Origin of the sequence: Pantoea trifolii (assembly GCF_024506435.1) — a bacterium.
Lineage (GTDB): Bacteria > Pseudomonadota > Gammaproteobacteria > Enterobacterales > Enterobacteriaceae > Pantoea > Pantoea trifolii.
Genome location: NZ_JANIET010000001.1, coordinates 1,779,207 through 1,893,217 on the forward strand (window position 1 = coordinate 1,779,207; position 114,011 = coordinate 1,893,217).

Annotated in this window: 111 protein-coding genes, 3 tRNA genes, 1 other RNA gene and 1 other annotated feature (2 of these 116 cut by a window edge); of the genes, 69 read left to right on the forward strand and 46 right to left on the reverse strand. The window is 54.5% G+C overall.

Going from position 1 to position 114,011, the window contains the following annotated elements; genetic code table 11:
* The 14 genes from otsA to cheZ form a co-directional block, all read left to right on the forward strand.
* A protein-coding gene (gene otsA, locus NQH49_RS08270) for an alpha,alpha-trehalose-phosphate synthase (protein ID WP_008102848.1) crosses the window boundary here: on the forward strand, window positions 1-112 show its final stretch. 1,328 nt of this gene lie to the left of the window's left edge; 112 of the gene's 1,440 nt are visible here — the last part of the coding sequence; its start codon lies off the left edge, out of view; it ends in the stop codon at window positions 110-112.
* Between the two features lie 1,069 nt (window positions 113-1,181).
* Window positions 1,182-1,532, forward strand: a complete 351-nt coding sequence (gene flhD, locus NQH49_RS08275; RefSeq protein WP_256696286.1) for a flagellar transcriptional regulator FlhD — start codon at window positions 1,182-1,184, stop codon at window positions 1,530-1,532.
* Window positions 1,532-2,110 (forward strand): flagellar transcriptional regulator FlhC, encoded by a 579-nt coding sequence (flhC, locus tag NQH49_RS08280; RefSeq protein ID WP_008102852.1) that lies wholly within the window; start codon window positions 1,532-1,534, stop codon window positions 2,108-2,110. Before flhD ends, flhC begins: the two co-directional genes overlap by 1 nt.
* A 132-nt stretch (window positions 2,111-2,242) precedes the next feature.
* A complete protein-coding gene (gene motA / locus NQH49_RS08285; RefSeq protein WP_007891047.1) occupies window positions 2,243-3,130 on the forward strand; it encodes a flagellar motor stator protein MotA in 888 nt (295 codons plus the stop codon).
* The gene (gene motB, locus NQH49_RS08290) at window positions 3,127-4,158 is read left to right on the forward strand and encodes a flagellar motor protein MotB (RefSeq protein ID WP_256696287.1); all 1,032 of its coding nucleotides are present in this window, start codon (window positions 3,127-3,129) and stop codon (window positions 4,156-4,158) included. Before motA ends, motB begins: the two co-directional genes overlap by 4 nt.
* Window positions 4,159-4,168: 10 nt before the next feature.
* Window positions 4,169-6,139 carry a chemotaxis protein CheA gene (cheA, locus tag NQH49_RS08295; RefSeq protein ID WP_256698398.1) on the forward strand — a complete coding sequence of 657 codons (1,971 nt, stop codon included), beginning with the start codon at window positions 4,169-4,171 and terminating at the stop codon, window positions 6,137-6,139.
* Window positions 6,140-6,161: 22 nt separating this feature from the next.
* A complete protein-coding gene (gene cheW, locus NQH49_RS08300; protein ID WP_008102858.1) occupies window positions 6,162-6,659 on the forward strand; it encodes a chemotaxis protein CheW in 498 nt (165 codons plus the stop codon).
* Window positions 6,660-6,828: 169 nt separating this feature from the next.
* Window positions 6,829-8,508, forward strand: coding sequence for a methyl-accepting chemotaxis protein (locus tag NQH49_RS08305; protein WP_256696288.1), 1,680 nt, complete (start codon window positions 6,829-6,831; stop codon window positions 8,506-8,508).
* Between the two features lie 320 nt (window positions 8,509-8,828).
* Entirely contained in the window at window positions 8,829-10,487 is a 1,659-nt protein-coding gene (locus NQH49_RS08310) for a methyl-accepting chemotaxis protein (RefSeq protein WP_256696289.1), read from the forward strand.
* A gap of 220 nt (window positions 10,488-10,707) precedes the next feature.
* Window positions 10,708-12,384 (forward strand): methyl-accepting chemotaxis protein, encoded by a 1,677-nt coding sequence (locus NQH49_RS08315; RefSeq protein WP_256696290.1) that lies wholly within the window; start codon window positions 10,708-10,710, stop codon window positions 12,382-12,384.
* A 103-nt stretch (window positions 12,385-12,487) separates the two neighbouring features.
* Window positions 12,488-13,363, forward strand: a complete 876-nt coding sequence (cheR, locus tag NQH49_RS08320; RefSeq protein WP_101764604.1) for a protein-glutamate O-methyltransferase CheR — start codon at window positions 12,488-12,490, stop codon at window positions 13,361-13,363.
* Entirely contained in the window at window positions 13,360-14,409 is a 1,050-nt protein-coding gene (locus NQH49_RS08325; protein WP_008102868.1) for a protein-glutamate methylesterase/protein-glutamine glutaminase, read from the forward strand. Before cheR ends, NQH49_RS08325 begins: the two co-directional genes overlap by 4 nt.
* Window positions 14,410-14,448: 39 nt before the next feature.
* On the forward strand, window positions 14,449-14,838 hold the full coding sequence (gene cheY, locus NQH49_RS08330; protein WP_008102871.1) for a chemotaxis response regulator CheY: 390 nt from the start codon (window positions 14,449-14,451) through the stop codon (window positions 14,836-14,838).
* A 9-nt stretch (window positions 14,839-14,847) separates the two neighbouring features.
* A complete protein-coding gene (gene cheZ, locus NQH49_RS08335; protein ID WP_008102872.1) occupies window positions 14,848-15,489 on the forward strand; it encodes a protein phosphatase CheZ in 642 nt (213 codons plus the stop codon).
* A 127-nt stretch (window positions 15,490-15,616) separates the two neighbouring features.
* Here cheZ and NQH49_RS08340 read toward each other — a convergent pair whose 3' ends face one another.
* Window positions 15,617-16,435, reverse strand: coding sequence for a DeoR/GlpR family DNA-binding transcription regulator (locus NQH49_RS08340; protein ID WP_256696291.1), 819 nt, complete (start codon window positions 16,433-16,435; stop codon window positions 15,617-15,619).
* 376 nt (window positions 16,436-16,811) lie between these two features.
* On the opposite strand from NQH49_RS08340, the gene NQH49_RS08345 reads away from it, so the two are divergent.
* The 7 genes from NQH49_RS08345 to NQH49_RS08375 all read left to right on the forward strand — a co-directional run bounded on the left by NQH49_RS08345 (window position 16,812) and on the right by NQH49_RS08375 (window position 24,403).
* Window positions 16,812-17,609 carry a GolD/DthD family dehydrogenase gene (locus NQH49_RS08345; RefSeq protein ID WP_256696292.1) on the forward strand — a complete coding sequence of 266 codons (798 nt, stop codon included), beginning with the start codon at window positions 16,812-16,814 and terminating at the stop codon, window positions 17,607-17,609.
* Between the two features lie 63 nt (window positions 17,610-17,672).
* Window positions 17,673-18,608, forward strand: a complete 936-nt coding sequence (locus tag NQH49_RS08350; protein WP_256696293.1) for a D-ribose ABC transporter substrate-binding protein — start codon at window positions 17,673-17,675, stop codon at window positions 18,606-18,608.
* Window positions 18,609-18,650: 42 nt separating this feature from the next.
* A complete protein-coding gene (locus NQH49_RS08355; RefSeq protein WP_256696294.1) occupies window positions 18,651-19,262 on the forward strand; it encodes a DUF2291 family protein in 612 nt (203 codons plus the stop codon).
* 9 nt (window positions 19,263-19,271) lie between these two features.
* On the forward strand, window positions 19,272-20,792 hold the full coding sequence (locus NQH49_RS08360; RefSeq protein ID WP_256696295.1) for a sugar ABC transporter ATP-binding protein: 1,521 nt from the start codon (window positions 19,272-19,274) through the stop codon (window positions 20,790-20,792).
* A 20-nt stretch (window positions 20,793-20,812) separates the two neighbouring features.
* Window positions 20,813-21,880, forward strand: coding sequence for an ABC transporter permease (locus tag NQH49_RS08365; protein ID WP_154194790.1), 1,068 nt, complete (start codon window positions 20,813-20,815; stop codon window positions 21,878-21,880).
* Window positions 21,881-21,891: 11 nt separating this feature from the next.
* Window positions 21,892-22,689, forward strand: a complete 798-nt coding sequence (locus tag NQH49_RS08370; protein WP_256696296.1) for a glucose 1-dehydrogenase — start codon at window positions 21,892-21,894, stop codon at window positions 22,687-22,689.
* Window positions 22,690-22,966: 277 nt separating this feature from the next.
* Window positions 22,967-24,403, forward strand: coding sequence for a YchO/YchP family invasin (locus NQH49_RS08375; RefSeq protein WP_256696297.1), 1,437 nt, complete (start codon window positions 22,967-22,969; stop codon window positions 24,401-24,403).
* Between the two features lie 91 nt (window positions 24,404-24,494).
* Here the strand turns inward: NQH49_RS08375 and NQH49_RS08380 are convergent, their stop codons facing one another.
* Entirely contained in the window at window positions 24,495-25,568 is a 1,074-nt protein-coding gene (locus NQH49_RS08380) for a porin (RefSeq protein WP_305961177.1), read from the reverse strand.
* An 876-nt stretch (window positions 25,569-26,444) separates the two neighbouring features.
* Here NQH49_RS08380 and NQH49_RS08385 point away from each other — a divergent pair.
* The 6 genes from NQH49_RS08385 to spy all read left to right on the forward strand — a co-directional run bounded on the left by NQH49_RS08385 (window position 26,445) and on the right by spy (window position 33,408).
* The gene (locus tag NQH49_RS08385; protein WP_154183270.1) at window positions 26,445-27,665 is read left to right on the forward strand and encodes an aspartate aminotransferase family protein; all 1,221 of its coding nucleotides are present in this window, start codon (window positions 26,445-26,447) and stop codon (window positions 27,663-27,665) included.
* Complete coding sequence (astA, locus tag NQH49_RS08390; protein WP_256696298.1) at window positions 27,662-28,693, forward strand: arginine N-succinyltransferase; 1,032 nt, start codon at window positions 27,662-27,664, stop codon at window positions 28,691-28,693. The genes NQH49_RS08385 and astA overlap by 4 nt, the downstream gene beginning before the upstream one ends.
* Complete coding sequence (gene astD / locus NQH49_RS08395) at window positions 28,690-30,156, forward strand: succinylglutamate-semialdehyde dehydrogenase (protein ID WP_256696299.1); 1,467 nt, start codon at window positions 28,690-28,692, stop codon at window positions 30,154-30,156. The genes astA and astD overlap by 4 nt, the downstream gene beginning before the upstream one ends.
* Window positions 30,156-31,484 (forward strand): N-succinylarginine dihydrolase, encoded by a 1,329-nt coding sequence (gene astB, locus NQH49_RS08400; protein ID WP_256696300.1) that lies wholly within the window; start codon window positions 30,156-30,158, stop codon window positions 31,482-31,484. Before astD ends, astB begins: the two co-directional genes overlap by 1 nt.
* A 45-nt stretch (window positions 31,485-31,529) precedes the next feature.
* A complete protein-coding gene (gene astE, locus NQH49_RS08405) occupies window positions 31,530-32,525 on the forward strand; it encodes a succinylglutamate desuccinylase (protein WP_154152517.1) in 996 nt (331 codons plus the stop codon).
* 385 nt (window positions 32,526-32,910) lie between these two features.
* The gene (spy, locus tag NQH49_RS08410; protein WP_256696301.1) at window positions 32,911-33,408 is read left to right on the forward strand and encodes an ATP-independent periplasmic protein-refolding chaperone Spy; all 498 of its coding nucleotides are present in this window, start codon (window positions 32,911-32,913) and stop codon (window positions 33,406-33,408) included.
* A gap of 78 nt (window positions 33,409-33,486) precedes the next feature.
* Here spy and cho read toward each other — a convergent pair whose 3' ends face one another.
* The 3 genes from cho to NQH49_RS08425 all read right to left on the reverse strand — a co-directional run bounded on the left by cho (window position 33,487) and on the right by NQH49_RS08425 (window position 36,593).
* Window positions 33,487-34,347 carry an excinuclease Cho gene (gene cho / locus NQH49_RS08415; protein ID WP_256696302.1) on the reverse strand — a complete coding sequence of 287 codons (861 nt, stop codon included), beginning with the start codon at window positions 34,345-34,347 and terminating at the stop codon, window positions 33,487-33,489.
* A gap of 110 nt (window positions 34,348-34,457) precedes the next feature.
* Window positions 34,458-35,285 (reverse strand): NAD(+) synthase, encoded by an 828-nt coding sequence (gene nadE, locus NQH49_RS08420; protein WP_256696303.1) that lies wholly within the window; start codon window positions 35,283-35,285, stop codon window positions 34,458-34,460.
* Between the two features lie 117 nt (window positions 35,286-35,402).
* On the reverse strand, window positions 35,403-36,593 hold the full coding sequence (locus tag NQH49_RS08425) for a multidrug effflux MFS transporter (RefSeq protein WP_256696304.1): 1,191 nt from the start codon (window positions 36,591-36,593) through the stop codon (window positions 35,403-35,405).
* Between the two features lie 192 nt (window positions 36,594-36,785).
* Between NQH49_RS08425 and osmE the strand changes: the two genes are divergently transcribed.
* The gene (gene osmE, locus NQH49_RS08430; protein ID WP_007892614.1) at window positions 36,786-37,121 is read left to right on the forward strand and encodes an osmotically-inducible lipoprotein OsmE; all 336 of its coding nucleotides are present in this window, start codon (window positions 36,786-36,788) and stop codon (window positions 37,119-37,121) included.
* Between the two features lie 55 nt (window positions 37,122-37,176).
* Here osmE and NQH49_RS08435 read toward each other — a convergent pair whose 3' ends face one another.
* The 6 genes from NQH49_RS08435 to hxpB form a co-directional block, all read right to left on the reverse strand.
* On the reverse strand, window positions 37,177-37,560 hold the full coding sequence (locus tag NQH49_RS08435) for a DUF6515 family protein (RefSeq protein WP_101764583.1): 384 nt from the start codon (window positions 37,558-37,560) through the stop codon (window positions 37,177-37,179).
* A 198-nt stretch (window positions 37,561-37,758) separates the two neighbouring features.
* Window positions 37,759-39,150 carry an L-cystine transporter gene (locus NQH49_RS08440; protein WP_256696305.1) on the reverse strand — a complete coding sequence of 464 codons (1,392 nt, stop codon included), beginning with the start codon at window positions 39,148-39,150 and terminating at the stop codon, window positions 37,759-37,761.
* A gap of 153 nt (window positions 39,151-39,303) precedes the next feature.
* Complete coding sequence (locus NQH49_RS08445) at window positions 39,304-39,894, reverse strand: metal-dependent hydrolase (protein ID WP_256696306.1); 591 nt, start codon at window positions 39,892-39,894, stop codon at window positions 39,304-39,306.
* Between the two features lie 140 nt (window positions 39,895-40,034).
* Window positions 40,035-40,796 carry a 2-dehydro-3-deoxy-D-gluconate 5-dehydrogenase KduD gene (gene kduD / locus NQH49_RS08450; RefSeq protein ID WP_256696307.1) on the reverse strand — a complete coding sequence of 254 codons (762 nt, stop codon included), beginning with the start codon at window positions 40,794-40,796 and terminating at the stop codon, window positions 40,035-40,037.
* 13 nt (window positions 40,797-40,809) lie between these two features.
* The gene (gene kduI, locus NQH49_RS08455; RefSeq protein WP_256696308.1) at window positions 40,810-41,646 is read right to left on the reverse strand and encodes a 5-dehydro-4-deoxy-D-glucuronate isomerase; all 837 of its coding nucleotides are present in this window, start codon (window positions 41,644-41,646) and stop codon (window positions 40,810-40,812) included.
* 157 nt (window positions 41,647-41,803) lie between these two features.
* Window positions 41,804-42,472, reverse strand: a complete 669-nt coding sequence (gene hxpB, locus NQH49_RS08460) for a hexitol phosphatase HxpB (protein WP_256696309.1) — start codon at window positions 42,470-42,472, stop codon at window positions 41,804-41,806.
* A gap of 142 nt (window positions 42,473-42,614) precedes the next feature.
* Between hxpB and NQH49_RS08465 the strand changes: the two genes are divergently transcribed.
* A complete protein-coding gene (locus NQH49_RS08465; protein ID WP_256696310.1) occupies window positions 42,615-43,151 on the forward strand; it encodes a YniB family protein in 537 nt (178 codons plus the stop codon).
* Window positions 43,152-43,155: 4 nt separating this feature from the next.
* Here the strand turns inward: NQH49_RS08465 and NQH49_RS08470 are convergent, their stop codons facing one another.
* Both NQH49_RS08470 and ghoS read right to left on the reverse strand, forming a co-directional pair.
* A complete protein-coding gene (locus tag NQH49_RS08470; protein WP_256696311.1) occupies window positions 43,156-44,049 on the reverse strand; it encodes a fructosamine kinase family protein in 894 nt (297 codons plus the stop codon).
* 89 nt (window positions 44,050-44,138) lie between these two features.
* The gene (gene ghoS, locus NQH49_RS08475; RefSeq protein ID WP_256696312.1) at window positions 44,139-44,429 is read right to left on the reverse strand and encodes a type V toxin-antitoxin system endoribonuclease antitoxin GhoS; all 291 of its coding nucleotides are present in this window, start codon (window positions 44,427-44,429) and stop codon (window positions 44,139-44,141) included.
* A 331-nt stretch (window positions 44,430-44,760) separates the two neighbouring features.
* On the opposite strand from ghoS, the gene NQH49_RS08480 reads away from it, so the two are divergent.
* The 16 genes from NQH49_RS08480 to NQH49_RS08555 all read left to right on the forward strand — a co-directional run bounded on the left by NQH49_RS08480 (window position 44,761) and on the right by NQH49_RS08555 (window position 59,090).
* The gene (locus NQH49_RS08480; protein ID WP_256696313.1) at window positions 44,761-45,522 is read left to right on the forward strand and encodes a DUF481 domain-containing protein; all 762 of its coding nucleotides are present in this window, start codon (window positions 44,761-44,763) and stop codon (window positions 45,520-45,522) included.
* Window positions 45,523-45,767: 245 nt separating this feature from the next.
* Window positions 45,768-47,705, forward strand: a complete 1,938-nt coding sequence (thrS, locus tag NQH49_RS08485) for a threonine--tRNA ligase (protein WP_007892653.1) — start codon at window positions 45,768-45,770, stop codon at window positions 47,703-47,705.
* Complete coding sequence (gene infC, locus NQH49_RS08490) at window positions 47,701-48,252, forward strand: translation initiation factor IF-3 (protein ID WP_036647992.1); 552 nt, start codon at window positions 47,701-47,703, stop codon at window positions 48,250-48,252. Before thrS ends, infC begins: the two co-directional genes overlap by 5 nt.
* Before the next feature lie 99 nt (window positions 48,253-48,351).
* Window positions 48,352-48,549 carry a 50S ribosomal protein L35 gene (gene rpmI, locus NQH49_RS08495; protein ID WP_004157374.1) on the forward strand — a complete coding sequence of 66 codons (198 nt, stop codon included), beginning with the start codon at window positions 48,352-48,354 and terminating at the stop codon, window positions 48,547-48,549.
* Window positions 48,550-48,643: 94 nt separating this feature from the next.
* Window positions 48,644-49,000, forward strand: coding sequence for a 50S ribosomal protein L20 (gene rplT / locus NQH49_RS08500; RefSeq protein ID WP_007892678.1), 357 nt, complete (start codon window positions 48,644-48,646; stop codon window positions 48,998-49,000).
* 116 nt (window positions 49,001-49,116) lie between these two features.
* Window positions 49,117-49,242 (forward strand) — a sequence feature (Phe leader region).
* Window positions 49,122-49,166 carry a pheST operon leader peptide PheM gene (gene pheM / locus NQH49_RS08505; RefSeq protein ID WP_106120997.1) on the forward strand — a complete coding sequence of 15 codons (45 nt, stop codon included), beginning with the start codon at window positions 49,122-49,124 and terminating at the stop codon, window positions 49,164-49,166. (Overlaps the previous feature by 45 nt.)
* A 71-nt stretch (window positions 49,243-49,313) precedes the next feature.
* Window positions 49,314-50,297: a phenylalanine--tRNA ligase subunit alpha gene (gene pheS, locus NQH49_RS08510; RefSeq protein WP_256696314.1), complete on the forward strand. Its 984-nt coding sequence runs from the start codon at window positions 49,314-49,316 to the stop codon at window positions 50,295-50,297.
* 14 nt (window positions 50,298-50,311) lie between these two features.
* Window positions 50,312-52,699, forward strand: a complete 2,388-nt coding sequence (gene pheT / locus NQH49_RS08515; RefSeq protein ID WP_256696315.1) for a phenylalanine--tRNA ligase subunit beta — start codon at window positions 50,312-50,314, stop codon at window positions 52,697-52,699.
* Between the two features lie 4 nt (window positions 52,700-52,703).
* Entirely contained in the window at window positions 52,704-53,006 is a 303-nt protein-coding gene (gene ihfA, locus NQH49_RS08520; RefSeq protein WP_007892687.1) for an integration host factor subunit alpha, read from the forward strand.
* Between the two features lie 179 nt (window positions 53,007-53,185).
* Window positions 53,186-53,560, forward strand: coding sequence for a DUF2502 domain-containing protein (locus NQH49_RS08525; RefSeq protein WP_256696316.1), 375 nt, complete (start codon window positions 53,186-53,188; stop codon window positions 53,558-53,560).
* Window positions 53,561-53,650: 90 nt separating this feature from the next.
* On the forward strand, window positions 53,651-54,634 hold the full coding sequence (btuC, locus tag NQH49_RS08530; RefSeq protein ID WP_256696317.1) for a vitamin B12 ABC transporter permease BtuC: 984 nt from the start codon (window positions 53,651-53,653) through the stop codon (window positions 54,632-54,634).
* 39 nt (window positions 54,635-54,673) lie between these two features.
* Window positions 54,674-55,219: a glutathione peroxidase gene (locus tag NQH49_RS08535; protein ID WP_256696318.1), complete on the forward strand. Its 546-nt coding sequence runs from the start codon at window positions 54,674-54,676 to the stop codon at window positions 55,217-55,219.
* A 6-nt stretch (window positions 55,220-55,225) separates the two neighbouring features.
* Entirely contained in the window at window positions 55,226-55,966 is a 741-nt protein-coding gene (btuD, locus tag NQH49_RS08540) for a vitamin B12 ABC transporter ATP-binding protein BtuD (protein ID WP_407947108.1), read from the forward strand.
* Between the two features lie 69 nt (window positions 55,967-56,035).
* Entirely contained in the window at window positions 56,036-56,494 is a 459-nt protein-coding gene (locus NQH49_RS08545) for an NlpC/P60 family protein (RefSeq protein ID WP_008102952.1), read from the forward strand.
* 314 nt (window positions 56,495-56,808) lie between these two features.
* Window positions 56,809-57,552, forward strand: a complete 744-nt coding sequence (locus NQH49_RS08550; RefSeq protein WP_256696320.1) for an EAL domain-containing protein — start codon at window positions 56,809-56,811, stop codon at window positions 57,550-57,552.
* Window positions 57,553-57,650: 98 nt separating this feature from the next.
* Entirely contained in the window at window positions 57,651-59,090 is a 1,440-nt protein-coding gene (locus tag NQH49_RS08555) for a protein adenylyltransferase SelO (RefSeq protein ID WP_256696321.1), read from the forward strand.
* A gap of 7 nt (window positions 59,091-59,097) precedes the next feature.
* Here the strand turns inward: NQH49_RS08555 and NQH49_RS08560 are convergent, their stop codons facing one another.
* On the reverse strand, window positions 59,098-60,144 hold the full coding sequence (locus tag NQH49_RS08560; RefSeq protein ID WP_256696322.1) for a 3-deoxy-7-phosphoheptulonate synthase: 1,047 nt from the start codon (window positions 60,142-60,144) through the stop codon (window positions 59,098-59,100).
* Window positions 60,145-60,388: 244 nt separating this feature from the next.
* Window positions 60,389-61,216, reverse strand: a complete 828-nt coding sequence (gene ppsR, locus NQH49_RS08565; RefSeq protein ID WP_008102960.1) for a posphoenolpyruvate synthetase regulatory kinase/phosphorylase PpsR — start codon at window positions 61,214-61,216, stop codon at window positions 60,389-60,391.
* 449 nt (window positions 61,217-61,665) lie between these two features.
* Between ppsR and ppsA the strand changes: the two genes are divergently transcribed.
* The gene (ppsA, locus tag NQH49_RS08570) at window positions 61,666-64,053 is read left to right on the forward strand and encodes a phosphoenolpyruvate synthase (RefSeq protein ID WP_256696323.1); all 2,388 of its coding nucleotides are present in this window, start codon (window positions 61,666-61,668) and stop codon (window positions 64,051-64,053) included.
* A 99-nt stretch (window positions 64,054-64,152) separates the two neighbouring features.
* On the opposite strand, the gene rprA is transcribed toward ppsA, so the two are convergent.
* Together rprA and ydiK are read right to left on the reverse strand one after the other, a co-directional pair.
* An RNA gene (rprA, locus tag NQH49_RS08575) (antisense sRNA RprA) lies at window positions 64,153-64,260 on the reverse strand.
* 341 nt (window positions 64,261-64,601) lie between these two features.
* Window positions 64,602-65,711 carry an AI-2E family transporter YdiK gene (ydiK, locus tag NQH49_RS08580; RefSeq protein ID WP_256696324.1) on the reverse strand — a complete coding sequence of 370 codons (1,110 nt, stop codon included), beginning with the start codon at window positions 65,709-65,711 and terminating at the stop codon, window positions 64,602-64,604.
* Window positions 65,712-65,916: 205 nt separating this feature from the next.
* Here ydiK and ydiJ point away from each other — a divergent pair, with 205 nt between their 5' ends.
* Complete coding sequence (gene ydiJ, locus NQH49_RS08585) at window positions 65,917-68,970, forward strand: D-2-hydroxyglutarate dehydrogenase YdiJ (protein ID WP_256696325.1); 3,054 nt, start codon at window positions 65,917-65,919, stop codon at window positions 68,968-68,970.
* 30 nt (window positions 68,971-69,000) lie between these two features.
* On the opposite strand, the gene NQH49_RS08590 is transcribed toward ydiJ, so the two are convergent.
* Window positions 69,001-69,405 (reverse strand): hypothetical protein, encoded by a 405-nt coding sequence (locus NQH49_RS08590; protein ID WP_008102969.1) that lies wholly within the window; start codon window positions 69,403-69,405, stop codon window positions 69,001-69,003.
* Between the two features lie 389 nt (window positions 69,406-69,794).
* Between NQH49_RS08590 and sufA the strand changes: the two genes are divergently transcribed.
* From sufA to NQH49_RS08625, 7 genes are all read left to right on the forward strand, one after another.
* Window positions 69,795-70,169: a Fe-S cluster assembly scaffold SufA gene (gene sufA / locus NQH49_RS08595; protein ID WP_007892717.1), complete on the forward strand. Its 375-nt coding sequence runs from the start codon at window positions 69,795-69,797 to the stop codon at window positions 70,167-70,169.
* Window positions 70,170-70,176: 7 nt separating this feature from the next.
* Entirely contained in the window at window positions 70,177-71,670 is a 1,494-nt protein-coding gene (sufB, locus tag NQH49_RS08600) for a Fe-S cluster assembly protein SufB (RefSeq protein WP_008102971.1), read from the forward strand.
* Window positions 71,671-71,704: 34 nt separating this feature from the next.
* Window positions 71,705-72,451, forward strand: coding sequence for a Fe-S cluster assembly ATPase SufC (gene sufC / locus NQH49_RS08605; protein WP_008102973.1), 747 nt, complete (start codon window positions 71,705-71,707; stop codon window positions 72,449-72,451).
* Window positions 72,426-73,703, forward strand: a complete 1,278-nt coding sequence (gene sufD / locus NQH49_RS08610; protein ID WP_256696326.1) for a Fe-S cluster assembly protein SufD — start codon at window positions 72,426-72,428, stop codon at window positions 73,701-73,703. The genes sufC and sufD overlap by 26 nt, the downstream gene beginning before the upstream one ends.
* Complete coding sequence (gene sufS, locus NQH49_RS08615; RefSeq protein WP_091003179.1) at window positions 73,700-74,923, forward strand: cysteine desulfurase SufS; 1,224 nt, start codon at window positions 73,700-73,702, stop codon at window positions 74,921-74,923. Before sufD ends, sufS begins: the two co-directional genes overlap by 4 nt.
* A 20-nt stretch (window positions 74,924-74,943) precedes the next feature.
* Window positions 74,944-75,360, forward strand: a complete 417-nt coding sequence (gene sufE, locus NQH49_RS08620; RefSeq protein WP_008102979.1) for a cysteine desulfuration protein SufE — start codon at window positions 74,944-74,946, stop codon at window positions 75,358-75,360.
* A 61-nt stretch (window positions 75,361-75,421) separates the two neighbouring features.
* A complete protein-coding gene (locus NQH49_RS08625) occupies window positions 75,422-76,411 on the forward strand; it encodes a L,D-transpeptidase family protein (RefSeq protein WP_256696327.1) in 990 nt (329 codons plus the stop codon).
* Between the two features lie 74 nt (window positions 76,412-76,485).
* Here the strand turns inward: NQH49_RS08625 and NQH49_RS08630 are convergent, their stop codons facing one another.
* The 6 genes from NQH49_RS08630 to NQH49_RS08655 all read right to left on the reverse strand — a co-directional run bounded on the left by NQH49_RS08630 (window position 76,486) and on the right by NQH49_RS08655 (window position 80,542).
* Complete coding sequence (locus tag NQH49_RS08630; RefSeq protein WP_007892735.1) at window positions 76,486-76,722, reverse strand: major outer membrane lipoprotein; 237 nt, start codon at window positions 76,720-76,722, stop codon at window positions 76,486-76,488.
* 304 nt (window positions 76,723-77,026) lie between these two features.
* Entirely contained in the window at window positions 77,027-78,439 is a 1,413-nt protein-coding gene (gene pykF / locus NQH49_RS08635; protein WP_256696328.1) for a pyruvate kinase PykF, read from the reverse strand.
* A gap of 342 nt (window positions 78,440-78,781) precedes the next feature.
* Window positions 78,782-78,858: transfer RNA gene (locus NQH49_RS08640), tRNA-Val, on the reverse strand.
* Between the two features lie 19 nt (window positions 78,859-78,877).
* Window positions 78,878-78,954, reverse strand: a tRNA-Val gene (locus NQH49_RS08645).
* Window positions 78,955-78,957: 3 nt separating this feature from the next.
* Window positions 78,958-79,034: transfer RNA gene (locus tag NQH49_RS08650), tRNA-Val, on the reverse strand.
* A 134-nt stretch (window positions 79,035-79,168) separates the two neighbouring features.
* Window positions 79,169-80,542: an MATE family efflux transporter gene (locus tag NQH49_RS08655; RefSeq protein WP_256696329.1), complete on the reverse strand. Its 1,374-nt coding sequence runs from the start codon at window positions 80,540-80,542 to the stop codon at window positions 79,169-79,171.
* Window positions 80,543-80,740: 198 nt separating this feature from the next.
* Here NQH49_RS08655 and NQH49_RS08660 point away from each other — a divergent pair, with 198 nt between their 5' ends.
* Window positions 80,741-81,385 carry a riboflavin synthase subunit alpha gene (locus tag NQH49_RS08660; RefSeq protein WP_256698400.1) on the forward strand — a complete coding sequence of 215 codons (645 nt, stop codon included), beginning with the start codon at window positions 80,741-80,743 and terminating at the stop codon, window positions 81,383-81,385.
* 49 nt (window positions 81,386-81,434) lie between these two features.
* Here the strand turns inward: NQH49_RS08660 and cfa are convergent, their stop codons facing one another.
* Together cfa and punC are read right to left on the reverse strand one after the other, a co-directional pair.
* Complete coding sequence (gene cfa / locus NQH49_RS08665) at window positions 81,435-82,583, reverse strand: cyclopropane fatty acyl phospholipid synthase (protein WP_008110314.1); 1,149 nt, start codon at window positions 82,581-82,583, stop codon at window positions 81,435-81,437.
* A 311-nt stretch (window positions 82,584-82,894) separates the two neighbouring features.
* Window positions 82,895-84,097 (reverse strand): purine nucleoside transporter PunC, encoded by a 1,203-nt coding sequence (punC, locus tag NQH49_RS08670; RefSeq protein WP_256696330.1) that lies wholly within the window; start codon window positions 84,095-84,097, stop codon window positions 82,895-82,897.
* A gap of 110 nt (window positions 84,098-84,207) precedes the next feature.
* Between punC and punR the strand changes: the two genes are divergently transcribed.
* Window positions 84,208-85,119: a DNA-binding transcriptional activator PunR gene (punR, locus tag NQH49_RS08675; RefSeq protein WP_256696331.1), complete on the forward strand. Its 912-nt coding sequence runs from the start codon at window positions 84,208-84,210 to the stop codon at window positions 85,117-85,119.
* Here punR and purR read toward each other — a convergent pair.
* Complete coding sequence (gene purR, locus NQH49_RS08680) at window positions 85,116-86,141, reverse strand: HTH-type transcriptional repressor PurR (RefSeq protein WP_256696332.1); 1,026 nt, start codon at window positions 86,139-86,141, stop codon at window positions 85,116-85,118. The two genes, punR and purR, sit on opposite strands and share 4 nt — an antisense overlap.
* A 274-nt stretch (window positions 86,142-86,415) precedes the next feature.
* On the opposite strand from purR, the gene cydH reads away from it, so the two are divergent.
* Complete coding sequence (cydH, locus tag NQH49_RS08685; protein WP_007892756.1) at window positions 86,416-86,505, forward strand: cytochrome bd-I oxidase subunit CydH; 90 nt, start codon at window positions 86,416-86,418, stop codon at window positions 86,503-86,505.
* A gap of 56 nt (window positions 86,506-86,561) precedes the next feature.
* On the opposite strand, the gene NQH49_RS08690 is transcribed toward cydH, so the two are convergent.
* On the reverse strand, window positions 86,562-87,353 hold the full coding sequence (locus NQH49_RS08690) for a C40 family peptidase (RefSeq protein WP_256696333.1): 792 nt from the start codon (window positions 87,351-87,353) through the stop codon (window positions 86,562-86,564).
* A gap of 364 nt (window positions 87,354-87,717) precedes the next feature.
* Between NQH49_RS08690 and NQH49_RS08695 the strand changes: the two genes are divergently transcribed.
* On the forward strand, window positions 87,718-88,053 hold the full coding sequence (locus NQH49_RS08695) for a Grx4 family monothiol glutaredoxin (protein WP_175501675.1): 336 nt from the start codon (window positions 87,718-87,720) through the stop codon (window positions 88,051-88,053).
* A gap of 35 nt (window positions 88,054-88,088) precedes the next feature.
* Here NQH49_RS08695 and rnt read toward each other — a convergent pair whose 3' ends face one another.
* The 5 genes from rnt to eptA form a co-directional block, all read right to left on the reverse strand.
* Entirely contained in the window at window positions 88,089-88,757 is a 669-nt protein-coding gene (gene rnt, locus NQH49_RS08700) for a ribonuclease T (protein WP_101764547.1), read from the reverse strand.
* 107 nt (window positions 88,758-88,864) lie between these two features.
* Complete coding sequence (gloA, locus tag NQH49_RS08705; protein WP_007892766.1) at window positions 88,865-89,272, reverse strand: lactoylglutathione lyase; 408 nt, start codon at window positions 89,270-89,272, stop codon at window positions 88,865-88,867.
* A gap of 101 nt (window positions 89,273-89,373) precedes the next feature.
* Window positions 89,374-90,471 (reverse strand): alkene reductase, encoded by a 1,098-nt coding sequence (nemA, locus tag NQH49_RS08710; protein WP_256696334.1) that lies wholly within the window; start codon window positions 90,469-90,471, stop codon window positions 89,374-89,376.
* Between the two features lie 52 nt (window positions 90,472-90,523).
* Window positions 90,524-91,120 carry a TetR/AcrR family transcriptional regulator gene (locus NQH49_RS08715; RefSeq protein WP_256696335.1) on the reverse strand — a complete coding sequence of 199 codons (597 nt, stop codon included), beginning with the start codon at window positions 91,118-91,120 and terminating at the stop codon, window positions 90,524-90,526.
* 39 nt (window positions 91,121-91,159) lie between these two features.
* Entirely contained in the window at window positions 91,160-92,797 is a 1,638-nt protein-coding gene (gene eptA / locus NQH49_RS08720) for a phosphoethanolamine transferase EptA (protein ID WP_256696336.1), read from the reverse strand.
* Window positions 92,798-93,025: 228 nt separating this feature from the next.
* On the opposite strand from eptA, the gene NQH49_RS08725 reads away from it, so the two are divergent.
* The 4 genes from NQH49_RS08725 (at window position 93,026) to NQH49_RS08740 (ending at window position 95,430) form a co-directional block, all read left to right on the forward strand.
* Window positions 93,026-93,265, forward strand: coding sequence for a DUF1289 domain-containing protein (locus NQH49_RS08725; RefSeq protein ID WP_256696337.1), 240 nt, complete (start codon window positions 93,026-93,028; stop codon window positions 93,263-93,265).
* A 71-nt stretch (window positions 93,266-93,336) separates the two neighbouring features.
* On the forward strand, window positions 93,337-94,233 hold the full coding sequence (locus NQH49_RS08730) for an aldo/keto reductase (RefSeq protein ID WP_008110294.1): 897 nt from the start codon (window positions 93,337-93,339) through the stop codon (window positions 94,231-94,233).
* Between the two features lie 80 nt (window positions 94,234-94,313).
* On the forward strand, window positions 94,314-94,832 hold the full coding sequence (sodC, locus tag NQH49_RS08735) for a superoxide dismutase [Cu-Zn] SodC (RefSeq protein ID WP_256696338.1): 519 nt from the start codon (window positions 94,314-94,316) through the stop codon (window positions 94,830-94,832).
* Between the two features lie 130 nt (window positions 94,833-94,962).
* Complete coding sequence (locus NQH49_RS08740) at window positions 94,963-95,430, forward strand: hypothetical protein (protein ID WP_256696339.1); 468 nt, start codon at window positions 94,963-94,965, stop codon at window positions 95,428-95,430.
* Here NQH49_RS08740 and NQH49_RS08745 read toward each other — a convergent pair whose 3' ends face one another.
* Genes NQH49_RS08745 through NQH49_RS08755 form a run of 3 tightly spaced genes read right to left on the reverse strand, consistent with a single transcriptional unit; the run spans window position 95,431 to window position 98,539 of the window.
* A complete protein-coding gene (locus NQH49_RS08745) occupies window positions 95,431-97,431 on the reverse strand; it encodes an FUSC family protein (RefSeq protein WP_256696340.1) in 2,001 nt (666 codons plus the stop codon).
* 7 nt (window positions 97,432-97,438) lie between these two features.
* On the reverse strand, window positions 97,439-98,296 hold the full coding sequence (locus NQH49_RS08750) for an efflux RND transporter periplasmic adaptor subunit (RefSeq protein WP_256696341.1): 858 nt from the start codon (window positions 98,294-98,296) through the stop codon (window positions 97,439-97,441).
* A gap of 6 nt (window positions 98,297-98,302) precedes the next feature.
* Complete coding sequence (locus tag NQH49_RS08755; protein ID WP_256696342.1) at window positions 98,303-98,539, reverse strand: DUF1656 domain-containing protein; 237 nt, start codon at window positions 98,537-98,539, stop codon at window positions 98,303-98,305.
* A gap of 151 nt (window positions 98,540-98,690) precedes the next feature.
* Here NQH49_RS08755 and slyA point away from each other — a divergent pair, with 151 nt between their 5' ends.
* Window positions 98,691-99,128 (forward strand): transcriptional regulator SlyA, encoded by a 438-nt coding sequence (gene slyA / locus NQH49_RS08760; protein ID WP_007892783.1) that lies wholly within the window; start codon window positions 98,691-98,693, stop codon window positions 99,126-99,128.
* A gap of 40 nt (window positions 99,129-99,168) precedes the next feature.
* On the opposite strand, the gene slyB is transcribed toward slyA, so the two are convergent.
* Window positions 99,169-99,636, reverse strand: a complete 468-nt coding sequence (slyB, locus tag NQH49_RS08765) for an outer membrane lipoprotein SlyB (RefSeq protein ID WP_008110282.1) — start codon at window positions 99,634-99,636, stop codon at window positions 99,169-99,171.
* 275 nt (window positions 99,637-99,911) lie between these two features.
* Here slyB and anmK point away from each other — a divergent pair, with 275 nt between their 5' ends.
* From anmK to pdxY, 5 genes are all read left to right on the forward strand, one after another.
* Entirely contained in the window at window positions 99,912-101,033 is a 1,122-nt protein-coding gene (anmK, locus tag NQH49_RS08770; RefSeq protein WP_256696343.1) for an anhydro-N-acetylmuramic acid kinase, read from the forward strand.
* Window positions 101,034-101,042: 9 nt separating this feature from the next.
* Window positions 101,043-101,372: an MliC family protein gene (locus tag NQH49_RS08775; protein WP_256696344.1), complete on the forward strand. Its 330-nt coding sequence runs from the start codon at window positions 101,043-101,045 to the stop codon at window positions 101,370-101,372.
* Between the two features lie 22 nt (window positions 101,373-101,394).
* Window positions 101,395-102,051 (forward strand): pyridoxamine 5'-phosphate oxidase, encoded by a 657-nt coding sequence (gene pdxH, locus NQH49_RS08780; RefSeq protein ID WP_176971533.1) that lies wholly within the window; start codon window positions 101,395-101,397, stop codon window positions 102,049-102,051.
* Between the two features lie 139 nt (window positions 102,052-102,190).
* Window positions 102,191-103,465: a tyrosine--tRNA ligase gene (gene tyrS, locus NQH49_RS08785; RefSeq protein ID WP_154194163.1), complete on the forward strand. Its 1,275-nt coding sequence runs from the start codon at window positions 102,191-102,193 to the stop codon at window positions 103,463-103,465.
* A 56-nt stretch (window positions 103,466-103,521) separates the two neighbouring features.
* A complete protein-coding gene (pdxY, locus tag NQH49_RS08790; protein WP_256696345.1) occupies window positions 103,522-104,382 on the forward strand; it encodes a pyridoxal kinase PdxY in 861 nt (286 codons plus the stop codon).
* Between the two features lie 71 nt (window positions 104,383-104,453).
* On the opposite strand, the gene gstA is transcribed toward pdxY, so the two are convergent.
* From gstA to dtpA, 3 genes are all read right to left on the reverse strand, one after another.
* Window positions 104,454-105,059 carry a glutathione transferase GstA gene (gstA, locus tag NQH49_RS08795; protein WP_256698401.1) on the reverse strand — a complete coding sequence of 202 codons (606 nt, stop codon included), beginning with the start codon at window positions 105,057-105,059 and terminating at the stop codon, window positions 104,454-104,456.
* Between the two features lie 99 nt (window positions 105,060-105,158).
* A complete protein-coding gene (locus NQH49_RS08800) occupies window positions 105,159-106,040 on the reverse strand; it encodes a LysR family transcriptional regulator (RefSeq protein ID WP_256696346.1) in 882 nt (293 codons plus the stop codon).
* 136 nt (window positions 106,041-106,176) lie between these two features.
* Window positions 106,177-107,682, reverse strand: coding sequence for a dipeptide/tripeptide permease DtpA (gene dtpA, locus NQH49_RS08805; protein ID WP_256696347.1), 1,506 nt, complete (start codon window positions 107,680-107,682; stop codon window positions 106,177-106,179).
* Window positions 107,683-108,334: 652 nt separating this feature from the next.
* On the opposite strand from dtpA, the gene NQH49_RS08810 reads away from it, so the two are divergent.
* Window positions 108,335-109,024, forward strand: coding sequence for a CTP synthase C-terminal region-related (seleno)protein (locus NQH49_RS08810; protein ID WP_256696348.1), 690 nt, complete (start codon window positions 108,335-108,337; stop codon window positions 109,022-109,024).
* A gap of 32 nt (window positions 109,025-109,056) precedes the next feature.
* Here the strand turns inward: NQH49_RS08810 and NQH49_RS08815 are convergent, their stop codons facing one another.
* The 6 genes in view from NQH49_RS08815 to rsxC are tightly spaced (at most 10 nt apart) and all read right to left on the reverse strand, a layout consistent with a single transcriptional unit that may run on beyond the window.
* Window positions 109,057-110,001: a zinc-dependent alcohol dehydrogenase family protein gene (locus NQH49_RS08815; RefSeq protein ID WP_372340032.1), complete on the reverse strand. Its 945-nt coding sequence runs from the start codon at window positions 109,999-110,001 to the stop codon at window positions 109,057-109,059.
* A 10-nt stretch (window positions 110,002-110,011) separates the two neighbouring features.
* On the reverse strand, window positions 110,012-110,647 hold the full coding sequence (gene nth / locus NQH49_RS08820; protein ID WP_256696349.1) for an endonuclease III: 636 nt from the start codon (window positions 110,645-110,647) through the stop codon (window positions 110,012-110,014).
* Window positions 110,644-111,345: an electron transport complex subunit E gene (locus tag NQH49_RS08825; RefSeq protein ID WP_008110261.1), complete on the reverse strand. Its 702-nt coding sequence runs from the start codon at window positions 111,343-111,345 to the stop codon at window positions 110,644-110,646. Before NQH49_RS08825 ends, nth begins: the two co-directional genes overlap by 4 nt.
* A complete protein-coding gene (gene rsxG, locus NQH49_RS08830) occupies window positions 111,338-111,973 on the reverse strand; it encodes an electron transport complex subunit RsxG (RefSeq protein WP_008110260.1) in 636 nt (211 codons plus the stop codon). Before rsxG ends, NQH49_RS08825 begins: the two co-directional genes overlap by 8 nt.
* A 2-nt stretch (window positions 111,974-111,975) precedes the next feature.
* Window positions 111,976-113,034: an electron transport complex subunit RsxD gene (rsxD, locus tag NQH49_RS08835; protein WP_256696350.1), complete on the reverse strand. Its 1,059-nt coding sequence runs from the start codon at window positions 113,032-113,034 to the stop codon at window positions 111,976-111,978.
* A protein-coding gene (gene rsxC / locus NQH49_RS08840) for an electron transport complex subunit RsxC (RefSeq protein ID WP_256696351.1) crosses the window boundary here: on the reverse strand, window positions 113,035-114,011 show its 3' end. It continues 1,213 nt past the right edge of the window; 977 of the gene's 2,190 nt are visible here — the last part of the coding sequence; the start codon falls outside the window, past its right edge; the stop codon is at window positions 113,035-113,037.

Genomic DNA, 114,011 nt, shown 5'->3' on the forward strand with positions numbered 1-114,011 from the left:
GGATATTTCGCACTGGCGCGAAAGCTTCCTGAAAGATTTAAATACGTTGCCGGTACGCAGTGACGATCACGGCACGGCAAATAAAGTCGCTACCTTTCCGAAATTAGCGTAACACGCACCCAACAAGTAGGGTCGCCATTAATGGCGACCTTGTTTCCAAGAACTCCCAGCCATCAATGACAACCTCCTCGCCAAAAAACGACCCGCCATTACGCCACCGATCACAACTTCATTTCTGCTTCACTGCACAGCGTTTTCACGCGCCACTCTAACTTCACGAAATCGATTTCATTTCTTTAAGCGCTAATGCGCTGACTCATCAGCAAAAAGCGCACATTTTGGTTAAAAAGAACGCAATCGAAAGGTAAAAAAAGCTTTTTTTCGTCTCAACCCTAAAGATCTCAGGTGGTACGCCGATAGTAAACGCGTAGCAAACCGAAAAAATGCCGATTCATTCATTTCTCTAATGTAACGCTCTGTTACATCCCCTGCCGCACGCTAAACACTCCCTACAATTCATTGACGGTTCCCAGGCGCTCTACGCCCAGTCTTCACGCTTCGCTAGCGTCTCGCTTTACGCCACAGGGGCAATATTCCCTGTAAGTGATTAATTTAGAAGCGAATAGTTTCGCGATAATTCAGAGTATTATGCTGCATATAATTCTTTATATGGCGCGTTATAGCACCCTAATTGCAACGAGGCAGATATCTGATCGCGTTGTAATGACAATCTTCCGCAGAGCCTAAAATCCGCCTTACTTCAGCAAATTATTAAAGAAATAATCAGAAATCGCGCAAAAAAAAGACAACAGAAAAGCGATGCTGAAGGGTTGGCGAAAAAATTTGCCTTAAAAGTGTGACGCAGATCACACTTTATCTAAAATTTCGCGCCACTCACGTTGTATGTCGAAATCAGACGATATAGATTTGCCTTGTTTTCAGATTAGTCTTAAAAAACTGTAAGCAGACGTCACGGAAGATGGTTACTACTCAAGCAAAGAATGGCCTGGAGTTTTGATTACTACTGATCAGTGTCCTGACGGGAAGTGAAACAGTTAGGTACGCGTTGGCTCAAGCCTGATTATTTTTTGCCATCTTTAGATTTACCAACCAGCAGCCCGAACCATAGAACAATTTAATTCTGTGGCCGTATATGTGTCGCGTCTATCAGGATGGAAAAAATGGGTACATCAGAATTACTAAAACATATATATGACATCAATCTGTCATATTTGCTTCTTGCTCAGCGTTTAATTAACCAGGAAAAAGCTTCAGCAATGTTTCGTTTAGGCATCGATGAATCGATGGCTGATACATTGTCGCAATTAACCTTACCTGAGATGGTAAAATTAGCGGAAACCAATCAACTGGTTTGCCAGTTCCGTTTTACCGACCACAACCATATTAATCGTCTGACTCAAGAGTCACGTGTGGATGACTTGCAGCAAATCCACACCGGTATTTTATTATCCAGCCGCCTGCTGCGGAATGCGTCTAAAGATGACGTCTCCGCGAAGAAGAGGGCCGTTTAATGACCGAAAAAAGTATTGTTCAGGAAGCGCGCGATATTCAGCTGGCAATGGAGCTGATTACGTTGGGCGCACGACTGCAAATGCTGGAGAGTGAAACGCAGCTGAGCCGTGGTCGCCTGATTAAACTGTATAAAGAACTGCGTGGTGCTCCACCACCGAAAGGCATGCTGCCATTCTCTACTGATTGGTTCATGACCTGGGAACAAAACATCCACTCCTCTATGTTCTGTAACGCCTGGCAGTTCCTGCTGAAAACCGGGTTGAACAGTGGCGTTGAAGCGGTAATCAAAGCTTATCGCTTGTATCTTGAGCAGTGTCCGCAATCGGACGAGGGCCCGCTGTTGGCGCTAACGCGTGCATGGACCCTGGTGCGATTCGTTGAAAGCGGCATGCTGGAACTGTCTGACTGTAAGTGCTGTGGTGGAAGCTTTATTAACCACGCGCACCAGCCCGTCGGCAGCTTTGTCTGCAGCCTGTGCCAGCCGCCATCACGTGCCGTAAAAAGACGTAAACTTTCTGCAGATTCTGCCGATACCTTTCCACAACTGCTGGATGAACAGGTTAAACGCGCCGTTTAAGTTTGTTCGCATCGTGGAAAACATCCAGCAGCGGTTAATACCGCTGCTTTTTTTTTGCCTGCGATAAACGAATAACACCTGCGGCTCTCTGGCTTAACTTCCATCAACACGTTACGGACGTAAGGATTTTTTGTGCTGATAATTCTGGGTTATATCGTGGTCGTCGGCTCCGTGTTGGGCGGCTACGCGATGGTCGGCGGACATTTAGGCGCGCTCTATCAACCGGCGGAGCTGATCATTATCGGCGGTGCCGGTATTGGTGCTTTTTTAGTCGGCAATAATGGCAAATCGATTAAGAAAACATTAAAAGCGCTGCCATTGTTAATGCGCGGCTCGAAATATAACAAAGCGGTATACATGGATTTAATGGCGCTGCTGTATCGCCTGATGGCGAAATCACGTCAGCAAGGCATGTTGTCATTAGAACGCGACATTGAAGATCCCAGCCAGAGTGAAATTTTCGCTAACTATCCGCGTATTTTGTCCGATAAACAGTTAGTCGATTTTATTACCGATTATTTGCGTTTAATGGTCAGCGGAAATATGAACGCCTTCGAAATCGAAGCGTTGATGGATGAAGAGATCGAGACCTACGAACACGAGTGCGAAGTACCCGCGCAAAGTATATCGGCGGTGGGTGATGGCTTACCGGCTTTCGGTATTGTCGCGGCGGTAATGGGCGTGGTGCACGCACTGGCATCAGCCGACCGTCCGGCGGCCGAACTGGGTGCGTTAGTGGCCCACGCGATGGTCGGTACCTTCCTCGGCATTTTGCTGGCTTACGGCTTTATTTCTCCGCTGGCGTCGGTGCTGCGTCAGAAATGTGCCGAAACCACCAAGATGATGCAGTGCGTGAAGGTGACGTTGCTCTCCAGCCTCAATGGTTACGCGCCGCAAATCGCCGTGGAATTTGGTCGTAAAACGCTCTACTCCGCCGAGCGTCCCTCGTTCTCAGAGTTGGAAGAGCACGTGCGTAACGCCAAGAACCCGGCGAAACAAACTTCGGATGAGAATTCATGAAAGCAGGCAATCGCCCCATTGTGCTGGTTAAAAAGCGCAAACATAAAGGTCACCATGGGAGCCACGGTTCGTGGAAGATTGCCTATGCCGACTTTATGACGGCGATGATGGCGTTCTTTATGGTGATGTGGTTGCTCTCCATCTCCAGCCCCAAAGAGTTGGTCCAGATTGCGGAATACTTTAAAACGCCGTTGAAAGTGGCGTTGACCGGCGGTCAGCGCAGCAGCGACAGCGAAAGTCCGATCCCCGGCGGCGGCGACGATCCGACGCAGCAGAAGGGTGAAGTGAAGAAGATTGTCGATATGGATGCGCAGAAGAAGAAGCTGGAGGAGATCCGCCTGAATCGCCTGCGGGAAAAGCTCGACCAGTTGATTGAAGCCGATCCGCGTCTGAAAGCGCTGCGTCCACACCTGATTATCAACATGGTGGAAGAGGGACTGCGCATTCAGATTATCGATAGCCAGAACCGCCCGATGTTTAAAACCGGCAGCGCGGACGTGGAGCCTTACATGCGCGACATCCTGCGTACTATCGCACCGGTACTGAATGATATCCCGAACAAAATCAGCCTCGCGGGTCACACCGATGATTTCCAGTATGCCAACGGCGACCGTGGCTACAGCAACTGGGAACTGTCGGCGGATCGTGCCAATGCCTCACGGCGCGAGCTGGTGATTGGTGGCCTCGACGGCGCCAAAATGCTGCGTGTGGTCGGTATGGCCGACACCATGAAGCTGAAAAACCGTGGTGCTAATGATGCAGTCAACCGCCGCATTAGCCTGCTGGTGTTGAATCACGACACCGAAGCGGCGATTGAAAAAGAGAATGCCGAGAGCGATGCCGTTCAGGTGAGCGACCCGGCGCAAATTATTCCCGACATTACCGCACCCGCTGTACCGGCTGCGTCGACTGCCCCAACAGGTTCTACTGCGACACCGGCTGCGCCGGTTGCTGCAACGGCCCCTGCGGCAGCGGCGACGCCCGCGGCGAGCGCGGTGACACCAGACCAACCCTCACAGCCGAGGTGATCCCGTGAGCATGGACATCAGCGATTTTTACCAGACGTTTTTCGATGAAGCCGATGAGCTGTTAGCGGATATGGAGCAACACCTGTTGGGACTTGATCCCCAGGAGCCCGATTCCGAGCAGTTGAATGCCATCTTCCGCGCCGCCCACTCCATCAAGGGCGGAGCCGGTACGTTTGGCTTTACGGTTTTACAGGAAACCACCCACATCCTGGAAAACATTCTGGATGGTGCGCGCCGCGGCGAGATGCAGCTCAGCACCGATATCATCAACCTGTTTTTGGAAACCAAAGATATTATGCAAGAACAGCTCGATGCCTATAAAACGGCGCAGGAGCCGAATGCAGAAAGCTTTAAATACATCTGCGAAGCGCTGCGTCAGCTGGCACTGGAAGCGAAAGGCATTGCGCCTGAAGCGCCCAAAGTGGCCGAAGTGGTTGAGATTGCTGCAGCCGTTGCCGCTAGCGGTCTGCGCCTGCAACTGGTTGACCTGAAAGAGAAAGAGCCTGAGCTGATGCTGGAAGAGCTCGGCAATCTCGGCACCGTTAGCAACGTGGTGAAAGGCGCCAATTCGCTGGACGTCACCATTGATGGCGTCGGCAAAGATGACATCGTCGCGGTGCTCTGTTTTGTGCTGGATGAAGCACAGATCCACTTCCCGACAGGCGCAGCGGCCGTTACTGAAGCGCCGGTAGCGGAAGTGGCTGCCGAAGCGGTGCAAACCGCCACCGTGACCGATATTACGCCAGCGGTGAAACGTGAACCTAAGCGTGCCGCCGCACCGGCCAAAGGCAGCGAATCCAGCAGTATCCGCGTGGCCGTGGAGAAAGTGGATCAGCTGATTAACCTGGTTGGCGAGCTGGTGATCACCCAATCGATGCTGGCGCAACGCTCAGGCGCGCTGGATCCGGTGGCGCACGGCGACCTGCTGAACAGTATGGGTCAGCTGGAGCGTAATGCCCGCGACCTGCAGGAATCGGTGATGTCGATTCGTATGATGCCGATGGAGTATGTCTTCAGTCGCTTCCCGCGTCTGGTGCGCGATCTGGCCAGCAAGCTGGGCAAAGAAGTGGAACTGACGCTGCTCGGCAGCTCAACCGAACTGGATAAGAGCCTGATTGAACGCATTATCGATCCGTTAACGCACCTGGTGCGTAACAGCCTCGATCACGGTATCGAAACCCCAGAAAAACGTCTGGCCGCAAATAAAACCGCCGTCGGCAACCTGACGCTCTCTGCGGAACATCAGGGCGGCAACATCTGCATCGAAGTGATCGATGACGGTGCCGGTCTGAACCGCGAACGTATTTTGGCGAAAGCACTGTCATCTGGTCTTCCGGTCAGCGACAGCATGAGTGATGAAGAAGTCGGCATGCTGATCTTCGCGCCGGGCTTCTCCACCGCTGAGCAGGTCACCGACGTGTCGGGCCGTGGCGTGGGCATGGACGTAGTGAAACGTAATATTCAGGAGATGGGCGGTCACGTCGAAATCTCCTCGAAGCAGGGCAAAGGCACCACCATTCGCATCCTGCTGCCGCTGACGCTGGCGATCCTTGACGGCATGTCAGTGCGCGTGGCTAACGAAGTGTTCATTCTGCCGCTCAACGCGGTGATGGAATCGCTACAGCCGACCGCCGAAGAGCTGAAACCGCTGGCCGGTGGCGAGCGCGTGCTGGAAGTGCGTGGCGAATATCTGCCGCTGGTGGAGTTGTGGAATGTGTTTGAGGTGCAGAATGCTAAAACCGACGCCACGCAAGGCATCGTGGTGATTCTGCAAAGCGCAGGCCGTCGCTATGCGCTGCTGGTTGATCAGCTGATTGGTCAGCATCAGGTGGTAGTGAAAAACCTTGAAAGCAACTATCGCAAAGTGCCGGGCATCTCTGCCGCCACCATTTTGGGCGATGGCAGCGTGGCGCTGATTGTGGATGTCTCAGCACTGCAATCGTTGAACCGTGAAAAGCGTGTGGCCGGTGCCGCAGCGTAATAGATAACGAAAGGGTAAAAAAATGACTGACATGGCAACCGTGACCAAAATCGCTGGCGAAACCGTGGGCCAGGAATTCTTAGTTTTCACACTGGGTGACGAAGAGTACGGCATCGACATTCTGAAAGTGCAGGAGATTCGTGGTTACGATCAGGTAACCCGCATCGCAAACACGCCGGAATTCATTAAAGGTGTGACCAACCTGCGCGGCGTGATCGTGCCGATCATCGACCTGCGCGTGAAATTCTCGCAGCCGGATGTGGTGTACAACGAGAACACCGTAGTGATCGTGCTGAATCTTGAGCATCGCGTGGTGGGCATCGTGGTCGATGGTGTTTCTGACGTGCTGTCGCTGACGCAAGAGCAGATTCGCCCTTCACCAGAGTTCGCCGTCACCATGTCTACCGAGTACCTGACCGGTCTGGGTGCGTTGGGTGAACGTATGCTGATTCTGGTCGACATCGAAAAGCTGCTGAGCAGCGAAGAGATGGCGCTGGTGGATAACCTGCGTACCGCATAATCCCCGCAACGGGCCGCGCTGCTGCGGCCCGTTATCATCACGAGCGTGAATTAATTCCTTACAAATCAATAACAAAGCCGCGAAAAACCTCTGCAATATCCCTCAATATTCTCCGCCTTTGGTCGATAACCGATCTGTACCATTTTTTCTTCATTTTCCAGGGCAAACTATGTTTACGAGAATCCGCGTGGTCACCAGCTTATTGCTGGTGTTGTTGGTGTTTGGCTTTTTACAGCTGGCATCCGGCTCACTGTTTTTCAAAGCGTTAAGCGATGACAAAAACAGTTTTAACGTTTCACAACTGGCGAGCAAAAACACTGCCGCCATCAACGATGCCTACATGAGCCTCAATCAGAGCCGTGTGGTGTTAACCCGCATTCAGCTGCGTATCGCAACCAGCAAACTCACCGGCAGCGAAGCGGATATCGCTGGTTTATATGACGACAGCAAAGCCTTCCAGAAAGAGGCCGCCGATAACTATCAGCTATTTAAAGCCACGCCGGACACGCCGGGACAGGATGCCGCGCTGAATAAACGTGTGGATGAAACCTATACCGCCTATGCCAGTGCGCTGGGCCAGTTGCAGGATGCGCTGGTAGCAAAAGATCTCGATCAGGCAGCCAAAGCGCCGGTTGCGCCGAGCCAAAACGCCTTCCTGAAAGAGTATCGCCAGTGGCGTGCCGATCAGGATCGCCTGACCGCTGCGGGCGCCGAAGCGAACAGCTCTGCCTACGATCACATGATTTGGCTGTTAGGCGCGGTGCTGGCGATTGTGGTGGCGGTGATTGTGCTGTGCTGGTTCGGCATGCGCAAAATCCTCATCAAGCCGCTTAATGACAACATTCAGCATATTCAGCACATTGCGCAGGGCGATTTGACGCAGAGCATCGCGGTCGAAGGGCGTAACGAAATGAGCCAGCTGGCGGAAAGCCTGCATGAGATGCAACAGTCGCTGGTGCGCACGGTGAGTGATGTGCGTGACGGTTCGGATGCCATCTTTACCGGGGCGAGCGAAATTTCTGCGGGCAACAACGACCTCTCGGCACGTACCGAAGAGCAGGCGGCTTCACTGGAGCAGACCGCCGCCAGCATGGAACAGCTAACCGCCACCGTGAAGCAGAACGCCGAAAACGCGCGTCAGGCGTCGCAGCTGGCGCTGAGCGCCTCTGAAACCGCGCAGAAGGGCGGCGACGTGGTGCAAAGCGTGGTGCGCACCATGAGCGACATCGCTGGCAGCTCGAAGAAGATCGCCGACATCACCAGTGTGATCGATGGCATCGCTTTCCAGACCAATATCCTGGCGCTCAACGCGGCGGTAGAAGCGGCGCGTGCCGGTGAGCAGGGCCGAGGCTTTGCGGTGGTCGCCGGTGAAGTGCGTAACCTGGCGCAGCGCAGCGCGCAGGCGGCGAAAGAGATCAAAGGGCTGATTGAAGATTCCGTCCAACGTGTGAACAGCGGATCTGAACTGGTTGGCACCGCCGGTGAAACCATGAGTGATATCGTTAATGCGGTGACGCGCGTCACTGACATCATGGGCGAAATTGCCTCGGCGTCGGATGAGCAGAGCCGTGGTATCGATCAAGTTGGTCAGGCGGTAACGGAGATGGATCGCGTGACGCAGCAGAACGCCTCGCTGGTGGAAGAGTCAGCGGCGGCGGCGGCCTCGCTGGAAGAGCAGGCCAGCCGCCTGAGCCAATCAGTGGCGGTATTCCGCGTACCGCGCGCGGCGCAAGCGCAGCAGCAGGCCAGAGCCGGTGTGCGTCATCCACAGATCGCACCACCCACGCTGGGCACACCGCGTAAAGCGGTGACCGCTGCAGCGGGTGACAGCAACTGGGAGACGTTTTAAGTTTCGGAGTGGTCGGTCCCTCACCCTAACCCTCTCCCACACGTGGGAGAGGGAACTGTCCGAGCCAGCATGTGGCAGCGTCTCCCTCTCCCGCCTGCGGGAGAGGGCCGGGGTGAGGGACAACCCGCACAATACCCAATGCGCCCTCATCGCTCACCCGATAAAAGGCGCATTTTTTTTACTGTTAATTTCTTTAGTTATAAAACACTGCAATCCTGCGCAAATGCAGAATTTTAATTCGTAAAGTAGCTTAAGCACCCTGAAATATTCAGATTACCGGTCGATAACTGGGGAAGCTGAAACGCATCCCTGGAGAACCCATGTTAAAACGAATCAATGTTGTGACCAGCCTCATCGCCGTATTGCTGGTGTTTGGCGCTTTACAATTACTGTCGGGTGGCCTGTTCTGGTCTGCCTTACAAAAAGATAAAGAGGCGTTTGCGGTAGCGCAGATCTCTTCCAACAACGTCGGCGCGATGTCCGATGCCTGGATTGAACTGAACCAAACCCGCACGGTGCTCAACCGCGCCATGTTGCGTATGCAGGGCACCATGGCCGCGCAGGCCAATGGCGGCCAACTGGCGGCGTTAATTGCGCAAACGGAAAAGCAGCTCAATGTCGCTGCCGGCCACTATCAACGCTACTACGACTTACCGGCCACGCCGGGCTTGCCGGACGCGCTGCGCGATAAGCTGGAAGCAAACTACGCCGCCTTTAACGACGGTTTGAAAGCGATGCTGGAACGCCTGAAAGCCAACGATCTGCAAGGCATGTTTGCGCAGAACATCGAAGCAAAACAGGTGGCGATGAAAGCCACTTACGAAGAGTGGCGCACTGAGCAAAGCAAATTAGCGGCAGAAGGCGTGGCGCAAAACCAGCGCGCCTTCCAGACCATGATGTGGTTGCTGGCGTCCGTAGCGCTGGTGGTGATTGCGGTGATCGTCGGCTGCTGGTTCGGCCTGCGTAGCGTGCTGATTCAGCCGCTGCATCAGCTGCTGGCGCATATTCGTCATATCGCCGCGGGCGATCTCACGCAACATATCGTGGTGGAAGGGCGCAATGAAATGAGCCAGCTGGCCGGTAGCCTGCACGAGATGCAGCAGTCACTGGTTAGCACCGTGGGCAATGTGCGTGACGGTTCTGATGCGATTTTCACCGGCGCCAGCGAAATCGCCGCCGGGAATAACGATCTTTCGGCGCGTACCGAAGAGCAGGCCGCCTCACTGGAGCAGACTGCGGCCAGCATGGAGCAGCTCACCGCGACGGTGAAACAGAATGCCGAAAATGCGCGTCAGGCATCGCAGCTGGCGCTCAGCGCGTCTGACACCGCACGCAAGGGCGGCGAGGTGGTCGATGGCGTGGTGCGTACCATGCAAGATATCGCCGGCAGTTCGAAGAAGATCGCCGATATTATCAGCGTGATTGATGGCATCGCTTTCCAGACCAACATCCTGGCGCTGAACGCGGCGGTAGAAGCGGCGCGCGCCGGTGAACAGGGTCGTGGTTTTGCTGTGGTAGCCGGTGAAGTGCGTAACCTGGCACAGCGCAGTGCGCAGGCGGCGAAAGAGATCAAAGGCTTGATCGAAGACTCGGTGAACCGCGTCAACAACGGTTCGCAGCTGGTTGGCACTGCCGGAGAGACCATGAATGATATCGTCGGCGCCGTCACGCGCGTCACCGATATTATGGGCGAAATCGCCTCGGCATCGGATGAGCAGAGCCGGGGTATCGATCAGGTAGGACAAGCGGTAACCGAGATGGACCGCGTCACCCAGCAGAATGCCTCGCTGGTGGAAGAGTCCGCCGCCGCTGCTGCGTCACTGGAAGAGCAGGCGAGCCGCCTGAGCCAGGCGGTTTCGGTGTTCCGCATTGCGCGCGCCGCCCAGGCAGTTAAAACAGCGCCTGTCCGACACACCATCAGTACACCGCGTAAAGCGGCTGCCGCGCCGGTGAGTGACGGTAATTGGGAGACGTTTTAAGTTTTGAGTCGTTTGTCCCTCACCCTAACCCTCTCCCACAAGTGGGAGAGGGAACTGTCCGAGCCTGCATATGGCTGCGTCTCCCTCTCCCGCCTGCGGGAGAGGGCCGGGGTGAGGGACAGCTAGCACTAGCCAAGCTGGTCCAACCCCTGCGAACACACATAAAGATCCCTCTTTAAGCGCCGATAACAGAGGCGTTCCGCCAACCAATGAGGTGTTTATGTTTAGTCGTATTCGTGTTGTATCCGGCCTACTGTGCGTGCTGGCGCTGTTTGCCTTACTGCAGCTGTTCTCCGGTGGAGTGTTCTACTCCACGGTCAAAGCCGATAAAGAAAATTTTGCCTATAACCAGCGTCTTAGCACGCTGCAGCGGGCAATGGGCACCTCATGGGTATCGCTGGTTCAGGCGCGTAACACGCTGAACCGTGCGGGGATCCGTTACCTGCTGGACAGTCAGCAGGCTGGCTCAGGCGCAACCGTGAAAGATCTGGTGGCGCTGGCGAGTGAGGAGTTGAAGCACGCTGATGAGGGTTTTGCCGAATTTAACGCCAACCTGTCTGAAAAGGGCAAAAAGGCCGAGAACGTGCTGACGCTACAGGCCAACTACAACGCCTATCGCGGAGCATTGGGTGAGTTGATCGATTTCCTCAGTAGTGGAAATTTCAAAGGATTTGTCGATCAGCCGACGCAGGGATTCCAGGACAAGTTTGCTAAGGATTACAACGAATGGTTGAGCTACAACATTGTGCTCGCCAATCAGGGCATTGCAGCCAATGAGGCGGCGTATACCCAATCCATCATGCTGGTGGTCGGCACGCTGCTGGTGACCTTGCTGGTGATTGCGCTGGTGTGGAGCGGCATGCGTACGGTGCTGATCCGTCCGCTGAAGCAGAGCATCGAGCACATTCGTCACATCGCACGCGGTGATTTGACGCAGCAGGTCGACATCACGGTGCGCAACGAGATGGGCGAGCTGCTCACTTCGGTGCAAGAGATGCAGCAAGAGCTGGCGCGGACGGTGCGTACCGTGCGTGACGGTTCCGATGCCATCTACACCGGTGCCAGCGAAATCGCCATGGGCAACAACGATCTCTCCTCGCGTACCGAGCAGCAAGCGGCTTCGCTGGAAGAGACCGCTGCCAGCATGGAGCAGTTGACCGCCACCGTGAAGCAGAACGCCGAAAACGCCCGTCAGGCGTCGCAGCTGGCGCTCACCGCCTCGGAAACCGCGCAGCAGGGCGGCAAAGTGGTGGATGGCGTGGTCACTACCATGAAAGAGATTACTGGCAGTTCGAAGAAAATCGCTGACATCATCAGCGTGATCGATGGCATCGCCTTCCAGACCAATATCCTCGCACTGAACGCGGCGGTAGAAGCTGCGCGCGCCGGTGAGCAAGGACGTGGATTTGCTGTGGTAGCGGGCGAGGTGCGCAGTCTGGCACAGCGCAGCGCACAAGCGGCGAAAGAGATTAAAGGATTGATCGAAGATTCGGTTAGCCGCGTCAACACCGGTTCTGTGCTGGTGGAGAGCGCCGGGGAAACCATGACCAACATCGTGAATGCGGTTACGCGCGTCACCGACATCATGGGCGAAATCGCCTCGGCGTCGGACGAGCAGAGCCGTGGTATCGATCAGGTCGGTCTGGCGGTGAACGAGATGGATCGCGTGACGCAGCAGAACGCAGCGCTGGTCGAAGAGTCGGCAACTGCGGCAGCGGCGCTGGAAGATCAGGCCAGCAGACTGAAACAGTCGGTTGCGGTGTTCAATATCGGTAAAGAATTTGTCGTTCAGGCCGTTAACGTATCTACAGCGGCAAAAAATTTGCGTTCCGGCACGCCAAAAGCACTGGCACCGGCAGGCGCACGTAGCACTGACGATAACTGGGAAACCTTTTAATCCTTGTGGCCGCCGCAAGGCGGCCCATAAGAATGGCGCGACTGGCAGCACAGTAGCAACCGCAGTATCACAATTTAAACAGTTTGTTGCCGGGTGACCTGAAATGAAGAAATCGACGTTATTGGATCAAAGTGAAGCGACCACGCTGCTCTCGCAAATGGTGCAGCGCTTACCGCTCTCAGATACGCATTTTCGTCGCATTAGCCAGCTGATCTATCAGCGCGCGGGCATTGTGCTGGCCGACCACAAACGCGAGATGGTTTACAACCGTTTAGTGCGTCGTCTGCGCATGCTGAATATTGATGACTTTGGCCGCTATCTGGCGCTGCTGGAGCAGGACCAAAACAGTGCGGAGTGGCAGGCGTTTATTAACGCGCTGACCACCAACCTGACCTCTTTCTTCCGCGAGGCGCATCACTTCCCGATCCTCGCGGATCATGCGCGTAAGCGCACGGGTAATTACAGCGTCTGGAGCACCGCCGCCTCAACCGGCGAAGAGCCGTACTCCATCGCCATGACGCTGGCGGAAACGCTGGGCACCGGTCCGGGTAAATTCCAGGTCCATGCCAGCGATATCGACACGCAAGTATTAGAGAAAGCCGTGGCGGGCGTGTATCGCCAGGAAGAGCTACGCACGCTATCGCAGTCACAGCTGCAGCGCTTTTTCCTGCGCGGCACCGGTCCGCACGAAGGCATGGTGCGCGTGCGTTCCGACCTCGCCAACATGGTGAACTATACGCAACTGAATTTACTGGCACACGACTGGGCGTTGCCGGGTCCGTTCGACGCAATTTTCTGTCGCAACGTGATGATCTATTTCGATAAAGAGACGCAGGAACAGATTCTGCGCCGTTTTGTGCCCCTGCTGAAACCCGGTGGTCTGCTGTTTGCCGGGCATTCCGAGAACTTTAGTCAGATCAGCAAAGAGTTCTGGCTGCGTGGACAGACAGTCTATGGACTGAGCAAGGAAAGACGATGAGCAAAATCACCGTGATGTGCGTGGATGACTCTGCGCTAATGCGACAGTTGATGACCGAGATCATCAACAGCCATCCCGATATGGAGATGGTCGCGAGTGCGCCAGATCCGCTGGTGGCGCGGGATTTAATCAAACAGTACAACCCGCAGGTGTTGACGCTGGATGTCGAGATGCCGCGTATGGATGGCCTCGATTTTCTCGAGAAGCTGATGCGCCTGCGTCCGATGCCGGTGGTGATGGTCTCCTCGCTGACCGGTAAAGGTTCAGAAGTAACGCTGCGCGCGCTCGAGTTGGGTGCGGTGGATTTCGTCACCAAGCCGCAGCTCGGTATTCGCGAAGGCATGCTGGCTTACAGCCAGATGATTGCCGACAAGATCCGCGCCGCCGCGCGCGCCAAGCTGCATGTGCGTGCCTCCACGCCGATGCCGGTGACGCTGAAAGCGGGCCCGCTGCTGAGCAGTGAAAAGCTGATCGCCATCGGCTCTTCCACCGGCGGTACCGAGGCGATTCGCCATGTGCTGCAGCCGCTGCCGGCGACCAGCCCGGCGCTGCTGATTACCCAGCATATGCCGCCTGGCTTTACCCGCTCGTTTGCCGAGCGTCTGAACAAGCTGTGCCAGATCACCGTGAAAGAAGCGGAAGACGGCGAGCGTATTTTGCCGGGCCACGCCTATATTGCGCCGGGCGCCATGCACATGGAGCTGGGACGTAGCGGGGCCAACTATGTGGTGAAACTGAATGACGGTCCGCCAGTGAACCGACACAAGCCATCGGTGGATGTGCTGTTCCGTTCGGTGGCGGTGCACGCAGGACGAAATGCGGTGGGTGTAATTCTGACCGGGATGGGTAACGACGGCGCGGCCGGGATGCTGGAAATGCATCGCGCGGGCGCCTGGACCATCGCGCAGGATGAAGCCAGCTGCGTGGTATTTGGTATGCCGCGCGAAGCGATTGCGATGGGCGGCACCAGTGAAGTGGTCGATTTAGGCCACATCAGTCAGCACATGCTGGCGAAAATTAGCGCCGGACAGGCATTGCGAATTTAACGAGCCCGTCCTGCTGGACGAGACAACACGGGAGTAGATATGGCTGATAAAAATATGCGCTTTTTGGTGGTGGATGACTTCAATACGATGCGTCGTATCGTCCGTAACCTGCTGAAAGAGCTTGGATTCAACAACGTCGAAGAAGCAGAAGACGGCGTCGATGCCCTGACCAAACTGCGTGCCGGTGGCTTTGATTTCGTGGTTTCCGACTGGAACATGCCGAACATGGACGGTCTGGAGCTGCTGCAAACCATTCGTGCTGACGCCACGCTGAACAAACTGCCGGTGCTGATGGTGACCGCGGAAGCGAAGAAAGAGAACATCATCGCGGCCGCGCAGGCGGGCGCCAGCGGCTACGTGGTGAAGCCGTTCACGGCGGCCACGCTGGAAGAGAAGTTAGGCAAAATATTCGAAAAACTGGGTATGTAAGGAGATGTGATGAGCGACCTTCCGAAATCAACCGAAGAAGCCTCGGCACACGACATTATTACCCGCATCGGCTCACTGACGCGCATGTTGCGTGACAGTCTGCGTGAGCTGGGGTTAGACCAGGCGATTGCTGAAGCGGCGGAAGCCATTCCTGACGCGCGCGATCGTCTGGATTATGTTGTGCAAATGACGGCGCAAGCGGCAGAACGTGCGTTGAACTGCGTTGATGCAGCGCAGCCACACCAGGACCAAATGGAAGCCGGCGCCAACCAGCTGAAAGGCCGGTGGGATGCGTGGTTTGAAAATCCGATTGAACTGACTGATGCGCGCGAGTTGGTTTCGGATACGCGCCAGTTCCTGACTGACGTTCCGGGACACACGTCGTACACCAATAAGCAGTTGCTCGAAATCATGATGGCGCAGGATTTCCAGGACCTGACCGGTCAGGTGATCAAGCGCATGATGGATGTGATCCAGGAGATCGAGCGTCAGCTGTTGATGGTGCTGCTGGAAAATATGCCAGAAGCCAACGCCGCGGCGCGTAAAGAGGGCAACAGCCTGCTGAACGGTCCGCAGATCCACGCCAATGCACCCGGCGTGGTGGCGAACCAGGATCAGGTTGATGACCTGCTGGATAGCTTAGGGTTTTAAAGACGTTTGCCCTCACCCTAACCCTCTCCCACACGTGGGAGAGGGAACCGATCGAGCCTGCATATGGCAGCGTCTCTCTCGCCCGCTTGCGTGAGAGGGCCGGGGTGAGGGACAGCGCGTACCGTACCTACACCGCGCGCTTCTGCGCCAACGCCAATTGCGCCACCAACACTTCCACGCCTAACGCCTCAAACGCCGCAACCTGCGCCGGAGAAATGCCGCTGTCGGTAATCAGATAGTGAATATGGCTCCAGTCGCACGGCAGCGCGAACATCGATACCTTATCGATCTTGCTGGAATCCGCCACCACGTACACGGTGTTGGCTGAGTTGATCATCGCCATTTTCACCTTGATATCGGTCTCACTGGGAAAGCTCAAACCCAGACGCGGCGAGATACAGGCCGTGGCAAGAAACAACTTTTCCGCCAGCACGTTTTCGAAAAACGAAGCGGCTTTCTCGCCCGAAGTCGAAAGCGTCGGGAACTTGAACGTCCCGCCGGTCAGCAAAATATTAATGCCCGGCTCGCCGCCCAGCTTCAGCGCGATATTCACCGCCGTGGTAATCACCGATAACCGACGAATATGGCTAATCGCCTCGGCAATCGCCGTGGTGGTGGTACCGGAATCGAAAATCACCGTGTCGCCATTCTCTACATGCTGCGCGGCAAGTCGGCCAATCGCCTGTTTTTCTTCAAGATGCGTCTGACGCTCCAGCAGCATCGCGCCGGTATTCTGCTTGCCGGTCATCAAGGTGGCACCGCCGTGATAACGCTGCACGTGACCCTCTTGCTGCAACATGCGCAGGTCGGTGCGAATAGTGGCTTCGGTCAAGCCGAAGGTGTCGGTCAACGCTTTAACCGTGACGGTGCCGTCTTCGCGGATCATCTCCAGAATCTTCTCACGGCGCTGCTGCATATCAGCCAGCTGCTCAGTTTTGCTTTTCAATCGAAATGCTCCCTCTTTCCAATCACGGTCTGGTTTCGCCAATAAGGAAACCCGAGCTGATTTTACTCTGCGTTTTGGGCATTTGCGAGGCAGCTTCCAGAATCACTGGTTTTCGAATGAAAATCATCATCTGCTATGCGATTGATTTCGCAGAAAGCCACTAGCAGGGCTCTCCATGTCATAAATTTATTCATTTACGCAAAGGTAATAAAATCATGGGGATAATTTTTCTTGCTGCGATTTGTATGAAATTTGATCTCCTCCACAAACCGTTATTAAACGATAGCTTATATTTTTGTTCGAAAATGATATTTACTAAAACGATAACCCGGCCAGCCGTAAGCAGAGCCGCCGTACACCATTATGGAGAGAGACGATGAGTGGGGAATATGACGTTAACCTGCGCTACGGCGTGAACATTGAGCAGGATTTAACCGGCAAAGTGGCGGTAGTCACCGGCGGGCTGGGCGGGATTGCGATGGCCAGTAATGCCATGCTGCTGGAGAAGGGCGCACGGCTGGCGCTGCTCTATCCGCCCTTCGAAAGTGACAAAGTGGCGGGCGTGCAGGATCAATTTGCTGGTGATCGCGTGCTGCTGGTGTGCTGCGACGTGACCGAACCGGCCTCGGTTGAAGCGGCATTTGATCGCGTCGAACAGCATTACGGTCAGATTGATATCCTGGTGAACTGCGCGGGCTACGTGATGTTGCAACCGGTGTTAGAAACCGATTTTACCGAGTGGCAGAAGCAGATCGACGTCAATCTCACCGGTCCTTTCCTCTGCTCGCAGGCGGCCGGTAAACGCATGGTGCGCGCCGGTAACGGCGGCAAAATCATCAACATTGCGTCGCAGGCCGCCTCCATCGCTATCGATAACCACATTGCTTACACCTCCGCCAAAGCCGGTCTGCTCGGCATGACCAAAGTGATGGCCAAAGAGTTCGCTCCCTATCGCATTAACGTCAATACCTTATCGCCCACCGTTGTACTGACGCCGATGGGTGAAAAAGCCTGGCGCGGTGAGAAGGGCGAGCAGATGAAAAAGCTGATCCCGCTGGGACGCTTTGCCTATACCGACGAAATCGCCGCCGCGGTGCTGTTCTTCGCCAGCAACGGCAGCGACATGATCACCGGCGCAGATTTGATGATCGACGGTGGCTTTACCATCTGGTAAGCCGCGCCAACACCAGAACGGCTGACCCTGCGTGACCCACTATAACAATGAGAGAACCTCACCATGAAAAAACGTACCCTGCTGTTAACTGCTATTGCCAGTTGCCTGTTCTCCCAAGCCAGTTTCGCTGCCGATAAAGGCACCATCATGATTCTGGTGAACTCGCTGGATAACCCCTATTACGCCTCCGAAGCCAAAGGTGCCAACCTCAAAGCGCAGGAGCTGGGCTATAAAACCAGCGTGCTGTCGCATGGCGAAGATGTGAAAAAGCAAAGTGAACTGATTGATGCCGCCATCGGCAAAAAGGTGCAGGGCATCGTGCTGGATAACGCCGACTCCACCGCCAGCGTGGCCGCGATTAAAAAAGCCAAAGATGCCGGCATTCCGGTGGTGCTGATCAACCGCGAAATCCCGGTGGATGACGTGGCGCTGGCGCAGATCACCCACAACAACTTCCAGGCCGGCTCCGACGTGGCAAACGTGTTTGTGGAGAAAATGGGGGAAAAGGGCAGCTACGCGGAACTCACCTGTAACCTCGCCGACAACAACTGCGTCACACGCTCCAAATCCTTCCACCAGGTGCTCGATCAATATTCCGACATGAAAAGCGTGGCGCGTCAGGATGCCAAAGGCACGCTGATTGACGGCAAACGTATCATGGACAGCATTCTGCAGGCGCATCCGGATGTGAAAGGCGTGATCTGCGGTAACGGTCCCGTGGCGCTGGGTGCGATTGCAGCTCTGAAAGCGGCAGGCCGTAACGACGTCATCGTGGTCGGCATTGACGGCAGCAATGATGAACGTGACGCGGTGGAAAAAGGGGATCTGAAAGCCACGGTGATGCTGCAGGCGCAAGCCATCGCCGCGCAGGGCGTGACCGATCTCGACAACTTTATTCAGAAAGGCACCAAGCCTGAGAAGCAGCGCGTGATGTTCCGCGGCATTCTCATCACGCCAGACAACGCTAAAGGCGTGCAGGACTTTAACTTCAAGTCGTAATCAATGCGGTGCGCCCGTCTAACGGGCGCCCAGGAGAATGTGATGCACAGACGATTCTGGTTACTGCTTCCTGTCGTGATCCTTAGCGGTTGCCGCATTGTGTCGCAGCAGGAGCTGGCCGACCTGAAAAATCCTCCCAATGCCAAAATGGGCAATATTGCCCAAACGTGGCAACAGAAGCTGGTGCCGCAGATTCAACATGATGCGAAGCCGGTGGCTGAGTTGTTGAATGCGCTGAAGTCCGCCAAAGATTTTGATAGCGCCTGCAAAACCTACGGCTATCGCAGTCAGGAAGAGAACCCGTGTGTCTTCAGTGTCAACGTGAGCGGCGAAGTCACCGCCGTCAACACCACGTCGCGCAATGGCCGGATGACGGTGAAGGATGTGTCCGGTGACAACATCACGGTGCAGGTCGGCCCAATTTTTCCCGGTACGGTGTTACGCGATGCCTACAAAGGTGCCAGCTATCAGGACTTTAACGATCAGGTACTGTTCGGCGATTACAGCCGCGCGATCAATCAGCAGGCGGCGAACATGATGAGTGCTTTCAAGCCCAAAGTGGGTGACAAAGTGCAGCTTGCTGGCGTATTTAGCAGCTTCGATACGCCGGAGCAGGTGCCGAATGTGACACCTGCGGCGATTACACGTCAGTAAGGAGCGGATATGCAACAGCCTCAACATGACGTGATTATTGAAACCCGCAACGTGTCGCGCATCTATCCCGGCGTCACCGCGCTGGATCAGGTCAATTACCGCGTCTATCGCAACAAAGTGAACGTGCTGATTGGCGAAAACGGCGCGGGCAAATCCACCATGATGAAAATGCTGGCTGGCGTGGAGATCCCCTCATCGGGCGAGATTCTGCTGGACGGCGCAGCCGTGTCGCTGAGCTCCACACATCAGGCGGAAAAACTGGGCATCAGCATTATCTTTCAGGAGCTGAACCTGTTTCCCAACATGAACGTGATGGACAACATCTTCATGGCCAATGAGTTTTTCCAGCGCGGTGTGATTAACGAGAAGTACCAATATTCACTGGCCAAAGCGCTGCTGGAACGGCTGGAACTGGATGTCGATCCTTACGCGCCGCTGGCTGAACTGGGTATCGGCCATCAGCAGCTGGTGGAAATCGCCCGCGCGCTGTCAAAGGACACGCGCGTGTTGATCATGGATGAACCGACCAGCGCGCTCAGCCAGTCAGAAGTGAAAGTGCTGTTCAACGTCATCGACCAGCTTAAACGGCGTGGCGTCACCATTATCTATATCTCACATCGACTGGAAGAGCTGATGGAAATTGGCGATCACATCACCATCTTCCGCGACGGACGCTTTATCAGCGAACGCGAAGTCCGCGACGCCTCGATTCCGTGGATCATCGAGCAGATGGTGGGCGACAAGAAGAAACACTTCGATTACCAACCGGCGACGCAGGGCGAAACGGTACTCAGCGTCAACGGGCTGACCGCGCTGCATCAAAACGGCGGCTACAAGCTCAATGATGTCTCTTTCACGCTGCGCAAAGGCGAAGTGATTGGTATCTACGGCCTGCTGGGCGCGGGACGCACCGAGTTGTTCAAGGGGCTGATTGGCATGATGCACTGTCAGTCGGGCAGTGTCAGTCTGAACGGCGAAGCGCTGGAGAAGCGCAGCTTCCAGCAGCGACTGAAAAAAGGTATCGCGCTGGTGCCGGAAGATCGTCAAACCGAAGGCGTGGTGCAGCTGATGTCGATCACCGCCAACATGACGCTCAGCGATCTCAGTCTGCGCGGCTTCCGCCGCTGCTGGCGCATGCTCAATCCGCACAAAGAAAAGCACCGCGTCGATGAAATGATTGGCCATCTCGCCATCAAAGTCAGCGATGCCGAATTGCCGATCACCTCCCTAAGCGGTGGCAATCAGCAAAAAGTGGTGCTGGGCAAAGCTCTGATGACCGGGCCGCAGGTGGTGCTGCTGGATGAGCCGACGCGCGGCATCGATGTGGGCGCCAAAACCGACGTCTATCACCTGATTGGCAACCTGGCGCAGCAGGGATTAGCGGTGATGTTCTCCTCGTCCGAGCTGGATGAAGTGATGGCGCTGGCTGACCGCATTCTGGTGATGGCGGATGGTCGTATTACCGCCGATTTACCGCGCGCGGCGGCCACGCGCGAAGCCCTGATTAGCGCCTCAACGCCGCATGATTGAGCCTGCTGGAGAGTAAAACGATGAATCAAAAATACCTAATCTACATGTACCTGCTTAAGGCGCGCACCTTTATTGCCTTATTAATCGTAGTGAGTTTCTTCAGCTTTATGGTGCCTAACTTCCTGACCACCTCCAACCTGCTGATCATGACGCAGCATGTGGCGATCACCGGCTTGCTGGCGATCGGCATGACGCTGGTGATTTTGACCGGCGGCATCGATCTCTCCGTGGGCGCGGTGGCGGGCATATGCGGCATGGTGGCGGGTGCGCTGCTCACCAACGGCGTTCCGCTGTGGGGCGGTAACGTGCTGTTCTTCAACGTGCCCGAGGTGATTCTGGTGGTGGCGCTGTTCGGCGTGGCGCTGGGATTGATTAATGGAGCGGTGGTCACGCGACTCGGCGTCGCGCCCTTTATCTGTACGCTCGGCATGATGTATGTGGCACGCGGCGCGGCGCTGCTGTTCAACGATGGCAGCACCTACGCCAACCTCGTCGGCACACCAGCGCTCGGCAATACCGGCTTCGCCTTGCTGGGTTCCGGTTCGGTGCTGGGCGTGTATATCCCTATATGGATGATGCTCGGCTTCCTGCTGCTGGGTTTGTATCTGACACGTAAAACGCCGCTCGGTCGATACATCTACGCCACCGGCGGCAACGAATCGGCGGCGCGCCTGGCGGGTGTGCCGATTATCAAAGTCAAAGTGTTTGTCTATGCCTTTTCCGGTTTGTGCGCCGCGCTGGTCGGTTTGATTGTGGCGTCGCAGCTGCAAACCGCGCACCCGATGACCGGCAACATGTTTGAGATGGACGCCATCGGTGCCACGGTGCTGGGTGGCACGGCGCTGGCGGGCGGCCGCGGGCGGGTCTCGGGCTCGATTATCGGTGCCTTTGTCATCGTGTTCCTTGCCGATGGCATGGTGATGATGGGCGTCAGCGATTTCTGGCAGATGGTGATTAAAGGTCTGGTAATTGTTACTGCGGTGGTGATCGACCAGTTCCAGCAAAAATTACAAAGTAAGGTGGTGCTGCTGCGCAGACATGAAAAAAAGCAGCAATCGGCCGCCCTGCCTGAAGCGACACATGGATAACAGGAGGCAATATGACACGCGATTTTAGTGGCAAAACAGTGGTGATTACCGGCGCATGCCGCGGCATTGGCGCGGGCATTGCCGCGCGCTTTGCCGGCGACGGCGCGCGATTGGTGATGGTGTCGAACTCGGAACGGGTTTTCAGCACTGCGCAGGCCATCGAGCAGCAGTTTGGTAGTGAGATTCTGGCGCTGCAGGTTGATGTTACCGATGAAGCTGAGGTACAGCAGCTCTATCAGCAGGCGGCTGAACGCTTTGGCAGCATTGATGTGTCGATTCAAAATGCGGGCGTCATCACCATCGATCGCTTCGACTCGATGCCGAAAAGCGATTTCGATAAGATCCTTGCGGTGAACACCACCGGCGTGTGGTTGTGCTGTCGCGAAGCGGCGAAATATATGGTCAAGCAGGGCAGCGGAAGCCTGATTAACACTTCGTCCGGCCAGGGACGTCAGGGCTTTATTTATACGCCCCACTATGCCGCCAGCAAGATGGGCGTGATCGGGATTACCCAGAGCCTGGCGCTGGAGCTGGCGCCGTGGCATATCACGGTGAATGCCTTCTGTCCTGGCATTATTGAGAGTGAAATGTGGGACTACAACGATCGTGTGTGGGGCGAGATCCTCAGCAGCGATAAAAAGCAGTATGGCAAAGGCGAATTAATGGCGGAGTGGGTAGAAAATATTCCGCTTAAGCGCGCGGGACAGCCGGAAGATGTCGCCGGGTTGGTGGCTTTCCTCGCTTCTGACGATGCACGCTATATCACCGGGCAGACCATCAATGTGGATGGCGGTTTAATCTTCTCCTGATAGCTCTCCGTAGCGGCGCCATTTATGGCGACCTAACTTCCAGGTGCCCATTAATGGGCACCCTACAAAACAATTGCCGCATTCTTAGGGGCGCCATTTATGGCGACCTGGCTTCCGGGTGCCCATGAATGGGCACCCTACAAATCCGAAAGTACGCATCATTGTCTTAATCGAAACCAGACATTTCCGGCACTTGCATCAGAATATGCTAGGGTAGACTTATGCACTTTTGTGAGCCACCTCAAATTCTGAACTGGGTCGAACCCTATTTTTAGCTATGTTATCTACTTTGTTATCACTCAAAAGCGTGCGATATCTCTCTGGTTTTTCATTACTTGCTGCATCCGCGCCTGCGCTGGCGTTGATTTCTGACACTAAACTCGCCGATGCGCCGTTTAGCGATCCCACACGTTTCCAGAAAATGGCCGATCAATTGCCCGCGTTGGGCTATCAGGACGAAACCGAAGCGTTTAACAAAAAGCTGGCGACCATTGCCAAAAGCATTGGCGAAGCCAGCCAGAACAGCACCGACGACAATTCCTTAAGCCAACAGGCCGGTCTGTGGGCCTTTAATCATTTCCGCGATGAAGTGGGAAATCGACTGGTCAATGAAGGTCAATCATTGCTGTCGCCGTATGGCAACGCGCAGATCGACTTTAACGTGGACATCGACGGCAACTTTAACGGCAGCGGTGCTTCGCTGCTGACACCGTGGGCGGATAACTATCGCTACCTGACCTTCAGTCAGGTGGGTTTGCATCAAACCGATGATGGGCTGGTGGGCAATGTGGGTCTTGGTCAGCGCTGGATGGCGGGCAAATGGCAGCTGGGCTATAACGGCTTTGTTGACCGCATGTTCAGCAGCGGCCTACAGCGCGCTTCGCTGGGTACCGAAGCGTGGGGGGATTATCTGCGCTTCTCCGCCAACTACTACACGCCGCTCTCAGGCTGGCAGGATCGCAATCCCTTCCAGCAGCAGCGAATGGCGCGCGGCTACGATTTCACCACCCAGGGCTATTTGCCGCAGTATCGCCAGCTCGGTGCATCGGTGAGCTGGCAGCAATATCTTGGCGATAACGTCGATCTGTTTAGCTCCGGCAATCGCTACCACAATCCGTCGGCATTGACCTTTGGTGTCACTTATACGCCAGTGCCGCTGGTGACCTTATCCGCCAGCCACAAAACCAGCGACAGCGGTGAGAGCCAGGATCAACTCGGCTTGCGTCTCAACTACCGCTTTGGCGTGGCGCTCAGCCAGCAACTGAGTCCGGATAATGTCGCGGCGGCGCACTCGCTGCGCGGCAGTCGTTACGATAACGTGACGCGCAGCTATACGCCGGTGCTGGAATATCGCCAGCGTAAAACGCTGTCGGTATTTCTCGCCACGCCGCCGTGGCAGCTGAATGGCGGAGAAAGTTTGCCGCTGAAATTGCAGATCCGCAGCACCAACCCAATCACTAAAGTGATGTGGCAGGGCGATACGCAGGCGCTAAGCCTGACGCCGGGTGCTAATCCCAACGATCCGCAGGGCTGGAGCGTAATCATGCCCGCGTGGGATAGCTCGCCTGGCGCGCATAACAGTTATCGCTTGTCGGTGGTGTTAGAAGACAGCAAACAGAATCGCGTCACCTCGAATGAGATTGTCCTGCAATTGCAGCCGCCGTTCTCACTGGATCAGGGCGATGATAATCGCTTTGATTTGATGGCGCCGTAATTGCCACTCGCCAATAGAAAAAGGGCAGCTTTCGCTGCCCTTTGCGCATATTCAGCCGACACTAGCCGAATAGCAATGAGGGTAAAGCAACTTAGAACTGGTAAACCAGACCCACAGCGGTGACATCGTCAGTTGGGATGTTCAGCGCATTGTTGTCTTTCAACAGGTTAATTTTGTATTCAGCATACACAGACATGTTTTTGTTGAAGTAGTAAGTCCCGCCAACACCAACGTATTTGAAGATGTCAGCGTCGCCAACGCCTTCAACGTCTTTAGCTTTAGAGGATACATAGCCGATTGAAGGACGCAGACCGTTCAGGAACTGGTACTGTGCAACCGCTTCAAAGTTAACCGCTTTGTTAGCAAAACCACCCGTGATTGGCGTCGCGTTCAGCGTTTCGCCATAGATGGTTGCCAGGTAAATCTGGTTCGCGTCGTATTTCAGACCTGCGGTCCAATGCTGTGCTTTGTCACCGTCACCACGCGCTGCCAGGTTCTGGGTATTGGTACGATCCAGGCTGGCGTAGGCGGCCAGCAGGCTCAGACCGAAATCGAAGTCGTATGAGGTTGACAGCGCATAGCCATCACCATTCGAACGGCGTACCGCAACGCTTGCATCGGTACGATCGTTTTTACCTTCGTACTGAGCGGCGACGTTCCAGCCTTTCACCAGACCGAAGAAATCTTTGTTACGCCAGGTCAGCACGCCACCAGAGCGGCCAGACAGGAACGCATCGGTATAACCGGAATCACCGCCGAAGAATGGCAGCATATCGGTAACGCCCAGCACGTCATAAATCAGGCCGTAGTTACGACCGTAATCGATTGAGCCAAACTGACCAAATTTCAGGCCAGCAAAGCCCAGACGGGTTTTGTTACCGTTGTTGGCATCGCTGCCTTCAGAGTTGGTGAGGCTGTACTGATACTGCCATTGACCATAGCCGGTCAGCTGGTCGTTAATCTTGGTTTCGCCTTTAAAACCCAGACGGCTATAAGACGAGGTGTCGCCATTTGACGCATCGTTATCAGAGAACAGATGCGAGACGTTAATTTTGCCGGTCAGATCCAGTTTGTTGCCATCTTTATTATAGATTTCGGCGGCCTGAGCCGAAGAAAGTCCCAGCAGTAAAGGCATCACTGCTGCCAGTAAGGAGCGCTTCATCATTTAATTTTTACCCTGTGATATTTTTTAATTTTGTACCCTTGTTCGGGGTGAAAAGAAAATGACACAAAAGGTTCAAGATCGACAGTGCAATATATGTAACTAAATATTTCTAGTTAACTTTTTGTGTAATTTTTAATCTTAAATTCCATTATGTGGAATTTTGTATTGGTTAAACTTATCCCTAAAGCAACAAGGGATATGAATGTTTAAATAGTTATCTCAATGATTTTATTCTATAATTTAAAAATTAAAGATGCGTAAATAAAGTAACTAGCTTGTTCGTGAAATAGCACAAGCCTATGCATAATTGTTCAATAGAAAATATCTGAATCCAGCTAATCGTTAGCAGAGTAATTATCTGGTTCATGGCTTTGTGTCTGTTTATTTCTGTTCTGATAATAACCTTGGTCACAAAATGTTATTTAGCTTTCGTTTAATAACGAACTGGCGAAATAATATTCAATTTGACTATGTAAATGTTAAAAACCGATTAATCCACTCCATGCTAAATCTGCACCGCGCTAACACTTTCCTGCACCAATCAGGCACATCTCGCCCCAAAAAAGTGCGTTTATCGCATTAATTTGGCGAAATATTTCCTGCCCGATCACAAAAGCAATATTTCATTTTGCCAATGCATAAATCCGCTAAATAAATTACTGCTATTCAGCCTGCATCAGACTGATATTCACTTTTTATGCAATTAATGTGAATAGTGGTACTGGTTAAGTTATTGATATTTCGTGGTGGCAAGACGTTTATGCATTTTTGCGGCTGGCTGGCACGCTATCTGCAAGATACAGTAGAGCTGCCACTTAACATTTTTAACAATTTCAAAACAAAGGCTTCACCGGGTGTGGAGCAGGAGAAAGGGCTATGTCACAGCAGGTTTCGCGTCAAAATTTCGATCAATGGATGATGCCAGTTTATGCACCCGCGGCTTTTGTACCGGTTCGTGCTGAAGGTTCTACGCTGTGGGATCAGCAAGGCAAAGAGTATATCGACTTCGCCGGTGGCATTGCGGTTAACGCCTTAGGTCATGCGCATCCCGCGTTGCAGCAGGCGCTAACCGAACAGGCGAGCAAACTGTGGCATACCGGTAACGGCTACACCAACGAACCGATCCTGCGTCTCGCCAAACAATTGATTGATGCTACCTTTGCCGACCGCGTGTTCTTCTGTAACTCCGGCGCCGAAGCGAATGAAGCAGCACTGAAGCTGGCGCGTAAAACCGCGCATGACCGTTTTGGTGCTGAGAAAAATGGCATCGTTGCCTTTAATAACGCCTTCCACGGTCGCACGCTGTTTACCGTGACAGCGGGCGGACAACCGGCTTATTCCCGTGATTTTGCGCCGCTGCCGCCAGCGGTTGAGCATGCTAATTTCAACGATTTGGCCTCGGCGGCCGCGCTGATCAATGACCAAACCTGCGCGGTGATCGTCGAGCCGATTCAGGGGGAAGGCGGCGTGCTGCCAGCCGATCCGTCTTTCTTGCGCGGGCTGCGCGAACTCTGCGATAAGCATCATGCGGTGCTGATTTTTGATGAAGTACAGAGCGGCGTGGGGCGTACCGGTTCGCTGTACGCCTATATGCACTACGGCGTGACGCCGGATGTGTTAACCACCGCCAAAGCGCTCGGTGGCGGCTTCCCGATTGGTGCCATGCTGACGCGTGAAGATTTAGCGCAGGTAATGGGCGTCGGCACGCACGGCACCACGTACGGCGGCAACCCGCTGGCGGGCGCCGTCGCGGGCAAAGTGATGGAGTTGATCAACCAGCCAGCCTTTATGGCGGGCGTAACCGAGCGTCATCAATGGTTTGTTACTGCGTTGCAGGAACTTAACCAGCGTCTGCCGGTGTTTAAAGAAGTGCGCGGATTGGGACTGCTGATTGGCGCGGTGCTGAACGACGATTTCGCCGGTAAAGCCAAACAGTTCAACCTCACTGCGGCCGAAGAGGGCGTGATGGTGCTGATTGCCGGTGCCAACGTGGTGCGTTTTGCGCCAGCGCTGAACATCAGCGAGCGTGAAGTAAAAGAAGGCCTGGCGCGCTTCGAACGTGCCTGTGAACGCGTGCTCAAAGGAGCCACATCATGATGGTGATTCGCCCCGTCGAACGTGACGATCTTTCGCAGTTGTTGTCGCTGGCGGGCAAAACCGGGGGCGGCTTAACCTCGCTGCCTGCGGATAGCGATACGCTCAAAGCCCGTATTGAGCGTTCGCTGCTCACCTGGCAAGGTGCGCTGCCGCCTGCCGAACAAGGCTATGTGTTTGTGCTGGCCGACAGCGAAGACAATCGCGCCGTCGGCATTTGCGCCATCGAAGCGGCGGTAGGTTTGCAGGATCCCTGGTACAACTTCCGCGTCGGCACGCAGGTGCACGCCTCGAAAGAGCTGAATGTGTATGCCAGCCTGCCGACGCTGTCGCTGAGCAACGATCACACCGGCAGCAGCGAGCTGTGCACGCTGTTCCTCGATCCCGATTACCGCGATGGCAAAAACGGCCATCTGCTGTCGAAATCGCGTTTTCTGTTTATGGCTAACTTCCGCGACCGCTTTATGAAACACGTGGTGGCGGAGATGCGTGGCGTCAGCGATGAGAATGGCCACTCGCCCTTCTGGGACAGTGTCGGCAGCCGCTTCTTCTCGATGGAGTTCAGCAAAGCCGATTTCCTCAGCGGCACAGGCCAGAAAGCCTTTATCGCCGAGCTGATGCCCAAACATCCGCTCTACATTCATTATCTGTCTGAAGCGGCGCAAAAAGTAATTGGCGAAGTCCATCCGAAAACCGCGCCGGCGCGTGCGGTGCTGGAGGCGGAAGGCTTCCGCTATCTCAACTATGTCGACATCTTCGACGGCGGCCCGACGCTGGAGTGCGAAATCGATCGCATCCGTGCCATTCGCAAGAGTCGCCAGTTAACCGCAGAGAGCGGTGCCGCCGATGAAAGCTGGCCGCTGTGTCTGGTGGCAAACGCCGATTACCAGCATTTCCGCGTGGCGCTGCTGCCGGTGGATATGGCATCCGGCACGGTGAAACTAACTGAAAGCCAGCGCGCGGCGCTGCACTGCAACATTGGCGATCAACTGCGTGTGGTCACGCTGTGTCGCGAGGAGAAAAAAGCATGACGCATTTTATACAAGGTCAATGGGTGACCGGCGGCGCTGATGCCCTGAGCAAACAGAATCCGGTAACCGGCGAAACGCTGTGGCAGGGCAAAGCGGCATCGGCAGCACAAGCGGCTACGGCCTGCGAAGCGGCGCGCGCGGCGTTCCCGCAGTGGGCGAAAAAACCGTTTGCGGAACGTCAGGCGCTGGTGGAAGGTTTTGCCCGTCTGCTCGAAAGCCATAAAACCGCGCTGGCGGAAACCATCGCCCAGGAAACCGGCAAGCCGCGCTGGGAAACGCTGACCGAAGTGCAGGCGATGATCAACAAAATCGTCATTTCGATTAAGGCCTATCACAGCCGCACCGGCGAACAGGCCGACGGCGAGAGCTCGTTGCGCCATCGTCCGCACGGCGTGCTGGCGGTATTTGGTCCCTATAATTTTCCCGGTCATCTGCCGAACGGCCATATCGTGCCGGCTCTGCTGGCGGGGAACTGCGTGGTGTTTAAGCCAAGCGAGCTGACGCCGCTGACGGCAGAAAAAACCGTACAGCTGTGGGAACAAGCCGGTTTACCGGCGGGCGTGATGGCGCTGCTACAGGGCGGGCGTGAAACCGGCCAGGCGCTGGCCAATGCAGCGCAAATTGATGGCCTGCTGTTTACCGGTAGCGCCGCCACCGGCTATCACCTGCATCGTCAGTTCGCCGGGCAGCCAGAAAAAATGCTGGCGCTGGAGATGGGCGGCAACAATGCGCTGATTGTCGAAGATCCCTCTGATCTCGATGGTGCGGTACATATCGCTATTCAGTCGGCCTTTATTACCGCCGGACAGCGCTGCACCTGTGCGCGTCGTCTGCTGGTGAAGCGGGGCGCGGCGGGCGATGCCTTCCTGCAGCGTTTGGTTGAGGTCAGCGCGCGCTTGCAGCCTGGCGCGTGGAATGCCGAGCCGCAGCCGTTTATGGGCAGCGTGATTTCACCCGCCGCCGCCGGACATATTTTTGCCGCCTGGCAGCAGCAGGTGGAAAAGGGCGGAAAAGTGTTGCTCGGCATGCACTGGCCGGATCGCGACAGCGCCATCATCACGCCGGGCATCATTGATGTGACCGAAGTGAAAGAGTTAGCGGATGAAGAGGTGTTTGGTCCGCTGCTGCAGGTGATTCGCTACGACAGCTTCGAGCAGGCAATTGCCATCGCCAATAACACCCGCTACGGCTTGTCATGCGGCCTGATTTCGCCGCAGCGCGCGCAGTTTGATCAGCTGCTGCTGGAGGCGCGCGCCGGGATTGTTAACTGGAACAAACCGCTGACCGGTGCGGCCAGCACCGCACCCTTTGGTGGCATTGGCGCCTCGGGGAATCATCGTGCCAGCGCATGGTACGCCGCTGATTATTGCGCGTGGCCAATGGCGTCGCTGGAGAGCCCAAGCCTGGCGCTGCCGGGCAGCTTATCGCCGGGCCTCGATTTCTCCGCGCAGGGAGCGAAATAATGAAAGCGTTTGAAGCCAACTTTGATGGGCTGGTCGGCCTGACACATCACTACGCGGGATTGTCGTTTGGTAACGAAGCCTCGACGCGCAATCAGCTGCAACCTTCGAACCCGCGTCTGGCGGCGAAACAGGGCTTGCTGAAGATGAAAGCGCTGGCGGATATGGGCTACGTGCAGGGCGTGATCCCGCCGCACGAACGTCCTAATCTGCCGCTGCTGCGCCAACTTGGTTTTAACGGCAGCGATGAGCAAGTGCTGGCGCAGGCGGCGAAGCACGCGCCGCAGCTGCTGTCGGCGGCCAGCTCCGCTTCAGCCATGTGGGTGGCCAATGCCGCCACGGTGTCGCCGTCGGCGGATAGCGCCGATGGACGCGTGCATTTCACCGTCGCCAATCTGAATAACAAATTCCACCGCGCCATTGAGGCGCCGGAAACGGCCGATCTGCTGCGCGCCATTTTCCGTCATCCGCAGCACTTCAGCGTGCACGATGCGCTGCCGCAGGTGGCGCAGTTCGGTGATGAAGGCGCGGCCAATCACAATCGCTTCGGCAGTGATTATGGCGATGCGGGCGTGCAGCTGTTTATTTATGGCCGCGATGGGCAGCAGCAGGGCGCAACACCGGCACGTTATCCGGCGCGCCAAACCCGTGAAGCCAGCGAAGCGGTGGCGCGTTTGCATCAGCTCGATGCGCAGCGCACGCTGTTTGCCCAGCAAAATCCGGCGGTGATCGATCAGGGCGTGTTTCATAACGATGTGATTGCGGTGAGCAATCAGCAGGTGCTGTTCTGCCATCAGGATGCCTTTGTTAATCAACCGCAATTGCTCAACGACCTCGCCGCGCGCGTTAGCGGTTTCCAGCCGATTGAAGTGCCGCGCGATAAAGTGTCGGTGACCGATGCGGTCAATACCTATCTGTTTAACAGCCAGCTATTGCAGCGTGCCGATGGCGGAATGCTGCTGGTGCTGCCCGAAGAGTCGCGCCAGCATGCGGGCGTGTGGCGTTATCTCAGCGAGCTGGTGGAGAGCGGCGGGCCAATTCGTGAACTGAAAGTGTTCGATCTGCGTGAAAGCATGTTTAACGGCGGCGGCCCGGCCTGTTTACGTATGCGCGTAGTGTTAACCGAAACCGAGCGTCAGGCGCTGAATCCGGCGGTGCTGATGAACGATCGTCTGTTCGCCACGCTCAACGATTGGGTGGATCGCCACTACCGCGATCGCCTAACCCAGGCCGATTTAGCCGACCCGCAACTGCTGCGTGAAGGGCGCACCGCGCTGGATGAGCTGACGAAGCTGCTAGACTTAGGCAGTGTCTACGCGTTTCAGCGTTAACGCCGGGGTGAGAGGTTCGCCCCACGTCGTTAAAAAGGAGTGAACATGCAGGATTTTTTACAGCAGACTTTGTCTGGTGAGCCGCCACAGCAAAGAGAGGGCAGCAACGATCATCTGAGTTGGCAATGGCATAACGAGGGACTTCTGTCCCTCACGCCGCACACGCCCACGCAGCAGGCGCTGGTGCTCTCTGCGGGCATTCACGGCAACGAAACCGCGCCGGTGGAGATTCTCAATCTGTTGCTGACGCCATTATTAAAGGGCGAGAAACCGCTGGCGGTGCGTTTGCTGGTGATTTTGGGTAACCCCGCCGCGTTGCGCAGCGGCAAACGCTACCAGCAATACGATATCAACCGCCTGTTTGGTGGCCGCTGGCAGCAGGTGGCCGATGTACCGGAAGCGCAGCGTGTGTTGCAGCTCGAGCAGGAGCTCGAGAGTTTCTGGCGTGCCTGTCTCGATCACGAAGTGCGCTGGCACCTTGATCTGCATACCGCGATTCGCGGCTCGTATCATGCGCGTTTTGGCGTGATGCCGCTGAATCCTAATCCGTGGCCCGAACAGTTTATGCACTGGCTGGCGGCGGCAGAAATGGAGGCGCTGGTGTTCCACCGTTCACCGGGCGGCACCTTCACCCATTACAGCTGTGAGCACCATAATGCGGCGAGCTGCACGCTGGAGCTCGGCAAGGCGTTGCCGTTTGGTGAGAACGATCTGAGTCAGTTTAGCGGCGTGCAGCGGGCGCTGGCGGCGTTGCTGTATGGCGAGACCTTGCCGGAGGTGCGCGAGCAGCCGCGCCATTATCGCGTGGCGCAGCAGCTGACCCGTCACGGTGATAAGTTTGTGTTGCACATGGGGCCAGAGACACTGAACTTCACCGCGTTCCCGCAGGGCACGCTGCTGGCGGAAGAGGGCGATCGGCGCTACTACGTACAGCAGGCGCGCGAATATGTGCTGTTCCCCAATCCGAATGTCGCGCCGGGATTGCGCGCCGGGCTGATGTTGGTGGAGGAGAATGAACAGACGCAGGCGCTGGCGTTGTAATTTTCCCTCACCCTAACCCTCTCCCGCAGGCGGGAGAGGGAATCGATCGAGCTAACATGTTACAGCGTTTCCCTCTCCCTGTGGTAGAGGGCCGGGGTGAGGGCATCAAAGTGCAGAGGCGTTAAAACCGCCGACATTTCCCTTCCTGAAAACCAACAATACCGTTACACTCCTCCTTAATTCCTGCGTTTTTCCCTTGATTGTCATAAACTTTTGCAATTCCTCACGCATTTCTTCTCTTTCTCTCCATGATTGCCTGATCTCTGTCTTTTATGCTTTCAGGGCTTTACTCAGCCTCTGAGTAGTTGACGTTCAGCGTCGTATGCTTGTTTCCGAAGACGCGACACCGGCTGTCGTCATTAAACTGATAAGTAAGGACAATATTATGCGTAAATTAACTTCTGTGTTCCTGGCTACCGCAATGGCTCTTGGTGCTGCAAATATCGTCCATGCAGCGGCAGACAACCTGACTCCGCCGCCAGCAGGCAGCGAAAAACCGATGCACAAGCCGCCGATGCGACATCACGGTATGGAGATGATGTTTAAAGGTCTGAACCTGACCGATGCGCAGAAAGCGCAGATCAAAACTATCCTGCGTGAAGGCCACAAAGAGATGAAGCGCCCGTCGCTGGAAGAGCGTCGTGCTGACCATGCCATCATCGCTTCCGATACCTTTGACCGTGCGAAGGCTGAAGCGCAGGCCGAGAAGATGACCGCGAACGCCAAAGATCGTGCGCTGCAGATGATGGAAACCCAGAACAAGATCTACAACGTGCTGACACCAGAGCAGAAGAAACAGTACAACGCGAACTTTGAGAAGCGCTTAACCGAGAAAGGCCCGCACGATGGCAAAATGACGCCACCGCCGGCTGATGCTGAATAAGTTCTTTCGCTAACTGAATAGAGACCGCCGGGGTTGTCCATCGCATCTGATGCTTTGGGCAACCTCGGCGGTTTTGTTTTACAACTCGATCAGCGGGAACACGCCAGAAAGCAGCGGACGACAGAGGATTTTATAACCGTCATGATCGAAACCGTGCGAGGCGCGCTGCAGCTGGCGTGCTTCGGCTTCATTGTTTACCGATCCCAGCCAGAACCAGTGATCGATCACATGGATTTGGGTGAGGTCTGTGCCCGTTTCCACCATGCCAACCGGGCCTTGCCACGGCCAGCACTGAATGCGCATTTGCTCTAACGCCGCATGCAAGCGCTGCTGATGCTCAGCAACCGATTCGTTACCGCAGCAGGCACCGGCGCAGCGTTTCAGGGCGGAGCGAAAACAGCCGCGTCCCGGGCGCAACGATTCCAGCCCCAGCAATCCGTGACACAAACGCTGCTCATCGGCGATGGCTTTTAGCTTCTCCAGCGCGGCAAAGCGACTGCGAAACAGGCCATAGAGATTGGGCGAGCGCGAGAAGTCGAGATCCTTTGCATATACCACCTGCGGCGCACCGTCACCCAGCTGCAGCGAACAGAGCTGGCGATTCTTACGCAGGCGCTTATTAAATAGCGGCTGTTGCGTTTTGATCATCTGTGCTTCCAGCAGCTGTGCGCCGACGTCGCCAGCCGTGGGAATCCAGGTGACGCGTCGCGCCTGACGCAGCATTTTGGCTTCATCCGGCGTGCGGAAATGCGCCATCACCCGACTGCGCAGGTTGACGCTTTTGCCGATATACAACGGCAGATTTTCGCTTTCACCGTGAAAGGTATAGACGCCCGGCTGGTTGGGTAAACCTTCCAGCCACTGACGTAAATGTTCGGGGTATTGATAGATTGCTGCCGCATCGAAATCGAGGCGGTGGCTGGCTGCACGTCTGACCAAAGCACACTCCAATTACTGGTTGTCTATCCAGTGTATCAAACTGTGCTTTTTATCGCCAGTCAGCGGCGAGGAGAAAATTTCCCGCACGGACGGCGGGAAACTAAACGCGCTTATTTCTTCCAGAAATCGTCGAACACGGTGATCGGCGGACGACGTTTATGCTCGGTTTTCAGATACCAGCCTTCGATGGTTTTCGCAGCAGCGGCATCAATGGTTTTGCCTTCCAGATAAGCATCGATTTGCTGATAAGTGACGCCGAGCGCCACTTCATCCTGCAAGCCGGGACGATCATCTTCCAAATCGGCGGTCGGATGTTTGAGATAGAGGTGCTCCGGGCAGCCCAGCGTTTTCAGCAGCTGTTTGCCCTGGCCTTTGTGCAGACGGAAGATCGGGTTGATGTCGCTGCCGCCGTCACCGTACTTGGTGAAGAAACCGGTGATCGCTTCTGCCGCATGGTCAGTACCGACCACCACGCCTTTGGTCATGCCGGCAATGCTGTACTGCGCTTTCATGCGCTCACGCGCTTTTTCATTGCCGCGCACGAAATCCGACACCGTGATACCTGCGTCTTTCAGCGCACGTTCGCTGGCCAGAATCGCTTCTTTAATGTTCACCACCAGCGTGCGGTCCGGCTGGATAAACGCCAGCGCGTCCTGACAATCCTGCTCATCGGCCTGCACGCCATACGGCAAACGCACGGCGATAAAGGTGTAATCGTTATCGCCGCTCTCTTCACGCAGTTCGCGAATCGCGATTTGCGACAAAATGCCGGTTAGCGTCGAATCCTGGCCGCCGCTGATGCCGAGCACCAGCGTTTTCAAAAAGGGATGGGCTTTCAGGTAAGACTTCAGAAAATCAACGCTGACGCGGATCTCCTGCTGCGGGTCGATAACGGGCTTTACACCAAGGGCTTCAATGATTTCCTGTTGCAGTGACATGAACCTCTCCTCAAGTCAGTAGCCTGACGGCACAATGCGAATCATCTGCTAAAGCTAACGCCTCTCCCCACAAACAACAAGCCGCACGGCTGGTTGTTCAGGTTATTTGCTGGCAAATCAGGCGTTTTTTGCCTTCTGCACCAGCAAATTGAACGACACAATCGCCAGCATAAAGCAGCCAAAGATGGTGCCGGTCATGCTCGCCACCGATGTGCCGCCCAGGCCGGTGATCGGCACGCTGATGGCACCAAAGGTGAACATGCACACGCCAATCACCGCCGAGGCGCTGCCCGCACGCTGGCCCTGGCTCTGCATCGCCAGCGAAGAAGCGGTGGTAGCAATCACGCCGTTACTGGCAATGGTGAAGAACAGTGCGACCAGCAGAATCGGCAGCGCGGCGCCTGTCAGTCCCGCCAGCAGCAAACAGCTCGAGGCGACAAATGCCAGCGTCAGGCCGCCTTTTAACACGCGGTATTCACCCCACAGCGGACAGAGGCGCGCACTGGTTTGTGATGCAATAATCAGGCCGAGACCGTTGGCAGCGAAGCAGAAGCTGAAGGCTTGCGGTGTCAGCCCGTACAGCTGTTGCAGTACAAATGGCGAGGCGCCGATGTAGGCAAACATGCCGGACATCATAAAACCTTGCGTCAGGCAGAAGCCCATAAACTGACGATGCGAGACAACCTGGCCGAGCGCCGCCCAGGTAGAAAAGATCGAGCCCTGACTGCGGCGCTCAGGCGGTAAAGTTTCGTGCAATTTCCAGCGGGCGAGAAAGATCAACACGATGGCGATGCAGCCGAGCACCACGAAAATGCCGCGCCAGTTGAGCACCGTCATCAAGGCTCCGCCCAGCACCGGCGCACCAATTGGCGCTAACCCGTTGACCAGCATCAGCAGGGCAAAGAAACGCGTCAGTTCATGACCGCTGTACATATCACGGGCAATCGCACGCGACAGCACCGCGCCGCCTGCGCCCGCCAATCCTTCAAATAAACGAGCCACTAACAGCGAGTTGATATCTTTTGCCAGCGCACAGCCAATCGAAGCAATAAACAGCAGCACCAGCGATAACAGCAGCGGACGCAGGCGACCAAATTTGTCGCTCATTGGGCCAAACAGCAACTGACCGGCACCCAAACCGAGCAAGCCGGCGGTGAGGCTCAGCTGCGCCGTGGCGGTTTCGGTGTGCAGATCGTGCGCCAGTTCCGGCAGCGCCGGCAGGTAAAGGTCGATACAAAGTGGCCCGAGCGCAGCGAGCAGGCCCAGCGTGATGGCATAAACCAGCCGATGAGAAGGTGCAGGTGTCATTAATCCTCTGTCTTTATTCATTGCTATAGGTATTTTTTCGCGGGTGATTATACGAACCGTAGCGCATCAACACAGCATTTTTACCAAATCCTAACGCTTCGGAATTTAGCTAAATTTATCCCATAAAGTTGATAAATCTGGATTTATGTTCCAGGCTAATTTCACACGGACAAAAAAACGAGGAACAACAACATGAATAAAGTGATGGGATGTATCGCTGCCGCTATGACGCTGGCAGCCCTGTCTGGTTGTACGACTTATGACAAAGCTGAAAGCTACGTAACCAAGCCTGTGGTGAAGGATGTGAAGAAAGGGATGACGCGCGATCAGGTTCGCCAGATTGCCGGTCCAGCTTCTACTGAAATCACCATGGTTCACGCCCGCGGTACTTGCCAGACCTACGTGATTGGCGAGCGCGACGGCAAACCGCAGACCTATTTCGTTAGCTATAACGATACCGGTCGCGTCATGAACTACGGTTTCCAGAGCTGTAAAGACTACGATACCGATCCGCAAGCGGCTCAGTAATCGCAGCAGAATAAGAAACGGCCCGTCATTGACGGGCCGTTTTTCCTTGTGGCGCTTATAAACCGTAAGGACGCGGCACTTCGATATACTCGCCGCCAATCTCGCGCTGGTAGTAATGACCTTCCTGCACGTAATAACGCTTGCCGTTGAAATCCAGCACGCGCATACCGCCGCCCGGCGGGGCTTCAGGCGGCTGCACCACCACATAGGTGTCGCCCTGACGCTGATAGTAGTTACCGTTCAGCATGTAATAGGTCAGACCGCCCAGCAACACGGCGGTTGCTGCTTCGGGTAGGAAACGCAGCGGGCCGGGCCCCCCCCAACGTGGACCTCCACCCCAATGCGGGCCTGGGCCGGGGCCCCAACCGCCGGGATGGGCAAAACTGATGGCTGGTGTTAATAAGGTTAACGCCAGCACCGAGGCGATAACTGTTTTCATCGGTGATTCTCCTGCTGTGATTAACTGCAGAATTGGCCTTCCTGAGCGAAAACTCAAGCGAAAAGCGGCTGATTTTTCCTCTGTTCACCATGCTTAACGTTTTCCTGACGCTAGCGCCATGATTGGGGGGGATTGGGGAGGAAAGAACATAAAAAAACGGCAGACCTTGCGGTCTGCCGTTGTTGGAACGCATCACATTTAGCGGTGTGCCAGTTCGGCGTGCTCGTCGCTCTCCAGCACTTTTTTGTCGGTCAATCCGAGCCAGCGGCTGGTGAGTGAACCGGCGGTCATTGAACCATTGACGTTGAGCGCGGTACGGCCCATATCGATCAGCGGCTCGATGGAGATCAGCAGCGCGACCAACGTCACCGGCAAGCCCATCGCAGGCAGCACAATCAGTGCGGCGAAGGTAGCACCGCCGCCGACGCCGGCCACACCGGCAGAACTCAGCGTTACGATACCTACCAGCGTCGCAATCCACATTGGGTCAAACGGGTTGATACCCACGGTTGGCGCAACCATCACTGCCAGCATGGTCGGATAGAGACCCGCACAACCGTTCTGACCGATGGTGGCACCGAACGACGCCGAGAAGCTGGCGATCGATTCCGGCACGCCAAGGCGACGCGTCTGCGTTTCCACGTTCAGGGGAATACTGGCGGCGCTGGAGCGGCTGGTGAAGGCAAAGGTGATCACCGGCCACACTTTACGGAAGAAGCGCATTGGGTTGATGCCGTTAATCGACAGCAGCAGCGCGTGCACGGCAAACATGATTGCCAGACCGAGATAAGAGGCCACCACGAAGCCACCCAGCTTGATGATGTCCTGCAGGTTGGAACCGGCCACCACTTTGGTCATCAGCGCCAGTACGCCGTACGGCGTCAGCTTCATGATCAAACGCACCAGCTTCATCACCCAGGATTGCAGGGTATCGATCGCCACCAGTACGCGCTCGCCTTTTACCTTGTCATCTTTCAGCAGTTGCAGCGCCGCTACACCGAGGAAGGCGGCGAAAATCACTACGCTGATGATCGAGGTTGGATTGGCGCCAGCCAGATCGGCAAACGGGTTTTTCGGAATGAAGGAGAGCAGCAATTGCGGCGTGCTGAGATCAGCCACTTTGCCTACGTAGTTGCTCTGAATCGCGGTCAGACGCGCGGTTTCCTGCGCACCCTGCACCAAACCTTCAGCGCTCAGGCCAAACAGGCCGGTCACCAGCACACCGACCAGCGCGGAGATGGCGGTGGTAAACAGCAGCACACCAATGGTCAGCACGCTGATTTTACCCAGCGATGAGGCATTGTGCAGACGTGCGACCGCACTCAGGATCGAAGCGAAAACCAGCGGCATCACAATCATCTGCAGCAGTTGCACGTAGCCGTTACCAACGATGTTGAACCAGCCAATCGACGCTTTCACCGTTGGGCTGTTTTCGCCATAGATGGTTTGCAGCGCCAGACCAAATGCCACACCGAGAACCAAACCGGTCAGCACGCGCTTTGACAGGCTCCAGCTTTGGTTGCCAATGCGATTCAGCAGAATCAGCAGCGCGACAAACGCCACGATATTAATAATGAGGGGAAAATCCATGCTCAACTCCAGAGTGTGACGCGCCATCGCCCTGGGATGGCACGTAAAACAGTAAGTCCCCGTTAGGGAATATTTAGAATGTTATCAGTTCAGCGTGAGGCGGGCTTATACCCAAAAAGAATGTTTTATAACTTTATCGCTTGATTTGACTTCTTATTGACCACTTTGGCCACTAACCAACCGACCGACGCCATTTTGTAGCGTATTGAACAATTGTTCCGGCCAGCCGTTGGCACCAAAAGAGGGCATGCCGGGCGGGAACCATAACGCATAACCGACTAGCGCCAGACAAAGTGCGCGCTCCAGCTGGTTCCCTTTCTGGCTATTCAGGATGGGCAAACGGAAGCGCCAGCGGCAAGGCCACAGTAAAGGCACGCCAGCGGGCGTTAGCATATCGGCGACAATATGGCTGAGATAGCCGAGCGTCATACCTTGCAGCACATCGGCGGGCAGAAACCAGTCGGCGGGCACATTGAGCTGAAATAGCCACAAGCCCACCGCTACCGCCAGCAAACTGTGGGTAAAACCGCGATGACCAAAGGCGCGGGCGATGGGATGCGATAGCCACTTTAATCGCTGGCCTAACACGGATTTAGGGTGATCGATATCGGGCAGCAGGCAGGTTAACAGCGCAGCAGGCACTAAATGCCACCAATCGGCGCTGGCCAGGACTGGCGTCAGCTCCGCGCGCTTGGCAAAAATGGCGCTGGCAATGGCAAAAATGATATGGCCTTCGGCCGTCATGATGAAACCTGGCTGCATAAAACTGTCGATGCATCCAGTATAGGGATTTATCCAGTGAATGAGAATGGTGACGCTGTAACGAAGCGTTAATATTTTTCACTTTCCCGCGTCACAATGACGCGGGAAAATAACGGGTTAGCTTAGCGCGCTAACCATCCGCCATCGACGGCCAATGTATAACCTTGCACATAATCGGAGGCGCTAGAGGCGAGGAACACAATCGGGCCCATCATGTCATCCGGGATGCCCCAGCGACCCGATGGAATGCGGCCTAAAATTTCCTCGTTGCGTAACTCATCGCTGCGCAGCTGTTCGGTGTTATTGGTGGCCATGTAGCCTGGTGCAATGGCGTTGACGTTGATGCCGTGCTTGGCCCATTCGTTGGCCATCAGACGGGTTAACCCCATCACCGCGCTTTTTGATGCGGTATAAGAAGGCACGCGAATGCCGCCCTGGAACGACAGCATCGAGGCGATATTGATGATCTTGCCACCGTTGCCTTGCGCGATAAACTGACGCGCGACCTGCTGCGACAGGAAGAACAGGCTTTTGCTGTTGATGTTCATTACATCATCCCAATCCTGTTCACTGAAGTTGAGTGCATCCTCGCGGCGAATGATGCCGGCGTTATTCACCAGAATGTCGATGCGACCGGCCTGCGCCACCGCCTGTTCAACAATGTGCGGCACAACGGACGGTTTGGTCAGATCGGCCTGAATCGACCAAAAACGGCGGCCTAACGCCTCAACTTTGGCCTGCGTGTCATCCGGCCCGGCGCGATTGACACCAATTATGTCACATCCTGCCTGCGCCAGACCCAGCGCCATACCTTGTCCCAAACCGGTATTGCAGCCGGTGACCAGTGCGACTTTGCCTGCAAGATTAAATGCGTTGAGTATCATGATCCGCTCCTTGTTAGCGCAGCGCGCTGATGGCGACGTGGTCCATGTCATCGAATACCTGGTTTTCGCCCACCATGCCCCAGATAAAGGTATAGCGTTGCGTTCCCACGCCCGCGTGAATCGACCAGCTCGGTGAAATTACCGCCTGCTCGTTGTGAACTAAGAGATGACGCGTCTCCTGCGGCTGGCCCATCATGTGGAACAGGGCGCTGTCGTCGGCCATATCGAAGTAGAAGTAGACCTCCATGCGACGCTCATGAGTGTGACACGGCATGGTGTTCCACAGGTTGCCGTCATCAAGGCGGGTTAATCCCATGGTTAACTGGCAGGTTGGCAACACGTCGGGCACGATGAATTTGTTGATAGTGCGGCGATTCGAGGTGGCCGCGTCACCCAGCGTGGCTTTCACTGCCTCGGCGAGGGTGATTTTTTTGTCCGGATGATGAGTGTGTGCCGGCGCGCTGTTGTAGTAAAACTTCGCTGGATGATTGGCATCGCTACTACGGAAAATTACGCTCTGCGCGCCTTGTCCGACATACAACGCTTCCTGATTACCGATTTCCCAGGTTTTGCCATCCACGTCAATGAATCCCGGCCCGCCAATGTTGATTACACCGAGTTCGCGGCGTTCGAGGAAGTAACTGACGCCCAGTTGCTTACCCACTTCATGGCCGATGGTCACGGATTTCTGCACCGGCATTACGCCGCCAATGATGATGCGATCGATATGGCTATATGTGAGGGTGTAATTGTCGGCGTCGAAAATCTTGTCGATCAGAAACTCACGGCGCAGGCCGTCAGTGTCCAGTGTTTTGGCATGTTCGCTATGAATGCTTTGACGAATGTCCATCTCAGGCCTCTTAAGAGTCAAAGGAAGTGGTCCCGATGCGGGTCTTTGGGCATCTTAAGTAGGATGGGAAGTGAATTCAATAAAAATGAAACGATGTTTTATTTATTTGTGTGTGCGATCAAATTGCACAAAAAAGCCCGCGATAAGCGGGCTGCGGTTAACCGTGCAGATGCTCGGGTTTGAGCTGGGTTAAATCATCAATAATCACATTGGCTAACGCCCAACGCGCATCATCACGATGATCGGCCGCTGGCACCACAATCGAGCGCATGCGTGCGGCTTTGGTGGCAATCATGCCGTTGAAGGAATCTTCCAGCGTCACGCAGTTAAGCGGATCGATGCCCAGTTTGGCTGCGGCGTCGAGATAGACCTGCGGGTGCGGTTTGCTGTACGGCAGCGCTTCCGCAGACGCCAGCACATCAAAGTATTTGCGCAGGTCAAACATCTCCAGCACGCGCTCCAGCATATGCAGCGGCGAGGCGGAGGCGAGGCCGATTTTTAAACCTTGCTGCTGGCACAGCTGCAGCGCCTGCTCCACGCCAGGCAGCAGTGGACGCGTCTCTTCCACCAGCGCCAGCGCGCGGGCGATGATGCGTTGGGTCACTTCCTGCTGATCCGGGCCGTTCCACGGCAGCGCTTCAAACCACATGCGCACGGTTTGATCGATGCGCAGACCCAGCGTATCGGGCAATTCGTGACGGCGGGTGATATCAACGCCAAGGCTGGCGAAGATATCCAATTCCGCCTGATCCCACAGCGGTTCTGAGTCGATCAACAATCCGTCCATATCAAAGATGGCGGCCAATACAGGACGACGATATGACATACAACTGCTCCCTTGGAAATTTGGCTTACCTTAGCACGAGTACCGGAGAAAGCCGACTTGCGGCAGGCCACGCATTTTTCAGGAAAAATTGCAGTAGTGCAGGTAGACTTAGGCAAAACTAATATCGGTTCAGGGAGACACCATGACTTACCAACAGGCTGGCCGCATCGCCATCCTTAAGCGAGTGGCTGGCTGGGTGATTTTTATACCAGCATTGTTATCCACCCTTATTTCGCTGCTGGGCTTTATGTTCAAGCACAGTGAAAAGCAGCCAGGCATCGATGCCGTGATGCTCGATTTTGTCCATGTTATGGTCGACATGGTGAAGTTCAATACGCCGTTCCTTGATGTATTTTGGCAGAACTCGCCGGTGCCGGAGTTTAATGGCGGCGCGAATATCGGCTTTTGGCTGATCTACATCCTGATTTTTGTTGGGATTGCGCTGCAGGCTTCGGGTGCACGGATGTGGCGTCAGTCGCGCCATATTAAAGAGGGCATTGAAGATCAGTTGATCATGGAACAGGCTAAAGGCAGTGAAGGGCGTACGCGAGCGCAGCTGGAAGAGAAAATCCATATGCCACGTCACACCATTTTCTTGCAGATTTTTCCGCTCTACATCCTGCCGATCATTATCGCTATCGCTGGCTACTTTGTACTGAAGCTGCTCGGCATGCTGTAACGCGTCAGGCCGGTCTGGCCTGACGTTCTCCCAACACGTCTTCATCTAACAACTGGCCGATGGCGAACTGCGCTTCGCCGGTCCAGTTGCCGCCGAACACATTGGCGCGATTGAGCAGGTAATAGAGCTGATAAACCGGCTGACGCTGCGAAAATCCGTCTTCCAGTGGCCAAACCGCGTGATAGCCATCATAAATCTGGCGCGGTAAATCGGCGTAGTAGCTCAGCATCGCCAGATCGCATTCGCGGTCGCCCCAATAGCAGGCGGGATCGAACAGCCACGGACCGGTTGCGCTGCCAGCGCAGTTGGCGGGCCACAAATCGCCGTGTAACAAAGAGGGTTGCGGATGGTGGTTGGCAAGTGTGTGCTGCACGCAATCGACAATCAGCTCAGTATCGCCATAGTGCACGCCTTTTTCCGCAGCCAGTTGCAGCTGCCAGCCGATGCGCTGCTCAGCAAAGAATACCGACCAGCGGCGTAACCAACTATTCGGCTGCGGTGAAGTGGTGATGTTGTTATCGAAATCGAGACCAAATTGCGTCTGCTCGCTCCATTGGTGCAGATGGGCTAACTGCTGGCCGAGTTGGAAGGCACTCCGATCGGTAAAAGGTTGAGGTGGAATATATTCCAGCAGCAGGAAGCTGGTATCACGATCATTACCGACGCCATACACCTTCGGTACGCGAACGGTTTGCGTGCGCGCCAGCAGGTCGAGTTGATCGGCTTCCCAGCTAAACAAGGTGAGCATGTCGCGGGTGTTACATTTGACGAACACATCTAACTCGCCATAGCGGATACGCCAGGCGGGATGGACATCGCCACCGGGAAGTTCCTGACGGTCGGTGATTTCAGCCTCACCGGCGTGCTCGCTTAACAGACGACTAATGGCTGACCACATCGGGTAATCCTCTTTGTTCGCTGCGTGAATTCGATTGTAACGCGCAAAACCTGAGCAAACCTGGCGTCGATGCCGTTTTTTGCACTGCGTCAGGATTGTTCTTTCAAAAATGCCTCTAGCGTGGTGACGGTGACTTCAGATTTTTGGCCGAGCGCGATTTGCGCGTATCCCGCGGCCTGCTCCGCCACTTCATGCTCCTCTAACGCGCTGACAATACCAAAGCTATTGGTGCCCAACTCATGCGGATGACCTTCATCATCACTTAAGGTGGTGCTATATCCGCCATTGATCATGGCGCTATTCACTGACTGCAGGTCGCCAAGTCCATTTTCCTGATACTTTAACGTGACAATGTAACGTTTGACATCATGGTCACTCATTATTCACCTCATTGTTATCGAACAGATTTCAGCGTAGACCAGCGGGCAAGATAGAGCGAATTTTAGGCGATTTATCAGCAGAAATGGCGGGTAAAGCTCTGTCAAAAAAGTTCAGAAAATTCTTCTGGTTTTTGAGCTGCTATTTAAGTAATTGCCCCCTATAATGCGCAGCGAAAATGGGAAAAGTCCCATTAAAAGAGCGGTCCAGCGGCTTTCCTGGCTTTTTTTGCGGGTACATATTTTTTTACAAAACTTACGGTAAATTGCATTGATTGACCGGAGAAACGCTTCAGACTCTTCGTTTTTTAAACTGTCGTACGGGTTACTTTTAATGAAAGCCTTTAACAAGCTGTCCGCTGTTTTATTGCTCTCTGCTGGAGCATTTTGTCACCAGGCATTTGCAGATAACGCCGTTTTCACCTCCATGGATGACCCTTCAACGGCGAAACAACCGTTTGAAGGCAGTGCGTCAGCGGGTTACCTGGCTCAAACCGGTAACACCACCAGTTCTTCGCTGAGTGCGGCTACCAATATGACGTGGTACCAAACCAATACCGCACTGAGCCTGTGGGGTAACGCTTCGAACAACTCCTCTAACGATGAGCGTTCATCTGAGACCTACAACATCGGTGGCCGTAGCCGTTATAACCTCAACAGCGCCGATTACCTGTTTGGTCAGGCGAGCTGGTTGAGCGACCGCTTCAATGGTTATGACTCACGCGACGTACTAACCGCCGGTTACGGTCGTCAGATCCTTAATGGTCCGGTTCACTCGCTGCGTGCTGAATTCGGTCCGGGTGTGCGTTACGACGATTTCCATGAAGGCGGCCATGAAACCAAAGCATTAGGTTATGGTGCAGTGAGCTACCAATGGCAGCTGACAGATACCACCAAATTTATCCAGGGTGTTTCTGTGCTGAGCAGCTTCGGTGAAGACACCACGTTGAACTCAGAAACCGCGCTGCAGGTGGCCATCAATGCTCATTTCGCGTTGAAACTAGGCTACAACGTGACCTGGAACAACAATCCGCCAGAATCTGCGCCGGATCGTACCGATACCAAAACCACAATCCAGCTCTCATACTCAATGTAAGCGAGACGGATGTGAATCACCGCTGCCAGGCCTGTGCCTCGCAGCGGTTTTTTTTATTTCTCTTTAGCTTAGCGAATTTCCGCACGGGTTTTGATCGGCGGCGAAAGCTGCTATTATCATCGCCGCTTTACATTCCTGGCGTCATTCCGACAACGTGGGTCTGACATCACGCCGGGTTACACACTACAAAACTCATTTTGCATGTAGGCTTTCGTGTGGCTTACCACTGCAATTAAGGATATGAAATGCCAGTAATTACTCTTCCTGATGGCAGCCAGCGCAGCTTTGACCGTCCGGTCAGCGTGATGGATATTGCGTTGGATATTGGACCGGGTTTGGCGAAAGCCTGTATCGCGGGCCGCGTGAATGGCGAGTTGGTTGATGCGGTTGATCCGATCACCGAGGACGCTCAGGTCGCGATTATTACCGCTAAAGACGACGCTGGTTTAGAAATCATTCGTCACTCTTGCGCACACCTGTTAGGGCATGCGATCAAGCAGCTGTGGCCAAACACCAAAATGGCTATCGGCCCGGTGATTGATAACGGTTTCTACTATGACGTTGACCTGGAACATACCTTAACCCAGGAAGATCTTGAGCTGCTGGAAAAGCGTATGCACCAGCTGGCTGAAAGCAACTACGATGTGGTGAAGAAAAAGGTGAGCTGGCAGGAAGCACGTGACGTGTTTGCTGAGCGTGGCGAAAGCTACAAAACCACCATTCTTGACGAGAACATCAGCCACGACGATCGTCCTGGCCTGTATCACCATGAAGAATACATCGACATGTGCCGCGGTCCGCACGTGCCGAATATGCGTTTCTGCCATCACTTCAAACTGCAGAAAATCTCCGGGGCTTACTGGCGCGGCAACAGCGACAACAAAATGCTGCAGCGTATTTACGGTACGGCCTGGGCGGATAAAAAGCAGCTGGCTGCTTATTTGCAGCGTCTGGAAGAAGCGGCGAAGCGCGATCACCGTAAGATCGGTAAGCAGCTTGATCTCTACCACATGCAGGAAGAAGCTCCGGGCATGGTGTTCTGGCACAATGACGGCTGGACCATCTTCCGCGAGCTGGAAGTATTTGTGCGTACCAAGCTGAAAGAGTACGACTACCAGGAAGTGAAAGGTCCGTTCATGATGGACCGCGTGCTGTGGGAAAAAACCGGGCACTGGGAGAACTATAAAGAAGCAATGTTCACCACCTCTTCAGAGAACCGTGAATATTGCATCAAGCCGATGAACTGCCCAGGGCACGTTCAGATCTTTAATCAGGGTCTGAAATCCTACCGCGACCTGCCGCTGCGTATGGCGGAGTTTGGTAGCTGCCATCGTAACGAGCCATCAGGTGCCTTGCATGGTCTGATGCGCGTACGCGGCTTTACCCAGGATGATGCTCACGTCTTCTGTACCGAAGATCAGGTACGTGATGAAGTGAACAGTTGTATCCGCATGGTCTACGACATGTACAGCACCTTCGGTTTTGAAAAAATCGTGGTGAAACTGTCGACCCGTCCGGAAAAACGTATCGGTACCGACGAAATGTGGGATCGTGCGGAAGTGGATTTGGCAGAAGCGCTGAAAGAGAATGACATTCCATTCGAATATCAGCCGGGAGAAGGTGCCTTCTACGGCCCTAAAATTGAGTTTACCCTGTACGATTGTCTCGACCGCGCCTGGCAGTGTGGTACCGTTCAGCTAGACTTCTCCCTGCCGAAACGTCTGGACGCGACTTTTGTCGGTGAAAACAACGATCGTCAGACACCGGTGATGATTCACCGCGCAATTCTCGGTTCAATGGAGCGCTTTATAGGCATCCTGACCGAAGAGTTCGCTGGATTCTTCCCGAGTTGGCTGGCACCAGTGCAAGCTGTGGTGATGAATATCACCGACAGTCAGTCAGAATACGTCAGCGAATTGACAAAGAAACTGCAGAATGCAGGTATTCGTGTCAAAGCGGACTTGAGAAACGAGAAGATAGGCTTTAAAATCCGCGAGCACACATTACGTCGCGTCCCTTATATGCTGGTTTGCGGTGACAAAGAGGTGGAAGCAGGCAAAGTTGCCGTGCGCACCCGCCGTGGTAAAGACCTTGGGAGCATGGACGTAGATGTGTTTGTTGAGAAGCTGCAACAAGAGATTCGCAGCCGACATCTTCACCAATTAGAGGAAACAGGTTATTAAAGGCGGAAAACGAGTACAACCAACACGTCCGAACCGTATCAACGGCGAAATCCGAGCTACCGAAGTGCGCTTATCTGGCGTAGACGGCGAGCAACTTGGCATTGTCACCCTGCGTGAAGCCATTGAGAAAGCTGAAGAAGCCGGCGTAGATTTAGTTGAAATCAGCCCGAACGCCGAACCGCCGGTTTGCCGTATCATGGATTACGGCAAGTTCCTTTATGAAAAAAGCAAGTCTTCTAAGGAACAGAAGAAGAAGCAGAAAGTTATCCAGGTTAAGGAAATCAAATTCCGTCCTGGTACCGATGATGGCGACTATCAGGTCAAACTACGCAACCTGATTCGCTTTCTGGAAGAGGGCGATAAAGCCAAAATCACGCTGCGTTTCCGCGGTCGTGAGATGGCGCACCAGCAGATCGGTATGGAAGTGCTTAACCGCGTCCGTAAAGATCTGTGTGAAGACATGGATCTGGCGATTGTCGAATCCTTCCCTTCGAAGATCGAAGGTCGTCAGATGATCATGGTGCTCGCTCCTAAGAAGAAACAGTAGGCCTTCAAGTAATGAAGCCGCGCATCGCTTGCGTTGTGCGGATTTTTATTCGCCTGTCTGATTCATTTTATTAACAATGCGAAGTGGATATTTGTAAAAATGCCAAAGATTAAAACTGTACGTGGCGCCGCTAAGCGCTTCAAGAAGACCGCTTCTGGCGGCTTCAAGCGTAAGCACGCGAACCTGCGTCATATTCTGACTAAAAAGTCTACTAAGCGTAAACGTCACCTGCGTCCGAAAGGCATGGTGTCTAAAGGCGATCTGGGTCTGGTTATTGCCTGCCTGCCGTACGCATAAGTAAGTTTTTTATAAATTTGCCCGAAAACTTTGCGTACTGGCCATTGGCTTGCAAGGAATAGGGCGTCACAGAATATGATATAGGAGAGCTCACATGGCTCGCGTTAAACGTGGTGTAATTGCTCGCGCACGTCACAAGAAAATCTTAAAACAAGCTAAAGGCTACTATGGTGCACGTTCACGTGTATACCGCGTTGCCTTCCAGGCTGTTATCAAAGCTGGTCAGTATGCTTACCGTGACCGTCGTCAACGTAAGCGTCAGTTCCGTCAACTGTGGATCGCGCGTATCAACGCTGCGGCTCGTCAGAACGGTATCTCTTACAGCCGTTTCATCAATGGCCTGAAAAAAGCCTCTATTGAAATCGACCGTAAGATTCTGGCTGACATCGCTGTATTCGACAAAGTGACATTTACTGCACTTGTTGAAAAAGCAAAATCAGCTCTGGCGTAAGTCAGTTGAAAAAGGGAGCTTGCTCCCTTTTTTATTACCCGCAACTCACGCAAAAGATTGACATTTTGGCCGCTGCGCATTTCAATAGTGCGGTTTCTAAATATGACAAGGTAACGCAAGCATGAATGCTGCTATTTTCCGTTTCTTTTTTTACTTTAGCGCCTGAACATCAGGGGCTTTTGCGCATAAGAAAAGAAACGAAAAATCGCGCTAAAAGCCTCCCTCGTGGAGGCTTTTTTGTTTCTGGCGACACTTAATCGGATCAGCTGATCCCAACGAGAACTGACCAGCCCGGCTGGAAGAAGAGGAAATCATGTCCCAACTCGCAGACCTGGTGGCTCGTGCCACGGCCGCCATCGACGAGGCGGCGGATATCGCTGCTCTGGACGCCGTGCGCGTCGAATTTCTGGGTAAGAAAGGGCATCTGACGCTGCAAATGACCACCCTGCGTGAACTGCCAGCAGAAGAGCGCCCGGCAGCGGGTGCGGTCATCAACGATGCTAAACAGCAAGTGCAGGATCGCCTTACCGCGCGCAAAGATACGCTGGAAAACGCCGAGCTGAATGCGCGTCTGGCTGCGGAAACCATCGACGTGTCGCTGCCTGGCCGCCGCGTTGAGAATGGCGGCTTGCATCCGGTGACCCGCACGATCGACCGTATCGAAACCTTCTTCGGCGAACTGGGTTTCGCGGTAGTGACAGGTCCGGAAATTGAAGACGATTACCACAACTTTGATGCGCTAAACATTCCGGGCCATCACCCGGCACGTGCCGATCACGATACCTTCTGGTTCGATGCCACGCGTCTGCTGCGCACCCAAACCTCAGGCGTGCAGATTCGCACCATGAAAAACCAGCAGCCGCCGATCCGCATCATCGCGCCAGGCCGTGTTTATCGTAACGACTACGATCAGACGCACACGCCGATGTTCCATCAGATGGAAGGTTTAATTGTCGATAAGGACATCAGCTTTACCAATCTGAAAGGCACGCTGCACGATTTCCTGAACAACTTCTTCGAAGAGAATCTGCAAATTCGCTTCCGTCCTTCTTACTTCCCGTTCACCGAACCGTCCGCAGAAGTGGATGTGATGGGTAAAAACGGCAAGTGGCTGGAAGTGCTGGGTTGCGGCATGGTGCACCCGAACGTATTGCGCAATGTTGGCATCGATCCGGAAATTTATTCAGGCTTTGCGTTTGGCATGGGCATGGAGCGTCTCACCATGCTGCGCTACGGCGTGACCGATCTGCGCGCCTTCTTCGAAAATGATTTACGTTTCCTCAAACAATTTAAATAAGGGCAGGTTATCCAATGAAATTCAGTGAACTCTGGTTACGCGAATGGGTAAATCCAGCCCTTGACAGCGCTGCGCTGTCTGAGCAAATCACCATGGCCGGCCTTGAAGTAGACGGCGTAGATCCGGTTGCCGGCGCTTTCAACGGTGTTGTAGTAGGTGAAGTGGTTGAGTGCGGCCAGCATCCAAACGCCGACAAACTGCGCGTCACCAAAATCAACGTCGGTAGCGATCGTCTGTTGGACATCGTCTGCGGCGCGCCAAACTGCCGTCAGGGCCTGAAAGTCGCAGTGGCGACCGTTGGCGCTGTGCTACCGGGCGATTTCAAAATCAAAGCGGCAAAACTGCGTGGCGAACCCTCTGAAGGCATGCTGTGCTCCTTCTCTGAGCTGGGTATTTCCGACGATCACAGTGGCATTATCGAGCTGCCAGCCGATGCGCCCATTGGTACCGACATCCGCAGCTATCTGCAGCTGGATGACAACACCATTGAAATCAGCGTCACGCCAAACCGCGCCGATTGCCTGGGCATCATCGGGGTTGCGCGTGATGTAGCGGTACTGAACGGTTTGCCGCTGACGGCGCCTGCCATTGAGCCGGTAAAAGCCACCATCACCGACACTTTCCCGATTCGCGTCGATGCCACCGCCGCGTGCCCGCGCTATCTGGGCCGCGTGGTGAAAGGTATCAACGTCAAAGCCGCTACGCCATTGTGGATGCGAGAAAAGCTGCGTCGCTGCGGTATTCGTTCAATCGATCCGGTGGTGGATATCACCAACTATGTGCTGCTGGAGCTTGGCCAGCCGATGCACGCCTTTGATCTCGACCGCATCAACGGCGGTATCGTGGTGCGTATGGCAGAAGAGGGCGAAGCCCTGACGCTGCTGGATGGTACCGAAGCCAAACTCAGCAGCGACACGCTGGTGATTGCCGATCACCACAAAGCGCTGGCGATGGGCGGCATCTTTGGTGGCGAGCATTCAGGTGTGAATGAAGAGACGCAGAACGTGCTGTTCGAATGCGCCTACTTTGATCCGCTGGCGATTACCGGCCGCGCACGCCGTCAAGGCTTGCATACTGACGCATCACATCGTTATGAGCGTGGCGTCGATCCGGCGCTGCAGCACAAAGCGATTGAACGCGCGACGCAGCTGCTGCTCGACATCTGTGGCGGCGAAGCGGGCCCGGTCATCGATCAAACTGACGCGAGCGCGCTGCCGCCACGCGCCACCATCACGTTGCGCCGTGAAAAGCTTGATCGCCTGATTGGTCACGTGATTGCTGACGATCAGGTTACTGACATCCTGACGCGTCTCGGTTGTGAAGTGACGGTCGGTGCAGGCGAGTGGCAAGCCGTGGCGCCAAGCTGGCGTTTCGATATGGCCATCGAAGAAGATCTGGTCGAAGAAGTGGCGCGCGTTTACGGCTACAACAACATTCCAGATGTGCCGGTGAAAGCCAGCCTGATCATGACGCAACATCGTGAAGCCGATCTGTCGCTGAAGCGTGCGAAAAATCTGCTGGTGGATAAGGGCTATCAGGAAGCGATTACGTACAGCTTCGTCGATCCAAAATTGCAGCAGTTGCTGCATCCGGGCGAAGAGGCGCTGATTTTGCCAAGCCCGATCTCCAGCGATATGTCGGCCATGCGCCTGTCGCTCTGGACCGGTTTACTGGGTGCGGTGGTGTACAACCAAAACCGTCAGCAGGGCCGCGTACGCCTGTTTGAGAGCGGTTTGCGCTTTGTTCCTGATACACAGGCCGATCTGGGTATCCGCCAGGATCTTATGCTGGCCGGCGTTTTAAGCGGTAATCGCTATGAAGAGCATTGGGATCTGGCGCGTCAGACGGTTGACTTCTATGATTTGAAAGGCGATTTAGAATCGCTGCTGGATTTGACCGGTAAACTTGATGAGATTTCCTTCCGTGCGGAAGCCAATCCGGCATTGCATCCAGGACAAAGCGCCGCAATTTATTTACGCGGCGAACGAATCGGATTTATCGGGGTGGTTCATCCAGAGCTGGAACGTAAGCTGGATCTTAACGGGCGCACCTTAGTGTTTGAACTGCTTTGGAATAAGGTCGCAGACCGCGTCCTGCCTGATGCGCGCGAGATTTCCCGCTTCCCGGCAAACCGTCGTGATATCGCCGTTGTCGTGGCTGAAAACGTGCCTGCAGCAGATATCATTGCGGAGTGTAAGAAAGTTGGCGTAAATCAGGTAGTTGGCGTAAACTTGTTTGACGTGTACCGTGGTAAGGGCGTGAACGAGGGTGAAAAGAGCCTTGCGATTAGCCTGATTTTGCAGGATACCAGCCGGACACTCGAAGAAGAGGAGATTGCCGCGACCGTTGCCAAATGCGTTGCGGCATTAAAAGAGCGATTCCAGGCAACCTTGAGGGATTGAACCTATGGCGCTTACAAAAGCTGAAATGTCAGAGTACCTGTTTGAAAAACTCGGGTTGAGCAAACGCGATGCCAAAGAGTTGGTAGAACTTTTTTTTGAAGAGGTTCGCCGCGCGTTGGAAAACGGAGAACAGGTAAAACTGTCCGGATTTGGTAATTTTGATCTGCGTGACAAAAACCAGCGTCCGGGCCGTAACCCGAAGACGGGGGAAGATATTCCTATCACCGCGCGCCGAGTGGTGACATTCCGTCCGGGACAGAAGTTGAAAAGTCGCGTCGAGAACGCGACACCCAAGGATGCTGACTAATTTCAGTACGACAAAAAGGCCGCCTAGCGGCCTTTTTTTTGCCTTAAATTTGGTCGTTCTACATGATTTATCCACGCTGTAAGGATTTCGTAAGTATCCGGAAAATCGGTCCTCACCGATAGTGACAGCGTCAACACTTTTGCTATAACAGCGCCATCACATAGCAAATGGTTTGAATAATGAAAAAGACAGCACTTTTATTAAGCATCCTGTTAGGCATGCCGCTGCTGGCTAACGCCAATGTTTCCGTCAACATCAACACGCCGGGCGTTTCGATTCATATAGGCGATCAGGATAAGCGTGGCTACTATTGGGATGGTTACGACTGGCGTGCGCCAACGTGGTGGAAACAGCACCATAACCAGCGTATTGGCACCAAAGGTCCGCACGGTTACTGGAACGGTAACGGCTGGCAGGCGCAGCATCCGGGCAATGGGCCGCATCGGGATGACAAACGTCAGCCACAGCGACAGCCGCAACCGCAGCATCACGACCAGCATGATAATCAGCAGAAGCGTGATAATCACGGTCAGCCGCTTCCCCCGCATCAGTAATGCTTCTCCAGCGGCGCCTCCACAGCGCCGCTTTCTTTTTGCTGTAATCCCACTACAATCAAATCTCTGTTTTCTCAGCCAATCTTATCTATGACTCTGCTGGATCAGCTTGCTTCTCAGGCAAACCGCCGCAGCCAGCGCTGGCTCATCACACTCAGTGCGCTGCTGTTGCTGCTCATTGGGCTTAGCCTGTCGGCCGGTGACAGCTGGATCTCCCCAACACAATGGTTTTCGGCGCAAGGCGATCTGTTCGTCTGGCAGCTGCGCATGCCGCGTACGCTGGCGGTGTTGCTGGTGGGTGCGGCGCTGGCAGTGTGCGGCGTGGTGATGCAGGCGCTGTTCAATAATCCGCTGGCGGAACCAGGCTTGTTGGGTGTGTCGAATGGGGCAGGAATTGGTCTGGTATTGGGCGTGATGCTTGGCAACGGTTCGTTATGGAGCTTAGCGCTGGCGGCAATGGCCGGTGCACTGCTGATCACCCTGATTCTGCTGCACTTCGCCCACAAACAACTGTCGGTAAGCCGCTTACTGTTGACCGGCGTGGCGCTAGGCATTATCTGTAGCGCCATCATGACATGGGCGGTGTACTTTAGCACCAGTCTCGATCTGCGCCAGCTGATGTACTGGATGATGGGCGGTTTTAGCGGCATCGACTGGCGCTATGGCTGGATGATGCTGGCGCTGCTGCCGGTTACGCTGCTGCTGATCGCCACCGCGCGCACGCTGAATTTGCTGGCGCTGGGCGAAACCTCGGCGCGTCAGCTCGGATTACCGCTGCTGCTGTGGCGCAACCTGCTGGTGCTGGCGATGGGCTGGCTGGTGGGCGTGAGCGTGGCGATGGCGGGGGCAATCGGCTTTGTCGGTCTGGTTATCCCGCATTTGTTGCGTCTCAGCGGTTTCAGCGATCATCGTTATTTGTTGCCTGCGGCGGCTTTAGCCGGTGCCGCAGTGCTGCTGGGCGCGGATATTATTGCGCGGCTGGTATTAACCTCCGCCGAACTGCCGATTGGCGTGGTAACCGCCACGCTCGGCGCGCCGCTGTTTATCGTGTTATTAGTGAAGTCTTCGCGCTAGCTTTGGCTGGCAACTTGTTATCAACAATAGGAATCGACTATGAGCATTTATCAAACAGAACTGGTGACGCTGGACGGTGAAAAAACCTCGCTGGCCGCCTTTGAAGGCAAGGTGCTGCTGGTGGTGAACGTGGCATCAAAATGCGGCCTGACGGCGCAGTACGAGCAGTTAGAATCGCTGCAGAAAGCCTGGCAGGATAAGAACTTCAGCGTGCTGGGCTTCCCGTGCAATCAGTTCCTCGAGCAAGAGCCGGGCAGCAACGAAGAGATCAAAACCTTCTGCAGCACCACCTACGGCGTGACTTTCCCGATGTTCGATAAAACTGACGTCAACGGCGAGCATCGTCATCCGCTCTATGCGCAGCTGACGGCGGCGCAGCCAGTGGCGCAACGCCCGGAAGGCAGCGGTTTCCTTGAGCGCATGGAGAGCAAAGGCCGCGCGCCGAAAGCGCCAGGCGATATCCTGTGGAACTTCGAGAAGTTCCTTATTAATAAGCAGGGCAAAGTGATTGCGCGCTTCTCACCGGATATGACGCCGGACGATCCCATCATCCTGAAAAGTGTAGAGCAGGCGCTGGCCGAGTAAATGCTATTGCAGTGTCAGGGAGTCAGCGTCGCAGGGCGGCTGGCTCCCGTTGAACTTAGCGTTAACGCCGGTGAGTTAGTACATCTGGTGGGGCCGAACGGTGCGGGCAAAAGTACCTTGCTCAACGTGCTGTCCGGTTTGTTGCCGAGTCAGGGCCGGATTCTGCTGGATGGCGCGCCGCTGTCCACGTTAAACGGTGCGGCATTGGCTCAGTTGCGCGGCTGGCTGCCGCAGCAGCAGATGGCGCCGGGACCAATGCCGGTGTGGCATTACTTACGCATGCATATCTCCGCCCAAACGGCAGAAACGGACCGCGTTTTACTGGATGTGTTCGCGCAGTTAGCTCTGCAGGATAAGCTGACGCGCAGCCTGACGCAGCTTTCTGGCGGTGAATGGCAACGTGTGCGGCTGGCTGCCGTGGTGTTACAGGTACATCCGGCGATCAATCCTCGCGGCAAACTGCTGCTGCTGGATGAGCCGATGAGCGCTCTCGACGTGGCGCAACAGCGCGTAGTTGATAAGTTGCTGGCCGAACTGTGCCGTAGCGGCCTGGCAATTGTTGCCAGCGGGCACGACCTCAATCACAGCCTGCGTCACGCCGATCGCGTGTGGCTAATGCATCAAGGCTCGGTGGTACGTCAGGGCCGCGCCCGCGAGGTGCTGACCGCTGCGCAATTAGCGCCGCTTTACCAAACCCCGTTTGAACAAATCGATACTGCACAAGGCCCGCTACTGTTTATTCCCTGACAGAGGATTGCGTGCCGTGGCGCTTTGCCGCTAAAGTGTCAGCCGGACGAGGGAGAGAGGAAAAGGCTGATGCGGCTGACAATTTTGATTTTGGCACTGTTGCTGGCGGGCTGTAGCCACCATGCGCCGCCGCCTAATGGTCGCCTGTCTGATTCCATCACCGTGATTGCCCAACTTAACGATCAGCTGAGCCGCTGGCGCGGAACACCGTATCGCTACGGCGGGTTAAGCCGCGGTGGCGTGGACTGTTCCGGCTTCGTCTACCTGACCTTCCGCGATAAATTTGAGATGCAATTGCCGCGCTCGACCATTGACCAAACTGACATTGGTACGCGCATCGACAAAGGCGATCTGCTGCCTGGCGATCTGGTGTTCTTCAAAACCGGCAGTGGAGAAAACGGTTTACACGTGGGTATTTACGATACCGACAACACCTTTATTCACGCCTCGACCAGCCAGGGTGTGATCCGCTCTTCGCTGGATAACGTTTACTGGCGCAAAGTATTTTGGCAGGCGCGTCGCATCTAAATAGTGCTTATATCGCTTAATAAAGACGCGGAAAAAGAAAGGTTATCTCACCCTGAATTAATTCCGAATCGTGCCGATATTTAACTATCATTTAGAATGGCACTTTACCCGCCATCGATTTAATACTATTAATAAAGCTAAATTTATTTAATTGGTATGGATATTAACCCCGGCTTATTTGGCTTAAGTATTATTTGCGGCTTAAATCGGCGTAATAAGACCTAAAACGGCACCTCTTCAAACGTTTGGTCCTATTGCCTGGTGGTATTCGTTGATATACGATGCGCCAATTGCCATTGCTTCTGGCTTGAAAAATGAAAGTCCATTTGTCTGCCGACTATCAGTCGGAAACCTGGTTTTATCCAGTTTACTCTCTGGCGGGCCAGCTGACTGCGGTCGAGCTGGTGACGCAATTTGTCCACGACAGCGCACCTATTACGCTGCCGCAGGATTTGCTATTGCCACAATTGGACGATGCGCAGCAATTACGTTTGCTGCAAAGCCAGCTTTCATTGCTGGAAAAGTACCGCGACTTTTTTGAGGTTAATCAAATTACCGCGTTGGTACGTATCGATGATTCCATGGCCAATACACTTTTGGCCAGCGAATTTCTGTTAAGGAAATTCCGACAAATTCCTTTTATTGCTTTGGATATCAGCGAAACGTTTCCGCAATTATCTTTGGGTAAATCCCATCCATTGCTCGCCGCATTGCAAAGTGAATTTCGTTTATCGCTTTCACAATTTGGTGCAGGAAAAGCACCGGCAACGGCGGTCTACGATAATCTGTTTAGCGTGTTAAAACTGGATAAAGTCTTTATTCAGAACCTGGCAAAACGTGCCTCGTTTACGCCTTTTATTCAGACGGTTATCAATAATTTTTCTGATTTTGCGGAGCAGATCATTATTTGTGGTATTGACGATAACCAAATGATGGAAAAGATGAGCACGTTGAGTGGTGCGCAGGTGCAGTTCAGCCTGTTCCCGGTGGTTAAAGCTGAACGTCTTAGCGATCTCATCTATTCCGATCTGAATTTACACACGCCTTCGCAGCAGTAATCCTTTCGCCTGTCTTCCGCGCCGCGTCGGCGTTACAATCCTGGTTATCTTAAAACTCAATGCGGGTGCCTTCGTTAAGCGCACCTTCCGGAGTGTCGATGCAATTTACCAATAGCTGGCAGCAAGAATTAGCCGGATTCTACACCGCGCTGGACCCAACGCCATTGGCAGGTGGACGGCTGTTTTATCACAATGCGCCGTTGGCACAAGAGATGGGTTTAGACAATGCACTGTTCGCCGGCAACGGGCATGGCGTGTGGTCAGGGCGCGAACTGTTGCCCGGCATGTCGCCGCTGGCGCAGGTGTATAGCGGCCACCAGTTTGGCGTCTGGGCGGGACAACTGGGCGATGGGCGCGGCATTCTGCTGGGTGAACAGCAGCTGACGAATGGGCGTAAGCTCGACTGGCACTTAAAAGGCGCCGGTTTGACCCCGTATTCGCGCATGGGCGACGGTCGCGCGGTGATCCGCTCCAGCGTACGCGAATTCCTCGCGTCCGAAGCGCTGCATCATCTTGGCATTCCCACCACGCGCGCACTGGCGCTCGCCATTGGCGATGAACCGGTGCTGCGCGAAACCCAGGAACGCGGTGCGATGCTGATGCGCATTGCCGACAGCCATCTGCGTTTCGGCCATTTTGAGCATTTCTATTACGGCGGTGAACAAGACAAAGTGCGCCAGCTGGCGGATTACGCTATTCGCCATCACTGGCCGCAGCTAAAAGAGGAAGCGGACCGTTATCTGCTGTGGTTCACCGATATCGTCAAACGCACCGCCAGCCTGATCGCCCATTGGCAAAGCGTGGGCTTTGCGCACGGCGTGATGAACACCGATAACATGTCGATTCTGGGCTTAACGCTGGATTACGGTCCGTACGGTTTCCTCGACGACTATCAGCCGGATTACATCTGCAATCACAGTGATTATCAGGGCCGCTACGCCTTCGAAAATCAGCCGATGATTGGCCTGTGGAACCTTAATCGCCTGGCGCACGCCTTGTCGGGCTTAATGACCACCGAGCAGCTTAAACAGGCGCTCGGCCACTATGAAAACGAGCTGATGCGCGTCTGGGGCGAGAAAATGCGTGCCAAACTCGGCTTGCTGACGGCGGATGCCAATGACAACACGCTTCTGACCGGCTTGCTGGCGATGATGACGGCGGAACGCAGTGATTACACGCTGACCTTCCGCATGCTAAGCGACACGCAGCAAGATGAAAGCCGTTCGCCGTTGCGGGATGAGTTTATCGATCGTGACGCTTTTGATCGCTGGTACAGCGATTATCGCCAGCGGCTGTTGCAAGACCACGCCAGCGATGCGCAGCGTCAGGCGGTGATGAAGGCGGCCAATCCGGCGCTAGTATTGCGCAACTATCTGGCGCAGCAGGTGATTGAAGAGGTAGAAAACGGCGAGACCACGGCGTTAGCTAAACTGCATAGCGCGTTACAGCAGCCGTTTAGCGATGCGGCCGTCAGCGCCGAGTTGCGCCAACGGCCACCAGAGTGGGGCAAAACGCTGGAAGTGAGTTGTTCCAGCTAAGCGTCAGTTAAAAACGGCTGTCGACAGCGGCAGCCAGTTTCGCCAGCACCTCAGCGCTGTCTTCCCAGCCGAGGCACGGGTCGGTGATCGATTGGCCGTAGGTTAGCGCTTCACCGCTCACCACTTTCTGATTCCCTTCCTGCAGGAAACTCTCGATCATCACACCCGCGACCGCGCGCGATCCGGCACGAATTTGCGCCGTCACGTCATCGGCAACATCACGCTGACGACCGTGCTGCTTCAGGCAGTTGCCGTGGCTGAAGTCGATCACCAGTTGCTCCGGCAGATTGAAGTCGCGCAGATTGGCCGCCGCTGCCGCCACATCTTCGGCGTGATAGTTGGGCTGACGACCGCCGCGCAGGATCACGTGACCATGCGGATTACCGCTGGTTTGATAAATGGTCATCTGACCGTTTTTATCCGGTGACAGGAACATGTGGCTGGCGCGCGCGGCGCGAATCGCATCAACCGCAATCTGCACGTTGCCGTCGGTGCCGTTCTTGAAACCGACCGGGCAGGAGAGCGCCGATGCCATCTCACGGTGGATCTGGCTTTCAGTGGTTCGCGCGCCAATTGCGCCCCAGCTGATCAGGTCGGCAATAAACTGGCCGATCACCATATCGAGGAATTCGGTGGCGGTTGGCATGCCGAGCGCGTTGATATCCAGCAGCAGTTTGCGCGCGATGGCGATGCCGCGATTGACATCATAGCTACCATCCAGATCCGGATCGGAAATCAGGCCTTTCCAGCCAATCACGGTGCGCGGTTTTTCAAAATAGGCGCGCATGACAATTTCCAGACGATCTTTATGGCGCTCGCGCAGCACGTTCAGACGTTCAGCATACTCAATCGCCGCTTTAGGATCGTGCAGCGAGCAAGGGCCAATAATCACTAAAAGACGCGGATCTTCGCCGGTCAGAATGCGCGCGATGCGTTGACGGGAAGCCGTGACGTTGGCGGCAATCTCTGCCGAAATAGGGTGTTCATGCGCGAGCGCAGCCGGAGTTAACAGGCTACCGATGCGCGCGGTACGCAGTTCATCAGTCTTGTTCATTGGGATTCTCAAAAATTTTTTCTTCGCAGCGGTGAAATACCGGGAAGTGATGATGGTCACAATAAACTAATAGCCTGCGAATTCAACCTGCTAAAAACAAAGGTCTTCAAATTAGACGGAAGCGTGGCTTTACGATTCAAATACAGGTCAGGAATGTAGTAACGAGGTCGCCATAAATGGCGACCCTACGAATGTGTTGTGCGGTTTTTGTAGGGGCGCCATTTATGGCGACCGCCAGCAATACCTAATACATGTTGCGGTTCAGGCCCATGATGTCGAGGATTTTGGTGGCGATCTCCTCCACCGAATAATTGGTGCTGTTGAGATAACGAATCTGATTGGTGCGGAACAGCGCTTCCACTTCGCCCACCTCGAGACGGCATTGGCGCAGCGAGGCGTAACGGGTATTTTCCGCGCGTTCCTGGCGAATCGCCGCCAGACGTTCAGGATCGATGGTCAACCCAAACAGCTTATGCTGATGTGCACGCAGCGCCGGCGGCAGTTTCAGGTTATCCATATCATCGGCAATAAACGGATAGTTAGCGGCGCGCACGCCAAACTGCATCGCTAAATACAAGCTGGTGGGCGTTTTCCCGCAGCGAGAAACGCCGAGCAGAATTACCTGCGCATCTTCCAAACCGCGCAAAGAAATGCCGTCATCATGCGCGAGGGTATAATCGATGGCCGCGATACGCGCGTCATATTTGCCGAGGTTGCTGGCAGTTAAACCGTGTGTGCGGTGCGCCACCGGCATTGACGCCACGCCCAACTCGCTCTGTAGCGGTGCCACCAGCGCCTGCACGATGTCCTGACAAAAGCCTTCACTCTCGAGAATAATTTCGCGTACATCGGGCGTAACAATAGAGAAGAACACCAGCGGGCGCACGCCGCTCTGCTGATAGAGCGCGTTAATCTGCGCTTTAACCGCTTGAGCGCGTTGCACATTCTCAACAAACGGCAGCGTCACGCTGTGGGCCATCACCGGGAACTGAGATAACACCGCATGGCCCAGTACTTCGGCGGTTATGGCGGTGCCATCAGAAATGTAAAATACGCTGCGTTCAGTGTTCATCGTGCAAATATCCTCTTGCGTATCAATGCCTAAATTATTGATGACAATATTTCATTTTAATTAATATTAAAATGAAATATCCATATTGTCCGCTATTGTGCTCACAAAGATAAATCAGCGAATAATCAATATTAGATGAAATGCTGTTTTGAAATGCGTTATTTTCGCGCATTTTCCTTTTCGCGCATGAAATAAAGCGTGAAGCCGTTGCGCAACAAAAATCAATCGCTAACCCCCTGAAAAAGGGAAAAATATCGCTACAGCAATCTATTAGCGTGAAATAGCCCGGTTGCGCAACTCAATTAATTCTAAGTACTAATCCGATTTTGCCTTTCTTTTCCTGCTTTAACGATTCAACACTTAGTCTTTATTTATCGGTTGTGCCAGGCTGTTTTGGCGAATAGCAAAATGTTCCATGTGTATTCACATCATTTAAAAGGATAATCTCAATGTCCAATCAAGACCAACAGTCGCTAGTGCTCTGGTACAACCAGCTTGGCATGCATGATGTTGATCGGGTGGGAGGCAAGAATGCTTCCCTGGGAGAAATGATTACGAATTTGTCGTCGCTGGGTGTTTCCGTGCCAAACGGTTATGCGACCACATCTTATGCGTTTAATCTGTTCCTCGATCAAAGCGGACTGAACCAGCGTATTTACGATTTGCTGGATAAAACGGATGTTGATGATGTTGCTGAGCTCGCGCAAGCGGGTAAACAGATTCGTCAATGGGTGGTCGATACGCCATTCCAGCCTGAGCTGGAAGCGGCGATTCGTAGCGCCTACGAACAACTCTCTGCTGATGATGCCGACGCCTCCTTTGCGGTGCGATCGTCAGCCACCGCCGAGGATATGCCCGACGCCTCGTTTGCCGGCCAGCAGGAGACTTTCCTTAACGTGCAGGGCTATGACGCGGTGATCATCGCGGTGAAGCACGTTTATGCCTCTTTATTTAACGATCGCGCCATCTCTTACCGTGTGCATCAGGGTTACGACCATCGCGGCGTAGCGCTCTCGGCCGGTATTCAGCGCATGGTGCGATCGGATCTCGCCTCATCAGGCGTAATGTTTACCATTGATACCGAATCAGGCTTCGATCAGGTGGTGTTTATCACCTCAGCCTTTGGTTTGGGCGAAATGGTGGTGCAGGGCGCGGTTAACCCTGACGAGTTCTACGTGCACAAACCGACATTGGCAGCCAACCGTCCGGCAATTGTGCGCCGCACCATGGGCTCGAAAAAGTTGCGCATGGTATATGCCGATTCGCAGGAGCATGGCGAGCAGGTGCGCATTGAAGATGTCGAGCAGGAACAGCGCGATCGCTTCAGCTTAACTGATGATGAAGTGCAGGCGCTGGCGCGCCAGGCGGTGCTGATTGAGCAGCATTACAAACGCCCAATGGACATTGAGTGGGCGAAAGATGGCCACACCGGCAAACTGTTCATCGTGCAGGCGCGTCCGGAAACGGTGCGCTCCAACGGTCAGGTGATGGAACGTTACACGCTGCAGGGTAAAGGCAAAGTGGTGGTCGAGGGCCGCGCCATTGGTCATCGCATCGGTGCCGGTGAAGTTAAAGTGATTCACGACATCAGCGAGATGCACCGCATTGAAAAAGGCGATGTGCTGGTGACCGACATGACCGATCCCGATTGGGAACCGATCATGAAGAAAGCCTCGGCCATCGTCACCAATCGCGGCGGTCGCACTTGCCACGCGGCGATCATCGCGCGTGAACTGGGCATTCCGGCGGTGGTGGGCTGTGGCGATGCCACCGAACACCTGAAAGATGGCCACAAAGTCACGGTTTCCTGTGCCGAAGGCGATACCGGTTATGTCTATAATGAACTGCTGGACTTCGAAGTCACCAGCTCGCAGGTCGATACCATGCCGGAACTGCCGCTGAAGATTATGATGAACATCGGTAACCCGGATCGTGCCTTTGATTTCGCCTGCTTGCCGAATGAAGGTGTTGGCCTGGCGCGTCTGGAATTCATCATTAACCGCATGATTGGCGTGCATCCGAAAGCGCTGCTGGAGTTTGATCAGCAGACGCCAGAACTGCAGCAGCAGATTCGTCAGATGATGAAAGGCTTTGATGATCCGATTGAGTTTTACATCGGCCGTCTGACCGAAGGGATTGCGACCTTGGGTGCGGCGTTTGCGCCGAAACGCGTGATTGTTCGTCTCTCGGATTTCAAAACCAACGAATACGCCAACCTGGTCGGCGGCGAGCGTTACGAGCCGGAAGAAGAGAACCCGATGCTCGGTTTCCGTGGCGCCGGTCGTTACGTTGCTGACAACTTCCGCGATTGCTTCAAGCTGGAGTGCGAAGCGGTGAAGCGCGTGCGTAACGAAATGGGACTGACCAACGTTGAGATCATGATTCCGTTCGTGCGTACCGTCGATCAAGCTGAAGCGGTGGTCGCCGAGCTGGCGAAAAACGGTCTGAAGCGCGGCGAGAACGGCCTGAAAGTGATCATGATGTGTGAGATCCCGTCCAACGCCTTGCTGGCTGAACAGTTCCTCGAGCACTTCGATGGCTTCTCCATCGGCTCAAATGACATGACGCAGCTGGCGCTGGGCCTTGATCGCGACTCTGGCGTGGTGTCCGCGCTGTTTGATGAGCGTAACGATGCGGTGAAAGCACTGTTGTCGATGTCGATCAAAGCAGCGAAAAAGCAGGGCAAATACGTCGGGATTTGTGGTCAGGGCCCGTCGGATCATCAGGACTTTGCGGCATGGTTAATGGAGCAGGGCATTGATAGCCTGTCGCTGAATCCGGATACCGTGGTTGAAACCTGGTTAGGTTTGGCAGAGCTCAACGCTGCGAAACATTAACCAAGTGGCAATTTGATGCTTCAAATGAGAATTTGACGTGTCTTTAAGGTAATTATCAAGGCCAGCGCTGCTGGCCTTGTTGTTTTGCCTGAAAAAAAGCCAAAAAAAAGCCCATCACAGGGGATGGGCAAAGACTACACACAGCAATTCTTTACTTTACTCAGGGGAATAAGGTTGTTTAAAAATCAGTAGCTTGATTCCAAACATAGGAAACATGTTATTGATCAGGCCCGCTGGCGTCTTTAAGAATCCTCTTATTAGTTTAAAGCTGATAACCTTTCGTGGTGATTTTCTTAGTGATCGACCGCTGTTTCAGCTGCAAAAATAATCATTCCGTAAGCAAATCCCACCTAAAGCGCCTAAAACTGCGTTTTTTCTTAAAAATCGCTTATGAAAAAAAATAATTATCAGTAAGGAATGCAAGGTGACGACGTTGAGGCATTAGGCGGGTTAAAGTAAGGCCAGTGTAAAACGGAGAGTTTGGGTATCGTTTTTGGATGGGCATTAAGGTGTATCAGGTCGCCATAAATGGCGACCCTACGAATAACTTAATGTTCTTCTTCGTGATCGGCCAATGCTTCGATGGCGGTTTGCATATCGTCATCCGGTTCAGGTGCTTCATGCATCCACACCGAAACCAGACGATAAGAGACCGCCAATACCACCGGACCGATAAACAGTCCGATCATACCGAAGGCAATCAATCCGCCAATGACGCCAGAGAGAATCAGGATCATCGGTAAATCGGCGCCCATGCGAATCAATACCGGACGCAACACGCTGTCCAACGTACCGACCACGCAGCTCCATACCAGCAGCACCGTGCCCCATGTGGTATCGCCGCTCCAGTAGAGCCAGATAATCGCTGGCACTAACACCACCAGCGGTCCGAGCTGCACCAGACAAGTGAGGATCATCAGCACGGTTAACAGCGTGGCGTAAGGAATGCCGGAAATGGCTAAACCGATGCCGCCGAGTACGCCCTGCACCAGCGCGGTGACCACCACGCCCAGCGCCACGGCGCGAATCGCCTGACCAGCCAGCAGCACTGCGGCATCACCACGGCGTCCGCTCATGCGATAAGCAAAATGACGAATCCCGTGGCCCACCTGCTCACCGCGCCAGTAGAGCAACACGCTGAACAGCAGCATCACGATGAGGTGCATCATAAAGCGGCCAAAGTGTCCGGCCTGCGCCACGAAGAAACCGGTGGTGCGACCAATATAAGGCTGCACCTGATTCAGCATGGCCGCGCCGCCGCCATCCACCAATTTGTGGTAGCTGGAATAGAGTTTTCTGCCGACATAGGGAATCTGTCGCAACCAATCAAGGTCAGGCATCACCAGATGGCGCTGCGTTGCCCAGGCAATCACCGGCGCGCTGTTATCAATCAGGCTGCTGACCAGCAGGGCGATAGGAATAATAAACAGCAGTAATAGCAAAATGGTCATGGCGATGACCGCCAGCGAGCGGCGTCCCCATAGCATCTGTTGCAGACGAATCATCAACGGCCAGGTGGCGATCACCACCATGCTGGCCCAGGCGAAGCCGAGAATAAAGGGCTGCACCACCCACAGACTGGCGATGATCATGATCAGAATGAACATCAGTGAAAACAGCATTTGCGGTAAATCCATACCGCGTTGCAGGTCTTTCATCACAACGGTTAACCTCGATTGAATCCTTCAGAGTGGGGCTGAACAGCCCTGATTAATGATGATCTATTTCCTGAAAATTAAACAGGAAAAGCAGCGACGGCGGCGCGCTTTCCTGAAAAAACAGCAGCCAGCAGAAAAGTATGATAAAACCAAGGGCTGAAAAAAATTACGACGCAAACGTTTACAACATCTCGGTCACTCAATAATGATCCCACAGATTTCTCAGGCACCGGGCCTCGTTCAACTGGTGCTGACATTCCTGCAGTCCTTAAAAGAGCAAGGCTTTACCGGCGATACCGCTACCAGCTATGCCGATCGCCTCTCGCTTTCCACCGACAACAGTATTTATCAGCTGCTGCCTGATGCGGCGCTGTTTCCGCGCTCGACGGCGGATGTAGCCTTGATTGCGCGCCTCGCCGGTGAAACCCGCTTTACCAGCCTGGTGTTTACGCCACGCGGTGGCGGTACCGGCACCAACGGGCAGTCGCTCAATCAGGGCATCGTGGTGGATATGTCGCGCTACATGAACCGCATCCTGGAAATCAACACCGAGCAAGGTTGGGTGCGTGTCGAAGCGGGTGTGGTGAAAGATCAGCTCAATGCGTGGCTCAAGCCGTATGGCTTCTTCTTCTCGCCGGAGCTTTCCACCAGCAACCGCGCCACGCTTGGCGGCATGATCAACACTGATGCATCGGGCCAGGGATCGCTGGTGTATGGCAAAACCTCCGATCACGTTGAAGGACTGCGTGCGGTGCTGCTTGGCGGCGATATCCTCGATACGCGCGCCATGCCGACTGCACTGGCGGAACAACTGGCGAACACGCCAACGGCGGAAGGGCGCATTTATCAGCAGGTGTTAAGCCGCTGTCGTGAACAGCGCGATCTGATTCTGGAGAAATTTCCCAAACTCAATCGCTTCCTGACCGGCTACGACCTGCGTCATGTGTTCAGTGATGATTTACAGACCTTCGATCTGACGCGTTTGCTGTGCGGCGCGGAAGGCACATTGGCCTTTATTACTGAAGCGCGCCTCGACATCACGCCCATCCCGAAAGTGCGCCGTCTGGTGAACATCAAATACGACTCCTTCGACTCGGCCCTGCGTAATGCCCCTTTTATGGTGGAAGCCAAAGCGCTGTCGGTAGAAACCGTTGACTCGAAAGTATTGAACCTGGCGCGTGAAGATATCGTCTGGCATTCGGTGAATGAATTAATTACCGATGTGCCAGACAAAGAGATGCTCGGCCTCAACATCGTGGAGTTTGCCGGTGATGATGGCGAACTGATTGAGCAGCAAATCAGCACGCTGTGCCAGCGTTTAGATGAGCTGATGCAGCAGCAGATGGGCGGCGTGATCGGCTATCAATTGTGTGACGATTTAGGCGGCATTGAGCGCATCTATAATATGCGCAAAAAAGCGGTTGGCCTGTTGGGGAACGCCAAAGGGCGCGCCAAGCCGATTCCGTTTGTCGAAGATACCGCCGTGCCGCCAGAGCAGCTGGCGGATTACATCGTCGATTTTCGCGCATTGCTTGACAGCCACGGCCTGAGTTACGGCATGTTTGGTCACGTGGATGCCGGCGTGCTGCATGTGCGTCCGGCGCTGGATATGTGCGATCCGCAGCAGGAGCTGCTGATGAAGCAGATCTCCGATGAAGTGGTGGCGCTGACCGCACGCTACGGCGGGTTATTGTGGGGCGAACACGGCAAAGGTTTCCGCGCGCAATACAGCCCGGAATTCTTTGGTGAGACGCTGTTCAACGAATTGCGCCGTATCAAAGCCGCCTTCGATCCAGATAACCGCATGAATCCCGGCAAGATCTGTACGCCGCTGGGCAGTGATGAACCGATGATGCAGGTTGATGCGGTGAAACGCGGCACCTACGATCGACAGATTCCGGTCACGGTACGCAACGAGTGGCGTGGCGCGATGGAGTGTAATGGTAACGGCTTGTGCTTCAACTTTGATGCGCGTAGCCCGATGTGCCCGTCGATGAAAATCACCCGCAACCGCATTCACTCACCGAAAGGGCGCGCCACACTCACGCGTGAATGGTTGCGCTTGCTCTCCGAGCAGGGCGTGGATCCCGTTCAGCTGGAGCAGGCGCTGCCCAAACAGGGCGCCAGCTTGCGTACGTTGATTCAGCGCACGCGCAATACCTGGCATGCGAATCAGGGCGAATATGACTTCTCGCACGAAGTGAAAGAGGCGATGTCGGGCTGTCTGGCGTGTAAAGCCTGTTCGACGCAGTGCCCGATCAAGATCGATGTGCCGAACTTCCGTTCACGCTTCCTGCAGCTTTATCACACGCGCTATCTGCGTCCGATGAGCGATCATCTGGTGGCTAGCGTGGAGAGTTACGCGCCGTTGATGGCCAAAGCGCCCAAGGTGTTCAACTTCTTCCTCAAACAGCCGTGGATGCGCGAACTGAGCAAAACGCATATCGGCATGGTGGATTTGCCACTGCTGTCATCGCCAAGCCTCAAGCAGCAGTTAGGCGGTCATCCAGCGATGAACCTGACGCTGGAGCAGTTAGAAGCACTGGATGCGGCGCAACGTGAAAACTGTGTGCTGGTGGTACAAGATCCTTTCACCAGCTATTACGAAGCGCAGCTGGTGACCGATTTCGTCAAGCTGATTGAGAAACTCGGTTATCGTCCGGTGCTGCTGCCGTTTTCACCGAACGGCAAGGCGCAGCATGTAAAAGGCTTCCTGCAACGCTTTGCACGTACCGCCAGCAAAACCGCCGATTTTCTCAACCGCGTGGCGAAACTGGGCATGCCGATGGTCGGCGTCGATCCGGCGACCGTACTTTGCTATCGCGACGAATACAACCAGGTGCTGGGCGATCAGCGCGGCGAGTTTAGCGTGCAACTGGTGCACGAGTGGCTGCAAACCGCCTTGTCTCCTCGCGCGGAACAAACCGCCAGCGGCGAAGCCTGGTATCTGTTTGCGCACTGCACCGAAGTGACCGCGCTGCCCTCCACGCCGAATCAGTGGCAGAGCATTTTTGCACGCTTTGGCGCGAAGCTGGAAAACGTCAACGTCGGTTGTTGCGGCATGGCGGGAACCTATGGCCACGAAAGCGAAAACCTGGAGAATTCACTGGGGATTTATGAGCTTTCCTGGCATCCGCAACTGCAAAAGCTGCCGCGTCAACGCTGTCTCGCAACCGGCTTTTCCTGTCGTAGTCAGGTAAAACGCGCAGAAGGCAATGGCATGCGTCATCCACTGCAAGCGTTACTGGAAATGATGTAAACAAATTGTAGGAGTCGTCACAAAGCTGGATTAGAATATCCAGCCTGCGTGGCGAACAAAATCACTCTGCAGGCGGGTAGCTTGATCCCACTCGCCGCTCAGCGCCAGTTGATGACACAAACGTGTTAATGACAGGCGCGCCAGTTGATAGGCCTGAATCCGAAACAAACGGTCACGATCGGCATTGCCCATCTCCTGCACTAAGCGGTGATGGAGCTTGCCCATGGCATGCAGAAAGCTATGATCGTCGCCGTTGAGTTCGCAGATTTCTGCCATATCGAGGCAGGTGTCGTTGAAGCGACGCAGTTGGTCTAGAGTGCAATCGGTGCGGTTGAGCTTTGCCTGAGCCATGTAGAAGTCAACGGTGATATCGCGCACCGAAAACTTATATTCGTCGATTTTATGTTGTAACCAGGCTGAGACGGTAAGCGTCATATCGCCACCTTTTTAGGTTAATGATAATCATTATCATATTCAACCGCGTCAGGAATGCAATTCCCGCTGTGAAATTTTATTGATTTCTTCCGCCTGTTACTAAAATCGGCAATAACAATTTCTTTACATAGTAGAAAGGCGTAACCTATCAATCAGGATTAAATCGTAAAATTGATTTTAAAAAATTTGCGACAATTTAACGGGTTACGCTGGTCAGGCACGCACGGGAATGCCGCCGTCAATCTGCTTTGAAGCGACTATGCTTAATAAAGCAGCAGTGAAAAATAGCACGAGATGATTATCCCTGCAAAACAAGAGGTTGAAGTGATATCTGATATCACTACCATAGGGGGATAGCCTGAAAAGGCCCAGACATACGAGGTAGCACAATGTCATCAGTAAATGCCGACTCCTTTTCACCCGAAGATTTCGTCTGGAAAGGGCTCACGCTGACCGAATCGGCAGCGAAACAGATTCTTAACCTGGTAGAACAAGACCCTGAAGTCAAGGGCTTGAAACTGGGTGTGAAAACGTCCGGCTGTGCCGGCTTTGGGTACGTCATGGATCTGGTAAAGGATCCTGCCGATGACGACCTGCAGTTTGAGCAATTCGGCGCAAAACTGTTTGTGCCACTTCAGGCGATGCCGTTTGTTGACGGTACCGAGCTGGATTATGTCCGCGAAGGTCTTAACCAGATTTTTAAATTCAACAACCCTAAAGCTCAACACGCCTGCGGGTGCGGTGAAAGCTTTGGCGTCGAGTAAGTAAAACATGTCACGACACACCGAAGCATCTGATGATGTACAAATGTGGGAAGGCAAGCTCAATTATAAAGAGGGCTTCTTTACCCAGTTACAAACCGAAGAATTTGCCCACGGCATCAATGAAGATGTGGTGCGTGCGATTTCGGCTAAACGTAACGAACCTGAATGGATGCTTGAATTCCGTCTCAAGGCGTTCCGCGCCTGGGAGCAAATGGAAGAGCCGCACTGGCTGAAAGCGCACTACGAAAAACTGGATTATCAGGATTACAGCTACTACTCTGCGCCGTCCTGCGGCAACTGCGATGACAGCTGTGCTTCTGAACCTGGCGCCACCCAAACCTCCGGCAGCGTCGCGTCCAGCGACTACCTGACGAAGGAAGTGGAAGACGCGTTTAACCAGTTAGGCGTTCCAGTGCGTGAAGGGCGTGAAGTGGCGGTGGATGCGATTTTCGACTCCGTCTCCGTTTCGACCACCTATCGCGGCAAGCTGGCGGAGCAGGGCATTATCTTCTGCTCGTTCGGCGAAGCGATTCACGATCACCCAGAGCTGGTGCAGAAGTATCTCGGGACTGTCGTGCCGCCAAACGATAACTTCTTTGCCGCGCTGAACTCGGCTGTGGCCTCTGACGGTACCTTCGTGTACATCCCGAAAGGCGTACGTTGCCCGATGGAGCTGTCGACCTATTTCCGCATCAACGCGGCAAAAACCGGTCAGTTTGAGCGCACCATCTTGATCGCCGATGAAGACAGCTACGTCAGCTATATCGAAGGTTGCTCTGCGCCGGTGCGTGACACCTATCAGCTGCACGCCGCAGTGGTAGAAGTGATCATCCATAAAAACGCTGAAGTGAAATACTCCACCGTGCAGAACTGGTTCCCAGGCGGTGAAGGCGAGGGCGGTATCCTCAACTTCGTCACCAAGCGTGCCCTGTGCGAAGGCGATCACAGCAAGATGTCCTGGACGCAGTCTGAGACCGGTTCAGCGATTACCTGGAAATATCCAAGTTGCATCCTGCGCGGTGATTACTCGATTGGTGAGTTCTACTCAGTCGCGCTGACTGCGGGACGCCAGCAGGCGGATACCGGTACCAAGATGATTCACATTGGTAAAAACACCAAGTCGACCATCATCTCGAAAGGTATCTCTGCCGGTAAGAGCCAGAACACCTATCGCGGCCTGGTGAAAATCATGCCAACCGCGACCAACGCGCGTAACTTCACCCAGTGTGACTCGATGCTGATTGGTGCCGAGTGCGGTGCGCACACCTTCCCGTATGTGGAAACGCGCAACAACACCGCCCATCTGGAGCACGAAGCCACTACCTCGCGCATCGGTGAAGATCAGATGTTCTACTGCCTGCAGCGTGGCATCAGCGAAGAAGATGCGATCTCAATGATCGTTAACGGCTTCTGCAAAGACGTTTTCTCCGAGCTGCCACTGGAATTCGCCGTGGAAGCGCAAAAATTGTTAGCTATCAGCCTTGAGCACAGTGTGGGCTGATGCCCGTTGCCGGAAGCAATGTGAAGGAAAGAGTATGTTAAGCATTAAAGATTTGCAGGTTAGCGTTGAAGACAAAGAGATTTTGCGCGGTCTGAACCTTGAAGTGAAACCGGGCGAAGTCCACGCCATCATGGGACCAAATGGTTCAGGTAAAAGTACCCTGTCTGCAACGCTGGCTGGTCGTGAAGATTACGAAGTCACTGGCGGTTCTGTCACCTTTAAGGGCAAAGACCTGCTGGAACTTGAGCCAGAAGAGCGTGCCGGTGAAGGCATCTTCATGGCGTTCCAGTATCCGGTAGAAATTCCGGGCGTCAGCAACCAGTTCTTCCTGCAGACCTCGGTCAACGCGGTGCGTAAATACCGTGAGCAGGAGCCGCTGGACCGTTTCGACTTCCAGGACTTTATCGAAGATAAAATCCAGCTGCTGAAGATGCCAGAAGATTTGCTGACCCGTTCAGTAAACGTCGGCTTCTCCGGCGGTGAGAAGAAGCGTAACGATATCCTGCAGATGGCGGCCCTGGAACCTGAGCTGTGCATCCTTGATGAAACCGACTCCGGTCTGGATATCGATGCGCTGAAAATCGTAGCCGAAGGCGTTAACAGCCTGCGCGACGGTAAGCGTTCATTCATCATCGTGACGCACTACCAGCGCATCCTGGATTACATCAAGCCGGATCATGTACACGTGCTGTATCAGGGCAAGATCGTTAAATCTGGCGACTTCTCGCTGGTGAAACAGTTGGAGGAGCAAGGCTATGGCTGGCTTACCGACCAAGAGTGATAACGCCCTGCAGCAGTGGCATCACCTGTTTGAATCGCGCGGTGACGTACGTTCTTTACAGGCGCAGCAGCACTGGCAGCAACTGATGCGTGTCGGCTTGCCCACGCGTAAGCATGAAAACTGGAAATACACGCCGCTTGATGGCCTGCTGGCGCAGCAATTTGTGCTGCCACAGCCGCAGGACGTGAGCGCGGAGCAAGTTGAAGCGCTGGCGCTGCCGGTTGATGCGGTGCGTCTGGTGTTTGTTGATGGTCGCTTTCAGGCCGAATTGAGCAGCCGTGATACCGGCCTGTTTGAAATTCAGCATGCGCAGGCTTCTGAGCGTCGTCCGCTGCCGGCACCGATTCAGCCGGAAGTGTTCCTGCATCTGACCGAAAGTCTGGCGGAAGAAGCGACCACTATTCGTCTGGCGCGTGGCAAATCAGCGGCTAAACCGCTCTATCTGCTGCACATCACCAGCGGTCAGGACGCGGGCACCAACACCGTGCACCATCGCCACCATCTGCAGCTGGAAGCCAGCGCAGAAGCGGAAGTGATTGAGCACTACGTTACGCTGAATGACGTGGCGCACTTTACCGGCGCGCGTTTCACGTTCGACGTGGCCGACAATGCCAAACTGCAGCACATCAAACTGTCATTTGAGAGTGAGAAGGCTTACCACTTCGCGCACAATGACGTGGTGATGGGCCGTGATGCGAATGTGGCCACCACCAGCTTCCTGCTGGGTGCGGGCTTATCGCGTCACAACACCAGCGCGCAGCTGAATGGCGAAAATACCAATCTGGCGATCAACAGCTTGTCGTTGCCGGTGAATCAGGAAGTGTGCGATACCCGCAGCTATCTGGAGCACAACAAAGGCTACTGCACCAGCCGTCAGATGCACAAAGTCATCGCGCGCGATAAAGGTCGTGCGGTGTTCAATGGCATGATCAAAGTGGCACAGCACGCGCTGAAAACCGATGGACAGATGACCAACAACAACCTGTTGCTGGGCCGTCTGGCTGAAGTGGACACCAAGCCGCAGCTGGAAATCTATGCGGATGACGTGAAGTGCAGTCACGGTGCGACCATTGGTCGTATTGATGAAGAGCAGATGTTCTATCTGCGCTCGCGCGGCATCGATGAGACTGCCGCACAGCGTATGATCATCCATGCATTTGCCGCTGAACTCACCGAAACGCTGGAGAATCCGGTACTGCGCCAGGTGGTGCTGCAGCGCATTGCCGCGCGTATTCCGGGAGTTGAGTCATGAGTTTCGATCTCGAACGCATCAGAGCGGAATTTCCGATTCTGAAACGTGAGGTCAACGGACATCCGCTGGCCTACCTTGATAGCGCGGCCAGCGCACAGCGCCCGCTCGCGGTCATCAATGCGGAAAGTTATTTCTACCAGCACGGCTATGCGGCCGTGCACCGCGGTATCCATTCGTTGAGCGCGCAGGCGACCACCGACATGGAAAACGTGCGTCATCAGGCAGCGCGTTTTCTTAATGCCGCTTCGCCTGAAGAGATTATCTTCGTCAAAGGCACCACCGAAGCCATCAATCTGGTGGCTAACAGTTGGGGCGGCAGCCAGCTGCAGCCGGGCGACAACATCATCATCACCGAGATGGAGCATCACGCTAACATCGTACCGTGGCAGATGGTGGCGCAGCGTACCGGCGCAGAAATTCGCGTACTGCCGCTGAATGCGCAGGGCGAACTGGCGCTGGAGCAGCTGAGCGGCTTGATTGATAGTCGCACCCGTTTGCTGGCGGTGACCCACGTTTCAAACGTGCTCGGCACAGTCAATCCGGTGAAAGCCATCGTGGCGCAAGCGAAAGCCGCTGGCGTGATTACGCTGGTGGATGGCGCGCAAGCGGTGATGCATCACGCGGTGGATGTACAGGATATCGACTGCGACTTCTACGCCTTCTCCGGCCATAAAATTTATGGTCCGACCGGCATTGGGGTGCTTTACGCGCGTAAAGCGTTGCAGGAGATCATGCCTCCGTGGGAAGGCGGCGGTTCGATGATTTCTGAAGTGGTGCTGCCAACTGGCACCACCTTTAACAGTACGCCATGGCGTTTCGAAGCGGGCACGCCGAATACCGGCGGCATCATTGGATTAGGTGCGGCGTTAACGTGGATCAGCGAATTGGGCCTGGATGTGATTCATCAGCGCGAATCGATGCTGATGCGTTATGCGCTGGATAAACTGGCTTCGGTGCCGGATCTGGTGATTTACGGTCCGGAAAGTCGCAGCGGCGTGGTGGCCTTTAATCTCGGCAAGCATCACGCGTTTGATGTCGGCAGTTTCCTTGATCAATACGGTATTGCGATCCGCACTGGCCATCACTGTGCGATGCCGCTGATGCGTCATTATGCGGTGCCGGCGATGTGTCGTGCCTCCTTCGCGCTGTATAACACCGAAGAAGAAGCCGATCGCCTGGCCGCAGGTTTGACCCGTATTCATCGTCTGCTGGGCGGTTGAGCAGATTTCAGGAGTGATTCATGGCGAATTTGCCAGATAAAGAGAGACTGGTTCGTAACTTTAATCGTTGCGCTAACTGGGAAGAGAAGTACCTCTACATCATTGAACTCGGTGGGAAATTACCAGAATCCTCCGAAAGCTTACAACAGCCAGAACACGTGATTTCAGGCTGCCAGAGCCAGGTGTGGATACGCATGACCCCGCAGGCCGATGGCACCATCGCCTTTGAAGGTGACAGTGATGCCGCCATCGTTAAAGGGTTGATTGCAGTGGTATTTAGCCTGTATCAGGGGCTTAAGGCGCCAGAGATTCTCGATCTCGATGTGCGCCACTGGTTCGGCGAATTAGCGCTGACCTCACATCTCACTCCCTCGCGTTCGCAGGGGCTGGAAGCCATGATCCGCGCGATCCGGCATAACGCTCAGACCCTCAGCTAAGTTACACTCTCCAGACCCCGGCTTGACCGGGGTCTGTTCTATCCGACAAAGAGAAAATTGCATGAAACCAGCCTTACGTTTAGCCGGTGCATTGCTGTTGTCCTGTTGCGGACTCTCTGCACCTGCATTTGCTACGGAATATCCCCTACCAGCCGATAACAGCCGTTTAATTGGCGAGAATACCCTGACCACTGTGCCAGATGACAAACGGCCGCTGGAGAGCATTGCCGCGCGTTATAAGATAGGCATGCTCGGCATGCTGGAAGCCAATCCCGGCGTTGACCCCTGGCTGCCAAAGGCCGGCACACAATTAACCGTGCCGCTGCAGATGCTGCTGCCTGATGCGCCACGCGAAGGTATCGTGATTAACCTCGCGGAGCTGCGGCTCTACTACTATCCGAAAGGTGAAGATCGTGTGGTGGTCTATCCGATTGGTATCGGTCAACTGGGCGCCATGACGCCAACCATGGTCACCAGCATCAGCCAGAAAATCCCTAATCCTACCTGGACGCCAACCACCAATATCCGCAAGCGCTATGCCAAAGAGGGCATCACCTTGCCGGGCGTGGTGCCCGCTGGGCCAGATAACCCGATGGGGCTGTTTGCCATGCGTCTGGCGCGTGGTACTGGTCAGTACCTGATTCATGGCACCAATGCTGACTTTGGTATTGGTATGCGCGTGAGTTCTGGCTGTATTCGCCTGCGACCGGATGATATTGAAGCGCTGTTCAACAGCGTGCCAAAAGGAACGCGCGTGCAGGTGATCAATCAGCCCATCAAATATGCGATTGAGCCCGACGGTAAGCGCTACGTTGAAGTGCATCAGCCTTTATCGCGCAATGATAAGGATGATCCACAAACCATGCCGATTGCGCAGTCTGCGCAGCTGAAAGCTTTCTCTAAGAATGAGAAGAGTGATACCGCGTTGATTAATGAAGCGATAGCCCGACGTTCAGGCATGCCGGTGTTAGTGAGCAGTGGTGAGCCAGTAATGGATGAGAGCGCAGCACCGACGACGGAGCAGAGTGCTGAAGCAATAGCGCAGCCCTGAATTCGGACCAGAGAAACGCAGAATCAGGACAAAAAAAATGGTGCCACATGGGCACCATTTTTCAACCAGTACTCTTACTTACGGTAAGAGTGAGCCTGGTTGTCCAGACGCTGGTTAGCGCGAGCTGCGTCATCTTTAGCAGCCTGAACGTCAGAACGGATTGCGTTCACGTCGTTGCTCAGCTGATCAACTTTAGCGTTCAGAGTCTGAACGTCTGAAGACAGTTGGTCGATTTTAGCGTTGCTTGAGCAACCAGCCAGCATAGTTGAAGCCAGGATTACAGCGCCCAGTACCAGTTTAGTGCGATTCATTCTTTATACCCTCTAGATTGAGTTAATCTCCATGTAGCGTTACAAGTATTACACAAAGCTTTTTGAGTTGAGAATAAATTTTTGATGAGAACATGCTTAATTTTGATCGTTCGCTCAAAGAAACAGCATTTCACAGAAGAAGATGAAAATAATTAGCTAAAACAGAGAGATTTAATCGGACTAACCTTAATCATACGAGATTTTGAATAGTTAATTTCGATTGGAAATTTCTGGTTTTTGTATTACATCAGCAATAAAAAAAGCGCCTGTTAAAGGCGCTTTTTAATAAAAATTCAGTTGCTAATCAGATTACATGTACAGAAGCGGTGTTTGTCGTTCCGCTTGGCACTAATGCGCCTGAAACCATGACCACAACATCGCCTTTCTGCGCATATCCGCTTTCCAGCGCCATTTCTTTACCAATGCGATAGAAATCATCAGTTGAGGCAATTTCTGTCACCAGATGGGTTTCGATACCTTTGCTCAGAATCAGCTGACGCGCAGTGGTTTCGTTGGTAGTGAGCGCCAGAATGGTGGCATCCGGGAAATACTTACGGATGGCTTTGGCAGATTTACCGCCTTCGGTGGCTACAACAATCAGTGGTGCTTCCAGCTTCTCTGCAGTCTCAACCGCACCGCGGCACACTGCTTCGGTGATGCGCAGCTTGCGTGAGTCTTGCAGCGTGTCGATGCGGGATTTCATCACGCGATCGGTACGCTCACAGATGGTCGCCATAATGGTGACCGATTCCAGCGGATAGCGACCTTTCGCGCTCTCACCAGACAACATTACTGCATCGGTACCATCGAGGATGGCGTTAGCCACGTCGCCAGCTTCTGCGCGGGTAGGGCGCGGGTTTTTAATCATAGAATCCAGCATCTGCGTCGCAGTGATCACCACTTTGCGTGCTTTATTACATTTTTTGATCATCATCTTCTGCGCGAAGATCACTTCTTCAACCGGGATTTCAACGCCGAGGTCGCCACGCGCAACCATGATGCCATCTGACGCTTCGAGGATCTCGTCGAAGTTGTTCAGGCCTTCCTGGTTCTCGATTTTCGAGATGATCTGAATATGTTCGCCGCCGTGTGCTTTCAGGTGCTCACGGATTTCAAGCACGTCAGAACGCTTACGGATAAACGACGCGGCGACGAAATCAACGTTCTGCTCGCAACCAAAGATCAGGTCGCGCTTATCTTTTTCCGCCAGTGCAGGCAGCTGAATGGAGACACCTGGCAGGTTGACGCCTTTGTTTTCACCCAGATCGCCGTTGTTCAGGACATGACAGATCACTGAGTTCTCAGTGACTTCAGTCACCTGCATACCGATCAAGCCATCGTCGACCAGTACGGTGTTACCAATTTTCAGGTCTTCAGTGAAACCGGCGTAGGTCACGGCAACACGTTCGCTGTTACCAATCACCGTCTGATCGGTAGTGAAGGTGAAGGTCTGGCCCGCTTTCAACGATACATCGTTGCCGCCTTCCAGTTTCATGGTACGAATTTCCGGACCTTTGGTGTCCAGCAGAATAGCGGCCTGACGACCGGTTTTTTCCATAACGGCACGCATGTTGGTGATGCGTTGGCCGTGTTCAGCATAATCCCCGTGCGAGAAGTTCAGGCGCATCACGTTCATGCCCGCTTCCAGCAAATGGGTCAGCATCTCTTCAGATTCGGTTTTTGGACCGATAGTACAAACGATTTTGGTCTTTTTCATGTCAGGTTTTCTATAAGTTGTGATGGATGATAAAGGTCGGGATTCGATGCGCATGGCACCGAAGTGAGAATATTTATGGTGTTGGAACGGATTTCACAGAAATAAGAATAGGAGACGAAAGCAAAGCGTGCAGAGAAGTTATGCAGTACGCGAGGGAACTGAGTGATCAGTGTTGCGCAAATCATTGGAGTTGTTTGCATAGGCACGTTAGCGCTGAAACCTTTCAGGTGGAACAACGCGGCATAGTATAGTCGCTAAGTATGCGAAAACCAATATAAAAGCGGCGTGATAAAGACGATGCAGATCAAGAAAAAGGTGTTGCGCAAGGAGATAAAACCAGAGTGGTGCGCTCTAATGGACTCGAACCATCGACCCCCACCATGTCAAGGTGGTGCTCTAACCAACTGAGCTAAGAGCGCATTCAGGAAATTCACTAATTGGTGCGTCCGAGTGGACTCGAACCACCGACCCCCACCATGTCAAGGTGGTGCTCTAACCAACTGAGCTACGGACGCACTTGGTGCGCTCTAATGGACTCGAACCATCGACCCCCACCATGTCAAGGTGGTGCTCTAACCAACTGAGCTAAGAGCGCAACACGCTGTCAGGGCGACAGCGGGGACGAATATTAACGGCAGGCTGTGATGCTGGCAAGGGGAAAAAGTGTTTTTCCCCTACGACTGACCAGCAACTGTGCTATGCGTCGTTTTTTTCGCCGTTACCAGCCACTTAGCGCGCGGCACGCGCCAAAATCACCTGCGCAGGCAGGCGCTGTAAACGACGGATGCGCCAAATCATCATCACTGCTGCGGAGGTCAGACCGATAATGAAGCCACACCAGAAACCGGCGGGGCCGAGTTTCGGCAAAACCCAATCCGTCATCGCCAATACATAGCCCACCGGCAAACCCAGCACCCAATAGGCGATAAAAGTAATGAAGAAGATCGAGCGCGTGTCTTTATAACCGCGCAAGATACCGCTGCCGATCACCTGAATCGAATCTGAGAACTGATAGATCGCCGCCAGCAACATCAGCTGTGCCGCAAGGGTAATGACTTCTGGATTTGCCGTGTACAAGCCGGCGATATCGTGACGGAAAATCACGGTAAACAGCGCGGTGATGGCCGCCATGCTGATGCCGACCCCTTGCCCGGTCCACGCAGCAACGCGCGCCTGTTCGGCGGAACCTTGACCGAGTCGATAACCAACGCGAATGGTAGTAGCGACGCCGAGCGACAGCGGCAACACGAACATCAGCGAACTGAAGTTGAGCGCAATCTGGTGCCCGGCCACTTTGACGATGCCGAGTGGTGATACTAAAAGCGCCACCACGGCAAACAGCGTCACCTCAAAGAACAGCGCCAATGCCACCGGCAAACCCAGCGTGAACAGGCGTGACAAAATCGCACGTGACGGTGCAGACCAGCGCGTTTTCATACGGATGTCGCGCATGCTTGCCATGCGTTTCACCCAGAAGCGCATCACCAGGAACATCACCCAATAGACCGATGCCGTTGCCACGCCGCAGCCGACGCCGCCTAAGGCCGGCATACCAAAATGGCCGTAAATGAACACATAGTTGAGCGGAATGTTCACCATCAGGCCGAGGAAGCCGAGCAGCATCGCCGGTTTGGTTTTCGACAAACCTTCGCATTGGTTGCGCATCACCTGGAACAGTAGGTAACCCGGTGCGCCCCACAGCAACGCATGCAGGTATCCTTCGGCTTTGGCGGCCAATTCAGGATCGATGTCATGCATGGTGTTAATCAGATAACCGGCATTCCACAGCACCACCATAATCAGTAGCGCAACGGCCAGTGCCATCCAGTATCCCTGGCGCACTTGTTCCGCGATACGTTCGCGTCGTCCTGAACCGTTGAGTTGCGCAACGGTAGGCGTCAAAGCCAGTAGAAGACCATGACCAAACAGAATGGCGGGAAGCCAGATAGAGGTGCCGACAGCAACGGCGGCCATATCCGTGGCGCTTACCGCACCGGCCATAACAGTATCTACAAAACCCATCGCCGTCTGGGCCACCTGAGCAAGGATGACCGGGATCGCGAGGGCCAGCAATTGACGCGCTTCTGTAAAATACTTCTGCACGTTACACCTGCTTAATTAAAGAAGAGAGCGGGGCGAAATCCCCAAAGAATGCGCGGCATAGTGTAGCGGCAGCGCTGGCTTCCGCCAAACGTTGATCGCATTTTGTTTAGCAATTTGTGTAAAGTTTGAACTCCGCCAAATTAAGCTGCCGCCGACAAGCTGTGATAAACTGACGCAAACTTTGCAGAGGCTGAGATGATGTTTACTGGAATTGTGCAAGGCACGGCAGAAATTGTCGGCATTGAAGAGAAAGATCTGTTTCGTACCCATATTGTGCGCTTACCGGAGGATCTGTTACCGGGCCTGGCGCTGGGCGCATCGGTGGCACACAATGGCTGCTGCCTGACGGTGACCGAGATTAACGGCGATTTGGTCAGCTTCGATCTGATTAAAGAAACATTGCGCATTACCAACCTGGGTGAATTAAAGGTGGGTGATGTGGTGAATATTGAGCGTGCCGCGAAGTTCAGTGATGAAATTGGCGGTCATTTAATGTCTGGCCATATTATGACCACGGCGGAAATCTGTAAAATCATCCAGTCTGAAAACAACCGCGAAATCTGGTTTAAATTACAGGACGCCACCCAGATCAAATATATTCTGCACAAAGGTTTTGTGGGTATCGATGGTATTAGTTTGACCGTTGGCGACGTAACCAAAAGCAAATTCTGTGTGCATTTGATCCCGGAAACGCTGGAGCGCACCACTTTAGGCGCGAAGAAGTTCGGTCAAAAAGTCAATATTGAGATTGATCCGCATACGCAGGCCATTGTGGAAACGGTTGAGCGCGTATTAGCGCAGCGTGAAGCCGCTGCACTGGCGCAGATTGCTAGCGCAGAATAATACCGTTGAAAAAGGCGCCATGCGGCGCCTTGATTCATTTGAAAGCTGATTAACGCGCTACGCGTAAACCGCCATCCTTGCCACGACTGAATACTACCTGCCACAGCTGAATATCACGGGCACGAAACGCACCGGCGCAGGCGTTGAGATAATAGTCGAACATCCGTTTAAAACGTTCGCCATATTTCTCAGCCAGCTGCGGCCACGCCGCCTGAAAACGTTCATACCACGCCATTAACGTCGTATCGTAATCTGCGCCAAAGTTATGCCAGTCTTCCATGACGAAATGCGGCTCACTGGCATCAGCGATTTGACGTACCGACGGCAAACAACCGTTCGGGAAGATATATTTATCAATCCACGGATCGACATTCATATCTGTAGTGAGGGCACCAATGGTGTGCAGCAAAAATATGCCGTCTGGTTTGAGGTTACGGTCAGCAACATCAAAATAAGTGGCATAGTTTTTCGGCCCGACATGTTCAAACATACCCACAGAAACGATGCGATCATATTGATTATTCAGGTCGCGATAGTCCTGCAGTAATATAGTGACATCCAGTCCTTCACAGCGTTGTTGCGCGAGTTTTTGTTGCTCAGCCGAAATAGTCACGCCATGCACCGTGACGCCATAATGGCGTGCGGCATATTCTGCTAATCCGCCCCAGCCACAACCTATATCCAGCAGCGTCATGCCCGGTTCAAGTTGCAACTTGCGGCAAATCATATCCAGTTTGGCTTGCTGCGCGTTTTCCAGGGTATCAGCATCTTTCCAGTAGCCGCAGGAATATTGCATGTAAGGATCAAGCATCAGTGAGAAGAGATCATTACCAAGGTCGTAATGCTCTTTACCCACAATCCAGGCGCGTTTTTTTGATTGCAAATTAGTGAGACGCGCGGCGGCGATGCGCAACGTATCTTTAAAATGCCGAGGTAATTGTTTATCCAGATGGTGTTTTAAAACGCGATGGAAGAACATATCGAGCTGTTCGCACTCCCACCAACCATCCATGTAACTTTCACCTAATCCGAGCGATCCTTCCTCGAGAACGCGTTTAAAAAAATCTGGATGCTTTACCTGAATATCCCAGGGACGAGTGCCATTAACTGCAATATCAGCCCGCTCTAGCAGTTCATTGACGATCCGATACCAATGGTTTTCTTCAAGGCTCACTTCTTCTATAACAGATGAACTCATAGCTTCTCCATCACCTTCCGATCTGAACCTGAGAAAAAGAATAGCCAATTTCCCAAGACCTGTGAGAGAACTCACGGAAAATCCGTGCGCCAGAAATCCGACGTTGTACGACGTAGTACAGAGGTATGAATTTGAGCAGAAAAGTGGGTCGCCGCACCGGATAATGTGCAGACGCCATCCCGCGACAGGGTCGCTAAAGGTATTACATTTATATTATTGATTTAATACAGAATTACTGACCCACAGAGTATATGCTCACGTGGGTCAATATTCAACGGGTTATCGTTAGTTTGCTAACGAAAAGCGCTGGCTTAGAGATTATCTTCGCAGGGACGGGAAGTGTGGGCAATATCACTTTGTGCGTTTACCGTTCGCTGGCAGACAAAGCCCACCCACGCCAGTACCACAGTAGCGACCATCACTAACGTGGTGTTGAACAGCGCCTGTTCAAGGCCGGCGGAGACCAGCAGGCTGGCTACAAAGCACAATCCTAACTGGAATAAGTTCTGTAATCCTGCGGCTTTACCGGTGGCGTGCGGGAAGTGCGCTAATGCTCTGGCAACCACAATTGGATAGATCGCGCCATTGGCCAGCGCCATGCCGCAGAAAGGCATCAACAGCACAAACAGCGGCGCTGATGGCATCAGGGCGATGACAAACAAACTCAGGATGCTCAGGCTATACAGCACCAGCAACCACGGCAGCAGTTGCGCGCCCTGATAGCGATTTAACAGCGTGCGGCAGCCAAAGCCACCAATCAGAAACGCAATGGTCTGCGGAATATAGCTCAGGCCAATATCACCCGGCGTCAGGCCAGCAGCGGCGAGAATGAAAGGTGAGCCTGTCAGCCAGGCGAAAAAGCTCGCCGAACAGGCCGAGTAGATCAAGACGTTACCGCTGTAAACGCGAGTACCCAGCAAGGTCAACCAGCCGGGTTGTTTACCTGACGCCACTTTCTCGCGCTTAGGCGAGGTTAACTGCAGCGTACCCATCAGTAGCACCACGGCAACCAGCGTTAGTGTGATAAAGATGCTGCGCCAGTGGAAGTGGCCGATAAGCCAGGCGCCGAGCAGCGGTGCCAGCGCCGGAGACAGCGCAACCAGCGGCATAATCGTGGCAAACACTTTATTGGCTTTGGCTTTTGGATAGTGATCCACCACCAGCGCCTGCCAGCTTACGGCAGCCGCACAGACACCAATTGCCTGCACAAAACGCAGTGCCAGCATCAGGCGCACATCGGTCACCCAAAGCATCCCCAGACAACCAAGGGCGAAGATGGCTAACCCCGCTAGCAAAATCGGTTTACGCCCGTAACGATCCGACAGCGGCCCCCAAAAAACCTGGGCACAGGCGAAACCGCCGAGAAACAGACTCAGGCTGGCGCTGATGGTGCCAGGTGCGCTAGCGAAATCACGCTGCATATCGCCAAAGGCGGGTAAATACATATCCGTGGCAAGAAAGCCGAGCATGCTGAGCACGGCGAGATAAGGCATAAATGCTTTAGACGACAACATGTTGATTCTCTTTTGGGCAGGTTGAACGCCGGGGAGTGTAAAAGGATGCAACGCGCTTTGTGAAACGCTAATATTTGCATAGTGCTGTTAAATTTTTTGAAGGCAAAATTATGTGGTCAGAATATGCGCTTGAAGTGGTAGATGCGGTGGCGCGCACCGGCAGTTTTAGTGCGGCCGCGCAGGAGCTGCATCGCGTGCCTTCTGCCGTCAGCTATACCGTGCGACAGCTGGAAAGCTGGCTGGCGGTGCCGCTGTTTGAGCGCCAGCACCGCGAAGTGGTGATGACACCGGCGGGCGAGCATTTTGTACGCGAAGGGCGATCTGTTATCAAAAAAATGCTGGCAACCCGTCGACAGTGTCAGCAACTGGCGAATGGCTGGCGTGGGGAGCTAAGTATCGCGGTTGACTGCATTGTTAAACCGCAGCGCACGCGGCAGTTAGTGAAGGATTTCTATCGCCATTTTCCCGATATGGAGCTGATTATCAGCTACGAAGTGTTCAACGGCGTATGGGATGCGTTGGCTGATGGCCGGGTTGATGTGGCGATTGGCGCGACCCAGGCGATCCCGGTGGGTGGACGTTTTGCCTTTCAGGATATGGGCGCGCTGAACTGGCGCTGTGTGGTGAGTCCCGACCATCCGCTGGTCAACAGCACGGAACTGGATGATGAAACCTTGCGGGCGTGGCCATCGCTGGTGCTGGAAGATACCTCGCGTGCGTTGCCGCGCCGTATGACGTGGACGCTGGATAATCAGCGGCGGTTGGTAGTGCCAGAGTGGGAAACCGGGATGGATTGTTTGCTGGCAGGATTGTGCGTCGGAATGGTGCCGGGCCATTTGGCGCGTCCACTGCTGGACAGCCATAAACTGGTTGAACTGGCGCTGCCGCAGGCTTTTCCGGACAGCCCGTGCTGCGTTAGCTGGTCAGAACAGCGCGCGTCACCGGCGCTGGCGTGGTTACTGGCTTATCTCGGGGATGCCGAAACGCTGAACCACGAATGGCTCAGCGAAGTGTCGGCTTAGCGGCGATAGTCGCGGAACGGACCGTACGCCACCGAACGGCGTTCAATTAGCGTTGGCTGGACTTCGATTGTTTGCGGATCTTCGCGCTTGCTGGTGATGCGATCCAGCAGCATTTCCAGCGCTTTTTCACCCAGTTCGGCTTTCGGCTGGTGCACGGTGGTCAGCGCTGGGGTGAAATAGCGCGCGTTGCGCACGTTATCGTAGCCAATGACTGAGATATCCTGCGGTACGCGCAAGCCCATCTCATCAGCGGCGCAAATCGCGCCCATCGCCATGATATCGCCACCGCAGAACACCGCGGTTGGACGCTGTTTCTGATTTAAAATCTGCTGCATCGCCTGATAGCCCGATTCAGGTTCAAAGTCGCCCTGAACCACCCATTCCGGACGCACCGTAATGCCCGCTTCGCTCATCGCCTGCAGGAAGCCAGCGTGACGTCCGCCGCCGGTGTTGCGCTCCATCTGGCCTGGAATGGCACCGATATCGCGATGGCCGCGTTCGATCAGATAACGCCCGGCGAGATAACCGCCCTGAAACGCATTGTCCTGCACGGTATCGGTGAAATCACCGCGTGACGCGCCCCAATCCATCACCACCATGGGGATATTGCGGTTCTCTTCCAGCATCTGCAGCAAATCGTCTGGATATTCCGAACACATCACCAGCAATCCATCGACGCGCTTTTGCGCCATCATCGACAGGTAAGCGCGCTGCTTTTGCAGATCGTTGTGCGCATTGCCGAGAATCAGCGTATAGCCGCGTTCGAAACACCGGTTCTCCACCGCTTCGATAATTTCAGCGAAGTAGGGCGCTTCGCTGGAGGTCGCCAGCAGACCCAAGGTTTTGGTGTGATTAACTTTGAGACTACGCGCCACGGCACTGGGCGAGTAGTGTAATTCTTTGATCGCTTCCCATACGGCGTTACGCGTCTCTTCCGCAACGAAACGCGTTTTGTTGATGACATGCGAAACCGTGGTGGTTGAGACACCCGCGCGTTTTGCGACATCTTTAATTGTTGCCATGAAAATGGTACTCCTGGGCTTATCGCAACTTACTGATAAGTATATTGTTAAACGTTTGCGTCTGCTAATGCTTTTACAGCCCAAAAAAGCGGGCAAAACGGTGTGTTTTAGCAGGCGAAATCACTTCATCACGCTGTTGATACAGGATGCGCAAAATCTGTTGCGCAACGAAAGGCGGCGATTCTAGCAAGCTGATGCGTATAAAACGAGATTTTTGCCCATTGCTGTGCGAAAATCGCTTTAACCCTAATAATTGTGTGACTAAGGAGTTGTGATGAATACCGACCTGAAACTGGCGCTAATGACCACTGTTGGCGCACTGTTGATGATTATCGCCTTCAGCTTTACCGCGATCATGCATTAACAAAAAAGCCGGAGCTGAGAACAGCATCCGGCTTTTTTATGATTGTTGCGCAACAACTAGCGAATAGTTTTTGGCGTCATCATGCGACGCGCGCCCACATAGTGTTTCTGCCAGTAATCCTCACCCAATGCGCTGATCTGAATATCTTTGCCGGTACGCGGCGACTGAATGAATTTCCCGTTGCCGAGATACACGCCCACATGATCGGCAGTGCCGCGATTATTGATGCGGAAGAACACCAAATCGCCTTTCTCGAGCATTTCACGTTTAATCGGTGCCGCATCGCGCAGGTGATACATCTCATTAGCGGTGCGTGGCAGTTTGAATTTCACCAGATCTTTATAGGCGTACCACACTAAGCCGCTGCAGTCGAAACCGGTATGTGGCGAAGCACCGCCCCATTGATAGGGTTTGCCGAGTTGGCCCATCAATTTGGTCATCGCCGTTTCACGCGCCTTTTGATAACGCTGGCGGTGCGCCTTACTCATTTTGATGCCGGTCAGCGCTAACGCTTCATCATCGACGGCGATCTCAGGTGTTTTCTTCGCTAAACGTTGATGACCGTATTTCTTAGCAGAAAGTTTCAGCGGGGATTTTTTGCTGGTGGTCTTGTGCAGCGCGGTTTCTGTTTTGGTCTGTTTTTTGAGTTTGAATTTTTGAACAGCAGTCAGGCGCGATTTTTTGGTGGTGGTTTTCACCGGGCGTCGTTTGCGGCGCTCGTCTTCACGTGCGCTCTTTTTCTCTGCTTTAAGCGAACTGGCATTAACGGGCGCATGCGGAGATGCAGCAGCCACATTAAAAAACAGTTGGGCGAAAGCCAGTATGAAAAGCGTAATTAGTAGACGCATAATCCGGTTACAGGTTAAGCAGGCTGAATGAAAGCAGACTGCGGCAAAGTGAGAGAAATCTGATCAAGTGACCAGCGCCGAGGCAATTCTAATCCACTTTTTTTCCAAAAGGTAAGGCCTTTTTCCATTAATATGTTACCAGATTGATTCTGTAGCAAAAATGAGCGATTTCAGCTGGTTAACGCAGCGAAACTATTGCTAATTATTAATTTATTAATGCCAATTAATGATATGAAAATGTTATTTGTCATGCGTTAACTTAACAAACATGGCGATTCGCCAGTGCAAACGCAAAATCCCGTTTTCAGTCCGGGAGCGAAATCGCTACAATAAACAAACACGAAGTAGAAGATTAAGGAAGGCAATAATGAGTACTGTTGAAAAAATTCAGCGTCAGATCGCAGAAAACCCGATTCTGCTGTACATGAAAGGTTCTCCGAAGCTGCCAAGCTGCGGTTTCTCGGCGCAAGCCGTGCAGGCGCTTTCTGCCTGTGGCGAGCGTTTCGCATACGTGGACATTCTGCAGAACCCGGATATTCGCGCTGAAATGCCAAAATACGCTAACTGGCCAACTTTCCCGCAGCTGTGGGTCGATGGCGAACTGGTCGGCGGCTGCGACATCATCGTTGAGATGTTCCAGCGCGGCGAACTTCAGCCACTGCTGAAAGAGACCGCTGAGAAGTATAAAGAAGCGGAATAATGCAGAAGGCCGACAAATGTCGGCCTTTTCTTTGCTTACTCGGCAGACGCCTCGTCTGCAGATTCTTCACTGAAAGCCAGCGGCCAGCCGCCCAGGCGTTTCCAGCGGTTCACCAACTCACAAAATAGCGTCGCGGTTTGCTCGGTGTCATACAGCGCCGAATGCGCTTGTGTGCTATCAAACTCCATTCCCGCCGCTTTGCAGGCTTTCGCCAACACGGTTTGCCCCAGCACTAAACCACTTAACGCTGCGGTATCAAAGGTGGCAAAAGGGTGGAACGGATTGCGCTTCAGGCTGGCGCGCTCTGCGGCCGCCATCACGAAGTTGAGATCGAAAGTGGCATTGTGCGCCACGATAATCGCGCGATTGCAGCCGCTATCTTTGGTGCCTTTGCGCACCATTTTAAAAATCGCATGCAGAGCTTCGTATTCACTAACCGCACCGCGCAGCGGATTGGTGGGATCGATGCCGGTAAACGCCAGCGCAGCAGGATTCAGAATGGCGCCTTCAAACGGTTCCACATGGAAGTGCAGCGTTTCATCGCGGTGCAACCAGCCGTCTTCATCCATTTTCAGCGTTGTGGCTGCAATTTCCAGCAGTGCATCGGTTTGTGCATTGAAACCTGCGGTTTCAACGTCGATCACAACAGGATAAAAACCGCGGAAGCGTTGGTGGAGAGCGTTTAAAGCGTTCGATTCAGACATCAGGATCTCATGGCAATAAATAGGGCAGCGCGCATTATGGCAAAAATCGCAGGAGGGTGCAGCAGGAGAGGGAAATCAGCCTGCAATTAGCAGGCTGACCAGCAACCTTAGTTGCCTAAGCCGTGACCGGCATGTTTATTTTCAATCAGTTCGATCTTGTAGCCGTCTGGATCTTCAACAAAGGCAATAATGGTAGAACCGCCTTTTACCGGGCCCGCTTCACGCGTTACGTTGCCGCCCGCGCTGCGAATGCGTTCGCAGGTGTCAGCCACGTTGTCCACGCCCAGCGCGATATGGCCGTAAGCGTTGCCGAGATCGTATTTATCCACGCCCCAGTTGTAAGTCAGCTCAATCACCGCGCCTTCGCTCTCTTCGGTGTAGCCAACGAATGCCAGCGTGTATTTGTACTCGGTGTTTTCGCTCTGACGCAGCACGCGCATGCCGAGCACGCGGGTGTAGAAATCGATAGAACGTTGCAAATCGCCAACGCGTAACATGGTGTGAAGTAAACGCATAACATCCTCTTTTTTAAAACGTCATCAGTGAATGACAAGACAACTAAGTATACACACTGATGAAACAACGCTGCCGCCTATCCGAGGCGGCAGCCATTTTCTTACAGGGTGGGATAATCGGTGTAACCTTCCGCGCCGCCGCCGTAGAAGCTTTCAGGGCGCTGCGGATTGAGTGGCGCATCTTGCTGCAAACGAGCAACCAGATCCGGGTTAGCGATAAAGTCGCGGCCAAACGCCACTGCGTCAATCAGGCCGCGCGCAATCAGATCATCCGCTTTCTCAACGGTGTAGGCACCGGCACCAATAATCACGCCTGGGAACAGCGCACGCACTTTCTCACGGAATGCATCGCTGTATGGCTGTCCGCCCGCCCAGTCTGGCTCAGAAAGGTGCAGATAGGCGATGCCGCGCTTGCCCAACTCGGCGATGTACCACAACGCTGCTTTCTCTTCTTCCGGGCCATTTTCCAGATTCTGGAAGGCACCGATTGGCGAAACGCGGATACCGATACGATCGGCAGACCAGTTAGCAATCGCCGCATCCACCACTTCCAGCGCGAAACGGCCACGTCTCTCAATCGAACCGCCGTACTCATCGCTACGCTGGTTTGAGCCGGGTGCGAGGAACTGATGCATCAGATAACCGTGTGCTGAGTGCAACTCCAGCAGGTCGAAGTCGGCTTCGCGCGCATTGGCAGCGGCCTGACCAAAATCTTTGACGATTTGCTGAATTTCAGCCACTGACAGCTCGCGCGGTGCTGAAGTGTCTTCACGATAGACCGAACCATCCGCAGCGCGCAGAGAAGTGCGCGTACCCGCCGCCAGCGCGGTCGGTGCGACCGGTGCTTTGCCTTCTGGCTGCACGCTGTTATGAGAGATGCGGCCGGTGTGCCACAGCTGCACGGCGCTGTGACCGTTAGCGGCATGAATGCCTTCGTTAATCATTTTCCACGCGGCAATTTGCTGCTGTGTGTGCAGGCCCGGCGCACCGGCATAGCCTTTCGCCTGGAAAGAGATCTGGGTGGCTTCGGTGATGATTAAACCGGCACTGGCGCGCTGCTGATAATATTCAGCCATCAGCGGCGTCGGGATATCGCCCGGCTCAATGCTGCGCAGACGCGTCAACGGGGCCATGAAAATGCGGTTCGGTACGGTAATCGCGCCCACTTTGAGTGGGGAGAATAGCTGCTTACTCGCCATATTGATTGCTCCAGGAAGACCGGTCGTCTAGTAACGACGATTTCTAAAAAAATCAGTGGCTTATCAGCCACTGTTCGATGGTGTCGAGCGCCAGACTAATCGGACCCGGCACTCGGGAAATCTTGCTCTGCAAACTGGCTCCGAGCCACAACAAGTAGCAGCGCTGCGCCAGCTGCTGCGGCGTTTGACTAAATGGCAGCGGCTGCTCAGCGGCGACCTCAGTCAAACAGCGCGTGTAGGCAGCGATGATGGCATTGGCACCCTGTTGCAGGGCATCGCGCATGGGTTCGGAGAGATCGCACACTTCGGCTGACAATTTCACGCCAAGGCAGCCAACAATATGACCTTGCTCGATAAACAGCCTTTCGCCGTAGCGGAAATGCGCTAACAGGCGTTCGCGCGGCGGTAAACCGGGCAGATTCAGCTGCTGATCAATCTGTTGCTGGAAGTGGGCAAAGTAGCGCTCAATCAGCGCCACGCCAAAGGCCTCTTTCGAACCGAAATAGTGGTAGAACGAGCCTTTAGTGACTTCCGCCAGCGCCAGCATCTCGATCAAACCCATGCCGGTAAAGCCGCGCTGTAAACAAACCTGCTCGCCAATAGCAAGCAGGTGTTCACGGGTATCGTTGCGTTGCAGAGTCTTGTTCATGGGGCTCAGGTTATTAGACCAGTCAGTCTAGCGCAACCCTCAGGCGGCGGTTTGGCACGATCTGTTCATATCCAATTGCGATTGATACTGCTGCGTCTGGATGTTGAACATGCCTAAAAGCGTATGGAAAAGATTATCTTGCGACACCTTTGCGTCGGCGGCTTGCTGGCGCAAACAGGCCTCATTGATGTGATTCGCCGCCGCGTATCCCGGTGACATCCACATCAGCAGAGGAATGTGAGTTTGCTGTGAGGGCGCAAACATATAAGGCGCACCGTGCAGATACATCCCGCGCTCGCCAAGCGATTCGCCGTGATCGGAGAGATAAACCAGCGCCACATTGAAGCGATCGCTCAGGCCTTTGAGCTTATCGATGGTGCGGCTCAGCATGGCGTCGGTATACAGCAGCGAGTTGTCGTAGGTATTCACCAATGCCTGATGATCGCAATCCTGAATCTGTTTGCTGTCGCAGGTGGGCGTAAAACGGCGGAACTCAGCCGGATAACGCTGATAATAGGCTGGACCGTGGCTGCCCATTTGATGCAGCACAATAATGCCGTCGTTATGCAGGCTATCAACATAGTTATCAAGACGATGCAGCAACACATCATCCTGGCAAAACCCGTCGTGACAATATTGCGGCAGGTTCCACTGCGTCATGTCGGTGTGCGGCACGCGATCACAGGCACCTTTGCAGCCACCATCGTTTTCGCGCCACAGCACGCTCACGCCGGCATGCGCCAGGATATCGAGCACGCCTTCCTGATGATGCGCCAGATTCGCGTCGTAATGCACGCGCGGCATATTGGAGAACATGCAGGGCACCGAAATGGCGGTTTCTGTGCCACAGGAACTGGCGTTGGGATAGTAAATCACCTGCTGTTTTTTCAGTTGCGGATTTGTGTCACGCGCGTAACCACCCAGCGAAAAATTCTCGGCGCGCGCCGTTTCACCCACCACTAACACCACCAGCGTTTTCTTGGTTGCTGCGGAGATTAATGGGCCTTTGTGGGCATCCTCGCCAATTTTTACCAGTTCCTGACTACCTTGCAGATAGCGTTGATCGACATAGTGGCCAGTACCGCTAACCACGTTGGCCGGAGTAATCATCTTGATCAGATTTTTATTGTTGCGAATCAGCGAGGCGTAATCTTTGTAAAACAGCGCCGCCATCAGCAAGATGAGTAATATTGCGCCCAGTGCGCCCGTCAGGCGTTGCAGCAGATTCCACCACCAGCGCGCGCCGCTATTGATGCGCACGCCGCAAATCAGCACCACCGGTACCATTCCCATCAACAGCATCCAGAGTAGATAGCGACTGCTGATCAGCGCGCCGGCTTCCTGCGGATCGGATTCAAAAACGTTTTGAATCATATTGGTGTCGATCACCGTGCCAAAACTGTGCATGAAGTAATTGGCGGCGGCGCTGACTAATACCAGCGCAATCAGCAACGGCTTGCGCAGATAAGGCCAGGCAGCTAGCGAGAAGAGAAAATAGAAAGCCGAGGCGAGCACCAGCGGAATACTGGCGGCGAACAGATAATCGTGGAAGTGATCGTAAGGGATCATTTCCCAGGCGCGCAGCAAGAACAGGGCATTCATGAATAATGCGAAAAACAGGGCGGCAATAAGGTTAAATCCGTTGGTGCCGCACTGAAAGGTGATCGGGAATCTCATGAAAACTCAACGGTAAGAGGTAATGTGACAATCGTATGAAGACAAGATGAGGAAAACCTTAACGAAGATTAAACGTAAGCAATCCAAATCCTTTAAATGCTGGCTTTTTGGTAAACAGGCGTAACGAAATGCCGCGATGGCTTGATTATGCGCAATGCCCGTATACTCTTTGCTCAATGTCATTAAGCTGTTATCAATGTGATTTGAGATGTTAATTGCGGAGTGCATGTGGTCGAGCAACTAGAGTTCTTCCCCGTTCCCAGCCCGTGTCGCGGCATTTGCCAGAGCGACGCGCGTGGCTATTGTCGTGGCTGTTTACGCAGCCGGGAAGAGCGCTTTAACTGGATGAAATTCAGCGATGCGCAAAAGCGCGATGTGCTGCGCTTGTGCCGGCAACGCTTTTTGCGCCTGCAGCGCCAGCAAAAAGTCGATGAAGATCATGATCCACAACAACCGGAACTGTTTTAAGAAAACGACGATCTGCCTTTTCGTTATACTCCCGTTTTCGTTATCTGGAATCGTGTTTAGGGAGTTTAACCATGTTACAACCGCAGGCTATTGCACCGCAGGGACCGTCCTTTTCACCGCTGATTGCCGGTTACTGGCGTTTAATGGAGTGGGGCATGACGCCGCAGCAAGTGGTGCAGTTTATTGAGCACCATTTAGCGCTGGGCATTACCACTGTCGATCACGCCGACATCTACGGCGATTACCAATGTGAAGCCGCCTTTGGTGCAGCACTGCGCCTGGCGCCAGGTTTGCGTGAGAAGCTGCAAATCGTCACTAAATGCGGCATTGCGACGCGCGCTAAACCTGAACACCGTATTGGTCACTACATCACTGAAGCCAGCCACATTCTGCACAGCGCCGAGAATTCGCTGCGCCATTTCAATACCGATTACCTCGATTTGCTGCTGATTCATCGTCCGGATCCGTTGATGGACGCGGATGAAATTGCCGAAGCCTTTACGGCGTTGCATCAGAGCGGCAAAGTGCGCCATTTTGGCGTCTCCAACTTCACCGCGTCTCAGTTCACGCTGCTGCAATCGCGTTTGCCATTCAGTCTGGTCACTAATCAACTGGAAATCTCCCCGCTGGAGCAAACGTCGCTGCTGGATGGCTCGCTTGATCAGTGCCAGCAAAACCGCATCCGCCCAATGGCCTGGTCCTGCCTCGGCGGCGGTCGCGTGTTTAACGATCCGCACTATCAGCCGTTGCGCGATGAGCTGGAGCAGGTGAAGCAGGAGATTGGTGCCAGCAATATTGAGCAAGTGGTGTATGCATGGGTGATGAAGCTGCCAAGCCGTCCGCTGCCAATTATTGGATCAGGCAAAATTGAACGGGTGAAAGAAGCGGTTGGCGCATGCCAGTTAACCCTCGATCGCCAGCAATGGTTTCGCATCCGCAAAGCCGCCATCGGTTACGATGTGCCCTAAAGCGTAAAGCTGCGTCAAATTACGGCAGCCTGGATGAAAGCAGTCCAGGCTTACAGAGAATCTAACCGTAAGGAGACGTTATGAAGAAAATCCTCATTGTTATGCTGGCTCTGGCCTGCGCCGCAGGCGCGCAGGCGGCGTCAGAAGAAGTCACGCTGCATGAAACCACCGCGCAAGGCATCGGGGCGGCAATTGGCAAAGTCACTATCAGCGAAACGCCGTACGGTGTGCAATTTACGCCAGCGTTAAGCGGCCTTAAACCGGGCATTCATGGTTTCCACGTGCATGCTAAAGGCAGCTGTGAACCGGGCGAATCGGACGGTAAAACGGTGGCGGCCGGTGCGGCGGGCGGACATCTCGATCCGCAAAAAACCGGCAAGCATCTTGGTCCGTACGCCGATGGTCACCTTGGCGACTTACCCGCGCTGTTTGTAACCGAAGATGGCAAGGCGAATTATCCGGTGGTTGCGCCACGCATCAAATCCCTGAGTGAAATCAAAGGTAAAGCCTTGATGGTGCATGTGGGCGGCGATAATCATGCCGACCATCCGCAACCGCTCGGCGGCGGGGGGGCGCGTTTTGCCTGCGGCGTAATTTAAACTCCTGGGCGGCAGCTGCTTGTCGCCCTGATTTCCTTCCTTTGAAAAAAATTGACCCATTTTCTGGCTACTCTCAGCGGTTTTTCCGTCCTATGATATTGATTCAGGTATAAAACCTTCAGGGGTGGGAATGAAAGCGCGTGGGATGATGTTGTTATGTTTATTGCTGGTGGGATGCGATCAACCCAACGATACACAATTAAGGTTGGATGCGAGTCGGCAGCTTCAGTGGACAATTGATACCAATCCTCTACGTGCAGATTGTGAAAATATCGCCCGTGGTCGTGAATGGTTAACGCAACGCACTCTTAAGCAGCTGGAAACCAGGGGATGCCAAAATGTGCTTCGCAGTGCAAGTGAAACAAATTTCATCACTACTGCGATCTATCGTCATTCCATGACGATCGTTTGCGGGAGCATTCGCGGTAAAAGTTTTACAGGTACCGAATTAAATCGCCGCTTTGTTTACTCTTCAGAAGAGAAGGCGCTGGTGATTGAACCGATGTCCGATCAAGACAAAACCCGCTTCGAAGGACAGAAATCGCTGCAGCAGTTGCAGGATGATTTTAATCGCCAGACCACGCAATATTGTCAGTAATCAATCTGGCACCGCCTGCGCCAACTGGGCGAGTGAGCAGCGCAGGCGCCACAAAATACCCGCCAGCGTATTGGCTTCGCTCTCCGCTTGCTGCTGCAGCTGGTTAATCATAGTTTCCAGCTCATCGAGCGTGGCCTGCAACGCGGTGTGATGCACGCCGCGCAGGCTCATAATCCGTTGTAGATCCTGCAGGCTGCTGTCGCGCATTTGCCCTAGCGTAGCCGACGTTGGCTGCCATTCGCGCAGCTGCCAGACAATGTGGGAACAGTTGAGTAGCACCACGCCCCAGCGCAGCAGCCACACGCGCGCCTGCTCGTCACGACTGTTACTGAGCTGACTAATATGATGATAAATCTGCGATTCAAAGTGGCTTTCGCTCAGGCGCGGATGACGGCGTAGCTGATCAAGAAACGCATGGCGCAGGGCGCGAATATGCCGACGACTGCGGCGCGCATCGGAACTGGGACGCAGCACCTGAAACGCCAGCCACGCCAGCAGTACGCCGCACACCTTGGCGATATTGTCATTGAGGAAGCTTTGATAATCCCAGTCCGGCGGATTGGTGACGGCGATAAAGGATCCCATAAATACAATGAATTGCCCCCACATTCCCGCGCGTTTCTTCTGCTGCAGTTTGAACAACTGCAAGGTGAGTAACAGCGGGAAAAGCACCAGCAAAAACTGCCACAGCGCACTGATTTGCACCATCAAGCCAAACTGCAGCACAAAACTAAACAGCGACAGCCACAGCAAGGTTTTGAGTAACAGCGAGACGCTGCCGCTGGGCGAAGGCGCGGAAGAGTACAACACGCACGCGATGGCGGTGAGCGTCAGGGCGGCGGCACCGGAATCCCATTGCGTGGTGATCCAAAAGGCGCAGCCCAGCATGATGACGCTAAAAGTACGCAGTGCGCTCCAGCCGGCTTCTGCACTGTCGCTTTCGCGCGCCAGCGATGGCGCATACGGCGGTTGAAAACGGGTATCGGCATCGGCGCGTTCAATCAGGCGAATCCAGCGATTGACGTTGAGATAGACCCAGCAAAAATAGCGCAGTCGCTGGACAAAGGCGCGTTGCCGGTAATCACCGGTTGCTGATGGCGTGATGCCGCGCAAAATCAGCGCCAGACGGTATTTGTCGCAGTGCGGCTGCGCCAATTCGTGCAGCAGTTTTGCCATGGCATCGTAAAGTTCAGGCGGCGCATCGGGCCAGTTCAGCAACATGCGGCGCAGACTGGAGAGCACGCTGGTCAGACGCAGCTGCTGGTGCAGCACATAGTTCAGCACGTTGTTCTGGCGGCGGAAGCGATAGTGGCTCCAAAACGCCTGAATGCGCAGCAGGTTCATGGTGAGAATCTGGCTAATGACATTTTCATGGGCGGTGCGCACGTTATCGGTGCTGCCTTGCTGCAGTAATAACACCGCATGATCCAGCAAACGCGCGTGCATCTGACGCAGTGAACTCATCAGCGCGTTGCCATCCGAGGTGCTGGGCAGAATCATCATCATCAATCCGGCGCAAAGAATGCCGGAGATCACTTCGCACACGCGCGCCTGGGCGATATCCCACAGCTGAGTGACATCGGTGATGTTGACGCTGCTAAAGGCAATGATGGCGGCGGTATATCCCGCCAGCGAAAACGCGTAGGCCACATTGTTTTGGTAGTGATTGGCGATCCAGGTGCAGAACGCCAGCCAACCGGCCATGAAAAAGGCAAACAGCCAGGGCTCGTTTAGCGTGTGTCCGGCAATCAGCAGCGCGGCGCTGGCACCGAGCAAACTGCCAACGATGCGGCCCAGACTTTTACTGATGGCACCGCCGACGGTGGGAAAACTCACCACCGCCGCCGATGTCATGGCCCAGTAGGGTTCGTCGAGTTGCAGCGCATAGGCGATGGTCAAGGCGAGACACATCGCAATGCCATTACGCAGCGCGTAGCGCCACTCGGCCCAGCTTGCTTTTATCCACGGCAGATTTTGCCAGGCCAGCCACTGAAAATTCATCACAGCCTCAGTGCGCGATCGAGATGGTGCAGGTGGTGCCCGCCACTAGCGGCACGCCTTCCGGCAACGTATCCAAGCGAATGCGCACAGGCACGCGCTGCGCCAGACGCACCCAAGGCACGTTAGGCTTGATATCCGGCACCAAACCGCCATCGCTGGCGACGCTTTGATCGTAAATGGCGCGTCCGATACTCTCCACTTTGCCCTGCAAACGCGCGCCGTTGCTGTACAACACAATCTGCGCCGCAGCGCCGGGTTGAATATGGCGCAGCTTGGTCTCTTCGAAATAGCCCATCACGTAATAAGAGTGGCTGTCGACCAGCGCAAACAGCGGCGTACCAGCGCTGGCATAGTTGCCGGTGCGCAGTGTTAGGTTGCTGATCCAGCCATCGGTGGGCGCGGTAATGGTAGTTTGATCGAGGTTCCAGCGCGCCTGATCGAGGCTGGCCTGCGCCGCTTTCGCCGTTGATGCAGCGGCATTGGCGGTTAAGCGCGCGGCGTCCATATCTTCCGCTGAAATGACGTTGCGCGGCAGGCTGGCGCGGCGATTGGCTTCATGCTGCGCTTTAGCCAGATCGGCCTGCGCTTTGGCTAGCTGCGCTTCGGCATTGGCCTGCGCAATTTGCCACGGCACCGGATCAAGCTTGAGCAGCACGTCACCTTTATGCACGAACTGATTGTCACGCACCTCCAGAGCGATGATGCGCCCGGACACCTCCGGCGTGATATCCACCAACTCGGCGCGCACTTTGCCATCCCGCGTCCACGGCGATTGCATGTAGTAATTCCACATCCACCATCCGGCAAGCAGGGCCAGCGCAAAGATCACTACAGTTGAAAAATACTTAAAAGGGTTGAATTTCATAGTGATTTATCCGAGGCTCAGTAACCACAATGCGCCAGCAACGCACAATACAAACAGGGAAAGGTCCATTAAGGTGGGATGCCAGACATCGCCGGAGTAGATCCAGCCGCGTATCAGCGGGTGAATCAACAACCAGAAAAAGAATCCGAGTAACACCGCTTTAAACAGCGGCGGGAAAAACAGCGACGCACTGAACACCAGGTCGGTAAGCGGGGCGCTGGGGGAAAAAGCGGTAAGGGACACGTGTCATCATCCTTTTTGACCGGGAATCATCTTAATAGAGCGTAGACGGCAAGCGTATATGCAGGCCTGGTATTTGTAATTTGCCAGGTAAACTCGCAGAATAGTGTAAAATCTGGCTTAATAGCTAGCAAGCTAATTATAAGGAGATGCAATGGATACGCCCTTGGGAACCGATCTGTCTCGCCTGGTGCGCATTTGGCGCGCGTTAATCGATCAGCGTTTAAAACCGCTTGAGTTGACACAAACACACTGGGTGACGCTACACAATATTCATCAACTCCCGCCAGAGCAGTCTCAGATTCAGCTGGCAAAAGCCATTGGCATTGAGCAGCCTTCACTGGTGCGCACGCTGGATCAGCTGGAAGAGAAGGGATTAATCACCCGCGCGACCTGCGCCAACGATCGCCGTGCCAAGCGCATCAAGCTGACCAAACAGGCTGAGCCGATCATCGAGCAGGTTGAGAATGTGATTGATGCCACGCGCGATGACATTCTTTCCGGCATCAGCCTGGAAGAGATTAATCAGATGGTGACGCTGATTGCGCGGCTGGAAAAAAATATTCTCGAGTTTCACAACCGCGAGAAATAAAAAAACCGACGCCAGGCGTCGGTTTTTTTTATCTACTCGCTTAACGTGGCGAAACGGTAACCTGGCTGCCGTTTGACGCCATCACGACGCGCTGGCCAACCGAGTAACGGGTGGCAGCTTGTTTCTGCACCACCATGATGGTGTTGCCATCATCCTTGCGGATTTCCAGCTCGACACCGTCAGATTTGTTAACCGCACCCTGCACGCCCTGACCGGCTACGCCACCGAGTACCGCACCGCCTGCGGTTGCCAGACTGCGACCGCTGCCGCCGCCAATGGTGTTACCGAGGAAACCACCCAGCACTGCACCACCAATTGCGCCAATCACGTTGTTTTCATCGCCGCCCTGGATTTTCACCGGACGAACCGAAACCAGCGTGCCGTAGGAAACACTTTGTACTTGTTTAGCTTCACTGGCGCTGTAAACGTCACCGGAAAGGGTGCTGTCGTTGGCACAACCTGCCAGAGTTAAGCCGGTCAACGCCACGGCTACAAAACGCTTAATCATCAGAACGCTCCTTAATGCAAATAAACGCCATATTTCTCATCCTGTACTGCACAGAGTATAAGACAGAAAACTGGCAAATGACTCTAAGTCCGTATAATACGCGGCTGGGGCGAAGCATAGACCGTCTCCCATCAACAAAAATTCAATTACCTGCAGAAAATATTTCTGAGCTGGAACAGACTGCGCAGTGACGCTGAAAAGCGGAATTTTATCATAGAATTAGCCCCGGTAATTTGCCAGGCTTAAGCCAGATGATGTTAAGGGAGTGAACCGCTATGAAATCAGGACGCTATATTGGCGTGATGTCCGGCACCAGCCTTGATGGCGTGGACGTGGTACTGGCGGCCATTGATGGGCAAATGGTGGCGCAGCAGGCCAGCTATTGTCATCCCATTCCGCAGGAATTACGCCAGCAGGTGTTGGCCATTTGTCAGGGACAATCCTTGACGCTATCGCAGCTCGGGCAGCTGGACACGCGGCTTGGCAAACTGTTCGCCGAGGCGGTATTGACCTTGATGCACCAGCAGTCGCTGGAAGCCAGCGACATTATGGCGATTGGCTGCCACGGACAAACGGTGTGGCATGAGCCGCAAAGTGATGCGCCCAATACGCTGCAAATTGGCGATAACAACCAGATTGCGGCGGCCACCGGCGTGACGGTGATCGGTGATTTTCGTCGTCGCGATATGGCGCTCGGCGGGCAGGGCGCGCCGCTGGTGCCGGCCTTCCATCAGGCGCTGTTAATGGACAGCGTCGAGCGCCGCATGGTGCTGAACATCGGCGGCATCGCCAATCTGTCGCTATTGATTCCAGGCCAGCCGGTACGCGGTTTTGATACCGGTCCGGGCAATATGCTGATCGATGCGTGGATTTGGCGCAACAAAGGTTTGCCATACGATAAAGATGCCGCCTGGGCGCGCAGCGGTCAGGTGGTTCCGGCGCTGCTGGAGTTAATGCTGGGCGATCCGTGGTTTGCGCTGCCGCCGCCAAAAAGCACCGGACGCGAATATTTCAATCTCAGCTGGATTGAGCAGCAGTTGCAGCGTTTCCCGGCGCTGGCACCACAAGATGTGCAAGCCACGTTGACTGAGCTGACGGCGTTGACCATCGCGCAGCAGGTTCAGCTCAACGACGGTTGCGATCGTCTGTTGGTGTGTGGCGGAGGCAGCCGAAATCCGCTGCTGATGGCGCGCCTCGCCACGCATCTGTCGGGTACTGAAGTGGGTACCACCGACGAAGCGGGCATCAGCGGGGATGATATGGAAGCGCTGGCCTTTGCCTGGCTGGCGTTTCGTACATTAAATGGCTTACCGGGCAACCTGCCAGCGGTAACCGGCGCGCGGGAGATGAGTGTATTGGGCGCGATTTTTCCGGCCAATCCCCGACCTATTCGTTAAGAGGTGAAGATGAAAAAAACAATTATGGTGCTGAGTAGCGTGGCGATCTTGAGTGGCTGCGGCATGATGCATAAACAGCAAGAGACTCCACAACAGCTGCGCTATCAGTGCGGCACCTTGCCGCTGACGGTCACCCAGGATAATGCGAAGCAGCAGGTGAGTTTTATTCTGGATGGCAAGCCGCTAACGCTGACACAAACGGTCTCGGCCTCTGGCGCGCGCTACAGCGACGGCACTTACGTCTTCTGGTCAAAAGGCAATGGCGCTTTTGTTGAACGTAATAACAAAATCGTGATTAATGATTGTGAATTGCAGAACGCGGATACCTCCGCTCAGTAAACGTTAGAGAAAGAGAAACAGCATGAGCGACAGTGACAGCTTGCAAAATATTGCCCATCTGCGTCGTGAATACACCCGCGGCGGGCTGCGACGTAAAGATCTGCCCGATAATCCTCTGGCGCTGTTTGAGCAGTGGCTGCAGCAAGCCTGCACCGCGCAGTTGCCGGATCCGACGGCGATGACGGTGGCTACCGTTGACAGCAGCGGCCAGCCTTATCAGCGCATCGTGCTGCTTAAGCACTACGACGAGCAAGGCATGGTGTTCTATACCAACCTCGGCAGCCGCAAGGCGCTGCAGCTGGCAGAGAATCCGCGTATTTCGCTACACTTCCCGTGGCATTTCCTGGAGCGTCAGGTGATGGTACTGGGCGAGGTGGAAAAACTGTCGCCCCTCGAGGTGCTGAAGTACTTCAGCAGTCGCCCGCGTGATAGCCAGATTGGTGCGTGGGTGTCGAAGCAGTCGAGCCGTATTTCTGCGCGCGGCGTGCTGGAAGGCAAGTTCCTCGAGCTTAAGCAGAAATTCCAGCAGGGTGACGTGCCGCTGCCGAGTTTCTGGGGCGGTTACCGCGTCAAATTCCACACCGTGGAGTTCTGGCAGGGCGGCGAACATCGCCTGCACGATCGCTTCCTCTACCAGCGTAATGATAATGGCTGGTCGATTGACCGTTTAGCCCCGTAAAACTGCGTTTTATCCCCTTTCAACGCTGGCGCAGTTGGCGTCAGCGCTTTATGCTATAGCCCTCTTTTTTTTCGTCTCCGCACGTCGGCGGAAAGCTGTGTACCAGCCTAGGTGCAGTCTGATCAATTTGGAGTCAGTGATGACCAGCAGTAACCTGATACAACAATTGCAAGAAAGGGGCTTAGTCGCCCAGGTAACGGATGAAGAAGCGTTAGCAGAGCGACTGGCGCAAGGGCCAATTGCACTCTATTGCGGCTTCGATCCTACCGCTGATAGCTTGCATTTGGGCCATCTGGTGCCGCTGCTCTGCCTGAAGCGTTTTCAGGATGCCGGACACAAGCCGGTTGCGCTGGTGGGTGGTGCCACCGGTCTGATTGGCGATCCCAGCTTTAAAGCAGCAGAACGTAAACTTAACACCGCTGAAACCGTTGGCGAGTGGGTCGATAAGATCCGCAACCAGGTCGCACCTTTCCTCAGCTTCGATTGCGGCGACAACAGCGCGATTGCCGCGAACAATTACGACTGGTTTGGCGGCATGAACGTGCTGACCTTCCTGCGCGACATCGGTAAACACTTCTCAGTGAATCAGATGATCAACCGCGAAGCGGTGAAACAGCGTCTGAACCGTGAAGATCAGGGCATCTCCTACACCGAGTTCTCCTACAACCTGCTGCAGGGTTATGACTTTGCAGAGCTGAACAAACGTCACGATGTGGTGCTGCAGATTGGCGGTTCCGATCAGTGGGGCAACATTACCTCCGGTATCGATCTGACGCGTCGTCTGCATCAGCAGCAGGCGTGGGGATTGACCGTACCGCTGATCACTAAATCTGACGGCACCAAATTCGGTAAAACCGAAGGTGGCGCGGTATGGCTGGATGCGAAGAAAACCAGTCCTTACAAGTTCTACCAGTTCTGGATCAACACGGCGGATGCAGACGTATATCGTTTCCTGAAGTTCTTCACCTTCATGAGCATTGAAGAGATCAATGCGCTGGAAGAAGAAGACAAAAACAGCGGCAAAGCGCCACGCGCGCAGTACGTGCTGGCTGAGCAGGTGACACGTCTGGTGCACGGCGAAAGCGGCTTAACGGCGGCAAAACGCATCACCGAGAGCCTGTTCTCCGGCAGCCTCAGCGCGATGACCGAAGCAGACTTCGAGCAGCTGGCGCAGGACGGCATGCCCACCATCACGCTGACGGCAGAAGACGACTTGCAGCAGGCGCTGGTGGCGGCTGAGCTGGTGCCATCACGCGGCCAGGCGCGCACCATGATCGGTTCTAACGCGGTCTCGCTCAATGGCGAAAAACAGTCAGATGCGGAGTACCGTTTCAGCGACAGCGATAAACTGTTTGGACGTTTCACGTTGTTGCGTCGCGGTAAAAAACATTACTGCCTGATTAACTGGCAGTAAGCGTTCAGGGCCGGGTTCCGGCCCTTTTTTATGGCAAGACAGCAGTACAGGGCAAAATGAAAAATATTCTCGCAATTCAATCTCACGTTGTTTACGGACACGCCGGTAACAGCGCTGCCGAATTCCCGATGCGCCGCATGGGCGCAAACGTTTGGCCGCTGAATACCGTGCAATTTTCTAATCACACCCAATATGGTCACTGGACCGGCACCGTGATGCCCGCCACACATTTGACCGACATCGTTAAAGGCATTGCGGCGGTGGACCGCCTGAAGACCTGTGATGCGGTATTAAGTGGCTATTTGGGATCGGCGGAGCAGGGCGAACAGATTCTGGAGATCGTGCGCCTGGTGAAAGAAGCCAACCCGAACGCATGGTTCTTCTGCGATCCGGTGATGGGCCATCCGGAAAAAGGCTGCATCGTGGCGCCGGGCGTGGCGGAGTTTCACTGCAAAATGGCGTTGCCCGCCAGCGACATCATCGCGCCAAACCTGCTGGAGCTGGAGATGCTTAGCGGGCATGAAGTGGCCAACGTGGAGCAAGCGGTGGTGGCGGCACGAGAACTGATTAGCAAAGGCCCGAAAGTGGTGCTGGTGAAGCATCTGGCGCGCGCCGGACGCCGCAGCGACCGCTTTGAGATGTTGCTGGTGACCGCCGATGAGTGCTGGCACATCAGCCGTCCGCTGGTGGACTTTGGCGTGCGTCAGCCGGTTGGCGTGGGCGATCTCACCAGCGGCCTGCTGCTGGTCGATCTGCTGCACGGTAAGTCGTTAAAGGATGCGCTGGAGCACATCACGGCGGCGGTGTATGAAGTGATGCTGAAAACTCACGAAATGGGCGAGTACGAATTGCAGTTGGTGGCCGCGCAGGATGCAATTGCCAAACCGACGCAGCATTTCGCGGCAGAAAAGCTGTAAATTCCTTGTTAGGTGCGCATGAATGCGCACCTGCAATCCAGGTCGCCATGAATGGCGACCCTACGACAGTATTAAATCAAACCCTCCGCCTTCAACGCCGCCTGCACCGCTGGACGTTCCGCAACCCGGCTAAACCATTCTTCCAGCGCATCCAGTCCCGCTAAATCCAGCTTGATGGCTTTAGCCCAGCGCGTCACTACGAACAGATACACATCGGCAACGGTAAAGCGTAATCCCAGCAGCCACTGCTTATCCTGCAACGCCTCATTCACCTGCTGATATTTCTTCTCCAGCTGCGCACGCGCAATGGCTTTGTACTCTTCTGGCGTATCAGGACGGAACAGCGGGCTAAAACCCTTGTGCAGTTCGCTGCTGACATAACTTAACCACTCCAGCGTGTGATAGCGCGTCAGGCTGCCGGTCGGGGCCAGCAGGTTGCGATCCGGCTTGAGATCCGCCAGATACTGCACAATCGCCACGCCTTCTGTCAGGATGCTGCCATCATCAAACTGCAGCGCCGGCACTTGTCCTTTCGGGTTAATCTGCCAGTAATCTTCTCCTTGCTCGGTCACTTTCTTCTGCAGGTCCACGTTCACCTGGGTAAAGTCCAGTCCGCATTCCAGCGCGACAATATGCGGTGATAGCGAACAGGCACCGGGCTTACAATAGAGTTTCATCATGGCTTCTCCTTGAGTGTTGTGGTGATCGAAGCAGCATAAGTCTGCCAGGGATTTTTGCCAGTGACAGCGATCAGGAATTGCGGTCACCGTTCAGGTTTATTCAGCAAAGCATGGCAGTAATGGCAGCTTTTCGAGCGCAAAATCCCAAAATTGCCGCACTTTAGGCGTCATATTCTTCACGCGCTGGGTGACTAACTGCACCGGCAACGGGGCCGGCTCCCATTCAGGCAGTAAACGCAGCAATTTTCCACTGTGGATATCGTCGAGAACCTGATACGACAGCAGCCGTCCAATGCCGTGTGCGCTGCGCAACGCTTCCAGCTGGCTCTCCACATCATTAACCCGCAGACGCGGCGTGATGCGCACGCGCAGATCCTGGACGAAGCGCCACTCGCGCGTATGGCGCAGGCTCGTCACTAACGCATGTTGAGTCAGTTCAGTGGGATGAAGAGGCGTGCCAGCCTGTTGCAAATAGTCGGGGCTGGCAACCAGCGTTGAACGCACCGTGCCAACCTGACGCGCCACCATCGAAGAGTCCTGCAGTTCGCCAATGCGCAGCGCGATATCAAGACCGTTTTCGATCAGGTCCTGATAGGTGTCGCTGAGCACCACTTCAATCTGCATCTCCGCATGCTGTTGCAGAAAGGCATTCACTAAGGGCATGACGTGGCGACGACCAAACTGCACCGGTGCGGTTAAACGCAGCAAGCCATGCAGGCCGCTGTGGTGAGCGCTGTCGATGGCGCGCTGATAATCGCTCAACACCCGTTGCGCCTGCTCAAACAGCTGCCAACCGGCTTCGGTGGGTGCCAGCTGGCGGGTGGTGCGTTCAATCAGGGTGGTGGCGAGACGGGCTTCGAGGGTATTAAGAGTGCGAGTGATCACCGGTGGCGATCGCTGTAACAAACGCGCGGCGCCAGCCAAACTGCCTTGCTGGATAACCGCGACAAACACCTCAAGCTCATCAAACCTGTCCATGCTTCTTCCACGCTGATTAACAGTGAGCCGACATCATGAAGTTAAGTGAGCGAAAAGCGAAGTGTGAGCAGCAGAAATCGTTAAAGGAAATGTGAATAGCGGGCAGAAAAAAGCCGGGACAAGCCCGGCTATCTGATTACTGATTGGCGTTAGCGCGTTTCAGTTCAGTTTGACTGTCATCCTGCGTCATGCGGTTCAGCAGTGGCGCGGTAATCAACATCAGCAGGGCAATCACGCCGGTAGCAATACCAATCTGCTGGAACACATGGCTGTAAACTGCCAGCGAAGTATGCGGATCGGTCACATCACTCGGTACTGCCATCAGGTTGGCGACTTTACCCGCAATCATTGCTGCACCGGCGGTGGTCAGGAACCAGGAACCCATGATGAAGCCCATCAGGCGCTGTGGAACCAGCTGTGCCACCATCGCCAGGCCCAGGCCGGAAATCATCAGCTCACCGATGCTCTGCAGCGCATAGCTGAGGATCAGCCAGTTCACCGAGACGATACCGGCTTCGTTGGCAAATTTGGCACCAAACGGCAGCACCAGGAAGGCCGCTGAACACAGCACCATACCGAAGGCGAATTTGTGTGGCATCGGCATTTTATCGCCGAGCTTGTTATACACTGCCGCCAGAATCGGGCTTGCCAGCATAATCCAGAACGGATTCAGCGCCTGGAACTGCTCTGGCTCAAAGGTGATGCCGAGAATCGCATGCTCAACGTTGCGGATAGCGAAGAAGTTGAGTGAGGTTGGCATCTGCATATAGAGCACGAAGAACACAATCGCTTCGACCATCAGCAGGAAGGCCACGATCATCTTACGGCGTGCCGCACCTTTCAACGCGAAAGCTTCTTTGGCGAAGATCACCACGATACCCGCGGCGATGACGCCCAGCGTCATACGCGCGATGCTCTGGTGATGCAGCAGCCAGGCCGCCAGCGCAATCAGCGCTACCACGCCAACCAGCGTCATCAGCAGTTTACCCATCTGCAGCGGGGCAAAATCCGGCTTGGAGCCGTAGTTTTTCACCACGCGCTGGAAGAACAGGAAGTTCAGCAGCGTAATGACCAGACCGACAACCGACAGCGAGAACGCCGCGCCCCAGCCATATTTCGCAGCCAGCCACGGCGTCAGCATCATCGAGAACAGCGAACCGATGTTGATCGACATGTAGAACATGGTGAAGGCACCGTCGAGGCGCGCGTCATCTTTCTCATAGCAGGTCGACAGTAAAGAAGACGGGTTAGCTTTAAACAAGCCGCTACCCACCGCGATGGTCGCCATACCGATGTACACCATTGAGGTGTCATGGCCGGAGAAGGCAATCAGCGCATAACCCAGCGCCAGCACCATCACGCCGAGCACGATAACGCGTTTTGTACCCAGCACTTTATCGCCGAGCCAGCCGCCGATGGCGACTAAACCGTAAACCAGTGCGCTAAACGAGGTGAACAGCGTAATGGAGTCCGCTTCGGACATGCCCAGCTGTTTAACCAGGTAAACCGCCATGATGGCTTGCAGACCGTAGTAACCAAAACGTTCCCACAGTTCGATGGAGAAGATCAGATAAAACGCTTTTGGTTGCTTAAAAGCGTTGAGGCTTGGCGCCCCGTCAGTGTGTTTGTTTGCAGTTGACACGTGTACCTCAGTTTTAACATAGCCTGTTTTGCGACAGGAATTAAGTCTGCGTCGGGCTGGGTAATCCCGCGCAACATTGTTATTAGAAAGGAAAAACGGCGACTAATTTGGCTGAATCAGTCCAACAGGGCAAGCATTTTCTGCACGCTGAAATACTTGCAATAGGTAGGGTTAATGCCGTTATACAAAGTTGTAAATCAGTGTTAAATCTCGCTGCGTGGCATTATATCAGGATAAATAGGTGAAATGCAGATCTGGAAGATCATTTTCCTGATATAAACTGCTCAGAGAGACATTATTGGAATATAACGCTAAAGTTCATAAATTATACAGAGATTATTATTGCTGTTGCGCAGAATATAAGCACAACAGCTTGATTGGTGAGCGTAATAAGCAGTCAAAAGATTCCAGATCGCTAATTAGTTGATCCTGCGCACAAAACCGTGAATTAATTAGCGTGGTAAAAGAAGAAATCTTTTGCGGAACTGACATCTGGCGAATATTAGCGCGATTGGGTGCATTATTTGCCAGATAAACAGGCCGCCATAAGCGCAATGCGTGGAAACGAAAGACGCAACAATCGGCATTTGAGGCGTTTAGACAGCGCATTAACTTTGCTGTAACCTCCTTTTTTCCCTGAAAAGACGTAGTCATGATGATGTCGATTCGTGTTGCCCTGATTGGCGATTACCGTGCTGATGCCGTTGCGCATCAAGCCATTCCTCCCGCCGTACAACTCGCTGCAAAAACCCTTTCCCTTGACGTTAGCGCCGACTGGATTGCCACTCCCGAGCTCGACCAACATAACCTCAATGATTACCAGGCGATATGGCTGGTACCGGGCAGTCCTTATCTCAATGATGCGGGCGTGTTTGCCACTCTTCGCTGGGCGCGGGAGAGCGGTAAGCCATTTTTGGGTTCGTGTGGCGGATTCCAGTACGCCATCGTGGAGTACGCGCGCAATGTGCTGGGCTGGGAAGATGCGGCGCATGCGGAAACCGATCCCGGCGGTCGCTGGGTGATTGCGCCGCTGGCGTGTTCGCTGGTGGAACAGCACGGAAGCGTCACTTTCCAACCGGGTTCACGTATTGCAAAGGCTTACGGCGCATTGCAGAGCGATGAGGGTTACCACTGCAACTATGGCGTTAACGCAGAATTTAGCGCAGCGCTGGCGACGCAGAACCTGCAGATCACTTCCTGGGATTTGGACGGCGATGTACGTGGCATTGAATTGACCGATCACCCGTTCTTTGTCGCCACCTTGTTCCAATCCGAAAGGGCGGCGTTACAAAACCGGCTTTCGCCGTTGGTGATCGCGTGGCTGCAAGCCGCCGCAGGTTAAATACGTAGGGTCGCCATTCATGGCGACCTCTATCAGCTGATCTGCAACAACGGCTTACGCTCCCGCCCCGATTGGTGATAGCACTGAATCGCCTCCCGCCAGTGCGCCAGCGGGAAAATTTCTACCTCGCCACACTCACTGGCACGTAACAGCGGCCAGAGCTCACTGAACAACCGTTGCCAATCCTGATGCGCTAAATCCTCCAGCGTATGCCGGACGTGAAACCAGTGCAGCGCCGGACGTGGCGCATTAACCCGCACCGGCTTGCCGCTCAGCACGCCATAAGCAATGAATTCAGCGTCGACAGACAAAGCTTGCCAAATCAACTGGCCGATTTCTCCGCCGACCGCATCAAACACCCGATCGCACTGCTGCGCGGCGGCAGCAATCTCGGCCCGCTGCGTTTCAGCCAGCGCAGCAATGCCCAATTGCTGCAAGCGGGCACCATGCTGCGGCGCACGATGAATCGCAGTGATGCTGCTTGCGCCCATCTGTCGCGCCCACTGCGCCAGTAACAGGGCACAAGCGGAACCGCCTGCGGTGATCAACACGCGCTTACCGGCTGGCGACCACTGTTTAAGCATCAGCAACGCCGCCAGTGGATTGATATAGGCGCGTGCCGCCAGCGTGGTGCTGATGTCGGGCGGAACCGGCACCGCACTCAGCGGATCGCAATCGACATAACGCTGCCAGGTGCCGACGCCGCGCAGCGGCAGCACGCGCTGGCCAAGCAAATGGCGAAACGCCGGCGGAGCAGCCACCACCGTGCCGACGCCTTCATAGCCAGCGATGAGCGGCGGCGAGACGCGATGGCGATAGGCGCCGGTAATCGGAATCAGGTCGGAAGCATTGATGGGAGCAAACTGCATCGCCACGCGCAGCAGGCCAGCCGCGCAGGGCGCTAAAGCAGAGGATTCGAGCGTAAGTACGCTGGCAGGATCGCCAAACTGCCGATAAGCGAGGGCGAGATTGCTTATCAGCAGCGATTCAGAGTTCGGTTTTGGCGTCGAATTCACACAAATCTTCGATCAGACAGGATCCGCAACGCGGTTTGCGCGCCACGCAGGTATAACGACCGTGCAGAATCAGCCAATGATGGCAGTCGACTTTAAACGCCGCCGGCACCACTTTCAGCAGTTTGTCTTCCACTTCTTCCACGTTCTTACCCGGCGCGAAGCGGGTGCGATTGCTAACACGAAAAATATGCGTATCGACAGCAATCGTCGGCCAGCCAAAAGCGGTATTAAGCACCACGTTGGCGGTTTTGCGCCCGACGCCCGGCAGCGCTTCCAGCGCCGCACGATCTTCCGGCACTTCGCCGCTGTGCTGTTCCAGCAGAATGCGGCAGGTCTTGATGACATTCTCCGCCTTGCTGTTAAACAGGCCGATGGTTTTGATGTACTCCTTCACGCCATCCACGCCGAGCGCCAGAATGGTTGCTGGCGTATTCGCCACCGGATAGAGCTTCGCGGTGGCTTTGTTGACGCTAACGTCGGTGGCTTGCGCGGAGAGTAACACCGCAATCAACAGCTCAAACGGCGAGCTGAAGTTCAGTTCTGTGGTGGGATGCGGATTCTCATCACGCAGGCGCGTCAGGATTTGCGCGCGTTTCTCTTTATTCACACCGCTTTCCCGGTTGCGCCTTGCGGCTCGGCTTCAGGCGCTGCCGCACGTGTGGCCGCACGCTGTTTCATCTTCTGATCGATCAGGTATTTCGCCGCCAGCAGCATGCCGAGGCCGATAAAGGCGCCCGGTGGCAGCATCGCCAGCAGCATCGGGGAATCAAAATGCACCACTTCAATACGCAGCGCTTTGGCCCACGGTCCCAGCAACTGATCCGCACCGTTGAACAGCGTACCGCTGCCAATCAGTTCACGAATCGAACCCAGCGTCACCATCGCGCAGGTTGCGCCCATGCCGATGGCAAAACCATCCAGCGCGGAGAGTGGAATGCTGCTCTTCGAGGCGACCGCTTCGGCGCGACCCACCACAATGCAGTTGGTGACGATCAGCGGGATAAAGATGCCGAGCGACTGATACAAACCGTACGCGTAGGCGTTGATCAGCATCTGCACGCAGCTCACCACCGAGGCGATGATCATCACGTAAATCGGGATACGGATTTCAGCCGGCACCCAACGACGTGAAGCAGAAATTGCGCTGTTGGTGATGGTCAACACCAGCGTGGTCGCCAGGCCTAAGCCGAGGGCATTGGTGGCGGTTGAAGTGACCGCCAGCAGCGGACAGAGGCCGAGCAGCTGCACCAGCGCGGAGTTATTTTTCCACAGGCCGCCGACCAGTAAATTCTTGGCTTCACTCATTTGCATCTCCACATTCAGGCAGCGAAGATAACTTCGCTGGCAGTGTTTCAATCAGCAGCGCGGTGCGCTTAGTGGCGTTGACCACCGCACGTGGCGTAATGGTTGCGCCGGTAAATTGGTCGAATTCACCGCCGTCTTTTTTCACCGCAAAATTTTTGTCATCAGCGCCGTGGATCACTTTGCCATTGAAGCTGTTGATCCAGTCTGAAATACGCAGTTCGATTTTATCGCCAAGGCCCGGCGTTTCATGATGTTCAACCACGCGCACGCCCAGCACTTTGCCGTGGAAATCGGCCCCGACCAACATCTGAATCGCCCCAGAATAGCCGTCTGGCGCGGTGGTCTCAAGCGCCGCCGCCACCGGCTGATCGCCCTTGCGCGCTAAATAGAGATGATGCGGTTTCCCATTGCCCAGCGCCACCGCATCGGTCACCAGATAACACTCTTGCTGGATGTGATTGTCGTACAGATCGGTTGGCACCACCTGATCTAACAGATTTTTCTGTTGCAGCGCGGTCTGATGCTCCACCGTCGGTTTGGTGACATAGTTAACCACCGCCGTCACACCAGTGGTGATCACTGCAAACGCCGCCAGCGTCACCGCATTTTTACGAATAGCTTCGATCATCTTCAGTCCTTGCGATGGCCGTAAACGCGCGGCTGGGTGTAGTAATCAATCAGCGGCACACAAATATTGGCCAGCAATACCGCGAAGGCGACGCCGTCCGGATAGCCACCAAAGCTGCGAATCAGCCACACCAGCAAACCAATCAGCGCGCCATAAATCAGGCGTCCGCGGTTGGTGGTGGATGCCGTTACCGGATCGGTGGCAATAAAAAACGCGCCAAGCATGGTGGCACCCGAGAACAGGTGAATCAGCGGTGAGTTAAGCGACTCCGGCGAGAACAGCCAGCCCAGCGTGGCGCAGAACGCCAGCGAGACGAGGAAACTGACCGGAATGTGCCAGCGGATGGCATTTTTCGCCAGCAGCAGCGCGCCGCCCAGCAGATAACCGAGGTTAATCCACTGCCAGCCGAGACCGGCTAACACGCCGCTGTAAATCGGCTGCGCCAATAACTGATCGGCGCTGTGTCCGGCACGCAGACCGGTTTTAAAGGTATCGAGCGGCGTCGCCTGGCTGACGCCATCAACGCCGAGTTGCAGCTGTTGCATGGTTTCACCGGCCAGCGTGTGGTGGGTGAAGATCATGCTGAGCGAATCCAGCAGGCCAGGTTTGATCGCCTGCAAACTATCGGGCGGCAGCCAGCTGGTCATCTGCACCGGGAAGGAGATCAGCAGCACCACGTAACCCACCATCGCCGGGTTAAACGGGTTTTGCCCCAAACCGCCGTACAGCTGTTTGGCGATGACGATGGCAAAAATCGTACCCAATACCACCAACCACCACGGCGCGAGCGGCGGCAGGCTGATGCCGAGCAGCAACGCGGTGAGCAGGGCAGAATTATCGGATAAGGTCGGCACCACCGGCGTTTTGCGCAAGCGCAGAATCGCCCCTTCGGTGGCCCACGCGGTGGCGGTTGCCAGCAAAACCTGAATTAAAAAACCTACGCCAAAGAAATACCATTGTGCGGCCATGCCCGGCAGCGCGGCAAACACCACCAGCAGCATAATATTTCCGGTGCTGCGGCGGTTGTGGGTATAGGGAGAACTTGCAATACGAAAAGCCATTTAATCCTCAGTCGTCGAAGGCTGCTGCTGCGCTTTACGCGCTTTGGCACGGGCGACCGCAGCGGCAATTGCCGCTTTGCGTGGGTCGGCGGAGTCAGGAGAGGCAGCAGCCTCCACTTCAGGAGATGTGGCTTCAGCCTGCTGCGCAGCCGCCGCAGCGGCTTTTTTCGCTTTGGCGCGCGCTATTGCCGCTTCAACGGCGGCTTTGCGCGGATCGACTTCAGCAGCAGGTGCGTCAGCGGGCGGTTCGGCAGGTGCCGGTTCAGCAGGTTGTGCGGCAGCGGCGGCTTTTTTGGCTTTCGCGCGCGCAATCGCTGCTTCAACGGCGGCTTTGCGTGGATCGACTTCAGCAGCAGGTGCTTCAGCGGGCGGCTCGGCAGGTGCCGGTTCAGCGGCAGCGGCGGCTTTCTTCGCTTTCGCACGGGCAATCGCCGCTTCAACGGCAGCTTTGCGCGGATCGACTTCAGCCACCGGTTCAGCGGCAGGCGCTATCTCAGCCGCAGGTGCGCCCGCTTTCTTCGCCTTCGCACGCGCAATTGCCGCTTCCACCGCCGCTTTGCGCGGATCGCCAGACTGACGACTCAGCGCCTGCGTTTCAGCTTGCTTCTCGGCCTGCTGCGCTAAGGCTTGCGCGTGACGCGCTTCGCGTTCCGCAGCATCCTGCTCCGGCGTTTTTTCCTGACGCGCTTTCACACGTGCCACGGCAGCATCCCGTTCACCCTGATCGCTGCGCGCCACGCGCTGTTTGGCGTTTTCATGACGCGCTTCACGCGCCTGTTTTTCGCGCTCCAGGCGTGCCAGACGCGCTTCAAAACGCGCTTTCGCTTCGGCGGTGCGTTTCGCTTCGAGGTCGATGGCGCGCAGTTCCGCTTTCTCCTGACGATAATATTGCACCAGCGGAATGTTACTTGGGCAGACGTAAGCGCAGGCACCGCACTCAATGCAGTCATCAATATTGTGGGCGCGCGCTTTTTCGT

What these genes read in the sequence shown, in the direction of transcription:
- flhD (WP_256696286.1), top strand. Translation starts at nt 1,182, where the DNA reads ATGGGTACATCAGAATTACTAAAACATATATATGACATCAATCTGTCA.
- flhC (WP_008102852.1), top strand. Translation starts at nt 1,532, where the DNA reads ATGACCGAAAAAAGTATTGTTCAGGAAGCGCGCGATATTCAGCTGGCA.
- motB (WP_256696287.1), top strand. Translation starts at nt 3,127, where the DNA reads ATGAAAGCAGGCAATCGCCCCATTGTGCTGGTTAAAAAGCGCAAACAT.
- cheA (WP_256698398.1), top strand. Translation starts at nt 4,169, where the DNA reads ATGGACATCAGCGATTTTTACCAGACGTTTTTCGATGAAGCCGATGAG.
- cheW (WP_008102858.1), top strand. Translation starts at nt 6,162, where the DNA reads ATGACTGACATGGCAACCGTGACCAAAATCGCTGGCGAAACCGTGGGC.
- NQH49_RS08305 (WP_256696288.1), top strand. Translation starts at nt 6,829, where the DNA reads ATGTTTACGAGAATCCGCGTGGTCACCAGCTTATTGCTGGTGTTGTTG.
- NQH49_RS08310 (WP_256696289.1), top strand. Translation starts at nt 8,829, where the DNA reads ATGTTAAAACGAATCAATGTTGTGACCAGCCTCATCGCCGTATTGCTG.
- NQH49_RS08315 (WP_256696290.1), top strand. Translation starts at nt 10,708, where the DNA reads ATGTTTAGTCGTATTCGTGTTGTATCCGGCCTACTGTGCGTGCTGGCG.
- cheR (WP_101764604.1), top strand. Translation starts at nt 12,488, where the DNA reads ATGAAGAAATCGACGTTATTGGATCAAAGTGAAGCGACCACGCTGCTC.
- NQH49_RS08325 (WP_008102868.1), top strand. Translation starts at nt 13,360, where the DNA reads ATGAGCAAAATCACCGTGATGTGCGTGGATGACTCTGCGCTAATGCGA.
- cheY (WP_008102871.1), top strand. Translation starts at nt 14,449, where the DNA reads ATGGCTGATAAAAATATGCGCTTTTTGGTGGTGGATGACTTCAATACG.
- cheZ (WP_008102872.1), top strand. Translation starts at nt 14,848, where the DNA reads ATGAGCGACCTTCCGAAATCAACCGAAGAAGCCTCGGCACACGACATT.
- NQH49_RS08345 (WP_256696292.1), top strand. Translation starts at nt 16,812, where the DNA reads ATGAGTGGGGAATATGACGTTAACCTGCGCTACGGCGTGAACATTGAG.
- NQH49_RS08350 (WP_256696293.1), top strand. Translation starts at nt 17,673, where the DNA reads ATGAAAAAACGTACCCTGCTGTTAACTGCTATTGCCAGTTGCCTGTTC.
- NQH49_RS08355 (WP_256696294.1), top strand. Translation starts at nt 18,651, where the DNA reads ATGCACAGACGATTCTGGTTACTGCTTCCTGTCGTGATCCTTAGCGGT.
- NQH49_RS08360 (WP_256696295.1), top strand. Translation starts at nt 19,272, where the DNA reads ATGCAACAGCCTCAACATGACGTGATTATTGAAACCCGCAACGTGTCG.
- NQH49_RS08365 (WP_154194790.1), top strand. Translation starts at nt 20,813, where the DNA reads ATGAATCAAAAATACCTAATCTACATGTACCTGCTTAAGGCGCGCACC.
- NQH49_RS08370 (WP_256696296.1), top strand. Translation starts at nt 21,892, where the DNA reads ATGACACGCGATTTTAGTGGCAAAACAGTGGTGATTACCGGCGCATGC.
- NQH49_RS08375 (WP_256696297.1), top strand. Translation starts at nt 22,967, where the DNA reads ATGTTATCTACTTTGTTATCACTCAAAAGCGTGCGATATCTCTCTGGT.
- NQH49_RS08380 (WP_305961177.1), bottom strand. Translation starts at nt 25,568, where the DNA reads ATGATGAAGCGCTCCTTACTGGCAGCAGTGATGCCTTTACTGCTGGGA.
- NQH49_RS08385 (WP_154183270.1), top strand. Translation starts at nt 26,445, where the DNA reads ATGTCACAGCAGGTTTCGCGTCAAAATTTCGATCAATGGATGATGCCA.
- astA (WP_256696298.1), top strand. Translation starts at nt 27,662, where the DNA reads ATGATGGTGATTCGCCCCGTCGAACGTGACGATCTTTCGCAGTTGTTG.
- astD (WP_256696299.1), top strand. Translation starts at nt 28,690, where the DNA reads ATGACGCATTTTATACAAGGTCAATGGGTGACCGGCGGCGCTGATGCC.
- astB (WP_256696300.1), top strand. Translation starts at nt 30,156, where the DNA reads ATGAAAGCGTTTGAAGCCAACTTTGATGGGCTGGTCGGCCTGACACAT.
- astE (WP_154152517.1), top strand. Translation starts at nt 31,530, where the DNA reads ATGCAGGATTTTTTACAGCAGACTTTGTCTGGTGAGCCGCCACAGCAA.
- spy (WP_256696301.1), top strand. Translation starts at nt 32,911, where the DNA reads ATGCGTAAATTAACTTCTGTGTTCCTGGCTACCGCAATGGCTCTTGGT.
- nadE (WP_256696303.1), bottom strand. Translation starts at nt 35,285, where the DNA reads ATGTCACTGCAACAGGAAATCATTGAAGCCCTTGGTGTAAAGCCCGTT.
- NQH49_RS08425 (WP_256696304.1), bottom strand. Translation starts at nt 36,593, where the DNA reads ATGACACCTGCACCTTCTCATCGGCTGGTTTATGCCATCACGCTGGGC.
- osmE (WP_007892614.1), top strand. Translation starts at nt 36,786, where the DNA reads ATGAATAAAGTGATGGGATGTATCGCTGCCGCTATGACGCTGGCAGCC.
- NQH49_RS08435 (WP_101764583.1), bottom strand. Translation starts at nt 37,560, where the DNA reads ATGAAAACAGTTATCGCCTCGGTGCTGGCGTTAACCTTATTAACACCA.
- NQH49_RS08440 (WP_256696305.1), bottom strand. Translation starts at nt 39,150, where the DNA reads ATGGATTTTCCCCTCATTATTAATATCGTGGCGTTTGTCGCGCTGCTG.
- NQH49_RS08445 (WP_256696306.1), bottom strand. Translation starts at nt 39,894, where the DNA reads ATGACGGCCGAAGGCCATATCATTTTTGCCATTGCCAGCGCCATTTTT.
- kduD (WP_256696307.1), bottom strand. Translation starts at nt 40,796, where the DNA reads ATGATACTCAACGCATTTAATCTTGCAGGCAAAGTCGCACTGGTCACC.
- kduI (WP_256696308.1), bottom strand. Translation starts at nt 41,646, where the DNA reads ATGGACATTCGTCAAAGCATTCATAGCGAACATGCCAAAACACTGGAC.
- hxpB (WP_256696309.1), bottom strand. Translation starts at nt 42,472, where the DNA reads ATGTCATATCGTCGTCCTGTATTGGCCGCCATCTTTGATATGGACGGA.
- NQH49_RS08465 (WP_256696310.1), top strand. Translation starts at nt 42,615, where the DNA reads ATGACTTACCAACAGGCTGGCCGCATCGCCATCCTTAAGCGAGTGGCT.
- NQH49_RS08470 (WP_256696311.1), bottom strand. Translation starts at nt 44,049, where the DNA reads ATGTGGTCAGCCATTAGTCGTCTGTTAAGCGAGCACGCCGGTGAGGCT.
- ghoS (WP_256696312.1), bottom strand. Translation starts at nt 44,429, where the DNA reads ATGAGTGACCATGATGTCAAACGTTACATTGTCACGTTAAAGTATCAG.
- NQH49_RS08480 (WP_256696313.1), top strand. Translation starts at nt 44,761, where the DNA reads ATGAAAGCCTTTAACAAGCTGTCCGCTGTTTTATTGCTCTCTGCTGGA.
- thrS (WP_007892653.1), top strand. Translation starts at nt 45,768, where the DNA reads ATGCCAGTAATTACTCTTCCTGATGGCAGCCAGCGCAGCTTTGACCGT.
- rpmI (WP_004157374.1), top strand. Translation starts at nt 48,352, where the DNA reads ATGCCAAAGATTAAAACTGTACGTGGCGCCGCTAAGCGCTTCAAGAAG.
- rplT (WP_007892678.1), top strand. Translation starts at nt 48,644, where the DNA reads ATGGCTCGCGTTAAACGTGGTGTAATTGCTCGCGCACGTCACAAGAAA.
- pheS (WP_256696314.1), top strand. Translation starts at nt 49,314, where the DNA reads ATGTCCCAACTCGCAGACCTGGTGGCTCGTGCCACGGCCGCCATCGAC.
- pheT (WP_256696315.1), top strand. Translation starts at nt 50,312, where the DNA reads ATGAAATTCAGTGAACTCTGGTTACGCGAATGGGTAAATCCAGCCCTT.
- ihfA (WP_007892687.1), top strand. Translation starts at nt 52,704, where the DNA reads ATGGCGCTTACAAAAGCTGAAATGTCAGAGTACCTGTTTGAAAAACTC.
- NQH49_RS08525 (WP_256696316.1), top strand. Translation starts at nt 53,186, where the DNA reads ATGAAAAAGACAGCACTTTTATTAAGCATCCTGTTAGGCATGCCGCTG.
- btuC (WP_256696317.1), top strand. Translation starts at nt 53,651, where the DNA reads ATGACTCTGCTGGATCAGCTTGCTTCTCAGGCAAACCGCCGCAGCCAG.
- NQH49_RS08535 (WP_256696318.1), top strand. Translation starts at nt 54,674, where the DNA reads ATGAGCATTTATCAAACAGAACTGGTGACGCTGGACGGTGAAAAAACC.
- NQH49_RS08545 (WP_008102952.1), top strand. Translation starts at nt 56,036, where the DNA reads ATGCGGCTGACAATTTTGATTTTGGCACTGTTGCTGGCGGGCTGTAGC.
- NQH49_RS08550 (WP_256696320.1), top strand. Translation starts at nt 56,809, where the DNA reads ATGAAAGTCCATTTGTCTGCCGACTATCAGTCGGAAACCTGGTTTTAT.
- NQH49_RS08555 (WP_256696321.1), top strand. Translation starts at nt 57,651, where the DNA reads ATGCAATTTACCAATAGCTGGCAGCAAGAATTAGCCGGATTCTACACC.
- NQH49_RS08560 (WP_256696322.1), bottom strand. Translation starts at nt 60,144, where the DNA reads ATGAACAAGACTGATGAACTGCGTACCGCGCGCATCGGTAGCCTGTTA.
- ppsR (WP_008102960.1), bottom strand. Translation starts at nt 61,216, where the DNA reads ATGAACACTGAACGCAGCGTATTTTACATTTCTGATGGCACCGCCATA.
- ppsA (WP_256696323.1), top strand. Translation starts at nt 61,666, where the DNA reads ATGTCCAATCAAGACCAACAGTCGCTAGTGCTCTGGTACAACCAGCTT.
- ydiK (WP_256696324.1), bottom strand. Translation starts at nt 65,711, where the DNA reads ATGAAAGACCTGCAACGCGGTATGGATTTACCGCAAATGCTGTTTTCA.
- ydiJ (WP_256696325.1), top strand. Translation starts at nt 65,917, where the DNA reads ATGATCCCACAGATTTCTCAGGCACCGGGCCTCGTTCAACTGGTGCTG.
- NQH49_RS08590 (WP_008102969.1), bottom strand. Translation starts at nt 69,405, where the DNA reads ATGACGCTTACCGTCTCAGCCTGGTTACAACATAAAATCGACGAATAT.
- sufA (WP_007892717.1), top strand. Translation starts at nt 69,795, where the DNA reads ATGTCATCAGTAAATGCCGACTCCTTTTCACCCGAAGATTTCGTCTGG.
- sufB (WP_008102971.1), top strand. Translation starts at nt 70,177, where the DNA reads ATGTCACGACACACCGAAGCATCTGATGATGTACAAATGTGGGAAGGC.
- sufC (WP_008102973.1), top strand. Translation starts at nt 71,705, where the DNA reads ATGTTAAGCATTAAAGATTTGCAGGTTAGCGTTGAAGACAAAGAGATT.
- sufD (WP_256696326.1), top strand. Translation starts at nt 72,426, where the DNA reads ATGGCTGGCTTACCGACCAAGAGTGATAACGCCCTGCAGCAGTGGCAT.
- sufS (WP_091003179.1), top strand. Translation starts at nt 73,700, where the DNA reads ATGAGTTTCGATCTCGAACGCATCAGAGCGGAATTTCCGATTCTGAAA.
- sufE (WP_008102979.1), top strand. Translation starts at nt 74,944, where the DNA reads ATGGCGAATTTGCCAGATAAAGAGAGACTGGTTCGTAACTTTAATCGT.
- NQH49_RS08625 (WP_256696327.1), top strand. Translation starts at nt 75,422, where the DNA reads ATGAAACCAGCCTTACGTTTAGCCGGTGCATTGCTGTTGTCCTGTTGC.
- NQH49_RS08630 (WP_007892735.1), bottom strand. Translation starts at nt 76,722, where the DNA reads ATGAATCGCACTAAACTGGTACTGGGCGCTGTAATCCTGGCTTCAACT.
- pykF (WP_256696328.1), bottom strand. Translation starts at nt 78,439, where the DNA reads ATGAAAAAGACCAAAATCGTTTGTACTATCGGTCCAAAAACCGAATCT.
- NQH49_RS08660 (WP_256698400.1), top strand. Translation starts at nt 80,741, where the DNA reads ATGTTTACTGGAATTGTGCAAGGCACGGCAGAAATTGTCGGCATTGAA.
- cfa (WP_008110314.1), bottom strand. Translation starts at nt 82,583, where the DNA reads ATGAGTTCATCTGTTATAGAAGAAGTGAGCCTTGAAGAAAACCATTGG.
- punC (WP_256696330.1), bottom strand. Translation starts at nt 84,097, where the DNA reads ATGTTGTCGTCTAAAGCATTTATGCCTTATCTCGCCGTGCTCAGCATG.
- punR (WP_256696331.1), top strand. Translation starts at nt 84,208, where the DNA reads ATGTGGTCAGAATATGCGCTTGAAGTGGTAGATGCGGTGGCGCGCACC.
- purR (WP_256696332.1), bottom strand. Translation starts at nt 86,141, where the DNA reads ATGGCAACAATTAAAGATGTCGCAAAACGCGCGGGTGTCTCAACCACC.
- cydH (WP_007892756.1), top strand. Translation starts at nt 86,416, where the DNA reads ATGAATACCGACCTGAAACTGGCGCTAATGACCACTGTTGGCGCACTG.
- NQH49_RS08690 (WP_256696333.1), bottom strand. Translation starts at nt 87,353, where the DNA reads ATGCGTCTACTAATTACGCTTTTCATACTGGCTTTCGCCCAACTGTTT.
- rnt (WP_101764547.1), bottom strand. Translation starts at nt 88,757, where the DNA reads ATGTCTGAATCGAACGCTTTAAACGCTCTCCACCAACGCTTCCGCGGT.
- gloA (WP_007892766.1), bottom strand. Translation starts at nt 89,272, where the DNA reads ATGCGTTTACTTCACACCATGTTACGCGTTGGCGATTTGCAACGTTCT.
- nemA (WP_256696334.1), bottom strand. Translation starts at nt 90,471, where the DNA reads ATGGCGAGTAAGCAGCTATTCTCCCCACTCAAAGTGGGCGCGATTACC.
- NQH49_RS08715 (WP_256696335.1), bottom strand. Translation starts at nt 91,120, where the DNA reads ATGAACAAGACTCTGCAACGCAACGATACCCGTGAACACCTGCTTGCT.
- eptA (WP_256696336.1), bottom strand. Translation starts at nt 92,797, where the DNA reads ATGAGATTCCCGATCACCTTTCAGTGCGGCACCAACGGATTTAACCTT.
- NQH49_RS08730 (WP_008110294.1), top strand. Translation starts at nt 93,337, where the DNA reads ATGTTACAACCGCAGGCTATTGCACCGCAGGGACCGTCCTTTTCACCG.
- sodC (WP_256696338.1), top strand. Translation starts at nt 94,314, where the DNA reads ATGAAGAAAATCCTCATTGTTATGCTGGCTCTGGCCTGCGCCGCAGGC.
- NQH49_RS08740 (WP_256696339.1), top strand. Translation starts at nt 94,963, where the DNA reads ATGAAAGCGCGTGGGATGATGTTGTTATGTTTATTGCTGGTGGGATGC.
- NQH49_RS08745 (WP_256696340.1), bottom strand. Translation starts at nt 97,431, where the DNA reads ATGAATTTTCAGTGGCTGGCCTGGCAAAATCTGCCGTGGATAAAAGCA.
- NQH49_RS08750 (WP_256696341.1), bottom strand. Translation starts at nt 98,296, where the DNA reads ATGAAATTCAACCCTTTTAAGTATTTTTCAACTGTAGTGATCTTTGCG.
- slyA (WP_007892783.1), top strand. Translation starts at nt 98,691, where the DNA reads ATGGATACGCCCTTGGGAACCGATCTGTCTCGCCTGGTGCGCATTTGG.
- slyB (WP_008110282.1), bottom strand. Translation starts at nt 99,636, where the DNA reads ATGATTAAGCGTTTTGTAGCCGTGGCGTTGACCGGCTTAACTCTGGCA.
- anmK (WP_256696343.1), top strand. Translation starts at nt 99,912, where the DNA reads ATGAAATCAGGACGCTATATTGGCGTGATGTCCGGCACCAGCCTTGAT.
- NQH49_RS08775 (WP_256696344.1), top strand. Translation starts at nt 101,043, where the DNA reads ATGAAAAAAACAATTATGGTGCTGAGTAGCGTGGCGATCTTGAGTGGC.
- pdxH (WP_176971533.1), top strand. Translation starts at nt 101,395, where the DNA reads ATGAGCGACAGTGACAGCTTGCAAAATATTGCCCATCTGCGTCGTGAA.
- tyrS (WP_154194163.1), top strand. Translation starts at nt 102,191, where the DNA reads ATGACCAGCAGTAACCTGATACAACAATTGCAAGAAAGGGGCTTAGTC.
- pdxY (WP_256696345.1), top strand. Translation starts at nt 103,522, where the DNA reads ATGAAAAATATTCTCGCAATTCAATCTCACGTTGTTTACGGACACGCC.
- gstA (WP_256698401.1), bottom strand. Translation starts at nt 105,059, where the DNA reads ATGAAACTCTATTGTAAGCCCGGTGCCTGTTCGCTATCACCGCATATT.
- NQH49_RS08800 (WP_256696346.1), bottom strand. Translation starts at nt 106,040, where the DNA reads ATGGACAGGTTTGATGAGCTTGAGGTGTTTGTCGCGGTTATCCAGCAA.
- NQH49_RS08810 (WP_256696348.1), top strand. Translation starts at nt 108,335, where the DNA reads ATGATGATGTCGATTCGTGTTGCCCTGATTGGCGATTACCGTGCTGAT.
- NQH49_RS08825 (WP_008110261.1), bottom strand. Translation starts at nt 111,345, where the DNA reads ATGAGTGAAGCCAAGAATTTACTGGTCGGCGGCCTGTGGAAAAATAAC.
- rsxG (WP_008110260.1), bottom strand. Translation starts at nt 111,973, where the DNA reads ATGATCGAAGCTATTCGTAAAAATGCGGTGACGCTGGCGGCGTTTGCA.
- rsxD (WP_256696350.1), bottom strand. Translation starts at nt 113,034, where the DNA reads ATGGCTTTTCGTATTGCAAGTTCTCCCTATACCCACAACCGCCGCAGC.